Consider the following 106,501-nt stretch of genomic DNA (forward strand, 5'->3'; position numbering starts at 1 on the left):
TCACCGAAGAAGAACGCATGGTGCGCGACGCCGCCCACGCCTATTCGCAGGACAAGCTGGCCCCGCGCGTGCTGAATGCCTTCCGCAACGAAAAGACCGATCCGGAGATCTTCTCGGAAATGGGTGAGCTGGGCCTGCTGGGCGCCACCATCCCCGCCGAATACGGCGGCGCCGGCCTGAACTACGTCAGCTACGGCCTGATCGCCCGTGAAGTCGAGCGCATCGACTCCGGCTACCGCTCGATGATGAGCGTGCAGTCGTCGCTGGTGATGGTGCCCATCAACGAATTCGGCAGCGAAGCGCAGAAGCAGAAGTACCTGCCCAAGCTGGCCCGCGGCGAGTGGATCGGCTGCTTCGGCCTGACCGAACCCAACCACGGCTCCGACCCCGGCGGCATGGAAACGCGCGCGGTCAAGACCGCCGACGGCTACAAGCTGACCGGCAACAAGATGTGGATCACCAACTCGCCCATCGCCGATGTGTTCGTGGTGTGGGCCAAGTGCGTGGGCGGCGAGTTCGACGGCAAGATCCGCGGTTTCATCCTGGAAAAGGGCACCAAGGGCCTGACCGCCCCCGCCATCCACGGCAAGGTCGGCCTGCGCGCCTCGATCACCGGCGAAATCGTCATGGACGAAGTGGAAGTGTCCGCCGACCAGATGATGCCCGGCGTGTCCGGCCTGAAGGGCCCGTTCACCTGCCTGAACTCGGCCCGCTACGGCATCGCCTGGGGCGCGATCGGCGCCGCCGAAGCCTGCTGGCACACCGCCCGCCAGTACACCCTGGACCGCAAGCAATTCGGCCGCCCGCTGGCCGCCAACCAGCTGATCCAGAAGAAGCTGGCCGACATGCAGACCGAGATCACGCTGGCGCTGCAAGGCTGCCTGCGCCTGGGCCGCATGAAGGACGAAGGCACCGCCGCCGTCGAGATCACCTCGATCATGAAGCGCAATTCGTGCGGCAAGGCGCTGGACATCGCCCGCCTGGCCCGCGACATGCTGGGCGGCAACGGCATCTCCGACGAGTTCGGCGTGGCCCGCCACCTGGTGAACCTGGAAGTGGTCAACACTTACGAAGGCACCCACGACGTGCACGCCCTGATCCTGGGCCGCGCGCAGACCGGCATCCAGGCTTTCTATTGATTTGCAGTTCGCCGCGCGGACGGAGCCCGGCTCTGCTCCCGACGCGCGGTTCGCCGGCGTGGCGAAGACTGTGCGCCCCTTTCGAGGGGCGTTTTTTTTGCGTGCCGCATCGCGAAAACACGAGGCGGCAATGCAACGATGCCAAACATTTATTGATAACGATTTGTGTTAGCAATAATATTTCCGATTTTTGCATCGGAGACCCATCTTGGCCCGCCCTTCCTCTTCCCGCGGGAAGCATCGCCCCGGCATTGCCCCCCTGTTCAACCCCGCCGTCCTCGCCGCGGCGCTGGGCCTGGCGCCCGCCAGCGGCGCGCAGGCGCAACAAGGCGATACCGTGCAACTGCCAGCGGTGACGGTGAACGCCGCGCCGGTCGACGATACGCTGATCCACCTCGATCGCCCGGTCAACGGCGGCGCGCTCGGTAGCCGCACGCAGCTGGAAACCCCCTTCTCCACCACCGTGGTCACGGCCGCCGACATGGAAGCGCGGCAAGTTGCCAAGCTAGGCGACGTGTTCGCGCTGGACGCCTCGGTCTCCGACAACAGCTCGGCCAACGGCGCCTGGGCCAGCTACCTGACGGTGCGCGGCCTGCCGCTGGACTGGCAGAACTCCTACCGCATCGACGGCAAGCCGTTCCTGAGTTACGTGACGACGCTGCCCTACGAGCATTTCGAGCAGATCGACCTGCTCAAGGGCGCCTCGGGCTTCATGTACGGCTTCGGCACGCCCGGCGGCCTGGTCAACTACGTGACCAAAAAGCCGACCGACGAGCCCCTGCGCGCCATCGACCTCGGCTATGGGTCCAAGGGCCTGCTGCGCGAACACGTGGACCTGGGCGGCCGGGCCGGCGCCAGCGGCGCCTTCGGCTACCGCCTGAACGCCACGCACGAGGAAGGCACGACCTACAACGATGGCTCGCTCTACCGCGACTCCGTGTCGCTGGCGCTGGATGCGCGCCTGAGCGAACGCCTGACCTGGGACTTCCAGTCGATCTACCAGGACCGCAAGGCGGTCGGCATCGAGCCCACCATCACCACCAGCCGCATGACCGGCGGCAAGCTGCCGGGCACGGTGCGCAACAGCGACACCCTGGTGGGCGAAGGCCCCTATGCCAACAACCACTTCCGCTTCTACGCCACCGGCCTGAAGTACCAGCTGAACGACGCCTGGACCTTCAGCACCAACTACAGCTACAGCTCCACCCGCACGCGGCGCAACGAGTCCGTGCTGACCCTGCGCAACGGCGCCGGCGACTACGACGACTACCGTTCCGACTACGGCGAGGCCTACCAGTACAACCAGTGGCAGGGCATGGCCGAGGGCAAATTCAACACCGGCTCGCTACGTCATCACGTCGTGCTGGGCGCCTCGTGGCAGAAGCAGAAGAACGACTACAGCTCCAACGGCGTCTACCAGCTGATGGGCACCGGCAACCTGCGCAGCCAGAACACCAACACCTACTACAGCGACGGCAGCCTGCGCCTGTACCGCGCCGCCGAGATCACGCAGAAGGCGCTGTTCGCCAGCGACACGGTCGATCTGACGGACCGCTGGTCGGTGCTGGGCGGCGTGCGCTACACCAACTACGAGCAGACCGGCTTCGACACGACCGGCGCGCGCACCTCGCGCTACGAGAAGAACGGCGTGCCCACGCCGACGGTCGCGCTGATGTTCAAGATCACGCCGCAGACCATGGCCTACGCGAGCTATATGGAATCGCTGGAGCCCGGCTCCGTCGTCGGCACGCAATACGCCAACTACGGCGCCCTGCTCGACCCGCTCAAGAGCAAACAGTACGAACTGGGCGTCAAGACCGAGCAGGAAGACTGGGCCGCGTCGGCCGCGCTGTTCCGCATCGAGAAGAAGGCCGAATACTCGAATGCCGACCGCGTCCTGGTGCAGGACGGCAAGTCGATCTACCAGGGACTGGAACTGGCCGGTTCCGCCCGCATCGCGACCCACTGGAACGTCGGCGGCAGCCTGATGCTGCTGGATTCCGAATACCGCCAGGGCGTCGGCTTCACCGGCAACCGCGTGGCCGGCGCGCCGAAGTTCGTGGCGGCGGCGCAGGTGGCATACTCGGTGCCGCAACTTCCCGGCCTGAAACTGCGCGCGGACGTCAAATACACCGGCAAGACCATGCTCGACCCCGGCAACGTGATCGACGTGCCGGGCTACGCCATCGTCAACATCGGCGCCACCTACGACACGCGTATCTACGGCTACGAGACCACCTTCCGCGCCGGCATCAATAACCTGGCGGACAAGCGCTACTGGCTGTACCAGAGCCCCAACTACGTGAAAGCGGGCGACCCGCGCACCTATGGGCTGAGCGCCAGCCTGAAGTTCTAGGAACTTAGGGTTATCAGGAACTAGCCGGGCCCGGGCCCTTGCCGTACGCTGTGCGGCATTGGCCTGGTGCCGGCCCGCTGTATCCGCCTGCCCGACCCCGGATTTTTCGTCACGACCAGGAGTCGCGCATGCAAGGCAGTCCCTCGTTCCGCCTGTGGGCGGGCATCGCCATCGCTTTTGCAAGTCACGGCGCATTCGCCGCCACTACCCTTACCATGACCACCGAGTACCCGGCCACTTCGATGCCGGGACAAGGCGTGTCCACCTTCGCCGACCTGGTGCGCGGCAAGAGCGGCGGCCAGGTGTTGATCGACGCCAGCTTCGACGCCGCGCGCGGCATCAAGTCCGGCGACATGATCGACGCAGTGCAAGCGCGCAAGGTCGATGCCGGCGACGCCTTCGCCGGCGCGCTGGCAACCAAGTATCCGATTTTCGGCGTGTCCTCGCTGCCATTCCTGGCCGACTCGCTGGCCAAGGCGCGCGCGCTGAACAAATCGGCCCGCCCGGCCTACGAGAAACTGCTGGCCGCGCATGGCCAGAAGCTGCTCTACACCACGCCCTGGCCGGCCTCGGGCATCTGGTCCAAGGGCAAGGTGGACAGCGTCGCCGCGCTGAAGGCGCTGAGCATCCGCACCTATGACGCGACCTCGCAGGACGTGATGCAGAAGGCCGGCGCGCGCGCCCAGAACATCTCGTTCGCCGACGCCATGCCGCGCATCGCCTCCGGCGAGGTCAACGCGGTGCTGTCCTCGGGCGACGGCGGCGCCGGCCGCAAGCTGTGGGAACACCTGCCGCGCTTCGCCGAGATCAACTACGCCATGCCGATCTCGGTGGCGACGATGAACCTGCAGGCCTATCAGGCGCTGGACGCGAAGTCGCGCAAGGCGATCGACCAGGCCGCCGCGCAGACCGAGGCCGAGCAGTGGAAGCGCATCGACGGCCGGTTGCAGCAGAACTACGCCAACATGCGCAAGAACGGCGTGACGATCGACACCGCCGTGCCGATGCCGGTGCGCCAGGCGCTGAAGAATGCGGCGGTGGATTCGGTGAAGCAGTGGGAGGCGGCGGCGGGGCCGGAGGGGGTGAATATCCTGAAGGCGATGCGGCGGCCGTAGGAAGGCAGAAGCCGTCCATACACGAGTCCGGGGGCTTTACGGTCACGCGTATTCCCAGACCGAACCGGACTCGACATTGGCATTGACGGTGTCGGCCATCCACCACATGCCAGGTGGCACGTGCATGGTGAAACCGCAGCGCATGCCGGCATACCCGCCAGGAGTCGTATCGTAATGGTAGGGAACCGATCCCGCATTACCGGAGACATTGTTGAGGTATCCGGCAACGATAATCGTCCCCGCAGCGACGCCAACACAATGAAACCCGACCAGTATGGGGCGGCCTGTGGTGTTCTGATACCACGTGCGCAACACGGTACTACGTGAACGAAGCTGTTGGCCTGTACCGAACACCTGCCCCCTCAACTGCTGTACGCTGGATTGGGTCACGCCGAGGTCGGAAGCCAATTGTGCGGCATCTATGCTCCCCGCGTTGGCGACAGCCCCAAAGGCCTGCACAGTCCAGACACCGGAAACGAACGTCGGATGCGCTTCTGCCCCGCCCTCGCTGTTCGTATTGCGGTTGAACTGCGGAGTGGACGTATTGGGTGCCCCCAAGAAGGAGCTAGTGCCACCCACTTCGCCATAGAAAAGCTGAGGCGTCTGGAAACCGTGCTGGTGAGCCTTGTTCTGGCTTGGCTTCAACATACCATTCAAAAGCGCACCATCACCGCGCATGAACGGCGCGCCAATCGACCCGGCGGACTTCCCGTTGTAGTCGGGCATTCGGATGGTGGTCGAACCGTCTCCGAGCGTGAAGCTACCCCGCTTGAGCGGGTCGGCCAGCCAATCGGCTTCCAGCACCACCGGCAGTGCACCCGCTGCCACCATGGCGGCGAGGTCGGGGAAAGTGGTGCGGCTGATCGTCTGCCCATCCGCGGGAATCTGGCCAGCGGGGATAGACGTACGCAGCGGCCACCATGCAACCGAACCCACGGGCGGACCGTAGGGAATCGGTGGCAACTGATCGGTCGGCACCCTGCCCGCCTCGTCCAACGTGGCTACACCGCCCGCCTGACCTTTTTCCACGAGCGGCACGGCATCCTGTACCGCGGGCAGTTGCGCGGCGGGGACGCGGCCTTCCGCATCAAGCGTCGGTACGCCACCCGGGCGCCCCTTCTCGGAGGTCTGAACCAACGCGGGCAGTTGGCCAGGGACGATGCGACCGTCGGCCGCCAGAGTCGCGACGCCGTAGGGCCGGGCTTTTTCGGCGGCAGGGATCAGGTCGGGCAATTGCACCGGCGCGACCTTGCCGTCCGCGGCCAGCGTGGCGACGCCGTTCGGCTGGCCTTTTTCCGCGAGGGGCACGGCGGGTACCGAAATCGGCAGGTGATGGACAGGCACTCGGCCATCGTCGTCAAGCGGCGCCACGCCTCCGGGCGCCGACTTCTGCGACAGCGGCACGGCCGGCGGCGGCAGGTGCGCGGCCGGAACTTTGCCCGCAGCGTCCAGCGGCGTGACACCGCCCGCCGCGCCTTTCTCGGCGGCGGGCAGGGCGGCGTCCGCCTTGCGTTGGGCCGCGGCGGCGGAGACCTCGACCGCGTCCACGCCGGCGCGCGTTTTGGCGAAGTTCTCGTTCGCGATCGCCATGGCTGCACGCAGCGTGTCGCCTGTCTGATCATTAGGCGCGTTGCCGATATTGATGGGTTTTAGGATTTGCATAGGAGAAAGGCCCTGATGGGGGACAATACGTCACGGAATGAAAAACCAGCCACGTATTGGGGTAGTGGCGGGAAATGGGTTTACGCGGCACTTGGAACTTGAGGCTGCCAGCGTCGTTGCGAGCCTGTATGGCGACTCACCGATATTCGGTCCAGAAATTCTGCGTCATGCTGTCGGCTACCACCCGGTAAGTGATTCCGGGCGGAATAACGGCAGTGAGCGACAGTGAGACGCCGTTATATGAGGTAATGGAACGCGTACCCGCGATGCCGCCCACCATCACGTACATGTTGCCCCCGGCGCTACTGTTGGACGAGCCGACGATGTAAACCGAGATCGGCCGCCCGGTACTGTTGGTGTATGTCACCCCGAATGCCCGGGACGCGCTAACGTCTTGAAGCGTCTGGCCGACGCCGAAAACCTGTGCGCGCAACGTCTGGAACGCTGCACTGAGCGCCGCATGATCACTGGCCAGTTGTGCCATATCCACGTTGCCGGGATTGATCGCGGCAGCGAAAGCGTGAATCGTCCACACGCCGGTAACGTTCGCCATCCGCGTTTCGTCGCCGGTATTGACGATCCAACGTGTGCCGTTGGTAGTCTGTCTCGCCGTGGTGAACGTGTAGCCCGCAAAATTCCCCGATGCCATCACGGCATTCATGGAGGCATCCGCCAACACATTGGTGGCTTGATTGAATCCGCTCACGACACGGTAGTCCATCGGCCCGAGCTGGTCCGATTGCAACCTGCCAGGCACGCCCGAGGATTTCGCGCCGTCGCCTCGCAACACCGCCGCCGCCAGAGACCCTGCGGCCCTGGCGTTCAAATCGGGCACGCGGAAGGTGGTGGATCCGTCTCCCAAGGTGTAGCTTCCCCGCTTGAGCGGATCCGCCAACCAGTCCGCCTCCGGTACCACCGGCAACTTACCGCTGATCACCATCGCTGCGAGATCGGGAAACGTGTCGCGAGAAATGGTCTGCCCATCGGCGGGAATCTGGCCCGACGGGATGGAAGTGCGCAGCGGCCACCATGCTACCGAGCCGACCGGTGGTCCACTGGGCAGAGGCGGAATTTGGCCCACGGGTACTTTGCCCTCCGCGTCCAGCGTCGCAACGCCACCCGGCCGGCCCTTTTCGTCCGGCAGCACTGCGGCCAGTTGGAGTGCCGGCACTCGCCCCTCGGCGTCCAAAGTCGCGATGCCGCCCGGACGCCCCTTGTCGGCCGCAGGGATCAACGGCGGTAATTGATTAGCGACGATCCGGCCATCCTCGCCCAGGGTTGCTATGCCATTAGGCTGCGCCCTCGCCGAGGCTGGAACAAGCTCAGGCAGTTGTGCGAAAGGTACCTTGCCGTCAGCGGCCAACGTCGCCACGCCATTGGGTTGGCCCTTTTGCGCCAGGGGTACCGACGGCTGCGGCACCGGCAGATGATCGGCAGGCACACGGCCGTCATCATCCAACGGTGCCACGCCCCCCGGCGCCGATTTCTGCGTCATCGGAATTGCAGGCGGAGGCAGGTGCACGGCCGGCACCTTGCCCGTCGCGTCCAGAGGCGCCACGCCGCCAGCCGCGCCTTTTTCGATGTCGGCAATCGCCGCGTCCGCCTTGCGCTGCGCGGCGGCGGCGGCCACTTCGACGGCTTCCACGCCGGAGCGCGTCTTGGTGAAGTTCTCGTTCACCAATGCCATGGCGTCGCGCAGCGTGTCGCCGGTCTGGTCGTTCGGCGCATGGCCGACGTTGATGGGTTTGAGGAGTTGCATGAAGGGAACCTCGATGACGGATGAAAGCAGCGGCGCTGCGCAAGAAAAAGCCCACCGGCGGATGCGGGTGGGCCTGAGAGAAATGCCGGGGTCAGAGCAGGAAGGGGGTGCTCGATGGCTTGGGCCATTGGGCGTACCCATATACGAAAGGCCCGCCTGGTTCCCCGGGCGGGCCTTCAATGTCGCTGGGCACAATTCTCCCACGACGCGTTCATGTTACGAGCATCCGTGCTACCGGACAAGGCAACTGCGACACTGGCGAGGCCCTCGGCGCGGGCGGAGCGCAACCGCAGGCTAGTCGCCCGACAGATCGAACAAGCTGGTCGCGTCCAATTCCAGCACGCCCTCGTCATGCTGGTTGATCACCGTCCAGGCCCAGGTGATGATGCCCAGGTCCGGCCGCGACGAAGACGTACGCACGCCCTGCACCCGCGCTTCCAGGCGCAACTGGTCGCCAGGACGCACCGGCGTGCGCCAGCGCACTTCGCCCAGGCCGGGCGAGCCGAAGGACTCGGAATCGTGCAGCGCGGCGTCCACCGCCATGCGCATGGCCAGGGCGCAGGTATGCCAGCCGCTGGCGATGAGGCCGCCCCAGCGGCCCTCGGCGGCCCGCTTGAGATCGGTGTGGAACCACTGCGGGTCGTACTTGCGGGCGAACTCGAGGATTTCGGCTTCCGTGATGGTGACCGGACCGGCCTTGATCAGCATGCCGTCCTTGAAATCAGCGAACTTCATTGGTGGACTTCCCCTCGCATGGATGACCCCTGGAGGGCTTGCCGGAAGCCGGCCGCCCGTTCAATAGGTCTCGAAGTGCAGCCGCCCCTCGCGGCGCAACACATCGTGCAGGATAGTCCAATCCTGTCCCGCTTGCACCGTCACCTCGCGCAAGGCGTCCAGCACGCCGACTTCCATGCCCTTCAGGCCGCAGACGTAGATGCAGGTGTTGCGATCGGCGAGCAGTTCGCGCACGGCGGCGGCGCGTTCGCGGATCAGGTCCTGCACGTAGCGCTTGGGCTGGCCGGCTTCGCGCGACAGCGCCAGGTTGATGTCGATGAAGTCGCGCGGCAGTTTCATCAACGGGCCGAAATACGGCAGCTCGCGTTCGGTGCGGGCGCCGAAAAACAGCATCAGGCGGCCATTCTCCCCCGTTTCGATGCGGCGCCGGTAGCGCTCGGTCATGGCGCGCATCGGCGCCGAACCGGTGCCGGTGCAGATCATGATGAGGTTGGCGCGCGGGTGGTTCGGCATCAGGAAGGTATGGCCGAACGGACCGATCACCTGCACGGTGTCGTTCTTGGCCAGGTCGCACAGGTAGTTGGAGCAGACGCCGTTCACCGACTGGCCCTGGTGGTCCTCGGTGACACGTTTCACGGTCAACGACAGGTTGTTGTAGCCGGCGCGTTCGCCGTCGCGCGGACTGGCCAGTGAGTACTGGCGCGCGTGGTGCGGCCGGCCCTGGGCGTCGGTGCCGGGCGGCAGGATGCCGATCGACTGGCCCTCCAGCACCGGGAACGGCAGCTCGCCGAAGTCCAGCACGATGTGATGGATGTCGCTGTCGGTGTCGGCGCCGGTGACGCGGTAGTTGCCGACCACGGTGGCGGTCACCGGCGTCTTGTGGGTGTAGAGGTTGACGTAGGGATGCGCGGCGGACCACGGCGGCACGCTGGCGCCGGGCGTGGCGGACGGCATGGCTGCCACCCCGGCGGACGACACCGGCTCGACGACCGCGTTCGCCGCCTCATCCACGATGGCCGCGGCCGCCGGCAGGGGCTGTTCGCGCGGCAGTTCGTCCCAGCTCAGTTGGTCCTGCACCGAATAGGCGTCGCTGCGCACCACCAATCGCCAGTTGTCGATCGAGCCGGTGGGGCACGGCGGCACGCAGGCCATGCAGCCGTTGCAGATGTCCGGGTCGACCACGTAGTTGTTGCTGTCGTGCGTGATCGCGTCGATCGGACAGGTTTCTTCACAGGTGTTGCAGCGGATGCAGATCTCGGGGTCGATCAGGTGTTGTTTCAGGACTTCCATGGGCAGGGCGGCGTTCATCGCGGTCATCCGAATGCGCGGCGCGGCGGCGCATTGCGCCGCCACGGGGCCTTAGTTGAAACGAACGTACTCGAAGTTCACGGGCTGGCGGTTGATGCCCATGACCGGCGGCGCGATCCAGTTGGCGAACTTGCCGGGCTCGGTCACGCGGCCCATCAGCGAGGCGACGAACTCACGGTCCTCCGGCGTGGGCAGCCATTGGTGGCGGTGCGCCTGCCATTGCGCCTCGGACAGGATCTCGCCCTCGGGCGACATGCGGATGCCGGCCAGCGTGCCGATCTGGCGGTTGAAGGCCTTGTGCGGCACCTGCAGGCGGAAGGCGATGCCGCTCTTTTCGATGACCTTGTTCCAGCGGCCGATGCCGGCCACCGAGTCGCGGATGAAGTCGTCGCGCAGCACTTCGTTGAGCGCGTTCAGCATCGGCACCTCGATCTCGCGCAGCCTGCCGTTGTCGACCGACAGCACGCGGTAGGTGTCGTTCTTGAGCTGGTGGTCGTCGTTGCGCTTGCTCTCTTCGTAGCGGCCTTTCAGGCCCGAGCCGTAGAAGATGGCGGCGTTGGACGACTGGTCGGCGCCGAACAGGTCGATGGTGACGCTGTAGTGGAAGTTGAGGTAGCGCTGGATCGTCGGCAGGTCGATGACGCCGGCGGCGCGCACGGCGGCGGGGTCGTCGGTCTTCAACTGGTTCATCACTTCGCAAGTGCGCTGGATCACGCGCGAGATGCCGGATTCGCCCACGAACATGTGGTGCGCTTCCTCGGTGAGCATGAACTTGGTGGTGCGGGCCAGCGGGTCGAAGCTGGATTCGGCCAGCGCGCACAGCTGGAACTTGCCGTCGCGGTCGGTGAAGTAGGTGAACATGTAGAACGCCAGCCAGTCCGGCGTCTTCTCGTTGAAGGCGCCGAGGATGCGCGGGTTGTCCGAATCGCCGGAGGTGCGCTGCAGCAGCGCGTCGGCCTCTTCGCGGCCGTCGCGGCCGAAGTAGCGGTGCAGCAGGTAGACCATGGCCCACAGGTGGCGGCCTTCCTCGACGTTGATCTGGAACAGGTTGCGCAGGTCGTACTGCGACGGCGCCGTCAGGCCCAGGTGGCGCTGCTGCTCGATCGACGCCGGCTCGGTGTCGCCCTGCGTGACGATGATGCGGCGCAGGTTGGCGCGGTGTTCGCCCGGCACGTCCTGCCAGACGTCGCGACCCATGTTCTCGCCGAAATGGATCTTGCGCTGGCCGTCCTGCGGCGCCAGGAAAATGCCCCAGCGGTAGTCGGGCATGCGCACGTGGTTGAAGTGGGCCCAGCCGTCGGGCTCGACGCTCACGGCGGTGCGCAGGTAGACATCGAAGCCGTGCGAGCCGTCCGGCCCCATGTCCTGCCACCATTGCAGGTAGTTGGGCTGCCAGTGTTCCAGCGCGCGCTGCAGGGTGCGGTCGCCGGACAGGTTGACGTTATTGGGGATCTTGTCGCTGTAGTTGATGCCTGACATTGTCTCTGCTCCTGGATGGACGGCCGCGTCGGGGCGGCGTCGGGTCTTGGGGCGGCGGCCGCGCTGCGCGGGCCGGCGCCGTGTATGGGGACTTGCTGCGCGGGCCGCGTTAGACGCGGTTCCAGTCGAATGTCGCCTGCTCGCCCTTGCCGTAGAGCTTGAGCGCGCCCTTCTCGCCCGCCGCGTTGGGGCGGTTGAAGATCCAGTTCTGCCAGGCGGTCAGGCGGCCGAAGATGCGCGTCTCCATGGTTTCGCGGCCGCCGAAGCGCAGGTTGGCTTCCAGGCCGGTGAGCGCGTCGGGCGACAGCGCGCGGCGCTCTTCGAGCATCATGCGCACCTCGTCGTCCCAGTCGATGCTGTCGGGCGCGTAGGTCACCAGTCCCAGCGCCAGCGCGTCGCGCGCGGCCAGCGGCTGGCCGGCGCGGGCCCGCACCGCTTCGAGCGGCGCGGTTTCCTCGTGGAAGCGGCGTTGCAGGCGGCTCTGGCCGTTGACCATCGGGTAGGCGCCGAAGTTGGCCTCGCCCACGATCAGCTGGGCCGCGTCGTGTTCTTCGCCGTCGCTGTCCAGCATGTAGCTGCGGTCGGCGGCCAGCGCCAGTTCCAGCAGCGTGCCGGCAAAGCACGAACCCGGTTCGACCAGCGCGAACAGGCTGCGGGAGGTCACGTCCAGGCGCGCCAGCGTGCGGCGCAGCAAGCCGGCGGTTTCGCGCACGAACCAGTGATCGGCGTGGCGTTGCAGCGCGGCGTCGGCGGCCAGCACGGCCTGCGCGTCGCCCTCGGTCTTGAAGATCCAGGTGCCGATGTCGAGTTCATTGGTGCGCAGCGACAGGATGGCGTCGTCCAGTTCGCGCGCCATCTGCAGCGGCCACCAGGCCGCGCCGGCGGCCACGATGTCGGCCAGTTCCGATTCCACCGGGCCTTGCGGCGCGCGCACCGTCCAGGTGGCCTGGCGCTTGGCGCGATCCAGTTGCACGTCGACGTAGCGGTAGGACAAGGCATCGGCGCCTTCCTCGCGCGCCAGCGGCGTCAGCGCCACGCCCGCCTCGCCGGCGGGGCGGCTGCTGCCCTCGGCCAGCGCCAGCGCGCGCTCGCGCACCGCGGCCTCGAACTGCGCCGGCTTGACCACGTCGTCGACCAGGCGCCAGTCCTTGGCGCGCTGGCCGCGCACGCCTTCGACCAGGGTGCAGAAGATGTCGGCGTGATCGTGGCGCACGCGGCGCTTGTCGGTGACGCGGGTCAGGCCGCCGGTGCCCGGCAGCACGCCCAGCAGCGGCACTTCGGGCAGCGCGACCGAGGACGAGCGGTCGTCGATCAGCAGGATCTCGTCGCAGGCCAGGGCCAGCTCGTAGCCGCCGCCGGCGCAGGCGCCGTTGAGCGCGGCGATGAATTTCAGGCCGCTATGGCGGCTGGAGTCCTCGATGCCGTTGCGGGTTTCGTTGGTGAACTTGCAGAAGTTCACCTTCCAGGCGTGTGAGGACAGGCCCAGCATGAAGATGTTGGCGCCCGAACAGAAGATGCGGTCTTTCATGCTGGTGACGACCACGCTGCGCACCTCGGGATGCTCGAAGCGGATGCGCTGCAGCGCGTCGTGCAGCTCGATGTCCACGCCCAGGTCGTAGGAATTGAGCTTGAGCTTGTAGCCCGGACGCAGGCCGCCGTCCTCGGCCACGTCCATCGCCAGCGTGGCGACGGGGCCATCGAACGACAGTCGCCAATGGCGGTACTGGGAGGGATCGGTCCGAAAGTCGACCTTGTTGGCGGCGCTGCTCATTGCTTGTCTCCTGATGCCCTAGCCGGATAGGAAAAATACTGCACGACATGAATTATTATGCAGATTAGTGCAGGCAAAAATCAGCGTCAAGCAAAATATGCACAAAAGTGCAGGTCGTTGGAAACACGTCGAGGCGTACGCCACTGAAGCCCCCATCCCCCGACGGACAGGCCGGCGCGCCCCGCCAAAGAAAAGGCCGCCCCAACGGGCGGCCCTGGCGGTCGGCGAAAGACGCGGGCGCTACAGCGGCAGGCCGCAGGCCTTGCGCACCTGGGTACGCAGGCCGGCGAAGCTCTCCTGCACGTCCAGGTGGCTGGTGCCCCAGGTCAGGTCGGCCTTGGCGTAGAACGCCTCGCGCCCGGCCAGGATGCGCTTCAGGTCGGCCATGGCCTCGTTATTGCCAGACATCGGCCGGAAGTCCCCCTGCGCCATCACCCGGCCCATGTGCTCCTCGGGCGTGGCGCGCAGCCAGACCGTGTAGCAGTGCGCCAGCAGCAGGTTGAGCGTGGCCGGCTCGGACACCAGGCCGCCGGGGGTGGCCAGCACCATTTCCGGATAGATCTGCACCGCCTCTTCCAGCGCGCGCCGCTCGTAGCGGCGATAGGCGTTCGGGCCGTACAGGTTGTGGATTTCCAGGATGCTGCAGCCGGCCACGCGCTCGATCTCGCGATTCAGCTCGACGAACGGGTAGCCCAGGTCATCGGCCAGCATCTGGCCCAGCGTCGACTTGCCCGCGCCGCGCAGGCCGATCAGCGCGATGCGCTGCGTGCGGTTAGGGCGCTGCGCGCCGGCGCCCACGCCGAACAGCTGGGTCAGCGCCTCGCGGGCGCGCTGCAGATCGGACTCGGTGCGGCCGCTGAGCAGCTCCCGGATCAGCAGCCAGTCGGGCGATTCGGTGGTGACATCCCCCACCAGCTCGGCCAGCGCGCAGTTGAAGGCCTTGGCGATCTGCAGCAGCACCAGGATCGAGGCATTGCCCACGCCGTGCTCGAGATTGGCCAGATGCCGCTCGGACACGCCGGTCACCTGCGACAACCCCTTGCGCGTCATGCCGCGGATGGCCCGCAGGCGGCGCACCCGCTCGCCCAGCGCCACCAGGAAGGCTTCCCGCCTGGGTTCGGTTGGCGCCGCGTCTTCTAGCGCTTGGTTCATGGTGTAGCTGACTCCGCAAAAACCCTGATAACACCCGATTTATGCACTATAGTGCTTGACCCACATCAATGGAAGCACTATTTTTCCTCAAACAGCTTCAACAGCATGTCAGGTGCGACAAAACAGCACTGGATTGCATCCGCCGCTGAAGCGCCGACAGTGTATAGGAGGAGACCGGGTGAGCACGCCAGAACGATTCCACGCGCTGATGCGCCAGGTGACGGACCTGATGGCCGGCCAGGCGCTCGACGGCGCCCTGCAGCAGCGCCTGAACCAGCAGGCCGGCCCCGACAGCGCGTTGTACGCCGACATCTTCGCCGCCTGTAGGCAGGGCGTGGCCGACGGCTGGATGTGCAACCGAGAAGGCGGCGGCATCCGCTACGGCCGCGTCATCAAGCCGGCCGAGGACCTGGGCGGCTGCTCGGTGGACGTGGTCGACATGGACGACCTGGCCGGCCCGCACCACGCGCATCCCAACGGCGAAGTCGACATGATCATGCCGCTGACCGACGCGGCGCGTTTCGACGGCCACGGCGCCGGCTGGCTGGTCTACGGCCCCGGCAGCGCCCACCGCCCCACCGTGACGCAGGGCCGCGCGCTGGTGCTGTACCTGCTGCCCGGCGGCGCCATCGAGTTCACCCGCGCATGAATCCGCGCCCCGCTTCCCCACAGCGCCCCGGCCGCGCCCCGCGTGGCCGGCCGGCTGCCGGCGCGGGCTGACCCGCGCCTCATGCATGTCCCCGGTCACGACAAGCCGCCAGACGCTTGCGGACCGCCGGACAGGCCGCCCCGCCCGCCAGGACACCAGGAGACAGCCGTGAATGCCTGCCCCGCCGAACTGAACTTCGCCAGCCACCTGGCCGCCTTGAACGCGCCGCGCGCCGCCAAGCTGGCCTACATCGACGACGCCCGCCAGCTCACCTACGGCGAACTGGCCGAACGCGTGGCGCGCATGGCGGGCGCACTGCGCCAGTTGGGCCTGCGGCGCGAAGAACGCATCCTGCTGCTGATGCAGGACACGGCGGACTGGCCGGTGGTGTTCCTGGGCGCGCTGCACGCCGGCGTCGTGCCCGTGGCCGTGAACACCCTGCTGACGCCGGACGACTACGCCTACATCCTCAACCACAGCCGCGTGCGCGCCGCCTTCGTCTCCGAGTGCCTGCTGCCGACCTTGCAGGCCGCGCTGGCGCAGGCGCCTGGCGAGGTCGAGCACCTGGTGGTGTCGCGTCCCACGGCGGCGCCGCCTGCCGGCGCGCACGAACTCGACGCGCTGCTGGCCGCCGCCCCGCTGGCGCCGGCCGCGCGCACGCTGTCCGATGAGATCGCCTTCTGGCTGTATTCGTCGGGCTCTACCGGCAAGCCCAAGGGCGTGGTCCACACCCATGGCAACCTGTGGCACACCGCCGAGCTCTACGCCAAGCCGGTGCTGGGCATCCGCGAGGACGATATTGCGTTCTCGGCCGCCAAGCTGTTCTTCGCCTACGGGCTGGGCAACGGCCTGACCTTTCCGCTGTCGGTGGGCGCCACCGTCGTGCTGATGGCCGAGCGGCCCACGCCGCAGGCCGTATTCCAGCGCCTGGTGCGGCACCGTCCGACCGTGTTCTACGGCGTGCCGACGCTGTACGCCAGCATGCTGGCCGCGCCCGACCTGCCGCCGCGCGAACAGGTGGCGATGCGCATCTGCACCTCGGCCGGCGAAGCCCTGCCGCGCGACATCGGCGAACGCTTCCAGCGCCATTTCGGCTGTGACATCCTGGACGGCATCGGCTCGACCGAGATGCTGCACATTTTCCTGTCGAACCGCGCCGGGCAGTTGCGCTACGGCACCACCGGCAAGCCGGTGCCCGGCTACGAGGTGCAACTGCGCGATGACAACGGCGCGCCGGTGGCCGCCGGCGCGATTGGCGACCTGTACATCAAGGGCCCGAGCGCGGCGCTGATGTACTGGAACAACCGCGACAAGACGCGCCAGTGCTTCCTGGGCGATTGGCTCAAGAGCGGCGACAAGTACATCTGCGACGCCGACGGCTACTACACCTATGCCGGCCGCAGCGACGACATGATCAAGGTCAGCGGCCAGTACGTGTCGCCGGTGGAAGTGGAGAACGTGCTGGTGCAGCACGAGGCGGTGCTCGAAGCCGCCGTGATCGGCGTGGCGGACCACGACGGACTGGTCAAGACCAAGGCCTACGTGGTGCTGCGGCCGGGCTACGCGCCGGACGCGAACACCGGCGCCGACCTGCAGCGCTACGTCAAGCAGCACCTGGCGCCCTTCAAGTATCCGCGCCAGATCGACTTCACCGACGAACTGCCCAAGACCGCCACCGGCAAGATCCAGCGATTCCGCCTGCGGCAGTTGGAACAGGTCACGCCATGAGCGCCGTGCCCGCCCCCGAGCCCACCGCCCTGGCCGACGTGCGCGCGGCGGGACGCGACCTGCGCCTGGAGTACCAGTGGATCGCGGCCGCGCGCCGGGATGCGCCGCTGCTGGTGTTCCTGCACGAAGGGCTGGGGTCCGTGTCGATGTGGAAGGACTGGCCGCGGCAGGCCTGCGCCGCCGCCGGCTGCCGCGGGCTGGTCTATTCGCGCCATGGCTACGGCCGCTCCACGCCGCTGGCCTCGGGCGAAAAGCGTCCGGTCGACTTCATGCACCGCGAGGCCGCCGACGTACTGCCCGCGCTGCTCGCCGCGCTTGGCATCGACGCCAGCCGCGACCGGCCCATCCTGTTCGGCCACAGCGATGGCGGCTCCATCGCGCTGCTCTACGCCGCCCTGCATCCCGGCGCAGTCGCGGGCATCGCAGTGGCGGCGCCGCACATCTTCGTCGAGGACCGCACCGTGGCGCATATCGAACAGGCGCGCCAGGCCTACCGCGACACCGACCTGCGCGCGCGGCTGGCGCGTCATCACGATGATGTCGATTCAGCCTTTCGCGGCTGGAACGACGTCTGGCTGGACCCCGCCTTCCGCCGCTGGAACATCCAGGATCACCTGCCCGCCATCGCCTGCCCCGTGCTGGCGATGCAGGGCGTGGACGATGAATACGGCACGCTCGAACAGATACGCGGCATCCGCCGCGCCGCGCCGCAGACACGGCTGCTGGAGATTCCCGACTGCCGCCACTCGCCGCACAAGGACCAGCCCGCCATCGTTATCCAGGCCATCGCCGGCTTCGTCGGCGCGCTGGACCAACCCGGCCGCCCCAGCGGCAGCCCATGACAAGCACGGAGACACCACCATGACCCACGCCCTGACCCGGGCCGCGCTGAGCGCGGCGCTGATGCTGGCCGCAAACGGCGCCCTGGCCGCCGACAAGCTCAAAGTCGGCTTCATGCTGCCCTACAGCGGCACCTACGCCGCGCTCGGCACCGCCATCGAGAACGGCTTCAAGCTGTATGTGGCCGAACAGGGCGGCAAGCTCGGCGGGCGCGAGATCGAGTACTTCAAGGTGGACGACGAGTCCAATCCGTCCAAGGCCGCCGAGAACGCCAACCGCCTGATCAAGCGCGACCAGGTCGACGTGCTGATCGGCACCGTGCACTCGGGCGTGGCGATGGCGCTGGCCAAGGCCGCCAAGGACGCCGACACCACGCTCATCGTGACGAACGCCGGCGCCAACGCCATCACCGGCCCGCTGTGCGGCCCCGGCATTTTCCGCACCTCGTTCACCAACTGGCAGCCGGCCTACGCCATGGGCCCGGTGGCGAAGGCGCGCGGCCACAAGACGGCGGTGACCATCACCTGGAAGTACGCGGCCGGCGACGAGGCCATCGGTGGTTTCAAGGAAGGCTTCGAGCAGGCCGGCGGCAAGGTGGTCAAGGAACTGAGCCTGCCCTTCCCCAACGTCGAATTCCAGTCGCTCCTGACCGAGATCGCCGCGCTCAAGCCCGACATGGTGTTCACCTTCTTCGCCGGCGGCGGCGCGGTCAAGTTCGTGCAGGACTATCACGCGGCTGGCCTGGACAAGACCATCCCGCTGTACGGCTCGGGCTTTCTCACCGACGGCACGCTGCAGGCGCAGGGCGCGTCGGCGCAGGGGCTGCTGACCACCCTGCACTACGCCGACGGCCTGAACACGCCGCGCGACAACGCCTTCCGCGCCGACTACGGCAAGGCCTACAACATGCAGCCCGACGTGTACGCGGTGCAAGGCTACGACGCCGCGCAACTGATGCAGTCGGGGCTGGCGGCGGTCAAGGGCGACTTCGGCAAGAAGGCGGAATTCCGCGAGGCCATGCGCGGCGCCACGGTCGACAGCCCGCGCGGCGCGTTCACGCTGTCCAAGGCCGGCAACCCGGTGCAGGACATCTACCTGCGCCGCGTCGACGGCCTGGAAAACAAGGTGGTGGACGTGGCCGTGCGCAAGCTGGCCGACCCGGCCCGCGGCTGCAAGCTCTAGGACTGGAGAGTCCCCATGGACCTCGGCATCCTGCTCATCCAGAGCCTGAACGCCTTCCAGTACGGCCTGTTGCTGTTCCTGGTGGCCAGCGGGCTCACGCTGATCTTCGGCATCATGGGGATCATCAACCTGGCGCACGGCAGCTTCTACATGATCGGCGCCTACATGGCGTTCGCGCTGGGGCCGGCGGTGGATCGCTGGCTCGGCGGCGGCTTCGTCGCCACCCTGGCGGTGTGCGTGCTGGCCGCGGCCGCGCTCGGCTATCTGCTGGAGGCGGCGTTCTTCAGCTACCTGTATCGCCGCAACCACCTGCAGCAGGTGCTGATGACCTACGGCCTGATCCTGGTGTTCGAGGAACTGCGCAGCATCCTGGTGGGCAACGACGTGCACGGCGTGCCGCTGCCGTCCTGGCTGCAGGGCAGCATCGCGCTGGGCGACGTGATGACCTATCCGGTGTACCGGCTGTTCATCTCGGCGGTGGGCATCGCGGTGGCGCTGCTGCTGTACTGGGTCATCGCGCGCACGCGGCTCGGCATGATGCTGCGCGCCGGCGCCAGCAACCGCGAGATGACCGGGTCGCTGGGCATCGACGTCAACAAGCTGTACCGGCTGGTGTTCGCCGCCGGCGTGGCGCTGGCGGCGCTGGCCGGCAGCATCGCCGCGCCGGTGTCGTCGGTGTATCCGGGCATGGGCAACGGCGTGCTCATCATCTGCTTCGTGGTGGTGGTGATCGGCGGCATCGGTTCGATCCGCGGCGCGTTCCTGGCGGCGATGCTGGTGGGCGTGGTCGAGACCTTCGGCCAGGTGCTGTTCCCCGCCGCCGCGGGCGTGCTGGTGTACGTGCTGATGGCCGCGATTCTGCTGTGCAAGCCCGAAGGGCTGTTCAAACAGGGCTGACCATGAATGTGAATCGACTCCTGCCTGTCGCGACCCTGCTGGCGCTGGCCGCCTTCGCCTGGAACGGCAGCGACTACTACACCGGCCTGGCCGTGAAGATCATGATCTACGCGGTGTTCGCGCTCAGCCTGCAGTTGCTGGTGGGCGGCGCGGGGCTGGTCAGCCTGGGGCACGCGGCGTTCTTCGGCATCGGCGCCTATGCCGCCGCGCTGCTATCGCCGCAGTCGGAGGCGGCCAGCCTGTGGTGGCTGCTGCCGGCGGCGCTGCTGGCGGCCGCCGCCTACGCCGCGCTGACCGGCGCGCTGGCGCTGCGCACGCGCGGCGTGTACTTCATCATGGTGACGCTGGCCTTCGCGCAGATGGCCTACTACGTGTTCCATGACACCAAGGTCGGCGGCGGCAGCGACGGCATCTACCTGTACTTCCGGCCGCAGGCCAATATCGCAGGCTGGCTGCCATTCGACCTGGACCAGGGCAATACCTATTATTTCTTCGTGCTGGCCTGCCTGGCGCTGACCTGGGGCTTCCTGGCCCTGCTGCGGCGCTCGCCGTTCGGCGCGGCGCTGGCCGGCATCCGCATCAACGAACAGCGCATGCGGGCGGCCGGCTATTCGACCTATCCGTACAAGCTGGCGGCGTATGTGATCGGCGCCGCGCTGGCGGGGTTGGCCGGCTTTCTGTTCGCGCTCAAGGATGGCTTCGTCACGCCCGAGCTGCTGGCCTGGGAACAATCGGGGCTGGTGCTGCTGATGGTGATCCTGGGCGGCATGGGCAGCCTGGGCGGCGCGGTGCTGGGCACGGCCGCGCTAGTGCTGTTGCAGGAACTGTTCCAGTCGCAGGCGCTGTTCGGCGACTACGCGCGCCACTGGCACTTGCCGCTGGGCCTGGCCATCATCGCGCTGGTCGCGCTGCTGCCCGACGGGCTGGCCGGCCTGCCGGCGCAATGGCGCCGGCGCCGCGCCCGCCACGCCCCCAACACGCCGGCCTCGCCCGCCGCCAAACCGCTGGCCCTGCCGATCCAAGGAGAGCCCCATGCCTGATCCCCTGCTGACCGCCAACGCGGTCACCCGGCGCTTCGGCGGCCTGACCGCCGTCAACGGCGTATCGCTGGCATTGCAACGCGGCGAAGTGCATGCCGTCATCGGCACCAATGGCGCGGGCAAGTCGACCCTCATCAACATCCTGTCCGGCGAACTGGCGCCCAGCAGCGGCCAGGTGTCGCTGGGCGGGCGCGACATCACCGCCTGGGACCAGCCTGAGCGCGCCCGCGCCGGCCTGGGCCGCAGCTACCAGCGCTCGACCCTGTTCCCGGAACTGAGCGTGTTCGAGAACTGCCGGCTGGCGGCGCAGGCGCGGCGCCAGCGCTTCTGGCACTGGTGGCGGCCGGCCTCGGCCTGCGCGGTCAGCGCCGACCTGGCCGCGCACGCGCTGGAGCGCACCGGCCTGGCGGCCGACGCCATGCAACCGGCGGGGCTGCTGCCGCATGGCCGCAAGCGGCAGCTCGAGATCGCCATGTGCCTGGCCGGCGAACCGCAGGTGCTGCTGCTGGACGAACCGCTGGCCGGCATGGGCCCGGAGGAAACCGACCGCATCCTGGCGCTGCTGCAAACGCTCAAGGCCAACCACGCCATCCTGCTGGTCGAGCACGACATGGACGCGGTGTTCCGCATCGCCGACACCATCACCGTGATGGTCAACGGCAGCAGCATCGCCAGCGGCGACCCGGCGCGGATCCGCGCCAATGCCGAGGTGCGCACCGCCTACCTGGGCGAAGACCTGGACGGAGCACACGCATGCGCGCACTGATCGAGGCCGATGGCCTGCATGTGTACTACGGCGCCAGCCACGTGCTGCGCGGCGTCGGCCTGCGCATCGGGGCGGGCGAGTCCGTGGGACTGGTGGGCCGCAACGGCATGGGCAAGACCACGCTGATCCGCAGCCTGGTCGGCCAGGTGCGCAGCGCACAGGGCCGCGTGGCGGTGCGCGGCGCCGACTGCACCCGCGCCCGGCCGCACGCCATCGCGCGGATGGGCGTGGCCTACGTACCCGAAGGCCGCGGCATCTTCCCCAACCTGAGCGTTCGCGAGAACCTGCTGGTGGCGGCGCGCGCCGGCGAACAGGGGCGGCGCGACTGGACCTATGCGCGGGTGCTGGAGACTTTTCCGCGCCTGACTGAACGGCTGGGCCATGGCGGCCAGCAGTTGTCGGGCGGCGAACAGCAGATGCTGGCGATCGGCCGGGCGTTGATGACCAACCCCGACCTGCTGATCCTGGACGAAGCCACCGAAGGCCTGGCGCCGCTGATCGTGGCCGAGATCTGGAAGATCATCCGGCAGATCCGCGCCACCGGCATGTCGACGCTGATCGTCGACCGCAACTACCGCGCGGTGCTGGCGCACACCGACCGCTGCCTGGTGATGGAAAAGGGATTGATCGTGCAGGACGGCGACAGCGCGGCGCTGGCCGCCGCGCCCGAACAGCTGACTCGCTACCTGGGGGTCTGATTACCCCGCGCCGCCTGCTCGCGACGCGGGGCGGGCGCGTCAGATCAGCGCTTCGATCAGGAACGGGCCGCGGCGCTTCAGGCCGTCCTGCAAGGCGCGGGCGAAGCCTTCCACGGTATCGACGCTGACCGCCTCCACGCCCATGCCGCGCGCCAGGTGCGTCCAGTCCAGATAGGGTTCTTCCAGGTCGAGCATGCGGCGCGCGTTGCGGCCCGGCTCCTGCACGCCCACGTTCTTCATCTCCCCATGCAGCGTGGCGTAGGAACGGTTGGCCAGGATCACCGTCAGGCAGTCCAGATTCTCGCGCGCCTGCGTCCACAGCGCCTGCAAGGTGTACATGCCGCTGCCGTCCGCCTGCAGGGTGATGACCTTGCGGTCCGGGCAGGCCACCGCCGCGCCCGCCGCCAGCGGCAGGCCGATGCCGATGGCGCCGCCTGTCAGCATCAGCCAGTCATGCGGCGCGCTGCTGGCGCTGTAGATCGGGAATTCGCGGCCCTGGGTGATGGACTCGTCGCAGACGATGGCATTCTCGGGCAAGTGGTGCGCCACCAGGATGTTGACGGCGGCGCCGGTCAGCTTGCCGCTGGCCGGCACCTCGTAGGCCGGCGCGGGCGCCGCCAGGCGCGGCGCGTCGGCGGCGATGCCGAGTTCGTCGGCCAGCCATTCCAGCGCATGCGCCAGGTCCTGCTCGACGGTGGCCAGCACGATCTTCTCGCAGTCCTCTGGCGCCAGCAGGCTGGGCTTGCCGGGATAGGCGAAAAAGCCCACCGGGGCCTTGGCGCCGACCAGCACCAGGTGGCGCACGTCCTTGAGCTTGGCCACCGCCAGGTCAATCGGGTACGGCAGCCGGTCCACCGGCGTGCGGTCGCCGCCGCGCTCGACACGGCGGTTGGAGGTCTCGGACATGAGCCGCACGCCGGTGGCGCGGGCAATACGGCCGGCGGCCTTGAGCGCGCGTTCGCGCAGCGCGGTGCTGCCCAGCAGCAGCGTGGTGGTTTCGCCGGAGCGGATCGCCTTGGCGGCGGCGCGCACCGCTTCGATGGTGGTGTGCGGCACGGCCTCGTCGACCACCTTGGCCACCGCGGTGTCGGCCGGCAGCTCGGTCCAGGCGGAGTTGGCCGGCAGGATCAGGGTGGCGATGTTGCCCGGATGGCGGCGCGCCACGGCAATGGCCTCGGCGGCATCGGCCGACATCGATTCGGCCGACATGCCGCGCTTGACCCAGTGCGACATGGGCCGCGCCACGCCTTCGACGTCGCTGGTGAGCGGGGCGTCGTACTGCACGTGGTAGGTGGCGTGATCGCCGACGATGTTGACCATCGGCGTGCGCGCGCGCTTGGCGTTGTGCAGGTTGGCCAGGCCGTTGCCCAGGCCCGGCCCCAGGTGCAGCAGCGTCGCCGCCGGCCTGTCGGCCATGCGCGCGTAGCCATCGGCGGCGCCCGTCACCACGCCTTCGAACAGGCCCAGCACGCAGCGCATCTTCGGTTTGCGATCCAGCGCCGCGACGAAGTGCATCTCGGACGTGCCCGGGTTGGCAAAGCAGACGTCCACATCATTGGCCAGAAGGGTATCGCAAAGACTATCAGCGCCGTTCATCGTGTTTCCCTGGTTGTTTTGTATCGGGCGGGCGCAAGCGGCTGCGCGCCCTTCCCCGGCAATCATAGGGAGGGTAACGCAAACCGGCTAGAGCCATTTGCGGCGCCCGGCATGGAACCATTTCGGGGGTTCCGGCAGCCGGAATTTCCAGGGCGGCCGCGGCGCCGGCAAGCGCCGGAAACAAAACGGCCCGCGCAAGGCGGGCCGTTCGTGCTCAGGTCACCGCGATCAGCGGATCGGCCACGGGTACATCGCGCCGCCCTTGCTCCACAGCGCGTTGGTGCCGCGTTGCAGGCCCAGCTTGCTGTCCTTGCCGACGTTGCGCTCGAACACTTCGCTGTAGTTGCCCACGGCCTTGATGGCGTTGTAGGCCCACTTCTCGTCCAGGCCCATGTTCTTGCCGGCGCCCGGCGTCACGCCCAGGATGCGCGAGATGTTGGGGTTGTTGCTCTTGAGCATCTCGTCCACGTTCTTCTGCGTGATGCCGTATTCCTCGGCTTCCAGCAGCGCGAACAGCGTCCAGCGGACGATGCCCAGCCAGTTCTCGTCGCCCTGGCGCACCATGGGGCCGAGCGGCTCCTTGGAGAAGCGTTCCGGCAGGATCTCGTAGTCGTCCGGTTTGGCGACCTGCGTGGCGCGCACGGCGGCCAGCTGCGAGGCGTCGTCGGTGAAGGCATCGCAACGGCCCGACTCGAAGGCGCGCACGACTTCGGTGACCTTGTCGATCACGACCGGCTTGAATTCGATGTTGTTGGCGCGGAACCAGTCGGCAAGGTTCAGTTCGGTGGTGGTGCCCGGCTGCACGCAGACGGTGGCGCCGTTCAGTTCCTTGGCGCTTTTCACGCCCAGCTTCTTGTTCACCAGGATGCCCTGGCCGTCATAGAAGCTGGCGGCCACGGCCGACAGGCCCAGCGAGGTGTCGCGGGTCTGCGTCAGCGTGACGGTGCGCAGCAGCACGTCGACTTCGCCCGATTGCAACGCGGTGAAGCGTTGCTGGGTCGACAGCGCGGTGCCCTTGAATTTGGTCGGGTCGCCAAACACGGCGGCGGCGACGGCGCGGCAGATGTCCACGTCCATGCCTTCCCATTCACCCTTGCTGTTGGTGGCCGAGAAGCCCGAGACGCCGTCGGTCAGGCCGCACTGCACGTACCCCTTCTTCTTGACCGCATCCAGCGTGGGGCCGGCCACCGCCGCCTGGGATGCGCACGCCAGGGCAAGCGCGCCGGCAGCAAACGAAATCAACCGCTTCATTATTGCTTCTCCTGAATTAGATGCCCGCGCCGGCCTGTAGGCCTGCCGCGGCTGAAACCAAGCCCATGCTTTGCGGGCCGGCCGCCAGATTACGCCATGTCCACGGCGTGAACAACGCGCGCGAGCCTAGAGGAAACCCGAGTAGCAAGCGGTAGCGGAAATGCACTCGAAGTCCGGTGATCGAACTTTATTGACAGGTCCGCGCGGCGGTCGGGCGACCCCTGCGTGCCATACTTTTTTCGCGTCCTGTCCGCTGGACGGCGCACTCACCAACTCACAGAAAAACCGGCCGCGCCACAACAAAAACCCGGGACGCACACGGGCACACGGCCGACTCATGGAGGAGACAAATCCATGGCACTTGCAAGGAAACCGCAGCCCGGCAGCCTCGCGGCAAGGCACCGCCGCAACGCCCTCAAGACCCTGCTCTGCACCGCCCTGGCCGCCACCGGCCTGGCCGCCGGCCCCGCCCACGCGCAGGACTGGCCCAGCAAACCCATCAAGATCATCGTGCCCTATACCCCGGGCGGTTCTACCGACATCGTCACGCGCATCGTGGTCGAAAAGCTCGGCCCGCGCCTGAAGCAGACCATCATTGTCGAGAACCGCCCCGGCGCCAACAGCAGCGTGGGCTCGGCGATCGCGGCCAAAGCCGACCCGGACGGCTACACCTTCCTGTCGATCCTGCCGGCCTACATCATCAACTTCCATCTCTACAAACTGGGCTACAAGCCGGACGATCTGGTTCCCGTGGCGCAGATGGCCGACCTGCCGCTGTTCCTGTTCGTGGCGCAGGACCTGCCTGTCAACAGCGTCGCCGAACTGGTGGAATACGCCCGCAAGCATCCCGACAAGCTCACCTACGCCTCCAGCGGCAACGGCTCCAGCGCGCACCTGACCGGCGCCGATTTCGCGCTGCGCAACAACATCACCATGACGCACGTGGCCTACAAGGGCAGCGCGCCGATCCTCACCGACCTGCTGGGCGGCCGGGTGTCGATGGTGTTCGACCCGATCCTGGTGCCGATGCAGTACGTCAAACAGAACCGCCTGAAGGCGCTGGGCTTCACCGGCCGGCAGCGCTGGCCGACCGAGCCGTCGATACCCACCATGGAGGAAGCCGGCATGCCGGGCTTCGTCACCGGTTCGTGGGCCGGCCTGATGGCGCCGGCCAACACGCCCAAGCCGATCATCGAACGCATGGCGCGCGAGATCAGCGAGATCGTGCAGGAGCCGGACGTGCGCCAGAAATTCCTGGACGCCGGCTTCCTGCCGGCCAGCGGCACCTCGGCGCAGTTCGCCGAACTGATGAAGCAGGACTCGGCGCGCTATGCGGGAATCATCAAGCAGGCCCGCATCACCGTGGACTGATGGCCGCGGGGCGCGCCGGCAACCCGCGCCCCGCCTGATACGAAGGCAACCATGATCGACAAGTTCATCGACACCCCCGCCGCCGCCGTGGCCGACATCCACGACGGCGCCACCGTGCTGGTCAGCGGCTTCGGCGGCGCCGGCATGCCCACCGAACTGCTGCACGCCCTGATCGAGCAGGGCGCGCGCGAACTCACCGTGGTCAGCAACAACGCCGGCAACCACGAGACCGGCCTGGCCGCGCTGATCAAGGCCGGCCGCGTGCGCAAGGTGATCTGCTCGTTTCCCAAGGCCTCGCATTCGTGGGTCTTCGACGACCTGTACCGGCGCGGCGCCATCGAACTGGAATGCGTGCCGCAGGGCACCATCGCCGAACGGCTGCGCGCCGCCGGCGCCGGCCTGGGCGGCTTCTTCACCCCCACGGCCTATGGCACCGAACTGGCCGCCGGCAAGGAAACCCGCATCATCGACGGCCGCGGCCATGTCTTCGAAACCCCGTTGCACGGCGACTTCGCGCTGGTCAAGGCCGACCTGGCCGACCGCTGGGGCAATCTCACCTACCGCAAGAGCGCCCGCAACTTCGGCCCCATCATGTGCATGGCCGCGAAAACCACCATCGTGCAGGTGCGCGCCAAGGTGGCGTTGGGCGAGCTGTCGCCCGAGGCCGTGGTGACGCCGGGCATCTTCGTCAAGCGCGTCACCCAGGTGGCGCACTCCGCGTTCTCCAGTTGAAGGATTCCCCATGCCCACTCCCCTGACCCGCGAAGCCATGGCGCGGCGCCTGGCGCAAGACATTCCCGACGGCAGCTACGTCAACCTGGGCATCGGCATGCCGGTGCTGGTGGCCGCGCACCTGCCCGCCGGCCGTGAGATCGTGCTGCACAGCGAAAACGGCATTCTCGGCATGGGCCCGCCGCCGGCCGAGGACGACATCGACCTGGACCTCATCAACGCCGGCAAGCAGCCGGTGACGCTGCTCGACGGCGGCGCCTACTTCCATCATGCCGACTCCTTCGCCATGATGCGCGGCGGCCACCTGGACATCTGCGTCATGGGCGGCATGCAGGTCGCGGCCAACGGCGACCTGGCCAACTGGTCGCTCAACAAGCCCGGTGAGGCGCCGGCCGTGGGCGGCGCCATGGACCTGGCGGTGGGCGCCCGCAGCGTCTACATCCTGATGGAGCACAACAGCAAGGACGGCTCGCCCAAGATCGTCGAGCGCTGCGCCTATCCGCTGACCGGCGCCGGCGTGGTCGACCGCATCTACACCGACCTGGCCGTGATCGACGTCACGCCCGACGGCCTGTGGGTCCGGGATATGATCGAAGGCATGACATTGACAGCGCTGCAGGCACGCACCGGCGCGCCGCTGCGCGCAGGCTGATGCTGCCCCACCTTCCCCCGCCCGGCTACGCCGCGCCCCTCGCTCCCGAGGATCACCCTGATCAGTTGCGCGGCGATCCCGACTACATGCTGACGCTGGCGCGCGGCCTGCACGTGATCCGCGCCTTCGGCACCCGTCGCCATCCGCAGACCGCGGCCGAACTGGCGCGCCGCGCCGGCCTGCCGCGCGCGGTGGTGCAACGCTGCCTGCACACGCTGATCCTGCTGGGCATCGCCGAACAGCATGGCCGCCAGTACATCCTGACGCCGCGCATCCTGGGGCTGGGCTACGCCTACTTCTCGTCCACGCCGTTCGTCTCGCTGGCGCAACCGGTGCTGGAAGAACTGAGCGCCAGCGTCAACGAGACCTGCGCGCTGGCCATCATGGAAGGGCACGAAATGCTCTACCTGGCGCGCTCGGAAGTGAACCGGCTGCTGGCCACCTCGATGGGGCTGGGCAGCCGGCTGCCGGCCTATTGCACCTCGATCGGCCGCGTGCTGCTGGCGCAGTTGTCCGAGCCGGCGCTGGCGCGCTACTTCGCCGCCATCGAACTGCAACCCTACACCGAGTTCACCATCACCACCGAAGCGCGGCTGCGGGCCGAGCTGGCGCGCATCCGCGAGCAGGACTACGCGGTGGTCGACCAGGAACTCGAATTGAATGTGCGCGCCATCTCGGTGCCGGTGCGCTCGGCCAGCGGCAAGGCCTGCGGCGCCGTCAACGTCAGCGTCAAGGCGGCGCGGGTGCCGCTGGAGCGATTGACGGGAGAATTCCTGGCGCCGATGCGCCAGGCGGTGGCCAGGATCGGGGAATTCCTGGCGGCCTGAACGGCCGCCCCCCTACAGGTCGGTGGTGTCGAGCGTGAACGCGGCGGCGGCGCGGCCGATGCGGTCGTTGACCGCGTGCCACGCCTCGCTGTCCGGCGGCGCCTGCACGATGATGCGCGCGAAGCCCTGGCCGTCCAGGTCGCGCAACAACGCGTACAACGCCTGGGCGTAGCGCGCCGGATCGGCCGGCACCTGTTGCCACTGGATGCGCGCATCGACGGCCGCCGGCGGCGGCGTGTACGCCACCACCACGACCTTGCCCGGCGGCAGGCCGCGGCCTTGCAGCGCGGCTTGCAGGCGCGCGTCGGACGCCAGTTCCAGCGCCGTGCGCGGCGCATAGTGCGCCTTGAGCGTGCCCGAGGCGCGCGGCGCGGCGGCGTCGGGCGCGAACACCTGCACACCCAGCACGGCCTCGATCTGCGCGGTGCTGATATGGCCGGGGCGCAGCAGCACCGGGCCGGCGCCGCGGTCCAGCCGCGACAGGTCCAGGATGGTCGATTCGATGCCGACCTCGGCGGCGCCGCCTTCCAGCACCGGCATGCCGGCCGCGACCTCGTCGGGAAATTCGTGGCGCACGTGGTCGGCGCGGGTGGGAGATACCTGGCCGAACTTGTTGGCCGACGGCGCGGCCACGCCGCCCTGCCCGTTCGGCTTGCCGGCCGCGAACGCCGCCAGCAGCGCCTGCGCCACCGGATGCGAGGGGCAGCGGATGCCGATGCTGTCCTGGCCGCCGCTGACGGTGTCGGCGATGTGCGGCGCGCGCTTGAGGATCAGCGTCAGCGGACCGGGCCAGAAGGCGTCGATCAGCAGACGCGCCTCAGGCGGCACCTCGGCCGCCCAGTACGACAGGTCGCCCTGCGGCGCGATGTGCACGATCACCGGGTGGTTCGACGGCCGGCCCTTGGCGGCGTAGATCCTGCCCACGGCCTGCGGGTTCTCGGCGTCCGCGCCCAGGCCGTAGACGGTCTCGGTCGGGAACGCGACCAGCTCGCCGGCCAGCAGGCGCCGGGCGGCGTCGGCGATGTCCGCGGCGCTGGCGGAGTCGGGCGAAGCGGACATGGCGTTACTCGGGCGCCTGCATGCCCAGCGCGGCGGCGACACGCGCCGCGTCGGCCTGGGCCTGCTGCAGCGTCGGCGCGACGATGGTGACGTGGCCCATCTTGCGCCCGCGGCGCGCCTCGCGCTTGCCGTACAGGTGCAGCTTGGCCGTGGGCACCGCCAGCGCGGCGGCCCAGTCGGGCTCGCGCTGCGCGTCGCCGGAGGCCGACGGATACCAGATGTCGCCCAGCAGGTTCAGCATCACGGCGGGCGCCAGCAGGTCGGTGCCGCCCAGCGGCAGGCCGGCCATGGCGCGCGCCTGCTGCTCGAACTGGCTGGTGAGGCAGGCGTCCATGGTGTAGTGGCCGCTGTTGTGCGGACGCGGCGCGATCTCGTTGACGATCAGGCTGCCGTCCCGGAGCACGAAGAATTCCACGCACAGCACGCCGTGGTAGCCCAGGCCCTGCGCGATGGCCTGCGCGGCCGCGGTGGCCTGCGCCTGGCGTTCGGCGTGGGCGGCGTCGAGCTTGACCGGCGCCGCCGTCGACACGGCCAGGATGCCGTCGCGGTGCACATTGCGCGCCACCGGGAACACCACGCTGGAACCGTCGAAACCGCGCGCGAGCACGACCGAAATCTCGTAGTCCAGCGGCATCAGCGCCTCCAGCACGCAGGCCACGCCGCCGAACTCGGCGAACGCGGCCAGCGCGGCCTCGCGCGAATCGATGCGGGCCTGGCCCTTGCCGTCGTAACCCAGGCGCGCGACCTTGAGGATGCCGGGGAACAGGCTGTCGGGCGCGGCGCGCAGGTCGGCCTCGCTGCGGATGGCGGCGTGCGGCGCGACGGGGATGCCCTGGCTGGCGATGAAGGCCTTCTCGGCGATGCGGTCCTGCACGATGGCGACCGCGTCGGCGGCCGGGCTGACGCGGCAGCGGGCCGCCAGCGCGCGCAGGCTGTCGGCCGGCACGTTCTCGAATTCGGTGGTGACCGCCTGACAGGTCTGCGCCAGGCGCGCCAAACCGTCTTCGTCGTCATAGGCGGCCTGGATGTGCAGGTCCGCCACCATGCCCGCCGGGCATTCGGCGGCCGGGTCCAGCACCGCGACCTTGTAGCCCAGGCTTTGCGCCGCGTGACAGAACATGCGGCCCAGTTGGCCGCCGCCCAGCAGGCCGAGCCAGCCGCCGGGGGCAATGGTGAAAGCAGTCGATTGCGTCATGGGGATCAGGCCTCGGGCGGAACCTTCATGTCGCGCGCCGCCTGCGTCTGGCGCGCGCGGAATGCCACCAGCTTCTTGCGCAGGCCGGCATCGGTGCCCGCCAGCGTGGCGATCAGGTGCAGCGCGGCGTTGGCGGCGCCGGCCTCGCCGATGGCGAAGGTGGCCACCGGCACGCCCTTGGGCATCTGCACGATGGACAGCAGCGAATCCTCGCCGCGCAGGTACTTGGACGGCACCGGCACGCCGAACACCGGCACGTCTGTCAGGGCCGCCATCATGCCCGGCAGGTGGGCCGCGCCGCCGGCGCCGGCGATGATGCCGCGCAGGCCGCGATCAAACGCGGCGGCGCCATACTCGGCCATGTCCTGCGGCATGCGGTGCGCGGAAATCACGCGCGCCTCGTACGGCACGCCGAAGTCTTCGAGCATGGTGACGGCGTGCTTCATGACCTCCCAATCGCTGGAGGAACCCATAATCACGCCCACCACGGGGGTGGCCTGCGCCGCTGCGGAAGTCTTGGCTGTCATAACCGGTGTCGAGTCGTTGAAAGGCCGCGGCGGTGCCGCGAAACCCGGTATTTTACCCGGCGCCGGCGCCACCCCTATGGCGTATCGCCCGAACCCAGCCAGAGATAGCCGGTGGGATTGTCCGGGCAGGGCCCGAAACCGCATTGCAGCGTGGTGCTGCCCAGGTTGGCGAGCACCAGGATGAAAAACAGGGCCATGATGATCACACCCAGCGCCGACACCGGCCGCTTGAGCATGTTGTCGCCCCATTTGCGATCCACCGACAGCATCAGCACGCAGAACACGATCAGGACGCAGAAGGCGATAAAAGCCCAGGTGTAGAAGTGCAGGCCCAGGAACGGCGTGCCATAGCCCGGGTCGCCCGGCGCGATGTGCAGCAGCACCTGGCGGCCCGCCGCCACCATGCCGCCGAGCGAGGCGGCAATCGTCATGGCGTAGTGCATGGGCGACGGGCCCAGCCGCAGGTTCAGCAGCAATCCCACCCCGGCCAGCATGAAGGCCACGCGCTGCAGCAGGCAGAGCGGGCACGGCGGCTCGTCGTAGGCGAATTGCCAGGCGAAGGCCAGTCCCAGGATCGCGGTCACGCCCAGCAGGGCCAGCGCATTGAGCACGCGCGAGCCGCGCGCCGGGTTGCGGGAAAAGATCATGTCGGCGGGCCTACAGCGACAGCGCCAGCGGGCTGGTCATGTGGAACTGGCACCAGGCGGCGAACACGCCCAGGGTGATCAGCCAGAAGGCGACGCAGGGACGGCGCTTGCCCAGCAGGCCGAACCACACGGCGACCAGGCCGGTCAGGAAAGGCAACATCATGATCATGCGCGGCTCCTTTCTTCGTCCGGTGGGCGATGCGCCCGGGCGGCGGCAGCGGGCCGCGTCCGGCAAGTTGGCGGAAAGGAGGCCACGCGGGCGCGCCGCCAGCCTCCGGATGCAGGTTGCCGGCGAGTATAGCGTAACAATACGCAATAATTTTTACGGAAAAGCAGGGATTTCCCTGACCGTCCGGCCGGCGCGGACAAAAAAAACCGCCCGGTTCACGGGCGGCTCTCGGGGGGCGCGGCGCGCGCGTCAGGCGACCAGGCGGTCGAGCGCTTCGCGGTACTTGGCGGCGGTCTTTTCCAGCACGTCCTGGGGCAGGCGCGGCGCGGGCGGGGTCTTGTCCCAGGTCTGGGTCTCGAGCCAGTCGCGCACGAACTGCTTGTCGAACGAAGGCGGGCTGATGCCCACGCGGTAGCCGTCGGCCGGCCAGAAGCGCGAGGAATCGGGCGTCAACACTTCGTCCATCAGGTACAGCGTGCCGTCGTCGTCCAGGCCGAACTCGAACTTGGTGTCCGCGATGATGATGCCCTTGGTGGCGGCGAATTTGGCGGCCTCGGCATACAGCTTGAGCGTGACGTCGCGGATGCGCTCGGCCATCTCCTGGCCGACTTCCTTGACCACGTGGGCAAAATCGACGTTTTCGTCGTGCATGCCGAACTCGGCCTTGGCGGCCGGCGTGAAGATCGGCTCGGGCAACTGGCTGGCCTGCTGCAGGCCGGCGGGCAGCTTGATGCCGCAGACGGCGCCGGTGGCCTGGTAGTCCTTCCAGCCGGAACCGATCAGGTAACCGCGGGCCACCGCTTCCACCAGGATCGGCTTGAGGCGCTTGACCACCACGGCGCGGCCGCGCACCTGGTCGACTTCATCGGGCGCCACCACGTCTTCGGGCTTGATGCCGGTGGAGTGGTTCGGCAGGATGTGGGCCAGCTTCTGCAGCCAGAACTCGGTCAGTTCGGTCAGCACCTGCCCTTTGCCGGGGATGGGATCGTCGAGGATGACGTCGAACGCCGAGATGCGGTCCGACGCGACGATCAGCAACTTGTCGTCGCCCACCGCGTACATGTCGCGGACCTTACCGCGGCCCAGCAGCGGCAAGGACTTGATGCTGGATTGATGCAAAGCAGAAGTCACGGAAAAATGGCCTATGGCAAAAATGGGGGTCGCGCAAAGCGCATAGGTTACTGCAAATAGCCCCGTCTTGCCGCGCGGCGGGCCCCGGGTTAGTCTGGCCGGATTCCAAAAAATGCGCCGGCCGCGCACCGCGTCACGGCGCCCCCTTTTCACCTGGAGGAGACACAGTCGTATGCAGGATGCAACCCAGAAACGCCCGCCCCACGCCGACGCGCAGGTCCACCTGACCGGCGGCTGCCAATGCGGCGCGGTGCGCTACGCGGTGACCGAAGAGCCGATCATGGCGGCCACCTGTCATTGCCGCGATTGCCAGTATTCCAGCGGCGGCGCGCCGGCCCACGCGCTGATCCTGCCGGCCGGCTCGGTCACCCTGCTGCGCGGCAAGGCGCGCGAGCACCGCTACCAGGGCGATTCCGGCCACACCGTCATGCGCAGCTTCTGTGCCGACTGTGGCACGCCGCTGTTCGGCGGCTCCGACGGCATGGGCTACGAGGTGGTGCGGGCTGGCTCGCTGGACGACCCCGAGGCCTTCCATACCCGCGTCACCATGTGGACGGACTCGGCCCCATCCTGGCATCACGTGGACAGGACCGTGCCGCATTTCCCGCGCAACGCACCGCCCGCCTGACAGGGGCGGCGCGCAAAGAAAAAGGCGGGCCTCGCGGGCCCGCCTTTTTGCTGCCCGCCCCCAGCAAGGGAGGCGGCTGGCGACTTACTGCACCACCTGGGCCAGCTTGCCCGAGGCGTACTGGGCGGCGATTTCGGTCAGCGGCAGGGCCTTGATCTTGCTGGCGTTGCCGGCGGTGCCGAACTCGGTGTAGCGAGCCACACAGATCGCCTTGGCGGCGGCGCGGGCCGGCTTCAGGTATTCGCGCGGGTCGAACTTCTCGGGGTTCTCAGCGAAGAAGCGGCGGATGGCGCCGGTCATGGCCAGACGGATATCGGTGTCGATATTGATCTTGCGCACGCCGTACTTGATGGCTTCCTGGATTTCCTCGACCGGCACGCCGTAGGTTTCCTTCATGTTGCCGCCGAATTCACGGATCTCGGCCAGCAGTTCCTGCGGCACGCTGGAGCTGCCGTGCATCACCAGGTGGGTGTTGGGCAGGCGGGCGTGGATTTCCTTGATGCGGGCGATCGACAGGATGTCGCCGGTGGGCTTGCGCGTGAACTTGTAGGCGCCGTGGCTGGTGCCGATGGCGATGGCCAGGGCGTCCAGCTGGGTGCGGCGCACGAAGTCGGCGGCCTGCTCCGGGTCGGTCAGCAGTTGGTCCATGGTCAGCTTGCCGTCGGCGCCGTGGCCGTCTTCCTTGTCGCCTTCCATGGTTTCGAGCGAGCCCAGGCAGCCCAGTTCGCCTTCGACCGTCACGCCCAGCTTGTGGGCCACGTCCACCACCTTCTTGGTGACGTCGACGTTGTAGTCGTAGTCGGCGATGGTCTTGCCGTCTTCCTTGAGCGAGCCGTCCATCATGACGCTGGAGAAGCCCAGGTCGATGGCGCCCTGGCAGACCTTGGGCGACTGGCCGTGGTCCTGGTGCATGACCACGGGGATGTGCGGGTAGGACTCCACGGCGGCCTGGATCAGGTGCTTCAGAAAACCTTCGCCGGCGTACTTGCGGGCGCCGGCCGAGGCCTGCATGATCACCGGGCTGTCGGTCTCCGCCGCGGCTTCCATGATGGCCTGGACCTGTTCCAGGTTATTGACGTTGAATGCCGGAATGCCGTAGCCGTGCTCGGCGGCGTGGTCGAGCAACTGGCGCATGGAGACTAGGGCCATGTGTGGTCCTCCTTAGGTACTGTCGATTGAAAGATGGTTGAAATCAAGCGGGATGGGGGGATTTTACGGGGGATTCAGAGAAAGGTCTTGAAACGGCCGGTATCCCTATCCACCAGGACTAAACCGGCCGCCCGAGCCGCGCGCGGGCCGCGTCCGCCATCCGGCCGGAATCGCCCCGGGACGCGGCCGGGCAGCGCCGCTCAGGGCCGTCCCGCGTGCGGCACGTCCACCTCGGTCACCAGGATCCGCCCTTCCGGCTTGGCGCGGCGGTTGGCCTCGATGAAGTCGGGCGCGGCCGCCATGAACAGCGTTCTACCGTCCGGCCCGCCCAGGGCGGCGGCGAAGATGCCTAGTTCGCCGGTATCGATCTGTTCCAAAATCCTGCCGCCGCGCGCCACCCGCACAATGCGCTTGCCGATGGCGTCGGCCACCCACAGCGCGCCCTCGGCGTCCAGCGCGCCGCCGTCCGGGCCGATGGCCGAGGCCGCGATCAGCACTGACAGGTCGTCGGAATCCGGCAAGGCGCCAAAGTGGGCCCAGTCGCGCCGCGGCCCCAGCGCGCCGTCCGCCAGGATATCGAATTCCGAGATCCGGTTGCCGAAGGTCTCGTTGACGATCAGGGTCTTGCCGTCCGGCGTGATGAAGGAGCCGTTGGGGAACCACAATCCGTCCGCCACCACCTGCGCCACTCCGTCCGGGTCCACCCGCACCAGCGTGGTGGTGGCGAAAGGCGCGCCGGCCATCAGGTCGAAACCGAAATTGCCGACGTAGGCGCGGCCCTGGGCATCGACCACCAGGTCGTTGATGGGGCCGCCGGTCAATGCCGACAGGTCCGCGTGGGGCGCCAGCCGGCCGTCCGCCTCGCGCCGCAGCAGCTTGCGGTCTTTCATGGAAGAGATCAGCAGCCGCCCGTCGGGCAGCCAGCCCAGGCCGGAAGGCTGTTCCAGCACCCGGCAGATCACCTCGGCCCGCCCCTGCAGGTCGACGGCGATCACCTTGCCCGTGTAGAAATCGGAGGCCCACAGGCGTCCTTCGTGCCAGCGCAGGCCTTCCAGGTAGGTATACCCCGACACCAGCACGGACAATTCGCGTTTCGGCATAGCTCTGTCTCCTATAGGGGGGCGGGCCTGTATGGCCCTTTTTTTGTGTCGCCGGGCGGCGCGCAGCCGCCCAGGCCGGACCATTTTGTCATGACCCGGCAGCCGTGGCAGTCAGGTATGACCCGTCCCCAACCTGACAACTAACTGTCAGGTTCGCGGCGTTAACATCGCGCCCCAAGGGTTAACCCGCGCCGCTCCGGGTCCCTTCCGGCATATCCGTCATTGGACCGTTTCGCCCCGCCCCATGCCGGCGGGTAAGGCCTGTACGGCCGACCGACCAGGTCCCTGTTTTCCTGTTTTTGAAGATGAATACTAAGAAGCTGACGCGTTACATCGGCATTGCCATGGTGCTGGGCGTCGTGGTGGGCTATTTCTGCAACAAGTACGCGCAGAACGCGCAAGAGGCCAAGGACATCGCCTCGTACTTCAGCCTCATCACCGACATCTTCCTGCGCATGATCAAGATGATCATCGCGCCCCTGGTATTCGCCACCCTGGTGTCCGGCCTGGCCAGCATGAGCGACGCCAGCGCCGTCGGCCGCATCGGCCTGCGCGCCATGTTCTGGTTCATCGCCGCCTCGGCCATCTCGCTGCTGCTGGGCCTGGCGCTGGTCAACATCTTCCAGCCCGGCGCGCACCTGAACCTGGCGCTGCCCGACGCGGCCGCCACGGCGGGCCTGAAGACCGGCGACTTCACCCTCAAGGCCTTCATCGCGCATGTGTTCCCCAAGAGCATCGCCGAAGCCATGGCCAACAACGAGATCCTGCAGATCCTGGTGTTCTCGCTGTTCTTCGGCGCGGCGCTGTCGTTCCTCCGCGGCAAGGGCCACAACACCATCTACACCATGATCGACGAGCTGGCCAAGATCATGTTCCGCGTCACCGACTACGTGATGCGCTTCGCGCCGCTGGGCGTGTTCGCCGCCATGGCCGCCGCCATCACCACCGAGGGCCTGGGCGTGCTGCTCAGCTACGGCAAGCTGATCGGCGAGTTCTACCTGGGCCTGGCGCTGCTGTGGGCGATCCTGTTCGGCGTCGGCTACCTGTTCCTGGGCAAGTCCACTTTCCGCCTGGGCGGCCTGATCAAGGAGCCGACCCTGCTGGCCTTCTCGACCGCCAGCAGCGAATCGGCCTACCCCAAGACCATCGAGGCGCTGGAGCGTTTCGGCGTGTCCAAGCGCATCTCGGGCTTCGTGCTGCCGCTGGGCTACTCGTTCAACCTGGACGGCTCGATGATGTACCAGTCGTTCGCGGTGCTGTTCATCGCCCAGGCCTACAACATCGAGATGAGCTTCTCGCAGCAGCTGACGCTGCTGCTGGTGCTGATGGTAACCAGCAAGGGCATGGCCGGCGTGGCGCGCGCTTCGCTGGTGGTGGTGGCGGCGACGCTGCCGATGTTCCACCTGCCCGAGGCCGGCCTGCTGCTGATCATGGGCATCGACCAGTTCTTCGACATGGGCCGCACCGCCACCAACGTGGTCGGCAACAGCCTGGCCACCGCCGTCATCGCCAAGATGGAAGGCAAGGAAGAGGACCTGGCGCCCAACGCCGAGTCCGCGCCGGCCACGCAGACGGCGACGCGCGACGCCTGAACGCGGCGCGACCGCGCCAGGGCGTTGTCCGGTAGTACGGCAAAGGCCCCGCAGGTGATGCGGGGCCTTTTTTCATGCGGCGGCCGGCCTTGACCGGCGCACACGCCCGGCGCAACATGGAAGCCCTTCGGCACCCCTTAAGGGCACCGCGCCAAGGCGGTGCTCATTGCATAGCCATGAAATCGCCACGCCCGCGCCACGCGCTCGCGGCGGCCGTCCTGATGGCCGTCCTGCCCAGCGCCCACGCCTGGACCCGCATTGCCTGCGACCTGTCCGGCACCGTTGCCAACCCACCCGTGCAGATGCGCCAGTACCGTACCGACGGCACCGAGGTCTCGCATCTGTTGTTCCGGCTGAATGTGAAGGCGGCCGATATCCCCGAGGGCGCGCGCGCCGATACCGACTGCACCGAATTCGTCGACCGCCAGATCGACGTGGCGCTGGACGGCGCCGACATGGCCGCCGTGCGCAAGGGCAAGGCGCTGAAACTGCGCTATCGCTATGACGAGTCGCTGGGCGAGGCCCGCGCGACCCGCTTCGAACTGGCCCGCTGAACGCGCGGCCGCCCCGGGAGGCGGCGCGGCAGGAAGGCTCAGTCGTTGACCGAGCACGACACCGGGGCGCCGTCCTCGAATTCGACGTCGTAGGTGTGGACGGGGTCCCACGGCAGCGTGAACCACAGCTCGTAACCATCGCCGTCCTCGTCGAACAGCCACAGCGCGCGCAGCACGGCCTTCTCGGCCATGGCTTCGGCGGTTTCCTCGCGCAACAGCTGGTCGTCCTCGATGCCGAGCTTCTTGTAGTGCTCGTACGAGTAGTTGTCGAGCAGGAAATCGGCCGCGGCCAGGATCTGCTCGTCGAGATTGCCGATGATGGCCTTGACCACCTTGGAAGCCGCGCCATCCGGCTCTTCGCCGTCGGTCTGGACCATGACGTGGATCGGCGGGCGGCCCTCGCCCACGGGCACGTTTTCCGCGGCCCAGAGATCGGGTTCTTCGGGGTCCTGGGTGAAATTGAATCGTGCCATCGTGCGCTCCGGAAAATAAGGGAGACGGGCCGCGCAAGCCGCGGCCACCTCGTCGTTACCCATTTAACCAGATGCGCGTGTCCGCCGCTTGTCCGGCGACAAGGTTTGTCGCCGGGCGCCGTCAGACCCGTTCGAGGGGCAGATGCGGCGGCGCCGGCAACGCCACCCGGATGGCATCCCCGGCCCGCACCGCGCCGCCGGCCAGCACGATGCCCATGACCCCGGCCTTGCGGATCAGGCCGCCGGCGGCGTCGCGCCCGAGCACGGCGGCGGTCAGCCCCTTCTGGTAGTGGTCCAGTTGCGAACAAGGGTTGCGCAGGCCAGTGACCTGCACCACCGCCTGCGGCCCGATGTGCAGGCACGCGCCGCGCGGCAGGCCCAGCAGATCGATGCCGCGGGTGGTGATGTTCTCGCCCATCGTCCCTTCGGCCACATTGAAGCCGGCCGCCTGCAGTTCGTCGTGCAGTTCGCCATGAATCAGGTGCACCTGGCGCAGGTTGGGCTGGGTCGGATCGACCTTGACGCGCGAACGATGCCTGACCGTCACGCCGGCATGGGCATCGCCCTCCACGCCCTCGCCCTGCCGCAGCACGATGGCCGGGCGCACCTGCTTGGAAAAGCCGTGCGCCGCGCTGGCGGCCACGGCGGTCACGATCGCCCCCATGCTTTGCTCCCGCCGGATCAAGCCGCCACCAGGCCGCGCGCTTCGGCGGCAGGCGCCGGCAGGCGGGCGGACGGATAGTGGGTCGAGAACACCAGCCGGCCGGCGCTCCAGGTGTAGCTGATGAGCGGCAACGCGCCGACCTGCGCCACCGCCACCAGGTCGGCGCGCAGTCCCACCGCGATGCGGCCGCGATCCGACAGGCCGCAGGCATCGGCCGGATTGGCGGTGACCAGCGCCAGCGCCTGCGGCAGCGTCAGGTCGGTCTGCGCCGCCACAGCGAAGGCCGCGGCGATCAGCGTCGAGGGCTGGTAGTCCGAGCACAGGCAGCTCGCCACGCCGGCGCGGATCGCGTCGATGGCGCGCATCGAGCCGCTCTGGCTCTTGCCGCGCAGCACGTTGGGCGCGCCCAGGATGGTGGGCAGGCCGCAGGAGACGGCGGCGCGGGCGGTGTCCAGGGTGATCGGGAATTCGCTCATCGCCACGCCCAGGTTGCGCATGGTGGCGATGCGATGGATCGAATCGTCGTCATGGCTGGCGGTCGGGATGCCCAGGCCGCGCGCGTGCGCCAGCAGGGTCTCGACCCGCTGCACCGCGCCGTCCTTGGCGCGGGTCTTGGCCTGCGCGGCCGCTTCGGCCTGCTCGCGGCTCATGGCGTGGTTGCCGATCATGTATTGCAGGTACGACTCCAGCGTCTTGAACTGGCCCTGGCCGGGCGAGTGGTCCATCACCGACAGCAGGTCCACCGCGCCCTCGTCCATCAACTGCTGCAGCACCGGCACCGAGGTCGCGTCGGTGACTTCGTAGCGGCAGTGCACGCGGTTGTCGACCAGGCTGTGCTGGCGGAAGGCGCGCACGCCGCGCACCACCTGGGCGGCGGTCTCGTTGTTGCGCACGCCCAGGTCGCTGTTGGCGAACGACAGCGCGTGGTAGGGCGTGGTGATGCCGGCCGCGGCGTTGCGGCGGTCCACCTGCGCTACCGCGAAGTCCAGCGGGAACAGCACCTTCGAGCGCGGCTCGGCTTCCTTTTCGATGGCGTCGCAGTGCAGGTCGATCAGGCCCGGCACCAGCGTCAGGCCGCGCAGGTCGATCTCGTGGGCGGCGCGGGCGCCGTCGGGCGCGATGGCGGCGATGACGCCGTCCTCGATCAGGACGGCGCTGTCTTCCAGCACGCGGTCCGGCAACACGACGCGGGCGTGGGTCAGGTAGGTGCTGGTCATGCTCACTCCAGTTCGACGGCGGTCTGCGCGGGGCGCAAGGCCAGAATTCGGGACGCCACGGCGTCGCGCACTTCGGCGTCGTGGAAAATGCCCAGGAGGCAACGGCCGGCGGCGCGCGCCTCATGGATCAGCGCCATCACCACCGCGCGGTTGTCCGGGTCCAGCGACGCGGTCGGCTCGTCCAGCAGCAGGATGGGATGCTGGGCGATGAAGCCGCGGGCGATGTTGACGCGCTGCTGTTCGCCGCCCGAGAAGGTGGCGGGCGCCAGTCCCCACAGGCGCTGCGGCACGTTCAGGCGCCGCAGCATGGCGCCGGCGCGCTCGCGCGCCTCGTCCGGCTCGACGCCGGCCATGCGCAGCGGCTCGGCCACCACGTCCAGCGCCGACACGCGCGGGATCACCCGCAGGAACTGGCTGACGTAGCCAATGACGTCGCGCCGCAGCGCCAGGATGCGCTGCTCGGGCGCGCCGACCAGTTCGACCCAGTCATCGCCGGCGCGCACGCGAATGCTGCCTTCGGTGGCCAGGTAATTGCCGTACAGGCAGCGCAGCAAGGTGCTCTTGCCGGTGCCCGACGGGCCGGCCAGCACCAGGCAGTCGCCGGCGGCGGCGTCGAAATCGACCGCTTCCAGCACCGGCAGGCGGATGCCGCCCTGGTTATGCAAGGTGAACATCTTTCCGAGGCCCCGCACCTCGATCATGGGTTTCGCGACAGTCATGGTCAGCTCTGCAAAATGGAAGACACCAGCAACTGGGTGTAGGGATGCTGCGGATCGTCGAGGATCTGGTCGGTCAGGCCGCTTTCGACCACCTCGCCGCCGCGCATCACCAGGGTGCGGTGCGCCAGCAGGCGCGCCACCGCCAGATCGTGGGTGACGACGATGGCGGCCAGGCCCAGGTCGGTTACCAGCTGACGCAGCAGGTCCAGCAGGCGCGCCTGCACCGAGACGTCGAGCGACGCGGTCGGCTCGTCCATGAACACCAGGCGCGGATGGGTCACCAGGTTGCGGGCAATCTGCAGGCGCTGCTGCATGCCGCCGGAGAAAGAAGCCGGCGCGTCATCCAGGCGGCCGACGTCGATCTCCATCTTCCGCAGCCAGCTGCCCGCGGCCTGGCGCAACTCGCCGTAGTGGCGGTCGCCCACCGCCATCAGGCGCTCGGCGATGTTGGCGCCGGCGCTGACCTGCATGCGCAGGCCGTCGCGGGCGTTCTGGCGCACGAATCCCCAGTCGGTGCGGGCCAGCAGCCGCAGGCGCGCTCCGGACAGCGCGGCCAGGTCGGTGAAACCCTGGTCGCGGGTGTCGTACCAGACGCTGCCGGCGTCGGGCGCGGTCTGGTACGACACCGCCGACAGCAACGTGCTCTTGCCGGAACCGGATTCGCCCACCACGCACAGCACTTCGCCGGGGAACAGATCAAAACTGACGTTGCGGCAACCGTGCACGCCGTCCCAGGTGCGCGTCATGCCGCGCACGGAAAGCAAGGGTTGGGCGTTCATGCGGTGGCTTCCTTTTCGGCTTGCGCGGCCTGGCGGTCGTTGCAGTATTCGGTATCGGAGCAGACGAAGCGGCGGGTGCCGGCATCGTCCAGGATGATCTCGTCGAGAAAGCTGTCGCGCGAGCCGCACACGTCGCAGCATTCCGACCACTTCTCCACGGTGAAGGGATGGTCCTCGAAGTCCAGGCTCTTGACCCGGGTGTAAGGCGGCACCGCATAGACCCGCTTCTCGCGGCCGGCGCCGAACAGCATCAGCGCCGGGCTGTTGTCCAGCTTGGGGTTGTCGAACTTCGGGATCGGCGACGGCCGCATCATGTAGCGGTCGTTGACGATCACCGGGTAGTCGTAGGTGGTGGCGATGTGGCCATGCTGGGCGATGTCCTCGTACAGCTTGACGTGCATGCCGCCATATTCGGCCAGCGCGTGCATGGTGCGGGTCTCGGTCTCGCTCGGCTCGAGCCAGCGCAGCGGCTCGGGGATCGGCACCTGGAACACCATGATCTGGTCGGCCCGCAGCGGCGTTTCCGGAATGCGGTGGCGCGTCTGCACGATGCTGGCGTCGCGGGTCGATTCGGTCGTGGCCACGCCGGTCACCCGGCCGAAGAAACGGCGGATGTTGATGGCGTTGGTGGTGTCGTCCGAGCCCTGGTCGATCACCTTGAGCACGTCGCCCGGGCCGATGATCGACGCGGTCACCTGGATGCCGCCCGTGCCCCAGCCATAGGGCAGCGGCATCTCGCGGCTGCCGAACGGCACCTGGTAGCCGGGAATCGCCACCGCCTTGAGCAGCGCGCGGCGCAGCATGCGCTTGGTGGACTCGTCCAGGTAGGCGAAGTTGTAGTGTTCGTCGCGTTCGACCGCGGCGCCGGGAGTGGGGGAAGTCGTCATGAGGAAATGGCCTCGTCCAGCTGGCGGGTGTTCTCGGGGGCCGGCGCGGCGCGCTCGGCGCGCAGGCGGCGCAGCAGCTCCAGGTTGGCCTGGAAGTCCACGTAGTGCGGCAGCTTCAAGTGCTGCACGAAGCCGGAAGCCTCGACGTTGTCGCTGTGGTACAGCACGAACTCATGGTCATTGGCAGGCGAGTCGGCGCGTTCGCCGAGTTCCTGCGCCTTCATGGCGCGGTCCACCAGCGCCATCGACATGGCCTTGCGCTCGCCATAGCCGAACGTCAGGCCATAGCCGCGGGTGAACTTGGGGCCTTCCTCGGCGTTGCCGGCGAACTGGCTCACCATCTGGCATTCGGTGATCTCGATCTCGCCCACCGTGACGGCGAAACCCAGTTCCTCGATGTGCATCTCGACTTCCACGAAGCCGTAGCGGATCTCGGCGGCGAACGGGTGCGTGTTGCCGTAGCCGCGCTGCGTGGAATAGCCCATCGACAAGAGGAAGCCCTCGTCGGCGCGCGCCAGATTCTGCAGGCGAGCGGCGCGCGAGGCAGGAAAGTCCAGCGGCTGGCGCGTCAGGTCGAACGGTTCGGGATCGCCCTCGGGCACCGCCTCGGCGTCGATCAGGTCGTCGTGCGCCAGCAGGTCGGTGACGCGTGGCATGGCGCTGTCCAGCGGCTCGCCGCCCGCCGGCAGGGCGTCGGCCTCGCGCTCGGCCTCCAGCGAGAAGTCCAGCAGGCGCTGGGTGTAGTCGTAGGTCGGCCCGAGGATCTGGCCGCCGGGCACGTCCTTGAAAGTCGACGAGATGCGGCGCTGCAGGCGCATGGCGCCGGTGTCGATCGGCTGGGTGTAGCCGTAGCGCGACAGCGTGGTGCGGTAGGCGCGCAGCAGGAACACCGCTTCGATCACGTCGCCGGCGGCCTGTTTCAGCGCCAGCGCCGCCAGTTGCGGATCGTAGAGCGAGCCTTCGGCCATCACGCGCGACACCGCCAGCGGCATCTGTTCGCGGATCTGGTCCAGGCTCAGTTCGGGCAGGGCCCGGTCGCCGCGCCGATAGTCGTCCAGCATGCGGTAGGAATTGAGGATGGCGCGTTCGCCCCCTTTGACGGCTACATACATGTCAGCTCTCCACGCGCGTGCCGCGAGGCAGCGCGCACAGTTGCCGCCCGTGCGTCAGGAACACGTCGACGCCCAGCGGGAAACGTTGATGGTTGATGCGCCAGTCGCGCCAGAAGCCGTCCGGCAGGCCGGCGGCGCGCAGCGCCTGGCGGCTCTGGATGCCGGGGCCGGTTAGCGTGACCTCGGCGCCGGCGTCCAGCGACGCGACTTCGATGAGCAGCGTCGTGGACAGATCCGGATAGGCCGGGTCGCCGGGATGGCACGACGCCAGCGCGGGCGCGCTGCCGCCCGCCGGCACCGCCGCGAAGCGCGCCAGGGAGGCCGACGGCACCATTGGGCAGGCGCAATGGAAACGCAGGAAGTCGAGCACGCCGGCGTCCAGGCCCTGCGGCAGCCACAGCGGCGTGTCCACGTCCACCAGCGTCAGCAGCAGCGCGGTCAGCGCCGGCGACAGGCCGGCCGGCACGCCGCTGGCGGCGGCCACTTCGTACACGCGGCCCGGATGCGCCATGGCGTTGAGCGCGGTGCGGAAGGTGGCCTGCGCGTCGTTCACCGGGTCCGCGAAGCCCGGCAGCAGCTTGCGGCTCGCGGCGGCCGCGCCAAGAAGTTCTTGATGCATGTCAGTCCTCGCCTCGCACCATCGTGAAGAATTCAACCCTGGTCTGCGCGGCGACGCGCGCCTGGCGCTCGACGCGCTCGGCGCGTTCGCGCGCCAGCGGCTGAATCAGCTGCGCCTGCACCGTGTCGTGCCAGTCGGGCAATTGCAGCAGCGCGTCGGCCACCGCGGCCTGCTCGGCATGGCGCAGCGAACGGCCCTGCACGTAGGCGATGCCGACCACGCCGTTGTCCAGGCTGACGGCGCAACGTGTCACCGTCATTTCGCCCAGGTTGAAACGCGCGCCAGTGCCGCCGCCCCGGGCCCGCACCATGGCCATGCCGGTCTGCGCCGGGCGCAGCATCTGATGCGAGGGCACCCCGCCGAGCGAGCCGAAGGCCCCTTCCAGCATGGCGGGGTCGGCCAGTGCCAACACCCGCATCCAGGCGGCCCGTTGCGCCTGGATTTCCCCCGGCGCGGTTTGTGGATGGTCCATTGTTTCCTCTAAACGTCTAGACGACTGGATGGAGTATGATCGCGTTCGGAAGCAAGTTCAACAGCCTGGCGTGAATTTTTGATGACAGTTGCGGCGGGGACGCATTGCCTATCCCGCGTCCGCCGCTTGGTGCACAATCACAGCCATTCTTGATGAAGCTGATATGACAGCACGAGCACATCCCATGGTCGAAAGAGGTTCCGGTATCGCCGTGTGGCGACAGATTGGCGAATCGCTGGCGGACGACATCCGCAACAAGCTGTACATGGCGGGCGAACAGTTGCCCTCCGAACCGGAGCTGGCCGCCAAGTTCTCCGTCAATCGCCACACCATCCGGCGCGCCATGGGCGAGTTGGAACAGAGCGGACTGGTGCGCATCGAGCAGGGGCGCGGCACCTTCGTGCAGGAACACGCCATCGACTACGCCATCGGCAAGCGCACGCGCTTTTCCGAGAACCTGCGCAGCCAGGGCATGCTGGGGCACCTCGAAGCCCTGGGCAGCCAGACACTGCGCGCCGCCGACATCGCCAAACACCTGGGCCTGGCGCGCAATGCCCCGCTGCTGCGGGTGCAGATGGTGGGCAAGGCCGAGAACCGCCCCATCAGCACCTCCGAGCACTACTTCGATGAAAAGCGCTTCCCCGACTTCATCGAGCGCCTGAACGCGCTGCGCTCGGTCTCGAAGGTCTACGCCCACTATGACATCGGCGACTACACCCGAAAATGGTCGCGCATCACCGCCACCCTGCCGTCGCCGGAAGTGGCACGCATCCTGGGTCAGCCCAAGACGCGCCCGATCCTGCAGGTGGAAGCCCTGAATGTGGACCAGGCCGGCGCGCCGTTGCAATACAGCATCACCCGTTTCGTCGGCGACCTGGTCCAGCTCATGGTGGCCGACGACAGTTGAGGACGATGCGCGGCGGCCGCGCGCGGCCGCTTGCGCCGCCCTGCGATTCCACTCATCTAGACATCTGGTTGTAATGCTACGCCGCTAACTTTCCATTCATGAACCCAGCACACGCCCCCTCGCCCCTGGCCGGTGTCACAGGCCAACGTATCCTGACCCCGCGCGGCATCGAACACGCCAGCCTGCGATTCCATGGAGGACTGATCGACGACGCCAGCAACGCGGCCGCGCGCGGCGCGGCCTGGTTCGACGCCGGCAATCTGCTGGTGCTGCCCGGCATCGTCGACCTGCATGGCGACGCCTTCGAACGCGCCATCATGCCGCGCCCCAGCGTCACGTTCCCCTACGACGGCGCCTTGTTCGACGTCGACCGCCAATTGCTGGCCAACGGCATCACCACCGAATTCCACGGCGTCACCCTGTCCTGGGAAGGCGGCCTGCGCGGCGAGGCCTACGCCGAACGCATGTTCGCGGCGCTCGAGCGCATGGGACCCATCATGGGCGCGCGCCACTATGTACACCTGCGGTTCGAGACCCACCACGTGGGCGGGGTCGAGACCGCGCAGCAATGGATCCGCGACGGCCGCGTACGCTTCCTGGCGCTCAACGACCACCTGCCCAGCATGGCGCGCCGCCTGGGCGACGACCGCAAGCTGCTGCAGTACGCCGACCGCGCCGAATGCGACCTGGACACCTTCCAGGAACGCATCCGCCGCGCCATGGGCGCGGCCGACTCCGTGGCCGACGCCATGCGCGAGCTGACCGCCAGCGCGCAGGCCGCCGGACTGCGGGTCGCCTCGCACGACGACCCCGACGCCGCCACCCGCCGCTATTACCACCAGCTCGGTTGCGGCGTGGCGGAGTTCCCGCTGACGCGCGATGCCGCCAGCGTGGCCCGCGACCTGGGCAACTCGGTCGTCTTCGGCGCGCCCAACGTGGTGCGCGGCGGCAGCCACACCAACGCCCCCAGCGCCACTGAAATGATCCGCGCCGGCCTGTGCGACATCCTGACCTCCGACTACTACTATCCCGCGCCGCTGGCCGCCGTGCTGCGTCTGGCCAACGACGGCGTGCTGCCGCTGGAACAAGCCTGGAACCTGGTGTCGCTGAACCCGGCCCGCGCCGCCGGCCTGCGGGATCGCGGCGCGCTGGCGCCCGGACTGATCGCCGACGCCATCGTGGTCGACGATCACGTGCCCGGCCTTCCGCGCGTCTGCGCCGCCATCGTCGGCGGCGAGCTGCGCTACGCCACCCGTGCCTTCGGCGACGACCACAATCAGCGCATGGCGGCCTGATCATGCCGTCGGCCCACCGCTATGCGTTGTATCTCGCCCCCACCGGCCCCTGGCGTGAACTCGGCAGCCGCTGGCTGGGCCGCTGCGCCGACACCGGCGCGGCCCTGCCGCCGCTGCCCGGCCAGCCCGAGGCCGCGCGCGACTGGACCGAGGCGCCGCGCCATTACGGCCTGCACGCCACGCTGAAGCCGCCGTTCCGTCTGCGCCCCGGCGCCACGCCGCGGGACGTCGACGCCGCCGCGCGCCAACTCGCCGCCGGCGACAGCGCCTTCGCCATCCAGCTCGAATGCGAGCCGCTGCGCGGCTTCCTGGCCTGGCGCATCGCAGCCACCGACGCGGAGGGCCGCGCCCGCATCAACGCCCTGGCCGCCGCCGCCGTGCGCGGCCTGGACGACCTGCGCGCGCCCGCCACCGCCGACGAACTGGCCCGGCGCCAGGCGCACGCGCTGTCGTCCGAACAGCAGGCCATGCTGGCGCGCTGGGGCTACCCCTATGTGTTCGACACCTTCACCTTCCACATCACGCTGACCGGCAAGCTCGACGGCGCCGCGCTGGAGCAGGCGCGGGCCGGCATCGCGGCGTTCGCCGATCCGCTGCGCGGCCAGCCCATGGCGGTGCCCGGCGTCAGCGTCTATGTCCAGCCGCAAGCGGGCGCCGACTTCATCGTCGCGCGCCACTATCCCTTCGATGGCGGCCACGTCGACGCGGCGGGCGCGGCCTACCTGCAAGGACCGGCGACGGCATGAACCCGCCCGTTCCCGCCAGCGGCGAACGCCTGGTCTACCTGATGGGCGCCTCCGGCAGCGGCAAGGACACCCTGCTGCGGCGGCTGCGCGCCGGGCTGCGCGACAACGAACCGGTGCTGGTGGCGCACCGCTACATCACGCGCGACAGCGGCGCCACCGAAGACGCACTGTGCCTGAGCGCCGAGGAATTCGCGCGCCGCGCGGCACTGGGCTGTTTCGCCCTGCACTGGGCCAGCCATGGCCTGCGCTACGGCATCGGCATCGAGGTCGACACCTGGCTGGAGGGCGGCGCGGCCGTCATCATCAATGGTTCGCGCGCGCACCTGGCCGAGGCGCACCGGCGCTATCCGGCGCTGACCGCGGTCGAGATCACGGTCGACCCCGCGCAACTGGCGCGGCGGCTGGCGGCGCGCGGCCGCGAAACGCCCGAACAGATCGCCCTGCGCCTGCAACGCGCCGCGCAGGACTTCCCCGTCCCCGACGGCTGCCGCCTGCTGCGTGTCGGCAACAACGGCGCGCCGGAAGCCGCCACCGCCGAACTGCTGGATATCGCCCGCGGCCGCCTGATTGCGTAGCCCGCGACGGCATCGCCGCGAAACGCCCGCCACGACGCCACGGCCGCTCCAGCCGGGCGCCTTACGCCCGCGGTCGAGCGTCCGGCCCCAGGTCGGCGCACAGCTCCAGGAGGATGTCGGAAAAGCATTCCTCCGCCGCCAGCGCCTGCTCGCGCCGGCGGCGGATCAGGTTGATCGGCGGCAACTCCCAGCCGAAGTCCCACGGCACCATGCCCAGCTTGCCGCGCTGGCACAGTTCGCGCGCGATGTCCTCCGGCACCACCGACATCAGCGCGGGATTGGCGCTCAGCATGCCCTCGATCACATCGGTGGAATAGGCTTCCAGCACCGGCGCCGGCGAACGCAGGCCGGCGCGGATAAAGTGCTCGACAATCAGTTGGCGCGTCGGCGTGTTGACCGCCGGCAGCACCCAATCCATCCGCGCCACCGCCGGCCAGTCCGCCTCGCGCCGCGCCAGGCGCTGCGCCAATCGGCTGTGCGCGATCAGGCGCGGCCGCTGGCGGTACAGCACGCGATGGGTCAGGTCATCCTGCGCCAGGGTCGAAGTCGCCCGGCTGATGATGCAATCGAGCTCGTGCCGCCGCAGCATCGGCACCAGGTGGTCGGTGGTGGCGCGGTGCAGCGTCAGGGTCACGCCGTGGCGCTGGTGCAGCCGGCCGATGGCGGCGGTCAGCAGCGCGCTGGACACGTACGGCACCACACCGACATGCAGATGCGCCGCGCGGCCGTCGTGCAGCGCCTCGACCTCGCGCGCCCACAGGTCCAGGTCGCCCTGCATGCGGCGGGCCCGCACCAGCGCCAGTTCGCCCAGCGGCGTGGGCTGCATGCCGCGCCCGGTGCGCAGGAATAGCGGCGCGCCGAAGATGTCCTCGAGCTCGGCCAGCGCCTTGGTGGCGGCGGGCTGGCTGATGCCGGTGGCGGCCGCCACGCGGGTCAGCGTGCCGTGCTTGGCGATATTCGCCAGCAACACCAGATGGCGGTGGCGCAGGCGGTTGGCGAGTCGGGCGGCGTCCCAGGTCAAGGCGGTCTACTCATAACTGATTGGTTATTCAATTATGCCAACAATGGGTACATCAGTTATTTCACAATCCTATACTGCGCCGTATCCCCATCCCGCCCGACCGCCCATGTCCGACTTCACTACCCGCCCCGAAATCCGCGGCACTTTCGGCGTCGCCTCATCCACCCACTGGCTGGCGTCGCAGGTCGCCATGGGCGTGCTGGAGCGCGGCGGCAACGCCTTCGACGCCGCCGTGGCCGGCGGCTTCACGCTGCAGATCGTCGAGCCGCACCTGAACGGCCCCGGCGGCGAAGTGCCGATCCTGCTGTGGAGCGAACGCGAAGGCCGCATGCGCGCGCTGTGCGGCCAGGGGCCCGCGCCGGCGCTGGCAACGCCGGCCTACTTCCGCGGACTCGGCGTGGACCTGGTGCCCGGCATCGGCCTGCTGCCCGCCACCGTGCCCGGCGCTTTCGGTGCCTGGTTGACGATGCTGCGCGACTACGGCACCTGGGAACTGGCCGACGTGCTGCGCCCGGCCATCGACTACGCCCGCAACGGCTTCCCGCTGGTGCCGCGCATCTCGCAGGCCATCCTGGCGGTGCAGGCCCTGTTCCGCGACGAATGGACCAGCTCGGCCGCCGTCTGGCTGCCCGACGGCAAGGTGCCCGCGCCCGGCGCGCTGCTGCGCACGCCGGCCATCGCCGCCACCTACACCCGCATCCTCGACGAAGCCCACGCGGCGGCGACCGACCGCGCCGGCCGCATCGACGCCGCGCTGGCCATCTGGTATCGCGGCTTCGTCGCCGACGAGATTGACGCCTACTACACCCATGAAGCGGTGCGCGACACCACCGGCCAGCGCAATCGCGGCCTGCTGCGCAAGGCCGACCTGGCCGACTGGCGCGCCTGCTACGACGATCCGGTCACGCTGCAATACGGCCGCTACACGGTGGCCAAGTGCGGCGTCTGGTCCCAAGGCCCGGTGCACCTGCAGCAGCTGGCGCTGCTGCGCCACCTGCAAATGGACGGACTGGACCCGGCCTCGCCGCAATTCGTGCACCGCATCGCCGAGGCCGCCAAGCTGGCCTTCGCCGACCGCGCCGCCTGGTACGGCGATCCCGATTTCGTCGACGTGCCGTTGGCCGCGCTGTTGAGCGACGACTACGCCCGCGCGCGCGCCGCCGCCATCGGCCCGCGCGCCGCCACCACGCTGCAGCCCGGCTCCCCCGGGGGCCGCGCGCCGCGCCTGCCCGACCTGGAAGCCGCCGCCCGCACCCTGGCCGCGTCCGACACCCGCTTCGGCGTGGGCGAGCCGACCTTCGCGGCGCTGCCGCCGGTGGCGGAATGGGCCGCTCGCGAGATCTTCGTCGGCGACACCTGCCAGATCGACGTCATCGATCGCGACGGCAACATGGTCGCGGCCACGCCGTCCGGCGGCTGGCTGTCGTCCAGTCCGGTGGTGCCGGCGCTGGGTTTCCCGCTCACCACGCGATTGCAGATGACCTGGCTGGACGAGGGCGTGCCCGGCCAGCTGCAACCCGGCAAACGGCCCTGCACCACGCTGTCGCCCGGCCTGGCGCTGCGCGACGGCTTGCCCTACATGGCCTTCGGCACGCCCGGCGGCGACCAGCAGGACCAGTGGACCGTGTCCTTCTTCCTGCGCCACGCCATGGGCCTGAACCTGCAGGCGGCGATCGACGCGCCGTCCTGGCACATCGACCATTTCCCGGGCTCGTTCTGGCCGCGTTCGCTGACGCTGAACCGCCTGACCGTCGAAGGCCGCCTGCCCGAGGCCACGCGGCAGGCGCTGCGCGAGGCCGGCCATGACCTGCGCGTCGGCCCCGACTGGTCCGAAGGCCGCATCAGCGCCTGCACCCGCGAACCGGCGGCCGGCGGCGGCCTGCTGCTGCGCGCCGCCGCCAACCCGCGCGGCATGCAGGGCTACGCGGTCGGCCGATGAACCATTTTTCCATCCAGCCGGCGCACAGACCGGCCACATCACAAGGGGTAAACACCATGAAGACCATCCGACGACTGTTGCGCGCCTGCGCCCTCACCCTGGCCTGCGCCGCGCCCGCGCTGGCGCACGCGGCCTGGCCCGAAAAGCCGATCACGCTGATCGTGCCGTGGGCCGCCGGCGGCTCCACCGACATCCTGGCGCGCGTGCTGTCCGAAGGCCTGACGCAGTCGCTGGGCCAGCCCGTCATCGTCGAGAACCGCTCGGGCGCCTCGGGCAACATCGGCAGCACCTTCGTGGCGCGCGCCAAGCCCGACGGTTATACGCTGCTGGTCGGCTCGATGAGCACCCACACCATGAACCAGGCGCTGTACGGCAACATGCCGTTCGACGGCGTCAAGGACTTCACGCCCATCGCCGAACTGGCGCTGGTCACCAATACGATGGTGGTGCATCCCTCGGTGCCGGCCAGCAACGTCAAGGAGTTCATCGACTACGTCAAGGCCAATCCTGACAAGGTGGCCTACGCCTCGGCCGGCCAGGGCTCGACCAATCACCTGAGCGCCGCGCTGTTCGAGAAGGCCGCCGGCGTGAAGATGATGCACATCCCCTACCGCGGCGGCGCGCCGGCTGTGCTGGATACGGTGGCCGGCCGCACCCAGGTGCTGTTCAGCGCCGGCACCCAGACCCTGCCGCACGTGCAGACCGGCAAGCTCAAGCTGCTGGCCGTCACCGAGGAACAGCGTTCGCCGCTGCTGCCCGAGGTGCCGACCGTGGCCGAGACCCTGCCCGGCTATGAACTGTCGGTCTGGTACGGCGCCTTCGGCCCGGCCGGCATGCCGCCCGAACTGACCACGCGCCTGAACCAGGAGATCAACAAGATCCTCAAGCGGCCCGACGTGGTCAAGAAGATGGGCGACATGGGCGTGCTGCTGCTGGAAACCACCCCGGAGCAGTTCGGCCAGGTGCTGGCGCGCGACGCCGACAAGTACGGCAAGCTGATCAAGGAACTGGGAATCACCGCCGAATGAGCCTCACGTCCGACCCCCTCGAACGCCTGGCGCTGGCCTATGACGGGGCCTCGGCCCCGGCCGCTTTCGCCGCGCTCGACGCGCATGCCCACGCCACGCTGGGGCACACGCTGTGCACCATCAACCGCCATGACGCCGAACGCATGCGGGTGGTGCGGCTGTACAGTTCGAACGCCGCCGCCTATCCGCCCGGCGGCAGCAAGGACAAGCGCGGCACGGCCTGGGGCCGCCACGTGCTGCTCGAACGCCAGGTCTTCATCGGCGAGGGCGTCGACGCGATCCGCGAATTCTTCGACGACCATGACGCGATCCAGGCGCTCGGCCTGCAATCGGTGATCAACGTGCCGGTGGTGTTCGACGGCGCCTGCCTGGGCACCGTCAACTTCCTAATGCCGCGCGCGGCGCTGACGCCGGCCGACATCGCCGCCGCCCGGCTGGCGGGCCTGCTGGCCCTGCCGGCCTTCCTGGCGCTGACGCCGGCCGGTTGAAATGCGGGGCGCGCCTCGGCGCGCCCCGGGCTCAGATCAGCGCGCGGCGGATGCGGGCCGAGGCCATGTCGATCACCACCACGAAGCCGACGATGATGATCATCACCGCGCAGGTCTCGGCGTAGCGGAAGCTGCGGATGATTTCCCACAGCACGGTGCCGATGCCGCCGGCGCCGACAATGCCCACCACCGAGGCCGAGCGCACGTTCGACTCGAAGCGGTACAGCGAGTACGAGATCCACAGCGGCAGCACCTGCGGGATCACGCCGTAGACGATCTCCTCGAGCGCATTGGCGCCGGTGGCGCGCACGCCTTCCACCGGACGCGGGTCGATGGCCTCGACCGCCTCGGAGAACAACTTGGCCAGCACGCCGGTGGTGTGCACCCACAGCGCCAGCACGCCGGCGAAGGGCCCCAGGCCCACCGCCACGATGAACAACATCGCGAACACCATTTCATTGATGGCGCGGCAGGCGTCCATCAGGCGCCGCATCGGCTGGTAGACCCAGGCCGGCACCATGTTCGACGAGCACAGCAACCCCAGCGACACCGCCACCACGATCGCCAGGAACGTGCCCCACACGGCGATCTGCACCGTCACGATCATCTCGTCCAGGTACATGCGCCAGTCGCGGAAATTGGGCGGAAAGAAGTCGGCGGCGAACTGGGCCATATTGCCCGAGTCCCGCAGCAGGTCCAGCGGCCGCATGTCGGCGCCACGCCACGACATGACCAGCAGCGCCAGCACAAAGGCCCATACGAGCAGGACCGGCAGCGACGAGCGCGGGGCGGCGGGGGAACGGGAAGAAGGCACGGCCAGGGTCATGGGGATTCCGGAATAGAAAAATCGGATGGACGCGGCGCCGGCGCTTGAGGGGCAAGCGCCAGCGCCGCGTGGCATCGTTACTGCTTGGCGGTCGGTTGGCCCAGGCTGGCCAGCTTGGCGTCCAGGTCGGCCAACTGCTTCTGCTTCTCGGCCTGGCCGATGGTGGCATCGGCCTCGATCTTGGCCTTTTCACGCGCCAGTTCGATCTGGCGGATCGGCACCAGTTGCTGGTTGTCCGAGGCGCGGAAGCCCTGATAGGTCAGCGCCTTCAGGTTGGCCATTTCGCGCGCGGCGTCCTTGCCCTTGCCGTAGTTGACGAAGAAGTCGCGGATCTTGGCCTTCATGTCGGCCGGCAGGTCGGTGCGCATGACCAGCGGATCGGCCGGGATCAGCGGCGACTTCCACAGGATGCGCACGCTGTCGTTGGCGTCCTTGCCGGTGCTCAGGCGATAGCGCTCCAGCGCCTCGGTGTTGTTGACGGCCACGTCGACCTGCTTGTTGATGACCGACAGCAGATTGGTTTCGTGGTTGCTGACGCGCACGGCCTTGAAGAAGGTCTTGGGTTCGATCTTGTTGGCGGCCCACAGGTAATAGCCCGGCACGGCGGTGCCCGAGGTCGAGTTGGGGTCGCCGGCGCCGTAGGTCAGCTGGCCGCGGCGCTTGAGCAGGTCGTCCAGGGACTTGATGTCGCTGTCCTTGTTGACGATCAGCAGCGACCAGTAGCCCGGGTTGCCATCCTTGTCGATGACGGACGCGAACACTTCGCCGCTGGCGCGGTCCACCGCCTCGATGGCCGACTTGTTGCCGTACCAGGCCAGCTGCACCTTGTTGAAGCGCATGCCTTCGATGATGCCGGCGTAGTCCGAAGCGAAGAACGGTTTGACCGGCACGCCGATGGCGCGGCTCAGGTCGTCGATGACCGGCTGCCAGACCGACTTCAGGTTGGTCGACGATTCCGTCGAGATGATGCCGAAGTTCAACGGCTTGGCCTCTTGCGCATGGACTTGCGTGGACAAGGCGGCAGCGGCGATCAGGGCAACAAAGGTTCTGCGTAGCATGGAAAGCTCCGGGTAGGGAACGGGCGGGGTCAGGCCGCGTAGGCCTGTTGGGAAAGCGGCGCCAGGCCCGGCAGGGGCTGGGCTTGCGGCGCGTATTCGGGAAGCAGTTCGCTCAGTTCCGAGCCGTACAGGTCGCGCAGCATGGCCGGCGTCAGCTCGGCCGAGGGGCCGTCGTAGACCACCTTGCCGTGGCGCAGCGCCACCACCCGCGGGCAGTAGCGCAGGGCCACGTCGACCTGGTGCAGCGAGACCACCACGGCCACCTTGCGGCTGCGGTTGATGTGCGCCAGCGTGTCCATCACGCGGCGCGAGGATTCCGGATCGAGCGAGGCGATCGGTTCATCGGCCAGGATCACGCGGGCGTTCTGCACCAGCGTGCGGGCGATCGCGGCGCGCTGCTGCTGGCCGCCGGACAGCGTCGAGGCGCGCTGAAATGCGTAGTCGTCTATACCAACCTGGGCAAGCGCGTCGAGCCCCTGGCGCACTTCGGCCCGCAGGAACACGCGCGTCAGGCTGCGCCACATCGGCACCCGCGGCAGCAGGCCGGTCAGCACGTTGGTGATGACCGGCAGGCGGCCCACCAGGTTGAATTGCTGGAACACGAAGCCGATGCCGGCGCGGGCCGCGCGCACATTCCGCGACAGGCGGCCATGGCGCTGGATCAACTGGCCGTTGACCGTGACGCTGCCCTGGCCGGCATCGCCGACCACGAAGCCGGCCAGGTGGCGCAGCAGGGTGGACTTGCCGGAGCCCGAGGCGCCCAGCAGCGCCACCATCTCGCCGTCGGCCACGCGCAGGTCGACGTTATCCAGCGCCCGGGCGCCGGGATGGAAGGACTTGCTCAGCCCCTGTACTTCGATGGCGTAGGTCATCGTTGAATCCCCTTGGAATGGTTCATTCGCGCATTCTGTTTTCGCGGCATGACAGCGCGATGACCCGGGAATCGAATCATTTGGCGGAAAATAGGGGCCATGGCAACCGACTGAAAGACATCCGTCACATAAGGCCGCGCCACCGTCGCGGGTGGCGGGTATATTCAAACAATCCCCCCTTTCGACAGGCGGTCATCATGCTCAACGGTTCCTGCCTTTGCGGCCGTGTTGCCTACCAGATCACCGGCCCGCTCACCGACGCGCTCAATTGCCATTGCGCCATGTGCCGCACGTCGCATGGCGCCGCGTTCCGCAGCCGCGCCACCGTGCAGGCCAGCGACTTCGCCTGGACCAAGGGGGAAAGCCACGTCACCTGGTATTGCTCGTCGCCGGGCAACTACCGTGGCTTCTGCGAGGCCTGCGGCACGCCGCTGCTCAGCCGCTTCGACCAGACGCCCGACATCTACGGCCTGCCCCTGGGCGCCCTGGACGATGACCCCGGCATCAAGCCAGGCGCGCACTGTCATGTGGCGAACAAGGCGCCCTGGTTCGACATCACCGACACCCTGCCGCAATACCCGGACGCGTTCGAAGGCGCCGAAACGTCCCTGCCGCACGCGGTCACCTGAACGGTTACACAGAAATTCAACCAGACAGTTGAATTGAAACGGCAAGGCGGGATATATTCAACCTCATGGTTGAATCACTGCCTCCCCCGTCCCTGGATGCCGTCTTTCGCGCGCTGGCCGATCCCACGCGCCGCGACATGCTGCAGCGCCTGGCCGGCGGAGACCGGACCATCGGTGAACTGGCCGCGCCCCTGCGCATGAGTTTCGCCGGCGCCTCCAAGCACGTGCAGGCGCTGGAACGGGCCGGCCTGCTGCGGCGGACCGTCAACGGCCGCAGCCACGTGTGCAGCCTGAATCCGGCCCCGATGGCCGAAGCCATGCAATGGCTGCGCTTCTATGAACATTTCTGGTCGGGCCGGCTGGATGCGCTTGAAGCCGCGCTGGCCGCCCATGCGCCCCCGACCGCCTCCCCGGAGAGCCAACATGAGTGATTACGGTGTCGTCACCAGCCCCGCGTCCCTTTGCTTTACCCGCATCCTGCCCGCCAGCGTGGAACGGGTCTGGGCCTTCCTGACCGAACCCGACAAGCGCGGGCAATGGCTGGCAAGCGGCGACATGGAACTGCGCGAAGGCGGCGGCGTCACGCTGCGCTTCGTGCACGCCGACCTGTCGTCCGTGGCCGAGCCCACGCCCGAGCCCTACAAGCCCTATGAAAACGGTGTCACCACGCATGGCCTCATCACCCGTTGCGAGCCGCCACGGCTGCTGGCGTTCACCTGGGGGGGCTCGCAGGGCCAGCCTTCGGAGGTGACGTTCGAGCTGTCGCCGGAAGGCGACGGCACCCGCCTGGTGCTGACCCATCGCAAGCTGGCCTCGCGCGCCGACATGATCGATGTCGCGGGCGGCTGGCATGCGCACCTGGGCGTGCTGTCCGCGCGCCTGGCGGGCCGCGAGCCGGGCCCGTTCTGGTCGGCGCTGCTGCGTTGGGAGAAGGACTACCAGGCGCGCATCCCCGCGCAATAAGGGACGCCATGCCCTCCGCCCCGCGCCCGCCGGCGCGGGGAAAGCGCCAGCCGCTACTGCCACGGCCGGATCCGCCGCCGCGCAGTCGTTCAATAGCAACTATCACGCCATCCCGGCAGATAAAAACTGGCTAATCATTGCGCTTTGCAGTAACATAAGTCCGTGATTTTTCCGCAAAAACCGGGCTTCGTTCACAACATTGAGTGCCAACCTTCGGTGGCAGTCTGAGTACCTGCCCGCAGTCGCGGGCCATGCCGGACTTTCGCCCGGCATTCCTGCAACGCTGCAACCGGTTTTCTTGGGTGAAACCTGCCCTTGCCCCGTGGCGCAACCGCGTCGCCCGGTATCGCAGCAGACACTCCAACCCGCTTCTTCCGGCGACGCGCCACAAGCGCCGATCCGCGACCAAGCTGCGCATCACGCGCACACAGCCCTCGCGGCGCGAGTATCCGTCATTTCAGACATCCACTTGGGATGCCGTGGCCCATACCCGCGCTTGCCCGGACGTTTTACGTTCAACCGCTGGACCTGGCCAACAGAGTCCAACGCGCTCGCCATCCCCGGGTGGCGCGCCATGCCGACGGCATGGCGGCGCGTATTGATCAAGGAGTAGAGAATGGCTAAAGAAGAACTCATCGAACTGGACGGCATCGTCGACGAAGTGCTGCCCGATAGCCGCTACCGCGTCACCCTGGACAACGGCATCGAAGTGGGCGCCTACGCCTCCGGCCGCATCCGCAAGCACCGCATCCGCATCCTGGCCGGTGACCGCGTCACCCTGGAAATGTCGCCGTACGACCTGACCAAGGGCCGCATCAACTTCCGCCACAAGGACGAACGCGGTCCCGCCCCGAGCCGTCCCCCGCAGCACCGCCGCTGATCGGCGACGGCCGGCGCCCGCCGGCCTGTCGCCCCCCACGGCGGGCGCCTCGCGGGCTTAAACTCGCGCGCGCCATGCCGTAGTAATGCGCAAGACCCCGGTTCGTGAAAGAATGGCGCTCCGCCGGCGCCAGGCCCGGCGGAACACGCATGACGCAGCAAGATGGATCTGACACAGGAACTGAAAGACGCGGCCGACCAGCTTTCCCTGACGCGAAGACGCTTCGCCAAGGGGGAGGAAGGCCTGCGCCTGCTGCATCAATCGCGTGAAGCGTTCATCAACAGCCTGCGCAACACCGGCCTGACCTACGCGGAAGCCAAGATCAAGTACGACAACTGCCTGGACGAACAGGAAGTGCAGTTGCACGACATGCTGGAAAAGATGCGCTACGCCGAGCGCATGCACCAGTACATCCTGCACCGCATCGCGCTGCAGCAGCCGGCCCAGGCCGCCACGCCCGCCTGAGGGCCGTGCCCGCTCAGGGCTTGAACGCGCCGATGAAGATGGCGGGATCGACCCGCGCATCGTTCAGGCTGACATTCCAGTGCAGGTGCGGACCGGTGGCCCGGCCCGTGGCGCCAACCTTGCCCACCACCCCGCCCCGGGCGACCGTGTCGCCCACCTTCACGTCGATCGCCGACATGTGGCAGAACATGCTGACGAAGCCCTGTCCATGGTCCAGGAACACGGTCTTGCCGTTGAAGAAATAATCCCCCACCAGCGACACCACGCCCGCGGCCGGCGCCTTGATCGGCGTGCCGGCCGGCACCGCGAAATCCAGGCCGGAGTGCGGATTGCGCTCTTCGCCGTTGAAGAAGCGGCGCAGCCCGAACGGACTGGACAGCCGGCCGCCGCTGACGGGCCGGTCCAGCAACAGATTGCTGGGCGTGACGCCGGCGCGATAGGCGCGGTTGGCGGCGCTCTGTTCGGCCATTTCGCGCTCGATGCGCTTCATGTCGTCGGGATCGGGGTTGACCTGGCGCGGGTTTTTCAGCGTGATGTGTTGCGCCACGTACTCCTTGGCGCGCACGGTGAACGGCAACTGGCGCGTGCCCGCGCCATCGCGCACGGCTATTTCCTGCTGGCCGGGCTTGACCGCCAGCGGAATGCCGACCACGGCGATCCATTGCCTGCCATCCTCGCGCACCACCAGCACGCGGCGGTCGCGGTAGGTGACCTCGGGCGCCGTCGCGGCGTCGCCCAGCGCCAGCACGGCAACGCCGCCCGGCACCGGCGCATTGAGCTTGCGGCTGATGAAGCCGCCCGGCTGCGCGGCCGGCGCCTGCTTGGCGCGCGCCGGCAGGGCCAGGCACACAGCCGCCGCGGCCAGGCCCAGCCGCAGCATGTCTCGGCGTTGCGGCATCACTGTTGCAGACACAGGTTGGCGGGTTCGATCAGGCTCTGGTCGCGCCGCGCAATACGGGTCGACAGGCGGGCCTCGGTCTTGCCCTTCCAGGTGGTGGTGGTCAGCACCGCCTCGACGCCCAGGCTGTCCGACTGGATCAGCTCGAAGCCATTGCGCACCGGCTTGCGCTCGAAATTCACGTTCAGGCTTTTCCAGGCGTCGGCCACGCAGTTGGTGTAGTCCTCGGCCGTGCGCTGGGTCGACCCGTAGAACACCGGATCACGATCGCGGACGTCTTTGACGTTGGCGCAAGCCGACACGGCGAGCACGACGGTGGCAAGGGACAAGGCGGTGCGGACCTTCATATCTGGACTCTCTGGCAATCAATGGAAAGAGGCGGCCAACTATACCGCAGCGTCCGGCGACGGTTGCGGCCGGCGCGCCGACTTGGGGCGGAAAGCGGCGATGACCTCGGGACGGGTCTCGGCATACGGACCGCCGATCAGGTCGATGCAATAGGGAATGGCGGCGAAGATGCCCGGCACCAGCACCGAGCCGTCGTCGGCGCGCAGGCCTTCGAGAGTCTCGCGGATCGCCTTGGGCTGGCCCGGCAGGTTGACGATCAGCGCGGCATGCGATGGCCGTTCGCGGATGACGGCGACCTGCCGCGACAGGATCGCCGTGGGCACGAAGCGCAGGCTGATCTGGCGCATCTGCTCGCCGAAGCCCGGCATTTCCTTGGTGCCCACCGCCAGCGTGGCCTCGGGCGTCACGTCGCGCCGCGACGGGCCGGTGCCGCCGGTGGTCAGGACCAGGTCGCAGGCGCAGGTGTCGACCAGCTCGATGAGCGTCTCGGAAATGCGCGCGGCCTCGTCCGGGATCAGCCGGTCCACCGCCTGCCAGGGCGAGGCCAGCGCCCCGCCCAGCCATTCACGCAGGGCGGGCAGCCCCTGATCCTGGTAGGCGCCGGCCGAGGCGCGGTCGGAGATCGACACCAGGCCGATGATCAGTTCGTCGGGATGGCGGCGGGCGATGCGGGCGGGAGCGGTCATGGGATACGGGAGCAAAGGAAGTCGGACAAGGGATGCTATCGCATTCTCCGCCGGCCGGCCTGGCGGCGACCGGCCCCGCGCCTGTGGCAAAAAGGGGAATCCCCGGGTTTGCGCGCTTGTCGCGCTCATGGCGGCTGGCTAACATCCGCTCACATTCTCTTCTTCCACCCCGACCCGCGCGCCGCGCCTTCCTGGTTTCTCATGTTCACACGCACCCTCGGGCAGCATGCGCTGGCGGCGGCGCTGGCCCTGGCGGTCGCGCTGGCCGCGGGCTGGGGCGCCTGGCATACGCTGGCGCTGCGCACCGGCCCGGCGCCGGCCGCGGCCACCGGCGTCTATATCCACAACCTCGGCAACACCCTGCAGGACCAGACCCGCAACCTGTCGCGGCTGAGCCAGGCGCTGCGCACCGGCGACCGCCTGGTGGTGCTGGGCTCGTCCGAGCTGACCAGCACCGATCTGCGCTTCGTGCCCTACCGCTTCCTGGCCGACGAACTGCGCATGCCGGTCATGGCCTACGGCCATTCGGGCTTCCAGTCGCTCGGCATGCAACTGGTGCTGGCGGCGCTGGCGGATGACCTGTCACCGGCCTCGCGCGTCGTGGTCATGGTGTCGCCCGGCTGGTTCGATGGCGACGGCGGCCTGGGGCCGGATGAATTCCGCGAACACGCCAACCCGCTGCTGCCGCGCCTGGTGCGCCAGCCCGAAGGCCGCGAACAACTGGCGCGCTGGCTGCGCGACAAGGGCGACGCCCGGGTAGCGTGGTCGATGGCGGCCGAACAGGCCTATGTGTTCCGCCAGCGGCTGGTCGACCTGTGGACGCCGGCCCATGCGGCGCCCGCGCCCGAGGCGGAAGCCGAGGGCCCGACGGCCGCGGCCCGGGTGGTCGACTGGGACGCCCTGGCGCGCGAGGCGCAGGAGGCCGAGCAGACGCAAATGACGCGCAACCGCTACGCCGTGCGCGACGAATTCTTCGATAAGTACCTGCAGGCGGTGCCGGCCGGCGGCAAGACCGCCTTCCTGCCGCGGCCGCTGACCGGCAAGGACGAATTGCGCGAGCTGGAGGCGCTGATGCGGCTGCTGCGCAACCATGGTGTCAACGCGCTGTTCGTGATGCAGCCGCTGCACCCGCTGGTGTTCAAGGACCTGGACCGCTTCGGCCCCATCCAGCGCCAGGTCGACGCGCTGTGCGCGCGCTACGCCATGGCCTGCATGAACATGTACGACGCGCCCTACGAAATCGGCACCCTGCGCGACGTGCAGCACCTGGGCGAACTGGGCTGGCTGCGGGTCAACCAGCGCATCGCCGAGGTCTTTCGCCCGTGAGCCCGGCTCCCCTATCCCCGAACAAGGACACTGCGCGATGAGAAAAACCCTGTGGCTGTGCCTGCTCTACCTGGGCCTGCTGGCGGTCATGATGATCCAGGCCGACACCTCGGCCAACCTGGGCAAACCGCTGGAAATCGAGTTCCAGTACCAGAAGTTCTAGCTTGCCGCGCCGGCGGCGCTGGCCGCCGGGGGCGGGCGGTCGGTTTGCCGGACACGGGGAACGGCGAAAGTTGCCTGAAGCAACCGGGGACATGTCACAAATCTGTAATAATCTGGGCCTCCGCCGGAACCTCCCCCGCCTCCATGTCCACCCTCTTTCATGGCCTCGACCTCTGGGTTGGCCTCAGCCTTGCACTGGCCCTGACGTTCGTCCTGGCTTTCGAATTCATCAATGGCTTTCACGACACGGCGAACGCCGTTGCGACGGTCATCTACACCAAGGCCATGCCCCCGCACCTGGCGGTGGTGCTCTCCGGCATTTTCAACTTCCTCGGCGTGCTGCTGGGCGGCGTGGGCGTGGCCTACGCCATCGTCCACCTGCTGCCGGTGGAACTGCTGATCAACGTCGATACCGGACGCGGGCTGGCCATGGTGTTCGCCATGCTGGCCGCGGCCATCGCCTGGAACCTGGGCACCTGGTATTTCGGCATCCCCGCCTCCAGCTCGCACACGCTGATCGGCTCGATCCTGGGCGTGGGCCTGGCCAATGCGCTGATCACCGACCTGCCGCTGGCCGACGGCGTGAACTGGGGCAAGGCGATCGACATCGGCGCCTCCCTGGTGGTGTCGCCGGTGGCCGGCTTCCTGGTGGCCGGCGGCCTGCTGCTGGCGCTCAAGCGCTGGCTGCCGCTGTCGAAGATGCACAAGACGCCCGAGCAGCGCCGCGCCATCGACAACAAGAAGCACCCGCCGTTCTGGAACCGCCTGGTGCTGGTGCTGTCGGCCATGGGCGTGAGCTTCGTGCACGGGTCGAACGACGGCCAGAAAGGCATCGGCCTGATCATGCTGGTGCTGATCGGCATCGTGCCCGCCAACTTCGTGCTCGACACCAATAGCACCACCTACCAGATCGAGCGCACGCGCGACGCCGCCACCCACCTGAGCGCGTTCTACCAGCGCAACGAAGCCATGCTGGGCGACTTCCTGGCGCTCAAGCGCGCCGGCTCCGCCTCGGACCTGCCGCGTAATTTCCGTTGCGATCCGGAATTGACCCTGCCCACCATCGACGCGCTGCAGGCCGACCTGCACGGCGTCAGCAACTACGCCGACCTGCCCGCCGCCAAGCGCATCGATGTGCGCCGCTACCTGCTGTGCCTGGACGACACCGCCAAGAAGGTGGCGCGCATCGAGGGCCTGCCGGCACGCGAGCGCACCGACCTGCAACGCCTGCGCGCCGACCTGACCGCCACCACCGAGTACGCGCCCTTCTGGGTGATCGTGGCGGTGGCCCTGGCGCTGGGCGCCGGCACCATGGTCGGCTGGCGCCGCGTGGTGCTGACGGTGGGCGAAAAAATCGGCAAGCAGGGCATGACCTACGCCCAGGGCATGTCGGCGCAGCTGACCGCGGTCGGCGCCATCGGCCTGGCCAACGTCTTCAGCCTGCCGGTGTCCACCACCCACGTGCTGTCGTCCGGCGTGGCCGGCACCATGATCGCCAACAAGAGCGGCCTGCAGGGCGGCACGGTGCGCAACATCCTGCTGGCCTGGATCCTGACCCTGCCCGCCTCGATGCTGCTGGCGGCCGGCCTGTTCTGGGTCGGGGTGCAGATCGCCGGCTGACCTTGGTCCGGCCGGGCGGACCATCTGCCCGGCCGGCGCAACACTGTGGCTACCGCGCAGGGCTATGCCCGGCGCGCAGGCGCCTCTACGATGGCGCCATGGCTACCCCTTCCCCCATCCTGCATTACATCTACGACCCGCTCTGCGGCTGGTGCTATGGCGCCGCGCCGCTGGTGCAGGCCGCCCGCGGCATCAGCGGCCTGACGATCGAGGCCCATGGCGGCGGCATGATGACCGGCGGCAACCGCCAGCCCGTCACCGAGGCGTTGCGCCGTTACGTCATGCCGCACGACGAACGCATCGCCAGCCTCACTGGCCAGGTGTTCGGCCCGGACTATTTCGACGGCCTGCTGCGCGACAGCGGCGCGGTGTTCGACTCGGCGCCGCCGACCACCGCCATCCTGGCCGCGCAGGCGCTGGCGGGCCGCGGCCTGGACCTGCTGCACCGGCTGCAGCAGGCCCATTACATCGAAGGCCGGCGCATCGCCGATCCCGCCGAGCTGCGCCGCCTGGCGGTGGAGATCGGGCTGGACGAGGCGGCCTTCCAGGCCGCCTATGCCGCCACCGAGGGCGCGGCCACCGAGCGCCACATCGCGCAGAGCCGCGAATGGCTCGCGCGGGTTCGGGGCTCGGGCTTCCCGACGTTGGCGCTGGAACGGGACGGCGTCTTTGCGCTGCTGGAACCCGCCCGCTTCCTGGGCCGCCCGTTGCAATGGCAGGCGGACCTGCGCCAGCGCCTGACGTGATCAGGCCTCGCCGATGTCGCCGTCGCGCTGCAGCGCGCGGTGCATCGCCGGACGCGCCGCCAGCCGTTCGGCATAGGCCGAGAACACCGGATTCTCGGCGATCAGCTTCACCTGCATCATGAACTGCAGGGCGCCGCCCAGCACGATGTCGACGGCGCTGAACTGCTCGCCCAGGAAATACGCGCGCGACTGCAGCACGCGGGTCACGACCTGCTCGACCTCGTCGGCCGAGCCCCATCCCATCGAGCCCTGCTGGTGCGCCGTCTTGAAGGCGCGTTCCGTCATGGCCGGCTCGAACACGCCGGTGGAATAGGCCAGCCAGGTCAGGTAGGGGCCGCGCTGCGGATCGCCCACCACGGGGCCCAGGCCCGCCTGCGGATACAGGTCGGTCAGGTAGAGCGCGATGGCGGGGGTCTCGAACACAGGCACCCCATCGTGCACCAGCGCCGGCACCTTGCCATGCGGGTGGATGTCGATGTAATCGGGCGGGATGTGGCCGGAACCGTCGCGGCGGCGGATCGACACCATCTCGGTGTCGTAGGGCACGCCCAGCTCTTCCAGCAGCCAGAGGATGCGGAACGAGCGCGAGCGCGGCGCGTGATAGAGGGTCAGCATGGGCGGTCTCCTGGGGCCGGGGCGCGGCCCTGGCGGTCATTGTGCCGCAGGCCGCCCCACCGGGGCCAGCACTGTCCCCGACCGCCGCGCGTTTCCTATTCGTCGGCGCCCAGCGCGCGCAGTTGCGCTTTCAGGCGGCGCACTTCCTGGCTCAGGTCCAGGATCAGGGCAACCGCGTCCAGGCCGGCGCCGAAGTCTCGCTCCAGGCGGCGCGCGTGCAGCGCGCGCTGCAGGTCGACACTGTAGAAGCGCCACTCGGCCGGGCGCTGACCGCTGGCGTCGACAATGCCGACCTCGACCAATTGCGCGACCCATTCGACCTCGGCGCCGCAGGCGCGGGCCAGTTCGTCGGCGCTGAGCGGTTGCGACTTGCCCACCACGGTGGCGCTGCTGATGACGACTTTCTTCATGATCAGACCCCCAGGTGGCGCCGCGGGTTGAACGGCAGATCTTGCTGCATCTTGCGGTAGGCCTCCTTGGCCGCTTCGGTGTCGGCCGGCGGCAACGCCAGTTCAAGCACCAGGTACAGGTCGCCGGGCGGATCGCCCGGGATGCCGCGGCCGCGCAGCCGCAGCTTGCGGCCGTTGCCGGACCCGGCGGGCACCGACACCTCGACCGTGCCGCCCGGCGTCGGCGCATTGACCTTGGCGCCCAGCGCCGCTTCCCAGGGCGCTACCGGCAGCGTCATGTACAGGTCGCGGCCTTCGGCGCGGTAGCGGGGATGCGGCTTGAAGCGCACCTCCAGGTAGAGGTCGCCGTTCTCGCCGCCGCCGTAGCCCGGCATGCCCTGCCCGGCCAGGCGGATGAACTGGCCTTCGCGCACGCCCGGCGGAATCCGCACGCTGAGCGTGCGGGTCTGCATCTGCGGGCGACCGTGGTCGTCGACCTGCATGGAGCGCAGGCTGATGTCGCGGGTGGCGCCTTTCAGCGCGTCTTCCAGGTCGACCTCGATCGCGGCGTGATGGTCGTCGCCGCGCGCGCGGAATTCCTGCTCGTGGCCCGAGGCCGGCCCGCGGCGGCCGCGGCCGCCAAACAGCGACGAGAAGAACTCGCTGAACTGGGCCTCTTCGCCCGACGCCGGGCCGCGGTGGAACTCGAAGCCCTCATCCCAGCCCGGCGGCGGCTGGAACCCTCCGCCCGGCGACACGCCGGCCGCGAGATTGTCATAGGCCTCGCGCTTTTCCTTGTCGCGCAGCACGTCGTAGGCTTCGTTGACGTCGCGCATGCGCGCCTCGGCGTCGCTTTCCTTGCTGACGTCGGGGTGGTATTTGCGGGCGAGCTTGCGGTAGGAGCGCCGGATTTCGTCTTCGGAGGCGCCGCGCTCCACACCAAGAATGCTGTAGTAGTCCTTGAACTCCATTTCCCAGCCCATGGTAAGGGTTGCAGCCAAAGGCGGCTCGCGCCGGATTCGGCCCTGAATGGAAAGAAGATAGGGGTTGCGGTGCGATTTTTCAATGCGTTTCGTCAGTCGCGCGGCTTCGCGCATAATGGACGGTTGCCGCGTCCGCCGCCAGGCGGGGCAGGCATCGCCAACGAACAGGAACCGATCGTGCTGGAAATCATCGACGTCGACTTCAACAACCCGGAACACGGCCAGCAGGTGCTGGCCATGCTCAACGAATACGCCAACGGCCCCATGGGCGGCAACACGCCGCTGCCCGAGCACGCCCAGCGCAACCTGATCGCGGAACTGGCCAAGCGGCCGACGGCGCGCGCCCTGCTGGCGCGGATCGACGGCGCGGTGGCGGGCGTGGCCGTCTATATGGAAGGCTTCTCGACCTTCGCCTGCCGCCCGCTGGTGAACCTGCATGACCTGGCCGTGTCGCCGCGGTTCCAGGGCCAGGGCGTGGGCAAGCAGCTGCTGGCCGCGCTGGAAGACCGCGCCCGCCAGCTGGACTGCTGCAAGATCACGCTGGAAGTGCTGGAGGGCAACGCCGTGGCCCAGGGCCTGTATCGCAAGCTGGGCTACGAAGGGTATTCGCTGGACGAGGAGACCGGCCGCGCCATGTTCTGGCAGAAGAAGCTGGCCGCCTGAGCCGCGCCGGCGAGCGTTTCGCGGCGCGCTGGGGCGCGCCGCCCCCAAGGGAACAAGACACCATGAAGATGAGCAACATCCCCTTCGGCACCACCGACTGGTCCGAGGTCGAAACCACCGAACATCCCGGCGACACCGGCATGGCCTACTGGCGCACCCGCCAGTTCGGCGACCTGCGCGTGCGCATGGTCGAGTACACGCCCGGCTACCTGGCGGACCACTGGTGCAGCAAGGGTCACATCCTGCTCTGCCTGGAAGGCGAGCTGCACACAGAGCTGGAAGACGGCCGCACCTTCGTGCTAACGCCGGGCATGAGCTACCAGGTGGCCGACCAGGCCGAACCGCACCGCTCGTCCACCGCCCCCGGCGCCAGGCTGTTCATCGTCGACTGACGCGCCGGCGCGACACGCGAAATTTCAATTGCGTTACGCTTTGCGCTACGCACCCCATTTTCATCGCCAGCCGCCCCAGGATGACGGCGCCCGATGACACGCTCCCCGCGAGGAGTGGCCCGCCGAAGACGCGGCGTGGGGGCATTGTCCAACCGCCTGACCGGAGATGCACTTGGGCGCCCCGTTTACGCTGTACGTAGATTCCCAGTTCCTCAGCCCCTACGCCATGTCGGCCTATGTGGCGCTGGCCGAGAAACAACTGCCCTTCGAGGTGCGCCTGATCGACCTGGACGCGGGCGAACAGCGCATGCAACCGTACCAATGCCGCGCCTTGACCGCGCGCGTGCCGGCCCTGACCCACGGTGACTTCAACCTGACCGAATCCACCGCCATCGCCGAGTACCTGGAAGACCTGCATCCGGCGCCGGGCTGTACCGCGCTGTACCCGGGCGAGCCGCGCGAGCGTGCCCGCGCCCGCCAACTGCAGGCCTGGCTGCGCAGCGACCTGGGCGCCCTGCGCCAGGAGCGGCCGACCGAATCGGTGTTCTACGGCGATGCCGGCCAACCGCTGTCCGACGCCGGCCATGCGGCCGCGGCCAAGCTGATCCACGTGGCCGGCGCCCTGATCGGCGCGGGCCAGGCCACCCTGTTCGACGACTGGTGCATCACCGACCTGGATCTGGCGGTGGCGCTGCGGCGCCTGTGGCAGGACGGCCTGCCCGATCCGCTGCGCGACTACGTCCAGACCCAGTGGCAGCGGCCCTCGGTCCGCAAATGGCTGGAACACAACGCGGACGCCCGCGCCTGACAGCTCGCCTTGGAGCGGCCATGCAATTGCTGGATCACGTCTCCATCAGCGTCGCCGGGCTCGACAGCGCCCGGCCGTTCTACGACGCCGTCATGGCCGCCCTGGGCGCGGTCAAGGTCTATGACCACGCCGACGCGCTGGGCTACGGCGAACGCTGCCGCGCCGGCGATGCCGGCCATACCTACCTGAGCGTGCAGGCCGATGCGGCGGCCTCGCCGACGGCGCCGGCGCGCCGCCACTGGTGCTTCAAGGCCGCCAGCCGCGCCGCCGTCGACGCGTTCCATGCCGCCGGCCTGGCCCACGGCGGGCGCGACGAGGGCGCGCCGGGATTGCGCCCGCACTACCATCCCCACTACTACGCCGCCTTCCTGTCGGACCCCTCCGGCAATCGCATCGAAGCCGTCTGCCACGACGCGCCGTGAGACGCGGCGCGGATCCCGCAAACAACAAGGGACAGTGAGTCCCGGGCATTTGACCTGCATCAACCGTCCCCATGTTGCGATGCAACATCCATTCAGGTGTAATGGGGGGGTCAAGTCAGCTGGTTCCACTTGAGGAACCGGTCCGGTAGCACCCGCTGCCGGGTGCTACCCCTATAGGAGATCGCCATGGCCGGATCCGGCAACGATCGCGTCCCCGCCCCGTCCTTCAACCCCTGGACGGCCGCCTATGAATATGCCGTGGACGCCTGGCAGCGCGGCGTGCTGTACGCCGACGTCATGCGCCAGCGCGGCAACCAGTACCACGACCACATGGCCAAGCGGGCCCCCAACGTGCTCAGCATGGAGTACGAACTGGTGCTGGACGGCCGCGAACTGCCGCGCCCGGTCAACTACGGCCTGCTGCGCATCAAGCCGCCGGAAGGCGTGGCGGTCGACCCGATCAAGCGCCCTTTCCTGGTGGTGGATCCGCGCGCCGGGCATGGACCGGGCATCGGCGGCTTCAAGCCCGAAAGCGAGATCGGCGTGGCGGTGCGCGCCGGCCATCCCTGCTACTTCGCCACCTTCCTGCCGCAGCCCGTGCCCACCCAGACCGTCGAAGACGTGATGAAGGCCGAGGCCCACTTCCTGGAAGAAATCATCGCGCGCCACCCCGACGCCGAGGGCAAGCCGGTGGTGGTGGCCAACTGCCAGGCCGGCTGGCAGATCATGATGACCGCCGCCGTGCGCCCCGAGCTGTTCGGCCCCATCATCATCGCCGGCGCGCCGCTGTCCTACTGGGCCGGCTGGCGCGGCATGAACCCGATGCGCTACGCCGGCGGGCTGCTCGGCGGCAGCTGGCTCACCGCCCTGACCAGCGACCTGGGCGACGGCAAGTTCGACGGCGCCTGGCTGGTGCAGAACTTCGAGAACCTCAACCCCGCCAACACGCTCTGGTCCAAGCAGTACAACCTGTACTCCAAGGTCGACACCGAGGCCGGCCGTTACCTCAGCTTCGAGAAATGGTGGGGCGGCCACGTGTTCCTGAACGGGCCGGAAATCCAGTACATCGTCGACAACCTGTTCGTCGGCAACCGCCTGTCGACCGCCGGGCTGGTCACGTCCGACGGCATCCGCATCGACCTGCGCAACATCCGCTCGCCGATCGTGGTGTTCTGCTCCAAGGGCGACAACATCACCCCGCCGCCGCAGGCGCTGGGCTGGATCCCGGACCTGTACCAGGACGACGCCGAGGTGCTGGCGCACGACCAGACCATCGTCTATGCCGTGCATGAGAGCATCGGCCACCTTGGCATCTTCGTGTCCGGCAGCGTGGCGCGCAAGGAACACCAGGAATTCACCTCCAACATCGACATGATCGATGTGCTGCCGCCCGGCATCTACCAGGCCGAGATCACCGACAAGACGCCGGACACGCCCAATGCCGACCTGGCCTACGGCAACTACGTGCTGTCGTTCGAGCAGCGCCGCATGGACGACGTGCGCGCCATCGTCGAGCGCAAGGAAGACGACGACCTGCGCTTTGCCGCCGTGGCCCGCATCTCCGACATCAACCTGGGCATGTACCGCAGCTTCGTGCAGCCGTGGGTGCGCGCCCTGGTGACGCCGCAATCGGCCGAATGGAGCCAGCGCCTGCATCCGCTGCGCCTGCCTTATGAACTGGTGTCCGACCGCAATCCGCTGATCGCGCCGATCGCGCAGGTGGCCGAGCAGGTGCGGGAGCATCGGCAGCCCGTATCGCCCGACAACCCGTTCCTGCTGGCCCAGGAGATGTTTTCGAAGCTGGTCGAGACCAGCCTGAACATCTTCCAGGAACTGCGCGATTCGGCCGACGAGCGCACCTTCATGAGCGTCTATGGCTCGCCGCTGGTGCAGGACCTGGCCGGCCTGGGCGGCAAGGACGGCCAGCCGCGCCGCCACCCCGGCGTGTCGCCGGAACACCGCCGCTTCATGGAAGAGCGCGCCGCCGAACTGCGCTCGCTGCTGCAGGAAGGCGGCCTGCGCGTGGCCGCCATCCGCATGCTGCTGTACGTGGCCGGCGCCGAGGGCGGCCTGGACGAGCGCAGCTTCGCGCTGATCCGCAAGATGCGCGCCGAGGCCGGCAACGCCATGACGCTGCAGGAATTCAAGGACATCACCCGCGACCAGGCCATGATGATGCGGCTGGACTCGGCCGCCGTGCTGCAGACGATGCCGAAGCTGCTGGAAGGCTCGTCGCCGGCCGCCATCCGCGAGGCGCTGGCAGCGATGAAGCACGTGCTGGAAGCGGCCGAGCCGCTGAGCCCCGCCGCGCGCGCCAGCCTGGCCGAGATGGAGCAGATCTTCGAGGCCGCCGCGCGCCGCGCGCAGAAACACGAGCCGGCGCCGGCCGCGCGCAAGGCCGTGCGCGCCGCGACCGCCAGCCTGGAGCCTTCCAGCGCGGGCAAGCCTGCCGCCAGGAAGCCGGCCGCGGCCAGACGCATTGCCGCGACCTCGGCCGGGGACGCGGCGCCCGCGACTTCCCCCCGCCGCGCCCCCGCTAACCTGGCCGCCGCCAAGTCCACGCCGCAGACCGCCGTCAAGGCTGCCGCGGCTGGAAAAACGGCCGCCAGAAAGCCCGCGCCCGCGCGCGTCCGCAAACCCGTCACCGCCAAGGCCAAACCGGAATGAGCCTGCCCACCTCCACGCACTACGACAAACTGATCGCGCGCGCCCAGACCCTGGCGCCCGCGGCCTGCGCCATCGCCCATCCCTGCGACGAGCCGTCGCTGTCGGCCGCGCTGGAAGCGCGTGACCTGGGCCTGCTGCGTCCTATCCTGGTGGGCCCGGAACACAAGATCCGCGACACGGCCGCGCAGTACAGGCTGAACCTGGGCGATGCCCGCATCGTCGATGCGCCGCACAGCCACGCCGCGGCCGAGACCGCCGTGGCGCTGGTGCGCGGCGGCGAGGCCTCGCTGCTGATGAAGGGCAGCCTGCACACCGACGAGCTGATGCACGAAGTGGTGGCGCGCGCCACCGGGCTGCGCAGCGGCCGCCGCATCAGCCATGTGTTCATCATGGAAGTGCCGACCTACGCCGAGCCGCTGTTCATCACCGACGCGGCCATCAACATCTTCCCGGACCTGGAAACCAAGGCCGACATCATCCGCAACGTGATCGACCTGCACCACGGCCTGGGCCTGGGCGAGCCGCGCGTGGCGATCCTGTCGGCGGTCGAGCAGGTCACGCCCAGCATCCCCAGCACCATCGAGGCGGCCGCGCTGTGCAAGATGGCCGACCGCGGCCAGATCGCCGGCGGCGTGCTGGACGGCCCGTTGGCGCTGGACAACGCCATCAGCCCCGATGCCGCCCGCATCAAGGGCATCCGCTCGCTGGTGGCGGGCGTGGCCCAGGTGCTGGTGGTGCCCGATCTGGAAGCCGGCAACATGCTGGCCAAGAACCTGACCTTCCTGGCCAACGCCGAGGCCGCCGGCATCGTGCTGGGCGCGCGCGTGCCCATCATCCTGACCAGCCGCGCCGACAGCCCGCGCTCGCGCCTGGCGTCGTGCGCGGTGGCGGCGATCTACGCGCACCACCTGGCCACGCAGCAGGCGCGTCCGCTGGCCTAGGGCCGGCCGACAGGCCGTGAATGAGCGGCGGGGCCCCGGCCCTGCCTTGTCCCTTGCATCAAGAGGCGATCGACTCCATGTCCGACACCATTCTCGTCATCAACGCCGGCAGTTCCAGCATCAAGTTCTACCTGTACGACATCGACGACAAACAGGCACTGGCGCCGCGCCTGGGCGGCCAGCTCGAAGGCATCGGCACCCGCCATCCGCGCCTGCGGGTGCGCGACGCCGCCGGCCAGACGCTGGTGGAACGCGACATCGCGCCCAGCCACGCGCCCGATGTGCCCAACGGCCAGGAGGTGGTCGGCACCTGGCTCAGCGGCCACCTGGGCGGCGCGCCGCTGGCGGTGGGCCATCGCGTGGTGCACGGCGGCCCCGACCTGGCCGAGCCGGTGCTGATCGACGACGCCATCCTCGCCAAACTGGACACCTTCACGCCGCTGGCGCCGCTGCACCAGCCCAACAACCTGGCGCCGATCCGCGTGATCCGCGAGCGGCGCCCGTGGATTCCGCAGGTGGCCTGCTTCGACACCGCCTTCCACCGCAGCCATTCGGACGTGGCCGACCGCTACGCCCTGCCCGAGCATCTGTACCAGCAGGGCGTGCGGCGCTACGGCTTTCACGGCCTGTCGTACGAATACATCGCGCAGCGGCTGCGCCAGGCGCTGCCCGAGATCGCCATGGGCAGGATCATCGGGGCGCACCTGGGTTCGGGCGTGTCGGCCTGCGCCATGCACCAGGGCAAGAGCGTCGACAGCACCATGGGCTTCACCGCGCTCGAAGGCCTGCCGATGGGCACGCGGCCGGGCCGGCTGGATGCCGGCGTGGTGCTGTGGATGATGGAACAGGGCATGTCGCACGACGACATTGAACATGTGCTGTACCACGACTGCGGCATGAAGGGCCTGTCGGGCATCAGCAACGACATGCGCGAGCTGCTGGCCAGCGACGCGCCGTCGGCCAGGCTGGCGCTGAAGTACTTCGCCTGGCGCGTGGCCGAAGGCATGATCGGCCTGGGTTGCGCCATGAACGGCATCGACGCCATCGTCTTCACCGCTGGCGTCGGCGAAAACTCGGCCGAGATCCGCCAGGCCATCAGCGAGCATTGGGGCTGGCTCGGCATCAAGCTGGATCCCGAGCGCAATGCGCATCACGGGCCGCGCATTTCCAGCGACGACAGCCGCATCGGCGTGTACGTGGTGCGCACCAATGAAGAACTGATCATCGCGCAGCACACGCTGGCCCTGGTGAAACAACGATGAGCGCCGCCCTCCCTCTTGCCGGCAAGCGCGGCCTGGTCACGGGCATCGCCAACGCCGACTCCATCGCCTGGGGCTGCGCCAAGGCGTTCCGCGCCATGGGCGCGGAACTGGCCGTGACCTACCTGAACGACAAGGCCCGCCCGCACGTCGAGCCGCTGGCGCGCCAGGTGGACGCGTCCCTGCTGATGCCGCTGGACCTGCTGCGCGAGGGCGAGCTGGAGGCGGTGTTCGAGCGCATCGCCGCCGAATGGGGCGGCCTGGATTTCGTGCTGCATTCCATCGCCTACGCGCCGCGCGACGACCTGCACGGCCGCGTCACGGACTGCTCGCGCGCCGGCTTCCTGACGGCCATGGATGTGTCGTGCTGGTCGTTCATCCGCATGGCCAAGCTGGCAGAGCCGCTGATGCCCGGCGGGGGCGCGCTGTTCTGCATGAGCTACTACGGCTCGCAGATGGTGGTCGAACACTACAACATGATGGGTCCGGTGAAGGCCGCGCTGGAATCGGCCACCCGCTACCTGGCGGCCGAACTCGGCCCGCAGGGCATCCGCGTGCATGCGATTTCACCCGGGCCGCTCAAGACCCGCGCGGCCTCGGGCATCGCCGAATTCGACGCGCTGCTCGACCGCGCCCAGGCCAAGGCGCCGGCGCGCAGCCTGGTCTCCATCGACGACGTCGGCGAGGCCACCGCCTGGCTCGCCACCGACGCCGCCCGCCGCATGACCGGGCAGACGCTGTACATCGACGGCGGCTATCACATCATCGATTGAGGCCGCGCCACGGCGCACGCGGTGGCGCGACGAGGCCGGGTGGCGCCCCCGGATCGGCGCGGGCGGCGGCCCAACGCGGCGGCGACCTCGCCCGCGGGGACGGTCAGGACAGCGTGGCCGGCGCCGGCCCCTGGCGCCAGCGCTCGATCGCCTCGACCGCCTGTTCCGGCGAAGGGAAGATCTTGTCGCGGCCGATGCGCTCGGCCAGGCCCGAGCGCTCAAGCGCCATGCGGAACTGCCCGTGACCGCCGGCCACCAACAGCACCATGCCGCGGTCGCGCAGCTCGCGCCGCAGTTCGTACAACGCTTCGATGGCGTCGGCGTCGGCCTGCGTCATGGCCTCGGCGTCAAGCACGAACCAGGTGATGTCGCCAGCCTGCTCGATGATCTCGCGCGCGCGGCGCCGGAACGCATCCGCATTGAAGAACCACACCGATGACTCGAACAGCCAGATCACCGCGCCGGGCACCGGCTGCGCCTGCGGGTTCAGGTGCATCTTGCCCAGCACCGATTCGCCCGGCAGGCGGCCCAGCAGGGCATCGCGCGGGTTGCCGGAAACATACATGGCGTACAGCAGCGTGGCGCCGACCGACACCGCCACGCCCTGCAGCACGCCGAAACCCACCACGCCGACGGCCGCCAGGATGCCGAAGGCCAGCTCGATGCGTGAAATGCGCGCCAGCCGCATGAAGGCCTGGCCGTCGAACAGGCTGGCGGCCGCCAGCAGCAGGATCGCCGATAGCACCGCCTGCGGCAGCCAATAGAGCGGCGCGCTCAGCAGGCCCACCACGACGGCCAGCGCCACCGCCGCGCTCACGCCCACCAATGGCGACGAGCCGCCCGCGGCCAGGCCCACCGCCGTGCGCGAATCGGCCCCCGTCACCACGAAGCCCTGGAACAGTCCGGCCGCCACGTTGGCCGCGCCGAAGCCGACCAGTTCCCGGTTCGGATCGACGTGTTCGCCGGTGCGCGCGGCGAAGCTGCGCGCGGTCACGATGCCGCTGGAAAAACTCACCACCAGCACGCCCGCCGCGCCCAGCAGGATGTTGTCCACGCCGTCGAGCCGCACCGGCAGCCGCAGCGCCGGCAGGCCCGCCGGCACCTCGCCCACCACCGCGATGCCAAGGCTGGGAAAATCGAACAGCCACGACAGCAGACAGGCGCCCACCACCAGCATGATCGGCCCGGGCCAGGTCGGCCGCCAGCGCTTGATCGCCACCAGCAGCAGGCACGACGCCAGCCCCAGGCACAACGTCGGAATGCGGATTTCCGACACGCGCCGCGACAGCTCCAGGAACGGATGCACCAACCCGCTGTTGCGCAGGCCCACGCCGGTCAGGCCGCTCAGTTGCGACAGCGCCAGCGTCACCGCCACGCCCGCCATGTAGCCGATCAGCACCGGCCGCGACAGCAGGTTGGCCAGCACGCCCAGGCGCAGCACCCGCGCAATCAGGCAGCCCGCCCCGACCGTCAGCGCGATGCTGGTCGCCGCCGCCAGGCGGTCTTCGGGCGTGGTCAGCGCCATGCCCGTCAGGGTGGCCGCGATCAGGGTGCAGGTGGCCGTGTCCGGCCCCACGATCAGCGTGCGCGACGACCCGAACAGCGCGTACCCCAGCATGCCCGCGATGGCCGCCCACAGCCCCGCCACGGGCGGCACGCCCATCATCGCGGCGTAGGCCAGTCCCACCGGCAGCGCCACCGCGGCCACGCTCAGGCCCGCGGCGATGTCGCGGCCGGCGGACTCCCGGGTGATGCCCCGGAAATTGTTCAGGCCAGGGAGAAATCGTAGATTCATGGGACTGCGGGGCAGAGGAACAAAGGGGGAAGGAAACCGCGGCGCGGACGAGCGCCAAGCCTACACCAGTCTACGTTCCTGAAACCGCGGGTAAATCAAACGGTGCCGCTGTGCCGCCGTGCCTGGACTCGGACCATCATTCCAAAAAGGAATGAAATTCCTTAAATATTTATCCCTTTTTATCAAGGAAGGGATTGCGTAGAGTGCTGGACACAACAAACGCGGCCCCCAGCCGCCCCGAAGCCGCCCGCGCGGCCCTCGGACAACAGCGCGGCCGCTCGCCGGACCGCGCATCAGGAGACTCCATGCCCCACGCCTTCCTGCGCCGCGCCGCGAGCGCGCTCGCCCTGGCCGCGTTCGCCGCCGTTCCCGCCCTGTCGCACGCCCAGGCCTACCCTGAACGCCCCATCAAGCTGGTGGTGCCGTGGCCTCCCGGGGGCGCCACCGACGCCTTGGGCCGGATGCTGGCCCAGCGCCTGACCGAACGCCTGGGCCAGACCGTCATCGTCGACAACAAGGCCGGCGCCGGCGGCAACATCGGCACCGCCGCGTTCGTGCGCGAGAAACCCGATGGCTACACCCTGCTGGTCGCCACCAGTTCGACCAACGCCGCCAACCCGCACCTGTACGCGCGCCTGGGCTTCGATCCGGTCAAGGATTTCACGCCGGTGGCCTTCGTCGCCGAGATCCCCAACATCCTCGAAGTGCCCAAGCAGTCGCCCTACCAGTCCGTGCGGCAGCTGGTGGACGCCGCCAAGGCCGCGCCCGGCAAGCTCAACTACGGTTCGGGTGGCGTGGGATCGTCGCAGCACCTGGCCGGCGCCATGTTCAAGGCCCGCACCGGCGTCGACATCCTGCACATTCCGTACAAGGGCAGCGGTCCCGCGGTCTCCGACCTGCTCGCGGGCCAGGTCGACATGATGATCGACACCGGCTCGCTGGCCCAGGTCCAGGCCGGCGCCCTGCGCGCCCTCGCGGTCGCCTCGCGCCAGCGCCTGCCCGCCCTGCCGAACGTGCCCACCTTCGCCGAAGCTGGTGTCAGCGACATGTATGCCTCGGCCTGGTACGGCATCGTCGCCCCCGCCGGCACGCCCGATGACGTCGTCGCGCGCCTGAACCGCGACATCAACGCCATCACCGCCGACCCCGCCATGCGCCAGCGCATGGAATCCATGGGCGCCATCGTCCCCGCCGGCCAGACGCCCGCCGAGTTCGGCGCGTTCATGCGCGCCGAGATCGATCGCTACGCCGGCATCGTGAAACTGTCGGGCGCGAAGATGGAATAAGCGCCACCCGACCGCGCCGCTGCGCAACACGGCGGCCGCATTTCATGGCCGTGGCGATCCGTACGCCCCATCGACCCATGTCCCTCCGGGCGACGGCAGCCAGTATGAGCCCGGGTCCACGAAAAAAGCCGCTCCAAAAGGAGCGGCTTTTCCTCGTGCGGGCGGAAAGACTACTTGGCCCGCTCTTGCAGCACGGCCACCGCCGGCAGGGTCTTTCCTTCCAGGAACTCCAGGAACGCGCCGCCGCCAGTCGAGATGTAGCCGACCTGCTCGCCGATGCCGTACTTGGCGATCGCGGCCAGCGTGTCGCCGCCGCCCGCGATCGAGAAGCCCTCGGAATCCGCGATCGCCTGCGCCACCACCTTGGTGCCGTTGGCGAACTGGTCGAACTCGAACACGCCGACCGGACCGTTCCAGACGATGGTGCCGGCCTGCTTGAGGATCTCGGCCAATTGCTGCGCGGTCTGCGGACCGATGTCCAGGATCATGTCGTCGGCGGCGACTTCATCGGCCGCCTTCACGGTGGCCTCGGCGTCCGCGCCGAACGCCTTGGCGCACACCACGTCCACCGGGATCGGCACATCCGCGCCGCGCTGCTTCATCAGCTCGATCACGGCGCGCGCCTGCTCCACCTGGTCCGGCTCGGCCAGCGACTTGCCGATCGGCAGCCCGGCGGCCAGCATGAAGGTGTTGGCGATGCCGCCGCCCACCACCAGCTGGTCGACCTTGTCGGCCAGCGATTGCAGGATCGACAGCTTGGTCGACACCTTGGAGCCGCCGACGATCGCCACCAGCGGACGCTTCGGCTCGTGCAGCGCGCGGCCCAGCGCGTCCAGCTCGGCCTCCAGCAGCGGACCGGCGCAGGCCACCGGCGCGAAGCGCGCGATGCCGTGCGTGGTGGCCTCGGCGCGATGCGCCGTGCCGAAGGCGTCATTGACGTAGACGTCGCACAGCGCCGCCATCTTGCGCGACAGCGCCTCGTCGTCTTTTTTCTCGCCGACGTTGACGCGGCAGTTTTCCAGCAGCACCACCAGGCCCGGCTCGACCTTGACGCCGTCGACCCAGTCGCGCATCAGCGGCACGGGCATGCCCAACAGCTCGGACAGGCGCTGGCCGACCTTGGCCAGCGAATCGGCCTCGGTCAGCACGCCCTCTTTCGGGCGGCCCAGGTGCGAGGTGACCATCACCGCGGCGCCAGCGTCCAGCGCCAGGCGGATGCCGGGCACCGAGGCGCGGATGCGGGTGTCTTCGGAAATGCGGCCGGCGTCATCGAACGGCACGTTCAGATCGGCGCGGATGAACACGCGCTTGCCGGACAGGGCGCCGGCCTTGGCCAGCGCGGACAGGGTATTGACCTTGGACATAATGCTTTGCGTCTCCTAGAGTTGGCGAACGAAGGGGACGAACCCGCTTTCCGCCGTGGCGGAAAACCTGTTCGTCCCCTTCGGTTCGACAGCGATGCTTACTTGGCCGACATCAGCGCGACGGTGGTGTCGAGCATGCGGTTCGAGAAGCCCCACTCGTTGTCGTACCAGGACGAAACCTTGACCAGGCGGCCCGAGACCTTGGTCAGCGACGCGTCAACGGTGCTGGAGGCCGGGTTGTGGTTGTAGTCCACCGAGACCAGGGGTTCGGTGTTGTAGTCCAGGATGCCCTTGAGCTCGCCTTCCGAGGCGGCCTTCAGGATGCTGTTCACTTCCTCGACGGTGGTGTCGCGCTTGGCCACGAAGGACAGGTCGACGATCGACACGTTGATGGTCGGGACGCGGATGGCGTAGCCGTCCAGCTTGCCGTTCAGCTCCGGCAGCACCAGGCCGACCGCGGCGGCGGCGCCGGTCTTGGTCGGGATCATGCTCATGGTGGCCGAACGGGCGCGGCGCAGGTCTTCGTGGTAGACGTCGGTCAGGACCTGGTCGTTGGTGTAGGCGTGGACGGTGGTCATCAGGCCGTTTTCCAGGCCCAGCTTGTCGTTCAGCGGCTTGACCAGCGGGGCCAGGCAGTTGGTGGTGCACGACGCGTTCGAGATGACGGTGTCGGTCGACTTCAGCACGCCGTGGTTGACGCCGTAGACGACGGTGGCGTCAACGTCCTTGCCGCCCGGGGCCGAGATGATGACCTTCTTGGCGCCGCCCTTGATGTGCGCGCCGGCCTTTTCCTTGGTGGTGAAAAAGCCCGTGCATTCCAGCACCACGTCGACCTTCAGCTCGCCCCACGGCAGTTCGGCCGGGTTGCGGTTGGCCAGCACGCGGATCTTGTCGCCGTTGACGACCATGTACTCGCCGTCGACTTCGACGGTGCCCGGGAACTTGCCGTGGGCGGTGTCGTAGCGGGTCAGGTGGGCGTTGGTCTTGGGATCGCCCAGGTCGTTGATGGCGACGATTTCGATATCGTGCTTCTTGCCACCTTCATAGTGGGCACGCAGGATGTTGCGGCCGATGCGACCGTAACCGTTGATGGCGACGCGAATGGTCATGACTAGGCTCCTTTTTTACAGAACTTGCTTGACGGTCTCGGCCACCTTGTCGGCGGTCAGCCCGAAGAACTTGAACAGCGCACCCGCCGGGGCCGATTCGCCGTAGCGGTCGATGCCGACCACGGCGCCTTCCAGGCCCACGTACTTGTGCCAGAAGGCGGTCACGCCGGCCTCGACGGCCACGCGCGGCAGCCCCTTGGGCAGCACCGATTGCTTCCAGGCGGCGTCCTGCTTGTCGAACACGTCGGTGCTCGGCATGGACACCACGCGCACCGCGATGCCTTCCTTGGCCAGCTGGGCTTGCGCGTCCAGGGCGATGGCGACTTCGGAACCGGTGGCGATGATCACGGCGCGGGCGCCGTCGGCGTCGCGCAGCACGTAGCCGCCGCGGGCGATGGCGTCCACGGTGGCGGCGTCGCGTTGCACGAACGGCAGGTTCTGGCGCGACAGCAACAGCGCCGTCGGGCCGCCGTCATGCACGTCCATGCCGATGCTGGCCGGGCGCGTCACGGCGGCGTTCCAGGCCACGGCGGTTTCGGCCGTGTCGCAGGGACGCCAGAGCGACAGGTTGGGGATCAGGCGCAGGCTGGCGGCGTGTTCGATCGACTGGTGGGTCGGGCCGTCTTCGCCCAGGCCGATGGAGTCGTGCGTGAACACGTGCACCACGCGCTGCTTCATCAGCGCGGCCATGCGGATGGCGTTGCGCGAGTAGTCGGAGAACGTCAGGAAGGTGCCGCCGAACGGCAGGTAGCCGCCATGCAGGGCCACGCCGTTCATGATGGCGGCCATGCCGAATTCGCGCACGCCATAGTTGATGTGCCGGCCGAACTGGATGCCCTTGTCGCCGGCGCGCACCGCGCCCACGCCCTTCCAGTCGGTGAAATTGGAGCCGGTCAGGTCGGCCGAGCCGCCCAGCATTTCCGGCAGCGCGGCGGCCAGCGCCGTGATCGCGAACTGCGAGGCCTTGCGGGTGGCGACGGTTTCGGCCTTTTCCAGCGTGGCGTTCAGGAACGCCTTGAATTGGTCGGCGTAGCCGGCGGGCAGCTCGCCCTTCATGCGGCGCGTGAACTCGGCGGCCTCGGCCGGGAATTCGGCGGCGTAGGCGTCGAACGCCGACTGCCATTCGGCCTGCGCGGCGGCGCCGGTCTTGCGGCCGTCCCAGCCGTCGTAGACGTCCTGCGGGATCTGGAACGGCTCGGCCGACCAGCCCAGCGCGGCGCGGGTGGCGGCGATCTCGTCCTTGCCCAGCGGGGCGCCGTGCACGTTGTGGGTGCCGGCCATGTTGGGCGAACCCTTGCCGATGACGGTGCGGCAGACGATCAGCGTGGGCTTTTCCGATTGCGCGCGGGCGGCCTTGATGGCAGCGTCCACGGCGGCGGCGTCGTGGCCGTCGATGCCGCGGATGACGTTCCAGCCGTAGCCCTCGAAGCGCTTGGCGGTGTCGTCGGCGAACCAGTGCTCGACGTGGCCGTCGATCGAGATGCCGTTGTCGTCATACAGCACCACCAGCTTGGACAGCTTGAGCGTGCCGGCCAGCGAGCACACTTCGTGCGAGATGCCTTCCATCAGGCAGCCGTCGCCGGTGAAGGCGTAGGTGTGGTGGTCGACGATGGTGTGGCCGGGCTTGTTGAACTCGGCGGCCAGCAGCGCTTCGGCCAGCGCCATGCCGACGGCATTGCCCAGACCCTGGCCCAGCGGGCCGGTGGTGGTTTCCACGCCCGGGGTGATGCCCACTTCGGGGTGGCCCGGCGTCTTGGAATGCAGTTGGCGGAAGTTCTTCAGTTCTTCGATCGGCAGGTCGTAGCCGGTCAGGTGCAGCAGCGCGTAGATCAGCATCGAGCCGTGGCCGTTGGACAGCACGAAGCGGTCGCGGTTGGCCCAGGCGGGATCCTTGGGGTTGTGGCGCAGGTTGCCGATCCAGAGGGCCTGGGCGATTTCCGCCATGCCCATGGGAGCGCCCGGGTGCCCGGAGTTCGCTTGTTGCACGGCATCCATCGCGAGGGCGCGGATGGCATCCGCCAAGGCAAGTTTAGGGGCGGTCGGATTGCTCATTCGGAAGGCTCTTTGAGGCTGGCGCGCCCACGCAGGAAATGGGGGCCAGTTGAGTAGGTTGCGAAGCAGACGATTTTAACACCTGGGGATGGCCGGGCCGATGGCGGGTGGCGGGGTCCGCCAGATGGACGATGGCCTGCGGCGGAATCGCGGTAGCCCCAGGGGGGAGACAGCCATGTCATGGCGTAGTTGCCACAATTGCGGCGGGGCGGTCCGAGATTCATGATGGCCTGGCACAGCCCTATATCGGAATCCGTATCATGATTGCCATGTTGAGCTTCACCATTCCCGCCGCCGGCATCCTGGCCCTGCGCAACGCGCTCGGCGAGGAACGCGCCATCGCGGTGGCGCAGGCGCTGGAACAAGCCCGCCTGCAGGGCGAGGCCGATCTGCTCAAGCGCTCGCAGGACGAGGCCCGCGCCGAACTCCACGCCTATGCCCTGTCACGCGTCGACTACGCCCGCGAAAGGGCTGAACTCGAACGCGACATCGCCAGGCGCGCCGCCCAGGACCAATTCGACAGACTCGTCGAAGTCGTCGCGCAACTGCCCACCCGCGAGGAACTCAAGCGCTTCGCCACCCACGAAGACCTGGCCGAGGTGCGCCACGACCTCCTGCGCCTGGACAAGAAAATGACGGTCGGCTTCCTGACCCTGCTGACGCTGCAACTGGCGTCCAGCGCCCCCACCCTGATCGACTGGGGCATCAAGGTGGTAGGCTACGCGCTCAGGTGACCCGGCGACGAACCAGGCCCTGAACCGCCGGGGCGCCGCCCGGGCCGCGCCCCGGGTCTCCGCCCGGCCCCAATGTCCGCTTTCCGTCCGCCACCGCAACATCCATGTCCGCACCTCGCTTCTTCTGCGACGCTCCCCTGTCCCCCGGCGCCCGCATCGCCCTGCCGGAGGCCCTGGCGCACCACGCCATCCGGGTGCTGCGGCTGCGCGCGGGGGAAACCCTGGCACTGTTCAACGGCCAGGGCGGCGAATACCCGGCGGTGCTGGAAATCGAGGGCAAGGCCGGCTTCGCCCAGCTGGGCGCGTTCGATCCGCGCGAAGCCGAGCTGGCCGGCCGCATCACCCTGGTACAGGGCCTGCCCGCCGGCGACAAGATGGACTGGGTGGTGGAAAAAGCCGTGGAGCTGGGCGCCGCCCGGGTCTGTCCCATCGCCGCGCAGCGCAGCGTGCTGCAACTGGCCGGCCCGCGGCTGGAAAAGCGGGTGGCCCACTGGCAGCGTATCGCGCAGTCGGCCGCCGAACAGTGCGGCCGCAACCGGCTGATGGCGGTCGACGCCCCCGTGACGCTGGCCGACTGGCTGGCCCTCCCGGCCGACGGCCTGCGCCTGCTGTGTCATCCGGACGCCGATGCCGACCTGGCCGGCCGGCTCGGCGCCACGCCGAACCTGCAATCGTTGACGCTGCTGGTCGGCCCCGAAGGGGGCTGGTCGGAAAAGGAACTGGCGCAGGCGCGCGAGGCGGGCGTCCAGGCCGTCAGGTTCGGCCCGCGCGTGCTGCGCACGGAAACGGCGGGATTGGCGTTGATTTCAGCGGCCGGCGCCTTGCTCGGCTGGTGATCGGCGTCCCGCCCCGGGACATGACAGGCAGATGACCCACGGGCCGGCGGCGCAAGCGCCCCTGCCAGGACCTTCAGTCGTTCTCGCCGTAGGGCGCGGCGGCCACGCCAGGTTCCGGGTCCGGGTGCTTGCCCGCGTGCTCCACCACATACGCAAACGTGCGGCCATTCTCATGGGCGAATTCGGCGGCGTCGGCGCACACCGACTCGATACGGGCGGCGTCTTCCTCCAGCGCCGGGTCGCCGGAATGCAACTTGTACAGCCACAGCACCACGCCGGTCTTGTGATCCAGCACGGTATCGCACAGGCAGTCGTAGAGCGCGTCGAGGTTGCCGCCGAAATACTCGGGGAAGTCCACCGCCTTGACGATGGCGCGCAGCACCGCGGAGCGGCTGCGGGCCGGGTCGCAATTGGCCACAAACAGTGCCAGGCCGAGCTCATGCGCGGCGTCGACCACGGCCTTTTTGTCCAGCCCGTCATGGGCCAGCGCTCCACCTCGCTTCAATTGCTTGTGCAGGGTAGATTGGGCATTGCGCGTCATGCCTGTGCCTCCTTGAAAAAGGCGATCACTTCATCGTTACGCTGCATCGTATCGGCATAACCCAGTTCGATCAATCGCTTGGTGTAGCTGGACTCGAACAACAGGTAGGACATCAGTGCCCCGCCCCCCGGACGGCTTGGGTCGGACGATACACCGAGTACGCGGAAAAGCGCACGGGCCTGGGGCGGCATATCGTCCAGGTGCTCCAGCGCCAGGGAATCCAGGGAGCGGCTCGGGGTAATCGTCAGCACCTGGATGCGGCGCACGGCGACCGGCTCGCCGTCCTCCCGGGGAACGACCTGGTCGACCAGGTAGTTCATCCGTTCCAGGCGTTCGACGTCCATCGACAGTCCGTCCAGGAAAATGCTGGACAGGGCGTGGCCGCCGACCTGGGCCAGGGAGGGGTATGGCGGCGACTCCTCGCGATGCTCCGGATGGGTATCGTCGCGAAAACCGGTGCCGATCACCAGCACCCGGTGCGCGCCCAGGTGGATGGCGGGGCTGATCGGCGCCAGCTGCCGCATGGAGCCATCGCCGCACCACTCACCCTTGCCATGCACCGTGATCTGCCTGGCTGGAAAGACGAAGGGAATGGCGGACGACGCCATCAGGTGGTCGACCGTGATCGGCGTGGGAATGGCCAGCCGCAGGTAGCGGTGCCAGGGCTCGATCGGCGTATGTGCCTGGTAGAAGGTCAGGTGCTCGCCGCTGGTGTAGCCCGAGGCCGTGATCGCCAGCGCCGACAGGGCGCCGCTTTCCAGGCTGGACTGCAGGTGGTCGAAATCCAGTACCCGCGCCAGCAGCGCCTGCATCGGGCTGTTGTCCAGCAGCGACTGCGGCCGCTTGCGCGTCAGGCCGGAGTACATCCACCCCAGCGACAGCAGCCCCAGCCAGCGCACGCCCGTGCGGATCAGGCCGGGCGCGTCGGCCCGGTAGATCATGTCGGTATTGAGCGACGACCACAGGCGGCGGATGCGGCGCACCCCCAGGTGCGGCCGCTCGGCCCGGCAGGCCAGCGCGGCGGCGTTGATGGCGCCGGCGGACGTGCCGCAGATGATGTCGAAGGGATTCTTGAAACGCGAATGCCAGTCGGGGTCCAGCAGCTCCATGATGGCGCTGAGCACGCCGACCTGGTAGGCGGCGCGGGCGCCGCCCCCGGTCAGGACCAGGCCGGTCGGCGTGCGCGGACACGCCGGACCGCCATTGGTGACTTCAACGTGGCGTATTGGCATCGACCACCGTCATCGCGGTCATGTTGACGATGCGGCGCACGGTCGAGCTGGAGGTCAGGATGTGCACCGGCGCGTTGGCGCCCAGCAGGAACGGGCCCACCGCGACGTTGCCGCCGGCCGCCGTCTTGAGCAGGTTGTAGGCGATGTTGCCGGCATCCACGTTCGGGCACACCAGCAGATTGGCCTCGCCCTTGAGCGTCGAGGACGGCAGGATGCGCAGGCGCAGGGCCTCGTCCAGCGCGCAGTCGCCATGCATCTCGCCGTCGATCTCCAGTTCCGGCGCGGCTTCACGCACCAGTTCCAGCGCGCGGCGCATCTTGGCGCCCGAGGCCGAGCTGCCCGAGCCGAAGTTCGAGCGCGACAGCAGCGCCACCTTGGGCGCCAGGAACATGCGCTGCATTTCCTTGGCGGCGGCGATGGTGAACTCGGCGATCTGCTCGGCAGTGGGTTCGTCGTTGACGTGCGTGTCCACCAGCACCACCGTGCGCTCGTTGAGCAGCAGGATGTTCATGGCGGCGTAGACGTTACGGCCCGGCCGGCGGCCGATCACTTCGTCGATGAAGCGCAGGTGGTCGTGATAGGCGCCGACCGAGCCGCAGACCATGCCGTCGGCATCGCCCAGGTGCACCATCATCGCGCCGATCAAGGTCATGCGGCGGCGCATTTCCACGCGCGCCATTTCCTTGGTGATGCCACGGCGGCACATGCGTTCCCAGTACGTGGTCCAGTACTGGTGGAAGCGCTCGTCGTATTCCGGGTTGGTGACCTCGACGTCTTCACCCAGACGCAGGCGCAGGCCCAGCTTCTCGATGCGGGTCAGCAGCACCGACGGGCGGCCCACCAGGATGGGACGTGCCAGGCCTTCGTCCACCACCACCTGCACCGCGCGCAGCACGCGCTCGTCCTCGCCTTCGGCGAACACGATGCGGGCCGGACCGCCCTCGCGCACGATACGCTTGGCCGCCGAGAACAGCGGCTTCATGAACGCGCCGGAGTGGTAGACGAACTGCTGCAGCTGCTCTTCGTAGGCTTCCAGGTCGGCCAGCGGGCGCGTGGCCACGCCGCCTTCCATGGCGGCCTTGGCCACCGCCGGCGCGATGCGCACGATCAGGCGCGGATCGAACGGCTTGGGAATCAGGTACTCGGGACCGAACGAGATATCGAAGGTGCCGTAGGCGGCGGCCACCACTTCGTTCTGCTCTTCCTCGGCCAGTTCGGCGATGGCGTAGACCGCCGCCTTTTCCATCTCGCGCGTGATGGTGGTGGCACCCACGTCCAGCGCGCCGCGGAAGATGTACGGGAAGCACAGCACGTTGTTGACCTGGTTCGGGTAGTCCGAACGGCCCGTTGCCATCACCACGTCGTCGCGCACGGAATGGGCGAGTTCGGGCAGGATTTCCGGCGTGGGATTGGCCAGCGCCAGGATCAGCGGACGCGGCCCCATCTGGGCCACCATCTCGGGCTTGAGCACGCCGCCGGCCGACAGGCCCAGGAACACGTCCGCGCCCTCGATCACTTCGGCCAGCTTGCGGGCGTCGGTCTTCTGCGCGAAACGCGCCTTGTCAGGGTCCATCAAAGTGGTGCGGCCTTCGTACACCACGCCCTCGATGTCGGTGACCCAGATGTTTTCCAGCGGCAGGCCCAGGTCCACCATCAGGTCCAGACAGGCCAGCGCGGCCGCGCCGGCGCCGGAGGTCACCACCTTGACCTTGTCGATGTCCTTGCCCACCACCTTCAGGCCGTTAATGAAGGCCGCCGACACACAGATGGCGGTGCCGTGCTGGTCATCGTGAAAGACGGGGATCTTCATGCGCTCGCGCAGCTTGCGCTCGACCGTGAAGCACTCGGGCGCCTTGATGTCTTCGAGGTTGATGCCGCCGAAGGTGGCTTCCAGGCCGGCGATGATCTCGACCAGCTTGTCCGGGTCGGTTTCGTTGATCTCGATGTCGAACACGTCCAGGCCGGCGAACTTCTTGAACAACACCGCCTTGCCTTCCATCACCGGCTTGGAGGCCAGCGCGCCGATGTTGCCCAGGCCCAGCACCGCGGTGCCGTTGGTGATCACGCCCACCAGATTGCCGCGCGCGGTGTAGCGGAACACGTTGGCCGGGTCCGCCACGATTTCCTCACAGGCCGCCGCCACGCCGGGCGAGTACGCCAGGGCCAGATCGCGTTGGTTGGTGAGCTGCTTGGTCGGGGTGACCGAGATTTTGCCGGGACGGCCGTGCTCGTGGTATTCAAGGGCGGCTTTGCGGAGGTTGGCATCCATAGGGGCGGCTACTGGCTAGAGTGAGGAACACGAAAGGGGGCAATTCTATTCCGATGGCGGACGGGGCGAAACGTTCCCTGCGGGGCGCCGCCGGGGCGCACGGCCCGCAAGCCCCGGGCGCGCCGCCCATCTTACCCCCGGCTTACAAATTGTCGCCATCCGGGCGCGCCGCCAATTCGGGAAAACGCCCATGGGGGTCGAACAGGGCCTTGATCCGCGCCTGCAAGGCGGCGGTCGACCGCCCGGCTGCGACCGGCGCGGCGTCGGCCTGAGCCGCCGTCGGCGCCGCGCCCACGCCCAGCGTCACCCCCTGGACCCAGGCCAGCGTGCCGCCATGTCCCAACAACAGGTGCGCCAGGTTGACGCTGGCCGGCGCCTGCGGGGCCAGGGCGTCGAGCCGATAGCGCGCGGCCCAGCGATCCGCGACGCGGCAGGCGGCGGCCAGTTCGCCCCCCGCCAACTGGAACAGCGCCGGCACCAGCCGCTGCACCGTGGCTGACCGCAGCGGCTGCACATCGTCGGCGCCAAAGGGCCCCAGGGTTTCCTCCACGCCGTCGGCCAGCAACAGATCGACGGCCAGCACACCCGAGTCGGCGCCGCGCCCCGCCGGCCAGATCGCGGGGGCCGCCAGCCATTGCGCCAGCGTCATGGCGCCGGGCAGCCCGTCGAACTGCCGCAGGCCAGCCTGGGCCAAGGCCGCCACCGGCACGCCCGGCTGGGCGCGCCAGCGCGGAACCGGGCCGGACAGGCGCGCCAGCGTCGCCAGTCGGCCGGGGTCGATCCACAGCAGCGGCCCGTTCACCGGCTCGAACGGGCCCGGCGCCTCGTCCAGCGCCATCACCACGCCGTACTCGGCGCACAGCGCGCGGGCGTGGACGACGTCGGCCTCGCGCTGCGGCGCCAGCACGGCACGCGGGCCCTCGCCCGGCGCCTCGACCTGGTCCCGCACCGCCCCGTGGCACAGCAGCGCCAGTCGTTGCAGGAAAGTGGCCCAGGGGGTCTGGACCGGCCGTCGGCCCAGGAGGAAAGCGCGCCGCGATGGCTGCATGACTACAATTCCTTTTTCCGCTTCAAGTAGCCTTCGAGATTCCGATGCCCCGCCTTGCCGCCCGTACCGACGATTTCCTGACCTTCCAGGTGGTTGAACTGTTCAAGCAGGCGCAAGCGCTGCAGGCGGCGGGCAAGGACATCATCAGCCTGGGCATCGGCGAACCGGACTTTACCGCGCCGCCCCAGGTCGTGGAAGCGCTGCAGCGCGCGGCCCAGGCTGGCCAGAGCGGCTACAGCGCGCCCGCCGGCCTGATGCCGCTGCGCGAGGCCATCGCCCGGTTCTACCACGAACAGTTCGGCGCCGCGATCGATCCGCGCCGCGTCATCGTCACGGCCGGGGCCTCGGGCGCCCTGACCCTGGCCTGCGCCGCCCTGGTCAACCCGGGCGCGGAAGTGCTGATGCCGGACCCCTCGTATCCCGCCAACAGCAACTTCGTGCTCGCCGCCGGCGGCCGGCCGCGCCTGATCCCCAGTTCCGCGGACAAGCGCTTCCAGCTGTCCGCGCAGGACGTGGCCCGGCACTGGACCGAGGCCACCCAGGGCGTGCTGGTGGCCTCGCCCAGCAATCCCACCGGCACCTCCATCGACCACGGTGAACTGTCCAGGCTGCTGGCCGAGGTACGTGCCCGCCAGGGCTTCGCCATCGTCGACGAGATCTACCTGGGCCTGTCCTACGAAGGCCAGCCGCGCTCCGCGCTGACGCTGGACGACGACATCATCGTCATCAACAGCTTCTCGAAGTACTTCCACATGACCGGCTGGCGCCTGGGCTGGATGATCGTGCCCGAGGCCATGGTGGCGCCGGTCGAGAAGATCGCCGGCAGCCTGGCCATCTGCGCCCCCACGCTGGCGCAGCACGCCGCCCTGGCCTGCTTCACGCCGGACGCCCTGCGCACCTTCGAACACCGCCGCGAAGCCTTCAGGCAGCGCCGCGACTACCTGCTGCCCGAGTTCGAACGCCTGGGCCTGAAGGTGCCGGTCAAGCCGGACGGCGCCTTCTACATCTACGCCGACATCAGCGACTTCGACACCGACAGCGCCAGCTTCTCGCAGCGCCTGCTGCTGGAGGCCGGCATCGCCGCCGTGCCCGGCCTGGATTTCGGCCCCGCCCATGGCCATCACACCATGCGCTTCTCCTACGCCACCGGGCTGGACCGTCTGGAAGAAGCCGTGGCCCGCCTGGGCAAGCTGCTGGGCCGCTGACGCGCGGCCACGCCGCCCTGGCGGGGCCAGGCGCCGGGCCCGGCCAGGGACTGCCGGGCTTGCGCCCGGCCGCCTGAGGTTATGCCCGCCCGACGGGCTTGCGTCGCCCTACCCCGCCTGGCGAAGAATTAACGTCCAGACCATCATCGCCGGGCACACTCGCCGGCGCCACGCATTCCCGCGTTGAGCGCCGCTGGAAGCCACAGGGCCTACAGCGTGGGCAATCTGCCGCTGCCGCCACCGACGCCATTCACCATCGTCGCGGATTTCGACGAAGCCTGCGATGGCGGCTTCCACATCGCCGACCTGGGCAATATGGTGGTTCCGCTGCAGATCAAGTTCCAGCCCGAAGGCAGCCCGGTGCTGACGTCCAACGGCCAGAACATCGAGTTGAAAAACACCGATGGCACGCCGAACGGGCTTGCACTGCAAGTCAAGGAAAACGGCGCCATTCCGATCGCCTTCAATGAATGGCGCCCGACCGAGTCACTGACCACCACGCTGCGTCCCAGGAGCCTGTACTACTCGGCGGAACTGATGAAGACCGGCGCGGCAGTGGTGCCGGGGACGTTCAGCCAGCAAATCACGATACTCGTGACCTTCCGCTGATCCCCGGTTCCGCCTATGGGTATGCAGGATCAATCGCGCGCCAGCGCGATCCCCGACGCCAGCGCCAGGCGCCGGCGCTCGGCCTGCACCTTGGCGCCGTAGCCGTTGTCGTCCGGCCCGGTCGAGCCGACATAGCAGGCCAGGCCGCCATCGACCGAACCGCGCCGGTTGATGCAGTCCTTCAGGATGGTGGCGCCCACGGCGATATTGGCGCCGGGGTCCAGGGGGTTCTTGCCCACCGCGTCGAACTTATCCTGGTGCACGCTGGTCATCACCTGCATCAGCCCCTGCGCGCCGACATGGCTCTCGGCCAGCGGGTTGTAGCGCGACTCGATGGCGATGACGGCCAGCAGCAGCAGCGGATCCAGCTGCTTCTCGCGGCCCACCTTGTACACAGTGTTCAAGAGCGGGCCGGTCGCGTCATAGGCGACCTTGTACTTGCGCGAGATATAGTTACGCAACGCCTCGGCCTGCGGGCCGGTGGCGACCATGGCGGGCTTCTTGGGCGACGCCGGCGCGGCGCGGGCAGGCCCCAGCATGCCGGTCGCATTGCTGGAAGGCGCGGTGGGCACGGCCATGGCAATCGCCGACGAGGAGTCGGCGCCGAACTCGGACCCGGCTTCGGTTTCGATGCCAGGCTGCATGGATGAAGGCGCGAGGGCGGTCAACAAGGCTTTGTGCACTTGCAATGCCTGGTCGCGCAAACCAGGCAGGGCGAATCCCATGCTTACCGTCACGATCACCGCGATGCCCAGGTAGACGGAGCAGATGCGCAGCGATTCGGCAAGATATTGGTGCACTCCTTGGGCCATGTTCCTGAACAGGCTGGCCACTGACGCATCGGGCATGAAAACCTCCTGCGTTAAAAAAGAGGGAGTCAATGTTAACCTCTCTTTCTCCCCAAGATGTAACCAAATAGCCGGGATCTGTAGTGAAATACCGCGACCTTAGAGACTTCCTCGCTCAACTCGAACGCATGGGCGAGCTCAAACGCATCGCCGCGCCGGTCTCGACGCGCCTGGAAATGACCGAGATTTCCGACCGCGTGCTGCGCGCCGAGGGCCCCGCCCTGCTGTTCGAAAAAGCGCGGCACGACGGCAAGCCGGCCGAGATGCCGGTGCTGGCCAACCTGTTCGGCACGCCCTCGCGGGTGGCGCGCGGCATGGGCGCCGACGACGTCAGCGCGCTGCGCGACATCGGCGAACTGCTGGCCTCGCTGCGCGAGCCCGAGGCGCCCAAGGGCCTGCGCGACGCGCTGGCGAAGGTGTCGATGCTGAAGTCGGCGCTTTGGGACATGAGCCCCAAGAACGTCAAGAGCCCGGCCTGCCAGGAGATCGTCTGGGAAGGCAAGGACGTGGACCTGACGCGCCTGCCGATCCAGACCTGCTGGCCCGGCGACGTGGCGCCGCTGTTGACCTGGGGCCTGGTGATCACGCGCGGCCCAAACGCCCGCCGCCAGAACCTGGGCATCTACCGCCAGCAGTTGCTGGGCCCGAACAAGCTCATCATGCGCTGGCTGTCGCACCGCGGCGGCGCGCTCGATTTCCGCGACCACGCGCTGGCGCATCCCGGCACGCCCTTCCCCATCGCCGTGGCGCTGGGCGCCGACCCGGCCACCACGCTGGGCGCGGTCACCCCGGTGCCGGACAGCCTGTCGGAATACCAGTTCGCCGGCCTGCTGCGCGGCTCGCGCACCGAGGTGGCACAGGCGCTGGGCAGCAACCTGTCGGTGCCGGCCTGGGCCGAGATCGTGCTGGAAGGCCACCTGCTGCCGTCGTCGGATCCGCGCGCCATCGCCCCGGTGGTGCCGGACGGCGTCAACCCGCCGCCCAACAGCGACTACGAGATGGCGCTGGAAGGCCCCTACGGCGACCACACCGGTTACTACAACGAGCAGGACTGGTTCCCGGTGTTCACGGTCGAGCGCATCACCATGCGCCGCAACCCCATCTACCACTCGACCTACACCGGCAAGCCGCCCGACGAGCCCGCCGTGCTGGGCGTGGCGCTCAACGAGGTGTTCGTGCCGCTGCTGCGGCGCCAGTTGCCCGAGATCGTCGACTTCTACCTGCCGCCCGAGGGCTGCAGCTACCGCCTGGCGGTGGTGTCGATCCGCAAGCAGTACGCCGGCCACGCCAAGCGCGTCATGTTCGGGCTGTGGAGCATCCTGCGCCAGTTCATGTACACCAAGTTCATCGTGGTCGTGGACGAGGACATCAATCCGCGCGACTGGAAGGAAGTGGTGTGGGCCATGACCACGCGCATGGACCCGGTGCGCGACACGCTGCTGGTCGAAAACACGCCCATCGACTACCTGGACTTCGCCTCGCCGGTGTCGGGCCTCGGCGGCAAGATGGGCCTGGACGCCACCAACAAATGGCCGGGCGAGACCCAGCGTGAATGGGGCACGCCCATCACCATGGACGCCGACGTCAAGAAGCGGGTGGACGACATCTGGGGGCAATTGGGGCTGTAGGCCGGCGGCGCGGACAGTCGCGCTGGCCGCGTTGCCCGCCCCCCAAAAAAAGTCCCGCCGGAGACGGCGGGATTTTTTCTTGGGCGGGCGCGAAGACCGGAATCAGACGTCGTCGCGCGAATCGCGCCAGAGCTTGAACAGCTGCCAGCCCACCAGCGCGCCGCCGGCCAGCTTGAGCAGCTTGGACTTGCCGCCGCCCCGCATGAACATCGCCGACAACGACGAGCTGATGATGGGATAGCGCCGCGCCAGGCCGATAGCCTGCATGGCCCAGCGCGAGGCGCCGCCGGACGCGAGCCCTGGCAGGAAACTCTTGAGCAGCGCGGCCGGCTCGAGCCTGCGCCCGGTGGACACGATGCCCTGGGCCAGCGACTCGCGCTCGATCGCGGCGCGGGCGCGCAGCAGTTCGATGCGCACCGCGCGGTCGACGGTGGGAGACCTTTTCGTCATGACAAGTCCTCCTGGCGCCGCTGCGCGCGGTCATCGTCCTGCGCGTCGCGCACCCGTTCGAGCAGCTCGGCGTCGCGGCCCAGTTCTTCCAGCGTGGCCGCGAACGGCGGCGGTCCGTAGACCAGGCCGTGGCGCACCACCAGCAGCAACACCACGCCGACCACCAGGTAGAAGGCCGCCAGCAGGCCCAGGGCCAGGTAGCGGTCTTCGGTGGGCCAGAACGCCACCGCGATCGTGATGGTGAACACCAGCACCGCCAGCGTCAGGAACAGCAAGGCGGCGAACGCCATGCCCAGCAGCTTGAGCAGGCGCGCTTTTTCGCCCGCCGCTTCCAGTGCCAGCAGTTCCAGGCGCGTGCGCATCAGCCCGACCAGGCTGGACGCCACGCCAAACACAGATTTGCGTAGACCCATGGCAAGAAGGACACCGGGCGGGCGAGCCGGCATGACGCCGGCGCCGCCCGCCCGGAGGTCCCGCCTTGTCAGCGGCGGCTGATCAGCAAGCCGAGCAGCAGGCCGGTCACGCCTGCGATGCCAATGGCTTGCCAGGGATTGTCGTGCACGTAGTCATCGGTGGCGCGGGCAGCCTTGCGACCGCGTTCGAGCACCGCGTCCTGGGCTTCATACAGGGCTTCGCGGGTGCGCTTGAGCGAGGTCATGGCGCGTTCGCGCAATTCGGCGGCCTTGTCGCCGGTGCTGCCGGCGGCTTCGCGCAGCAGGCTCTCGGCGTCGTTCAGGCTGGTCTTGACACTGTCGATCAGTTTTTCTTTTGCGACGTCTTCGGATTTTCTCGTGGCCATTTTTTGAGCTCCTGTAGTGTGTCTATGACGAAACCATCATACCAGCCGTCCCGCGCGGGTCCAGGCCGGCTTGCTACCGTGTGCTACTTGATTTGCGTAATCTCAACGGCGGACTTGACGCCGCCCTGGTCGATATCCTGCTTCATGACCAGGTTGACCGCCGGGCAATACCAATCGGTGACCGTGGTGTTCATGCCGGGAATGGGAATGGTCAAGCCCTGGAACGTGGCCATGGTGGGATCGGAATTGCGGGTGTAGGAAATGGGATGGCAGGACTGCTGGCCCAGCGCGGTGCTGATGCTGGCCGCGCGTCCCACGCTTTTCTCGCCGATGCGCACCGTGGTGCTGGGCTGGCCGCCGACCGGCGCTTCCTTGCCGATTTTCAGACGGAACGACGAGCCGGGCAGCTTCTGGCCCGGATTGAGCTTGCCGTCGTAAGCGAACAGCCCCAGCATGCGCAGGTCGAACTGGCCTTCGGAGGGGCGCGGCGCTTCGCCGGCGGTGGCGTACTTGAGGAAGGTGGCCTGGCCGCTCTTGACGGTCATCAGGTAATCGAGGCTGGACTTGCCCGGCGGCAGGCCGGCGTAGCTGAAGCGGGCCACGCCCTGCACCCGCGCGCGGCAGTTGTCGCCATTGCTTTTTGTAACCTCGGAAAAGTTCAGGTCGGCGCCCAGCGCGATGTTGCCGGACCCGGTGAGCTGGACCGCGCCGCCATCATGCATGAACTGCGCGTCGCAGACGCCGGCCTGCGCCACGCCGGCCGCGCCCAGCGCGCCGGCCACAAATACCAGGGATGCCCAATTTCGCAACGCCACAAGCCACTCCAGAAATCCAGAAAGCGCCGAGCGCTGTCCGCGCACGGCTGGCTTGATACTACACCGGTTGGCCGGCGCGGCGCATGACCGAACGTGTCAAGCCGATGACGGGCGCCGGCGCGCCGGCGAGGGCGCGCCGTGGCCCGGCGCCAGCCCCCCACGCGCTAGGCCACCGCGCGCGACCCGGCCGCCTGCGACGAGGCGTCCTCCACGTCGGGCACCGCCGCCAGGACCACGGGCGCCTGGGCCCGCTCGGGATTGCCGTGGCGCCGGTGCAGGAAATCCACCACCGCCGCGCGGCACGCCAGATAGACCGGGTCGTTGGCCAATCGCACCCGGTCGCGCGGGCGCGGCAAAGGCACGGGCAGGATCTCGCCGATGGTCGCGGCCGGCCCATTGGTCAGCATGACGATGCGGTCGGACAACAGCACGGCTTCGTCCACGTCGTGCGTGACCATGATGGTGGTGGTGCGGGTCTTGGCGACGATCTTGAGCAGCTCGTCCTGCAGATGCGCGCGGGTCAGCGCGTCGAGCGCGCCGAACGGCTCGTCCATCAGCAGCAGGCCCGGCTCGATCGCCAGCGCGCGAGCGATGCCGACGCGCTGCTTCATGCCGCCGGAGATCTCGCGCGGCAGTTTGTTCTGCGCCGGCAGCAGGCCCACCAGGTCGAGCGCGGCGCGGGTGCGCTCGGCCAGCTGGGCGCGCTTTTCCGACGCGCCGAAAACCCGCTCCACCGCCAGGTGCACGTTCTGGAAGCAGGTCAGCCAGGGCAGCAGCGAGTGGTTCTGGAACACCACGGCGCGGTCCGGGCCGGGCCCGGTGATTTCGCGCTCGGCGCACAGCAGCACGCCGCTGGTCGGGCGGGTCAGGCCGGCGATCAGGTTCAGCAGGGTGGACTTGCCGCAGCCGGAATGGCCGATCAGGGTGATGAACTCGCCCTGCTCCACCGTCAGGTCGATGTCGCGCAGCGCGACGAAGGCGCCCTTGCGGGTGGCGAAGGTCTGGCCCACGCGTTCGATGCGTACGAATTTCTTCATGGCGCTACTCCTCGGTGTAGGTGAAGCGGCGGGCCAGCGCGACCAGCAGCGTTTCCAGGATCAGCCCGACGATGCCGATCACGAAAATGGCGATGACGATGTGCTCGACCTTCAGGTTGTTCCACTCGTCCCACAGCCAGAAGCCGATGCCGGTGCCGCCGGTCAGCATCTCGGCCGCGACGATCACCAGCCAGGCGGTGCCGATGGACAGCCGCACGCCGGTCAGCATGTAGGGCAGCACGGCGGGCAGCAGCACTTTGGTGGTGACCTTCCATTCCGACAGGTTCAGCACCCGCGCCACGTTCAGGTAGTCCTGCGGCACGCGCGACACGCCGACCGCCGTGTTGATGATCATGGGCCAGATCGAACAGATGAAAATGGCCCAGATCGCGGCCGGGTTGGCGGCCTTGAACAACAGCAGCCCCAGCGGCAGCCACGCCAGTGGCGACACCGGCCGCAGCAGGCTGACGATGGGCGAGAACATCGCCCGCACCGGCGCGTAGCGGCCGATGGCGAAACCGATCGGAATCCCCACCAGCGCGGCCAGGCCGAAACCGATGCCGACCCGCTGCAGCGAGGCCAGCAGGTTCCAGCCGATGCCCTTGTCGTTGGGACCGTTGTCGTAGAACGGGTCCGAGAACAACGCCACCGCCGCCTGCCAGGTCACGCCCGGCGTGGGGATCTCGGGGATGCGCATGGCCACCACCTGCCACACCAGCACGAACAGCGCGAAACCGGCCACCGGGCCGACCACGGCGCGCAGCGCCGCTTCCAGCCGTTCGCGCCAGGCATCGGTCCAGGGGGCGGCCCGCGGCGCCGGGGCGGGGGTGGCGGACACGGGCGCGGCCCGCTCCATACTCGTTACGGTAGACATCGCGAGCTTCTCCTATGCGTGGGGGCGCTCAGGCCTTGACCTTGAAACCGTCGGCGTAGGCCGCCGGGTTGCTGCCGTCCCAGACCACGCCGTCGACCAGTTTGGAACTGCGCATCTCGCCGCCTGGCACGGCGAGGCCGGCGGCCTGCGCGGCCTGCTTGTAGATGTCGATGCGGTTGACCTGGCGCGCGACGGCCAGGTAGTCGGGATGCTCCTTGAGCAGGCCCCAGCGCTTGTGCTGGGTCAGGAACCACATGCCGTCGCTCAGGTAGGGGAAGTTGGCCGCGCCGTCGCCCGAGAAGCGCATCGCATGCGCGTCGCTCCAGCGCTTGCCCAGGCCGTCGTCGTACTGGCCCTGCATGCGGTCGATGATGCCGCTGGCGTCGGTGTTGACGTACGACTTGGCGGCGATGGTCTCGGCGGTCTTGCGGCGGTTTTCGGGCGAGGCGTCGATCCATTTGCCCGCCTCCAGAATGGCGGCGGTGACGGCGCGCGCGGTGTTCGGATGGCGCGCCACGAAGTCGGCGCTGGTGCCCAGCACCTTTTCGGGATGGTCGGTCCAGATGGCCTGGGTGGTCACGGCGGTGAAGCCGATCTTGTCGAGGATGGCGCGCGCGCCCCACGGCTCGCCCACGCAGAAGCCGTCCATGTTGCCCACCCGCATGTTGGCCACCATCTGCGGCGGCGGCACGGTGATGACCTTGGCGTCCTTCATCGGGTCGATGCCGTAGGCGGCCAGCCAGTAGTACAGCCACATGGCGTGGGTGCCGGTCGGGAAGGTCTGGGCGAAGGTGTATTCGCGCTTCTCGGAGGCCATCACCCTGGCGAGCGATTCGCCGTCACGCGCACCGGCCTGCAGCAGCTTGTTCGACAGGGTGATGGCCTGGCCGTTCTGGTTCAGGCTCATCAGCACGGCCATGTCCTTCTTCGGCCCGCCCACGCCCAGTTGCACGCCATAGATCAGGCCGTAGAGCACGTGGGCCATGTCCAGTTCGCCGTTGAGCAGCTTGTCGCGCACGGCGGCCCAGGACGCTTCCTTGGACGGCGTGATGGTGACGCCGTACTTCTTGTCGATGCCCAGCACCGAGGCCATCACCACCGAGGCGCAGTCGGTCAGCGGAATGAAGCCGATCTTGACCTCGGCCTTCTCGGGCGCGTCGCTACCCGCGGCCCAGGCGCCGGCGCGCACCAGCGGGTCGACCAGCGACAGCAGGCCGGCGCCGGCCACGGCGCGCGCGGTGCCGGCCAGCCACTTGCGGCGGCTGGCGTCGGTGGTCGAATCCGGCCCCGTGGCGGCGGGAAGGCGGGGTTTCACTGGCGTCATACGAGGCTCCTGGCAAAAAAAAACGTCCCGCGCGCCGATCGGGGACAACCCGTTGGCGCTGCGGAACGTCGTTGTTCCCTGCCGCGGATCGCGGCACTTGGCGTGGCCGGACCGCGCGCGGACCGTCCATCAACGGTTAAGCAATCGGCGTGCCAAGCGGCCGGGCGCGCTCGTCGCGGCCGGCGCGCACCCGCGCGCCCATTGGCTTTGCGGCGATCCGCAAGGCCGGGCCAGGCCGGCCGGGGCGCCCCGCCCCGATGATGGCCGGCGCGCCTGGCGATCCAACTTGGTGCGTAAACGAATGCGGCAACGCACCATCGATGTGCGGGCGGCGCCGGCGGCCTCGAATCCGGCGGCTTGCCCGCGCCCCGTCTCCCCTGCGGCCCGGCATCCTCGCCCACGCGGCCGCTGCCCGATGCGCGGCGTTTCTGGCTTGGCCGAGGCCTCTGCGCGGGCATGGAACTTGCATGGGTTGAGCCGGCGCGCCCCGCACGCGGCCCGCGCCAAATAAGTTGTGGCTATATGAATTCAAGAAATCAGAAGTTGTGGGGATGAGACCCGGTCCCTATGATCGTTTGACCTACTGCCGGGTGCGCCCGAGGCCGCGTAATGAAGCTTTTCCCGATTTTTGCCGATCTGAAGGACCGGCCCGTGCTGGTCGTGGGCGGCGGCGCGGTGGCCGAGCGCAAGACGCTCGCCCTGCTCGAAGCCCATGCCGATGTCGCCGTGGGCGCGCCCGAGCTGACGCCAGCGCTGGCGGACCTGCTGGCGGCGGGCCGCATCCGCCACCTGGCGGGCCGCTTCGACCCCGCCTGGCTCGACGGCGCCTGGCTGGCCGTGGCCGCCACCGATGACCGCGGCGTGAACGCGGCGGTCTCCGACGCCGCGCGGGCCCGCCGCATCTTCAGCAACGTAGTGGACGATCCCGAACTGTCGTCGTTCCAGGTACCGTCGATCGTCGACCGCTCGCCGGTCATCGTGGCCATTTCCTCGTCCGGCGTGGCGCCAGTGCTGGCGCGGCGTCTGCGCGAACGCATCGAATCCCTGTTCGACCACAGCCTGGGCCGCCTGGCGGGCCTGGCGGAACGCTACCGCGCGCGCATCCGCGCAGGCCACCCCGACCTGGGCGCGCGCCGCCGTTTCTATGACTGGCTGCTGGACGGGCCCGTGGCCGGCCTGCTCCGCCAACAACGTCCCGAGGCCGCGCAAGCCGCGCTGGAAGCCGCCCTGGCCCAGCCGCTGGCGCCGGCCGAAGGCAGCGTGGTGCTGGTCGGCGCCGGCCCCGGCGATCCGGGCCTGCTGACGCTGAAGGCGCTGCGCGCGCTGAACGAGGCCGACGTGATCCTGTACGACCGGCTGGTCAGCGACGACATCATGTCGCTGGCGCGCCGCGACGCCGAACGCATCTCGGTGGGCAAGCTGCCGGGCGAGGACCATCACGCCACCCAGGCGCGCATCCACGCCCTGCTGGTCGAGCACGCCCGCCTGGGCCGCCGCGTGGTGCGGCTCAAGGGCGGCGACGCTTTCATCTTCGGCCGCGGCGGCGAGGAACTGGAACACCTGCGCGCGCATGGCGTGCGTTATGAGGTGGTGCCCGGCATCACCGCCGCGCTGGCCTGTGCCGCCTACGCCGGCATCCCGCTGACGCATCGCGAGCACGCGCAATCGGTGCGCCTGGTGACCGCGCACTGCCGCGAAGACGAGGACAACCTGGACTGGCCGGCGCTGGCGCGCGAACGCCAGACGCTGGCGTTCTACATGGGCGTGGGCCAATTGGAACTGCTGGCGCAGCGCCTGATCCGCCATGGCCGCGCCGCGACCACGCCGTTCGCGCTGATCGAGAACGGCAGCCGGCCCGAGCAGCGGGTGCTGTCGGGCACGCTGGAAGACCTGCCGCGTCTGGCGCGGGCGCACGCCATCCGCTCCCCCGCCCTGCTGATCGTGGGCGAGGTGGCGGGACTGGCGCAATCATTGCATTGGTTCGGCGAGCACCTGGAAGGCGCGCCGCAAAGACTGGCGGCGTAGCGGCCGGCGACGGCTGCCGCGGGCGCCCGGCCACGCCGCCGGGGGACGACTCAATCGGTCTTCTGGGTGGTGCCGAAGATGCGGTCGCCGGCGTCGCCCAGGCCCGGCATGATGTAGCCATGCTCGTTCAGGCCGTCGTCGATGGACGCGGTGTAGATATGCACATCCGGGTGCTTGGACAGCACCGCGTCGATGCCGACCGGCGCGGCCACCAGCACCAGCGCGCGGATTTCCTTGCAGCCGGCGCGCTTGAGCAGATCGATCGCGGCGACCATGGAGCCGCCAGTGGCCAGCATCGGGTCGACGATCAGCGCCAGGCGCTGGTCCAGTTCGCCCACCAGGCGTTCCAGGTAGGTGTGGGCTTCGAGGGTCTCTTCGTTGCGGGCCACGCCCACCACGCTGACCTTGGCGCCCGGGATCAGGCTGAGCACGCCGTCCAGCATGCCGATGCCGGCGCGCAGGATGGGCACCACGGTGACCTTCTTGCCGGCGATCTTCTCGACCTGCACGGGGCCGCACCAGCCTTCGACGGTGGCGGGCGCGAGCGGCAGGTCCTTGGACGCTTCGTAGGTGAGCAGCGCGCCCACTTCCTGCGACAGTTCACGGAAGCTCTTGGTACTGAGGTCGGCGCGGCGCATGATCCCGAGCTTGTGGCGGATCAGCGGGTGGCGGATTTCGTGCACGGGCATGTGCGTAAATCTCCAGGATTATTGATAGGCAGGGTTGGTTCGCCTCAGGCGCCGCCGCAAACATGGCGCGCGCCCGAGAATCGTAATCGGTTTACCGGGTGGATGCAGGGGGCCGCGTCAACCTTATTGTTCGGCCAGCCAGGCGATCAGGGCGTCGTCGAAGGCCCGCACGGCGCCGGCCTGCTCGTGGTTGACGATGCTGACCACCACGTAGCGCTTGCCGCTGGCGCCCAGCACGTAGCCGGCGATCGCGCGCACGTCGCGCAGCGACCCGGTCTTCAGGTGGGCCATGCCGAGGGTGCCGTCGCCCTTCATGCGGCGGCGCACCGTGCCGTCGACGCCGGCGATCGCGAGGGATGAAATGTACTCCGGCATGACGGGGGAATTCCAGGCCAGGGTCAGCATCGAGGCCAGGCTGTCCGCCGAAACCCGCGCGTCGCGCGACAGGCCGGCGCCGTTGTCGATCACCAGTTCGGGCATGTCCAGGCCCTGGCGGGCCAGCAGGTCCTTGGCCACGCTGCCACTGCTGGCCACGGTGGCCGGCCGGCGGCCCTTTTCCGCGCCCAGGGTCAGCAGCAGCGTGCGCGCCATGACGTTGTTGCTGCGCTTGTTGATCTGGCGGATAACCTCGGCCAGCGTCGGCGAATCGTGCGAGGCCAGCACCACGGCGTCGCCCGGCACCATGCCGGCGCGCACCTGGCCCTTGAAGGTGCCGCCCAGCTCCTTCCACAACAGGCGGAACAGCTCGGTGGCGTAGTCTGTCTGCGACAGCGCCAGCCGGTACAGGTCGAATTCGCCGCAGGAACCGGCCACCTTGCCGCTGACGCGCAGGGTCACGCCCTGCTGGGTGATGACCGGGTCGGTGTTGACGACGGGCGCGCCCGGGCAGCGGGCGTCGCTCCATTCGACCCGGCCCTCGATCTTCAGGCCGGGCAGCGGCGGGTCGATCAGCGGCACCCACTTGTTGGCGGCCGGATCGGGGGTGAACAGGATGCGCACGGCGCCAAAGCCCACCATCAGGGCATCGGGGCTGGCGTTGTAGGCGCGGTCCGGCGCGCCGTCGAAGGCGCCGGGGTCGGTGGCGACCTGACCGAAGATGCTGCGGTCGATCACCAGGTCGTTGATCTGCTTGACGCCGCGCAGGCGCAGTTCGCGCAGCAGCACCCACAGGTCCTGCATCAAGAATTGCGGATCGCCGCCGGCGCGCAGGTAGAGCGGCCCGGGCAGCGCGCCCTTGGCGTCGGGCCGGGCGCCCGGCTCGGTCATGAAGGCGGTGCGCCAGACGTAGTTGGGGCCCAGCTCGGACAGCGCCGCCCAGGTGGTGACCAGCTTCATCACCGACGCCGGGTTGCGCGCTTCCTTGGCATTCAGCGCCGCCAGCCGCGGGCCGCCGACCTCCTGCACCACCAGCGATAGCGAACTGTCGGGCAGCTTGCTGGCCTTCCAGGCGTTGACCACGCTGGGCGGCAGCCCCGGCACCTGGGCGCAGGCGGCACTGGCGGCCAGGGCCAGCAGTCCGCCGGCCAGCCATTGCCACGGCCCGCCCACCCGCTTTTTCCCTAGTCCCGTCATGCCCTGTCCACCCGGTTGCTCGTGCTGCAAAACCGTGAGCATACAAAACCTGGGACGGTTGCGGGCGGCGGCGCGCGCCGAAAGCGCGCCGGCCACCCCCGCGAGGGGTCTACTGTTGCAGTTTCCACTTGCCGCCGGCCACGGTGGCCATGACCAGCGCGCGCTCGTCCAGGCCGTTGTGGTCGGTCGGGCTCATGTTGACCACGCCGGTGGCGGTCGGCAGGTTCTTGACGTTCTCCAGCGCGTCCCGCAGCGCCGCGCGGAATTCCGCGGTGCCGGGCTTGGCTTTCTTGAGCGCCACCGGCACGGCCTGCTGCAGCAGCAGGCCGATGTCCCACGTGTAGGCGGCGAACAGCGACACGCTGCCCGGACCGTTGGCGGCCTCGTACTTTTTGGCGAAGGCCTGGGCCGTGGCCTTGACCGGATGGGTGTCCGGCAGCAGATCGGCCACCATCACCGGCCCCACCGGCACCCAGGCGCCGTCGCAGGCCGGGCCGCAGACGCGCAGGAAGTCGTTGTTGGCCACGCCGTGGTTGAAGTAGATCTTGCCCTTGAAGCCGCGTTCGCGCAGCGCCCGCGCCGGCATCGCCGCCGGCGTGCCGGAGGCGCCCACCACCACGGCGTCGGGGGCGGCGCCGACCAGCTTCAGCGTCTGCGCCACCGCCGAGGTGTCGGTGGGCGCGAAGCTTTCCTTGCCGACGATCTCGATGCCGTGCTGCCTGGCGGCCTTTTCCACTTCCACCCAGAAGGTTTCGCCCAGGGCGTTGTTGAAACCGATGAAGGCCAGCTTCTTGACGCCGTTGGCGGCAGCGTGGCGGGCGATGCCCTCGGCCATCAGGGAATCGGAGTGCGGCGTCTTGAAGACCCAGCGGCGCTTGTCATCCACCGGGTCGATCAGGCGCGCCGACGAGGCCAGCGTGATGACCGGCGTGGCGCCGCTGGCCACGGTGTCCAGCATGGCCATGGTATTGGGGGTGGTGGAGGAGCCGATGATGAGGTCGGCCTGGTTTTCCGAGATCAGCTTGTGCGAATTGCTGACCGCGCGGGTGGTGTCGGAGGCGTCGTCCAGCACCACGTATTCGACCTTGGCGCCGCCGATCTCGGTGGGCAACAGGCTGATGGTGTTGCGTTCGGGAATGCCCAGCGAGGCCTGGGGACCGGTGGTGGACAGGGTGGCGCCGATCTTCACCTGCGCCGGCGCGGGCGCGGCGGCCGCGACCAGCAGGGCCGCCAGCGCGGCCGTCAGAGTGCTACGAGGGGTCATGCGGTGTCTCCTTTGGGGCGCGGATATCGTTATGCGTCTTGCCGATCCGCTACGGCGTAAAAACGTTATACGACGGGATCCCCCAGGTGCGACAGGAAGGCTCCATTATGGAAAACCAGGGCGCCGCCGTGGTCGTCCGGGGCGTGCAGGCGGCGCACCTCGCCGATCAGCACGGCGTGGTCGCCCACCTCCAGCACCTGGCGGGTGGCGCACTCGAAGCGGGCGGCGCACGCGTCGAACACGGGAATGCCGTCCTCGGTGGCGTACCAGTCGAGCCCGGCGTAGCGGTCGGCCACCGGCTGCGAGAACACCCGCGCCAGGTCGCGCTGCGGCGCCCCCAGCACATGGATGGCGAAGCCGCCGCGCACGGTGAAGTCGGCGTAGTGGATGCTGGCGCGGCGCAGGCTCCACAGCACCAGCGGCGGCTCCAGGGAGACCGGGGCGAAGGAATTGACGGTCAGGCCGATCGGCCCGTCGGCGCCGGCGGCGGTCACCACCGTGACGCCGGTGGCGTAGCGCCCCAGCGCCCGGCGCAAGCGGGCCGGGCTGAGATCGTGGCTGGCGCGCATGGCGGCTCCCGCGTGCCCCGCGATCAGGCCGGCACCGCGCGGACCGGGCGCACGCCCGACAGCGGCAGAGCCTCGGCCATCAGCCGCTGCATCGAGTCCAGCACCCGGTCCTGCGGCATCAGGCCGAAATTGTGCAGGCTCATGACGTGGTCCAGGCCCATGTCGGCCAGCCGCGCCAGCTTGTCGGCCACGGTGCGGGCCGAGCCGAACAGCGACAGGCCGCTGGCGATGATGTCGTCGTAGACCTGCTTGCGCGCATACAGGCGGGTCTCCACGTACAGGTCGAAGGCGCGGGCGGCGCGTTCACGGGCCTGCGCGTCGGTTTCCGCCACGTGGGTGTGCAGCGCCACCGCCGCCATGCCGCTGGCATCCTCGATGCCGGCCTCGGCCAGGCCGCGGCGGTAGTCCTGCATCATCAGGCCGATCTCTTCGAAGTTGTCCACCGCCGCATAGGGCACGAACAGCATGCGGCGGCCCTGGCGGCCGACGTGGTAGGCGGCCTCGCGGCGCAGGATCGCCACGTACACCGGCACCGGCTGCTGCACCGGCTGCACGTTCAGGCGCACCGCGTGGATGCGGTTGAACTTGCCCTCATGACTGACGCGCTCGCCGGCCAGCAGGCGCTCGACCAGCATCAGGTTCTCGTCGAAGCGCTCGCGCTTGGTGGCCGGATCGACGTCGTAGCCCTCGAACTCGTGCTTCAGGTAGCCCGACCCCACGCCCAGCGACAGCCTGCCTTGCGAAAGCTGGTCCACCAGGGCATAGTTTTCGGCCACCGTCAGCGGGTTGTGGAAGGTCAGGATGGAGATCGCCGTGCCCAGCCGCAGCCGCGTCGTCTGCTGCGACAGCGCCGCCAGGAACACCGCCGGATTCGGCACCGCGCCGTATTCATGGAAGTGGTGCTCGGCCACCCAGAAGGTGTCATAGCCCAGCTGTTCGGCGCGGCGCGCCTGCTCCAGCACCTGGCCGTAGAGCTGGCCCAGGCCGCGGGGCTGGTCGGGGTAATGGTCCTGCACCGAGAAGATGGACATCTTCATTGCTTGTCTCCGTCTTTGTCCGTCCGCGCCCCGGGCCGGTCATCCAGCCCGGATGTTTGTCTGCCACGGCACGCTGATGTATTTTTTAGTGATACACGTATTCTAATAAGAGACGAACTGATGTCAACAGAAAGCAGCACCGGGATCCAGTCCGCCGAAATCGCCCTGGACGTCCTGACCCGCCTGGCCGAGCTGGGCGGCGCCGTGTCGGTGTCGGAACTGGGCCGCAGCCTGGACATGCCGCGCGCCAAGGCGCACCGCTACCTGGTGTCGCTGGAGCGGCGCGGCTACGTCGAGCAGGACCCGGCCAGCGCCCGCTACCGGCTCGGACCGCAGGCCCTGCACACCGGACTGGCGGCGCTGGCGGAAGTGGATTTCGTCAAGCTGGCGGCCGGCGGCCTGGAAGACCTGAGCGCGGCCATCGGCCAGACCGTCTTCATCTCGGTCTGGGGCCAGCACGGCCCCACCATCGTGCAGTGGCGCGACGCGCGGCTGCCGGTCACGGTCAACGTGCGCGTCGGCTCGGTGCTGCCGCTGCTCAACAGCGCCACTGGACGGGTCTTCGCGGCCTGGCTGCCGGAGGCGCTGGCGCTGCCGCGCGCGCTGGCCGAATGGGACACGGCGCGGCGCCAGTGCGGCGACGCCGCGGCGTTGCTGGACGACCCCGCCGCCGCCGGCCTGCCGCTCGACCCGGCCGACCCC

At 68.7% G+C, this 106,501-nt stretch carries 106 protein-coding genes and 1 pseudogene (1 of these 107 cut by a window edge); 50 read left to right on the forward strand and 57 right to left on the reverse strand.

Features of this window, described 5'->3' with window-relative positions; all coding sequences use genetic code 11:
• The 3 genes from HV742_RS14670 to HV742_RS14680 all read left to right on the forward strand — a co-directional run.
• Positions 1–1,139: the 3' portion of an acyl-CoA dehydrogenase gene (locus HV742_RS14670; RefSeq protein WP_006385528.1), read on the forward strand. 55 nt of this gene lie to the left of the window's left edge; the window shows 1,139 of its 1,194 coding nt (coding positions 56–1,194); the start codon falls outside the window, past its left edge; it ends in the stop codon at positions 1,137–1,139.
• 208 nt (positions 1,140–1,347) lie between these two features.
• A complete protein-coding gene (locus HV742_RS14675; RefSeq protein ID WP_175145796.1) occupies positions 1,348–3,495 on the forward strand; it encodes a TonB-dependent siderophore receptor in 2,148 nt (715 codons plus the stop codon).
• Positions 3,496–3,623: 128 nt separating this feature from the next.
• Positions 3,624–4,610, forward strand: a complete 987-nt coding sequence (locus tag HV742_RS14680; RefSeq protein ID WP_175145797.1) for a TRAP transporter substrate-binding protein — start codon at positions 3,624–3,626, stop codon at positions 4,608–4,610.
• 42 nt (positions 4,611–4,652) lie between these two features.
• Here HV742_RS14680 and HV742_RS14685 read toward each other — a convergent pair whose 3' ends face one another.
• From HV742_RS14685 to HV742_RS14715, 7 genes are all read right to left on the reverse strand, one after another.
• The gene (locus tag HV742_RS14685) at positions 4,653–6,272 is read right to left on the reverse strand and encodes a phage tail protein (RefSeq protein WP_175145798.1); all 1,620 of its coding nucleotides are present in this window, start codon (positions 6,270–6,272) and stop codon (positions 4,653–4,655) included.
• Positions 6,273–6,408: 136 nt separating this feature from the next.
• Positions 6,409–8,031, reverse strand: coding sequence for a hypothetical protein (locus HV742_RS14690; protein WP_064528333.1), 1,623 nt, complete (start codon positions 8,029–8,031; stop codon positions 6,409–6,411).
• 294 nt (positions 8,032–8,325) lie between these two features.
• Positions 8,326–8,766 carry a MaoC family dehydratase gene (locus HV742_RS14695; RefSeq protein ID WP_054417183.1) on the reverse strand — a complete coding sequence of 147 codons (441 nt, stop codon included), beginning with the start codon at positions 8,764–8,766 and terminating at the stop codon, positions 8,326–8,328.
• A gap of 60 nt (positions 8,767–8,826) precedes the next feature.
• Positions 8,827–10,074: a benzoyl-CoA 2,3-epoxidase subunit BoxA gene (boxA, locus tag HV742_RS14700; RefSeq protein ID WP_054417182.1), complete on the reverse strand. Its 1,248-nt coding sequence runs from the start codon at positions 10,072–10,074 to the stop codon at positions 8,827–8,829.
• Positions 10,075–10,125: 51 nt separating this feature from the next.
• Positions 10,126–11,553, reverse strand: a complete 1,428-nt coding sequence (gene boxB / locus HV742_RS14705; RefSeq protein ID WP_049075447.1) for a benzoyl-CoA 2,3-epoxidase subunit BoxB — start codon at positions 11,551–11,553, stop codon at positions 10,126–10,128.
• A 109-nt stretch (positions 11,554–11,662) separates the two neighbouring features.
• A complete protein-coding gene (boxC, locus tag HV742_RS14710) occupies positions 11,663–13,324 on the reverse strand; it encodes a 2,3-epoxybenzoyl-CoA dihydrolase (RefSeq protein ID WP_068980122.1) in 1,662 nt (553 codons plus the stop codon).
• Positions 13,325–13,564: 240 nt separating this feature from the next.
• The gene (locus HV742_RS14715; protein ID WP_175145799.1) at positions 13,565–14,476 is read right to left on the reverse strand and encodes a helix-turn-helix transcriptional regulator; all 912 of its coding nucleotides are present in this window, start codon (positions 14,474–14,476) and stop codon (positions 13,565–13,567) included.
• A gap of 178 nt (positions 14,477–14,654) precedes the next feature.
• On the opposite strand from HV742_RS14715, the gene HV742_RS14720 reads away from it, so the two are divergent.
• From HV742_RS14720 to HV742_RS14755, 8 genes are all read left to right on the forward strand, one after another.
• Positions 14,655–15,125: a DUF4863 family protein gene (locus tag HV742_RS14720; protein WP_020926744.1), complete on the forward strand. Its 471-nt coding sequence runs from the start codon at positions 14,655–14,657 to the stop codon at positions 15,123–15,125.
• Positions 15,126–15,293: 168 nt separating this feature from the next.
• On the forward strand, positions 15,294–16,853 hold the full coding sequence (locus tag HV742_RS14725) for a benzoate-CoA ligase family protein (protein WP_175145800.1): 1,560 nt from the start codon (positions 15,294–15,296) through the stop codon (positions 16,851–16,853).
• Entirely contained in the window at positions 16,850–17,695 is an 846-nt protein-coding gene (locus HV742_RS14730; protein ID WP_175145801.1) for an alpha/beta fold hydrolase, read from the forward strand. The genes HV742_RS14725 and HV742_RS14730 overlap by 4 nt, the downstream gene beginning before the upstream one ends.
• Before the next feature lie 19 nt (positions 17,696–17,714).
• Positions 17,715–18,875, forward strand: coding sequence for an ABC transporter substrate-binding protein (locus HV742_RS14735; RefSeq protein WP_068952122.1), 1,161 nt, complete (start codon positions 17,715–17,717; stop codon positions 18,873–18,875).
• 15 nt (positions 18,876–18,890) lie between these two features.
• Positions 18,891–19,772 (forward strand): branched-chain amino acid ABC transporter permease, encoded by an 882-nt coding sequence (locus HV742_RS14740; protein ID WP_006385541.1) that lies wholly within the window; start codon positions 18,891–18,893, stop codon positions 19,770–19,772.
• Positions 19,773–19,774: 2 nt separating this feature from the next.
• Positions 19,775–20,812 (forward strand): branched-chain amino acid ABC transporter permease, encoded by a 1,038-nt coding sequence (locus HV742_RS14745; protein ID WP_175145802.1) that lies wholly within the window; start codon positions 19,775–19,777, stop codon positions 20,810–20,812.
• On the forward strand, positions 20,805–21,578 hold the full coding sequence (locus tag HV742_RS14750; protein WP_175145803.1) for an ABC transporter ATP-binding protein: 774 nt from the start codon (positions 20,805–20,807) through the stop codon (positions 21,576–21,578). Before HV742_RS14745 ends, HV742_RS14750 begins: the two co-directional genes overlap by 8 nt.
• Positions 21,566–22,276 (forward strand): ABC transporter ATP-binding protein, encoded by a 711-nt coding sequence (locus tag HV742_RS14755; protein WP_059272322.1) that lies wholly within the window; start codon positions 21,566–21,568, stop codon positions 22,274–22,276. Before HV742_RS14750 ends, HV742_RS14755 begins: the two co-directional genes overlap by 13 nt.
• A gap of 39 nt (positions 22,277–22,315) precedes the next feature.
• Here HV742_RS14755 and HV742_RS14760 read toward each other — a convergent pair whose 3' ends face one another.
• Together HV742_RS14760 and HV742_RS14765 are read right to left on the reverse strand one after the other, a co-directional pair.
• Positions 22,316–23,872 (reverse strand): acetolactate synthase large subunit, encoded by a 1,557-nt coding sequence (locus tag HV742_RS14760; RefSeq protein WP_100504199.1) that lies wholly within the window; start codon positions 23,870–23,872, stop codon positions 22,316–22,318.
• Positions 23,873–24,100: 228 nt separating this feature from the next.
• Positions 24,101–25,123, reverse strand: a complete 1,023-nt coding sequence (locus tag HV742_RS14765; RefSeq protein ID WP_006385546.1) for an amino acid ABC transporter substrate-binding protein — start codon at positions 25,121–25,123, stop codon at positions 24,101–24,103.
• A gap of 354 nt (positions 25,124–25,477) precedes the next feature.
• On the opposite strand from HV742_RS14765, the gene HV742_RS14770 reads away from it, so the two are divergent.
• From HV742_RS14770 to HV742_RS14785, 4 genes are read left to right on the forward strand one after another with little or no spacing between them, the layout of a single operon-like run.
• Entirely contained in the window at positions 25,478–26,494 is a 1,017-nt protein-coding gene (locus tag HV742_RS14770) for a Bug family tripartite tricarboxylate transporter substrate binding protein (RefSeq protein ID WP_049075468.1), read from the forward strand.
• A gap of 51 nt (positions 26,495–26,545) precedes the next feature.
• Entirely contained in the window at positions 26,546–27,226 is a 681-nt protein-coding gene (locus HV742_RS14775; protein WP_054501052.1) for a 3-oxoacid CoA-transferase subunit A, read from the forward strand.
• A gap of 10 nt (positions 27,227–27,236) precedes the next feature.
• Positions 27,237–27,878 carry a 3-oxoacid CoA-transferase subunit B gene (locus HV742_RS14780; RefSeq protein WP_175145804.1) on the forward strand — a complete coding sequence of 214 codons (642 nt, stop codon included), beginning with the start codon at positions 27,237–27,239 and terminating at the stop codon, positions 27,876–27,878.
• Positions 27,878–28,705, forward strand: coding sequence for an IclR family transcriptional regulator domain-containing protein (locus tag HV742_RS14785; protein ID WP_049075473.1), 828 nt, complete (start codon positions 27,878–27,880; stop codon positions 28,703–28,705). Before HV742_RS14780 ends, HV742_RS14785 begins: the two co-directional genes overlap by 1 nt.
• A gap of 12 nt (positions 28,706–28,717) precedes the next feature.
• On the opposite strand, the gene HV742_RS14790 is transcribed toward HV742_RS14785, so the two are convergent.
• The 6 genes from HV742_RS14790 to HV742_RS14815 form a co-directional block, all read right to left on the reverse strand.
• On the reverse strand, positions 28,718–29,764 hold the full coding sequence (locus tag HV742_RS14790) for an L-threonylcarbamoyladenylate synthase (protein WP_175145805.1): 1,047 nt from the start codon (positions 29,762–29,764) through the stop codon (positions 28,718–28,720).
• A gap of 4 nt (positions 29,765–29,768) precedes the next feature.
• Positions 29,769–30,959 (reverse strand): 5-(carboxyamino)imidazole ribonucleotide synthase, encoded by a 1,191-nt coding sequence (locus HV742_RS14795; RefSeq protein ID WP_175145806.1) that lies wholly within the window; start codon positions 30,957–30,959, stop codon positions 29,769–29,771.
• Positions 30,960–30,964: 5 nt separating this feature from the next.
• Positions 30,965–31,486, reverse strand: a complete 522-nt coding sequence (purE, locus tag HV742_RS14800; protein WP_049075481.1) for a 5-(carboxyamino)imidazole ribonucleotide mutase — start codon at positions 31,484–31,486, stop codon at positions 30,965–30,967.
• A gap of 74 nt (positions 31,487–31,560) precedes the next feature.
• Entirely contained in the window at positions 31,561–32,133 is a 573-nt protein-coding gene (locus HV742_RS14805) for a disulfide bond formation protein B (RefSeq protein ID WP_175145807.1), read from the reverse strand.
• 10 nt (positions 32,134–32,143) lie between these two features.
• On the reverse strand, positions 32,144–32,302 hold the full coding sequence (locus tag HV742_RS14810) for a DUF5993 family protein (protein ID WP_006390808.1): 159 nt from the start codon (positions 32,300–32,302) through the stop codon (positions 32,144–32,146).
• A 249-nt stretch (positions 32,303–32,551) separates the two neighbouring features.
• Positions 32,552–33,433: a phosphoribosylaminoimidazolesuccinocarboxamide synthase gene (locus tag HV742_RS14815; protein ID WP_049075485.1), complete on the reverse strand. Its 882-nt coding sequence runs from the start codon at positions 33,431–33,433 to the stop codon at positions 32,552–32,554.
• Between the two features lie 172 nt (positions 33,434–33,605).
• Here HV742_RS14815 and HV742_RS14820 point away from each other — a divergent pair, with 172 nt between their 5' ends.
• Positions 33,606–34,061 (forward strand): GFA family protein, encoded by a 456-nt coding sequence (locus HV742_RS14820; protein WP_020926728.1) that lies wholly within the window; start codon positions 33,606–33,608, stop codon positions 34,059–34,061.
• Between the two features lie 84 nt (positions 34,062–34,145).
• Here the strand turns inward: HV742_RS14820 and fba are convergent, their stop codons facing one another.
• Together fba and HV742_RS14830 are read right to left on the reverse strand one after the other, a co-directional pair.
• The gene (gene fba, locus HV742_RS14825; RefSeq protein ID WP_068980116.1) at positions 34,146–35,210 is read right to left on the reverse strand and encodes a class II fructose-bisphosphate aldolase; all 1,065 of its coding nucleotides are present in this window, start codon (positions 35,208–35,210) and stop codon (positions 34,146–34,148) included.
• 200 nt (positions 35,211–35,410) lie between these two features.
• A complete protein-coding gene (locus HV742_RS14830) occupies positions 35,411–36,310 on the reverse strand; it encodes an SMP-30/gluconolactonase/LRE family protein (RefSeq protein WP_175145808.1) in 900 nt (299 codons plus the stop codon).
• 305 nt (positions 36,311–36,615) lie between these two features.
• On the opposite strand from HV742_RS14830, the gene HV742_RS14835 reads away from it, so the two are divergent.
• Together HV742_RS14835 and HV742_RS14840 are read left to right on the forward strand one after the other, a co-directional pair.
• A complete protein-coding gene (locus HV742_RS14835; protein ID WP_175145809.1) occupies positions 36,616–37,902 on the forward strand; it encodes a dicarboxylate/amino acid:cation symporter in 1,287 nt (428 codons plus the stop codon).
• Positions 37,903–38,078: 176 nt separating this feature from the next.
• Positions 38,079–38,456, forward strand: coding sequence for a hypothetical protein (locus HV742_RS14840; protein ID WP_049075497.1), 378 nt, complete (start codon positions 38,079–38,081; stop codon positions 38,454–38,456).
• Between the two features lie 38 nt (positions 38,457–38,494).
• Here HV742_RS14840 and HV742_RS14845 read toward each other — a convergent pair whose 3' ends face one another.
• The 9 genes from HV742_RS14845 to phnG all read right to left on the reverse strand — a co-directional run bounded on the left by HV742_RS14845 (position 38,495) and on the right by phnG (position 45,398).
• A complete protein-coding gene (locus HV742_RS14845; RefSeq protein ID WP_049075499.1) occupies positions 38,495–38,929 on the reverse strand; it encodes a hypothetical protein in 435 nt (144 codons plus the stop codon).
• 121 nt (positions 38,930–39,050) lie between these two features.
• Entirely contained in the window at positions 39,051–39,593 is a 543-nt protein-coding gene (locus HV742_RS14850) for an MOSC domain-containing protein (protein ID WP_049075501.1), read from the reverse strand.
• A gap of 17 nt (positions 39,594–39,610) precedes the next feature.
• On the reverse strand, positions 39,611–40,810 hold the full coding sequence (locus HV742_RS14855) for an alpha-D-ribose 1-methylphosphonate 5-triphosphate diphosphatase (RefSeq protein WP_175145810.1): 1,200 nt from the start codon (positions 40,808–40,810) through the stop codon (positions 39,611–39,613).
• A 2-nt stretch (positions 40,811–40,812) separates the two neighbouring features.
• On the reverse strand, positions 40,813–41,529 hold the full coding sequence (phnL, locus tag HV742_RS14860) for a phosphonate C-P lyase system protein PhnL (protein ID WP_049075505.1): 717 nt from the start codon (positions 41,527–41,529) through the stop codon (positions 40,813–40,815).
• Positions 41,530–41,531: 2 nt separating this feature from the next.
• Positions 41,532–42,308 carry a phosphonate C-P lyase system protein PhnK gene (gene phnK / locus HV742_RS14865; RefSeq protein WP_049075507.1) on the reverse strand — a complete coding sequence of 259 codons (777 nt, stop codon included), beginning with the start codon at positions 42,306–42,308 and terminating at the stop codon, positions 41,532–41,534.
• Positions 42,305–43,195: an alpha-D-ribose 1-methylphosphonate 5-phosphate C-P-lyase PhnJ gene (locus HV742_RS14870; RefSeq protein WP_063585252.1), complete on the reverse strand. Its 891-nt coding sequence runs from the start codon at positions 43,193–43,195 to the stop codon at positions 42,305–42,307. The genes phnK and HV742_RS14870 overlap by 4 nt, the downstream gene beginning before the upstream one ends.
• Positions 43,192–44,307, reverse strand: a complete 1,116-nt coding sequence (locus tag HV742_RS14875) for a carbon-phosphorus lyase complex subunit (RefSeq protein ID WP_175145811.1) — start codon at positions 44,305–44,307, stop codon at positions 43,192–43,194. The genes HV742_RS14870 and HV742_RS14875 overlap by 4 nt, the downstream gene beginning before the upstream one ends.
• Position 44,308: 1 nt before the next feature.
• Positions 44,309–44,926, reverse strand: coding sequence for a phosphonate C-P lyase system protein PhnH (phnH, locus tag HV742_RS14880; protein ID WP_175145812.1), 618 nt, complete (start codon positions 44,924–44,926; stop codon positions 44,309–44,311).
• 1 nt (position 44,927) lies between these two features.
• Complete coding sequence (phnG, locus tag HV742_RS14885; RefSeq protein ID WP_175145813.1) at positions 44,928–45,398, reverse strand: phosphonate C-P lyase system protein PhnG; 471 nt, start codon at positions 45,396–45,398, stop codon at positions 44,928–44,930.
• 184 nt (positions 45,399–45,582) lie between these two features.
• Between phnG and phnF the strand changes: the two genes are divergently transcribed.
• From phnF to phnN, 4 genes are all read left to right on the forward strand, one after another.
• Positions 45,583–46,305, forward strand: a complete 723-nt coding sequence (gene phnF, locus HV742_RS14890; RefSeq protein ID WP_049075519.1) for a phosphonate metabolism transcriptional regulator PhnF — start codon at positions 45,583–45,585, stop codon at positions 46,303–46,305.
• Positions 46,306–46,403: 98 nt separating this feature from the next.
• Complete coding sequence (locus HV742_RS14895; RefSeq protein WP_059272368.1) at positions 46,404–47,600, forward strand: alpha-D-ribose 1-methylphosphonate 5-triphosphate diphosphatase; 1,197 nt, start codon at positions 46,404–46,406, stop codon at positions 47,598–47,600.
• Positions 47,601–47,602: 2 nt separating this feature from the next.
• A complete protein-coding gene (locus HV742_RS14900) occupies positions 47,603–48,346 on the forward strand; it encodes a DUF1045 domain-containing protein (protein ID WP_175145814.1) in 744 nt (247 codons plus the stop codon).
• Positions 48,343–48,921, forward strand: coding sequence for a phosphonate metabolism protein/1,5-bisphosphokinase (PRPP-forming) PhnN (phnN, locus tag HV742_RS14905; protein WP_175145815.1), 579 nt, complete (start codon positions 48,343–48,345; stop codon positions 48,919–48,921). The genes HV742_RS14900 and phnN overlap by 4 nt, the downstream gene beginning before the upstream one ends.
• A 61-nt stretch (positions 48,922–48,982) precedes the next feature.
• Here the strand turns inward: phnN and HV742_RS14910 are convergent, their stop codons facing one another.
• Positions 48,983–49,942, reverse strand: a complete 960-nt coding sequence (locus tag HV742_RS14910) for a LysR family transcriptional regulator (protein WP_054417153.1) — start codon at positions 49,940–49,942, stop codon at positions 48,983–48,985.
• Between the two features lie 106 nt (positions 49,943–50,048).
• Here HV742_RS14910 and HV742_RS14915 point away from each other — a divergent pair, with 106 nt between their 5' ends.
• From HV742_RS14915 to HV742_RS14925, 3 genes are read left to right on the forward strand one after another with little or no spacing between them, the layout of a single operon-like run.
• Positions 50,049–51,881, forward strand: coding sequence for a gamma-glutamyltransferase family protein (locus tag HV742_RS14915; RefSeq protein ID WP_175145816.1), 1,833 nt, complete (start codon positions 50,049–50,051; stop codon positions 51,879–51,881).
• Between the two features lie 56 nt (positions 51,882–51,937).
• Positions 51,938–52,909: a Bug family tripartite tricarboxylate transporter substrate binding protein gene (locus tag HV742_RS14920; RefSeq protein ID WP_175145817.1), complete on the forward strand. Its 972-nt coding sequence runs from the start codon at positions 51,938–51,940 to the stop codon at positions 52,907–52,909.
• Complete coding sequence (locus HV742_RS14925) at positions 52,906–53,397, forward strand: GAF domain-containing protein (protein ID WP_175145818.1); 492 nt, start codon at positions 52,906–52,908, stop codon at positions 53,395–53,397. The genes HV742_RS14920 and HV742_RS14925 overlap by 4 nt, the downstream gene beginning before the upstream one ends.
• 31 nt (positions 53,398–53,428) lie before the next feature.
• On the opposite strand, the gene phnE is transcribed toward HV742_RS14925, so the two are convergent.
• The 3 genes from phnE to phnC form a co-directional block, all read right to left on the reverse strand.
• A complete protein-coding gene (gene phnE, locus HV742_RS14930; RefSeq protein WP_175145819.1) occupies positions 53,429–54,223 on the reverse strand; it encodes a phosphonate ABC transporter, permease protein PhnE in 795 nt (264 codons plus the stop codon).
• 77 nt (positions 54,224–54,300) lie between these two features.
• Positions 54,301–55,281 (reverse strand): phosphonate ABC transporter substrate-binding protein, encoded by a 981-nt coding sequence (gene phnD, locus HV742_RS14935; protein ID WP_054417149.1) that lies wholly within the window; start codon positions 55,279–55,281, stop codon positions 54,301–54,303.
• 29 nt (positions 55,282–55,310) lie between these two features.
• Entirely contained in the window at positions 55,311–56,153 is an 843-nt protein-coding gene (gene phnC / locus HV742_RS14940) for a phosphonate ABC transporter ATP-binding protein (RefSeq protein ID WP_175145820.1), read from the reverse strand.
• A 197-nt stretch (positions 56,154–56,350) separates the two neighbouring features.
• Here phnC and HV742_RS14945 point away from each other — a divergent pair, with 197 nt between their 5' ends.
• From HV742_RS14945 to HV742_RS14965, 5 genes are all read left to right on the forward strand, one after another.
• Positions 56,351–56,782 carry a GFA family protein gene (locus HV742_RS14945; RefSeq protein ID WP_175145821.1) on the forward strand — a complete coding sequence of 144 codons (432 nt, stop codon included), beginning with the start codon at positions 56,351–56,353 and terminating at the stop codon, positions 56,780–56,782.
• A 65-nt stretch (positions 56,783–56,847) separates the two neighbouring features.
• Positions 56,848–57,213 carry an ArsR/SmtB family transcription factor gene (locus HV742_RS14950; RefSeq protein WP_049075538.1) on the forward strand — a complete coding sequence of 122 codons (366 nt, stop codon included), beginning with the start codon at positions 56,848–56,850 and terminating at the stop codon, positions 57,211–57,213.
• Positions 57,206–57,745, forward strand: a complete 540-nt coding sequence (locus tag HV742_RS14955; protein ID WP_049075540.1) for an SRPBCC family protein — start codon at positions 57,206–57,208, stop codon at positions 57,743–57,745. Before HV742_RS14950 ends, HV742_RS14955 begins: the two co-directional genes overlap by 8 nt.
• A 616-nt stretch (positions 57,746–58,361) precedes the next feature.
• Entirely contained in the window at positions 58,362–58,625 is a 264-nt protein-coding gene (infA, locus tag HV742_RS14960; RefSeq protein WP_049075541.1) for a translation initiation factor IF-1, read from the forward strand.
• A 162-nt stretch (positions 58,626–58,787) separates the two neighbouring features.
• Complete coding sequence (locus HV742_RS14965; RefSeq protein WP_049075544.1) at positions 58,788–59,090, forward strand: hypothetical protein; 303 nt, start codon at positions 58,788–58,790, stop codon at positions 59,088–59,090.
• A gap of 13 nt (positions 59,091–59,103) precedes the next feature.
• Here the strand turns inward: HV742_RS14965 and HV742_RS14970 are convergent, their stop codons facing one another.
• The 3 genes from HV742_RS14970 to mog are packed head-to-tail and all read right to left on the reverse strand — an operon-like array spanning position 59,104 to position 61,022.
• Positions 59,104–59,988, reverse strand: a complete 885-nt coding sequence (locus HV742_RS14970; protein WP_174655162.1) for a peptidoglycan DD-metalloendopeptidase family protein — start codon at positions 59,986–59,988, stop codon at positions 59,104–59,106.
• A complete protein-coding gene (locus HV742_RS14975; protein ID WP_049075546.1) occupies positions 59,988–60,335 on the reverse strand; it encodes a hypothetical protein in 348 nt (115 codons plus the stop codon). The genes HV742_RS14970 and HV742_RS14975 overlap by 1 nt, the downstream gene beginning before the upstream one ends.
• Positions 60,336–60,374: 39 nt before the next feature.
• Positions 60,375–61,022, reverse strand: coding sequence for a molybdopterin adenylyltransferase (gene mog / locus HV742_RS14980; protein ID WP_175145822.1), 648 nt, complete (start codon positions 61,020–61,022; stop codon positions 60,375–60,377).
• Between the two features lie 201 nt (positions 61,023–61,223).
• Here mog and HV742_RS14985 point away from each other — a divergent pair, with 201 nt between their 5' ends.
• The 4 genes from HV742_RS14985 (at position 61,224) to HV742_RS14995 (ending at position 64,876) form a co-directional block, all read left to right on the forward strand.
• On the forward strand, positions 61,224–62,348 hold the full coding sequence (locus HV742_RS14985) for a D-alanyl-lipoteichoic acid biosynthesis protein DltD (protein WP_049075549.1): 1,125 nt from the start codon (positions 61,224–61,226) through the stop codon (positions 62,346–62,348).
• 37 nt (positions 62,349–62,385) lie between these two features.
• Positions 62,386–62,511, forward strand: coding sequence for a hypothetical protein (locus tag HV742_RS32455; protein WP_020926707.1), 126 nt, complete (start codon positions 62,386–62,388; stop codon positions 62,509–62,511).
• A 143-nt stretch (positions 62,512–62,654) separates the two neighbouring features.
• Positions 62,655–64,130, forward strand: coding sequence for an inorganic phosphate transporter (locus tag HV742_RS14990; protein ID WP_049075550.1), 1,476 nt, complete (start codon positions 62,655–62,657; stop codon positions 64,128–64,130).
• Between the two features lie 98 nt (positions 64,131–64,228).
• Positions 64,229–64,876, forward strand: coding sequence for a DsbA family protein (locus HV742_RS14995; RefSeq protein WP_049075552.1), 648 nt, complete (start codon positions 64,229–64,231; stop codon positions 64,874–64,876).
• On the opposite strand, the gene HV742_RS15000 is transcribed toward HV742_RS14995, so the two are convergent.
• The 3 genes from HV742_RS15000 to HV742_RS15010 form a co-directional block, all read right to left on the reverse strand.
• Positions 64,877–65,491, reverse strand: coding sequence for a glutathione S-transferase family protein (locus HV742_RS15000; RefSeq protein WP_175145823.1), 615 nt, complete (start codon positions 65,489–65,491; stop codon positions 64,877–64,879).
• A gap of 95 nt (positions 65,492–65,586) precedes the next feature.
• Positions 65,587–65,901, reverse strand: coding sequence for a chaperone modulator CbpM (locus HV742_RS15005; protein ID WP_049075556.1), 315 nt, complete (start codon positions 65,899–65,901; stop codon positions 65,587–65,589).
• A 2-nt stretch (positions 65,902–65,903) separates the two neighbouring features.
• Complete coding sequence (locus HV742_RS15010) at positions 65,904–66,851, reverse strand: DnaJ C-terminal domain-containing protein (protein WP_049078012.1); 948 nt, start codon at positions 66,849–66,851, stop codon at positions 65,904–65,906.
• A gap of 189 nt (positions 66,852–67,040) precedes the next feature.
• On the opposite strand from HV742_RS15010, the gene HV742_RS15015 reads away from it, so the two are divergent.
• The 8 genes and pseudogenes from HV742_RS15015 (at position 67,041) to fabI (ending at position 74,788) form a co-directional block, all read left to right on the forward strand.
• Positions 67,041–67,526, forward strand: a complete 486-nt coding sequence (locus HV742_RS15015; protein WP_049078014.1) for a GNAT family N-acetyltransferase — start codon at positions 67,041–67,043, stop codon at positions 67,524–67,526.
• A 62-nt stretch (positions 67,527–67,588) separates the two neighbouring features.
• Positions 67,589–67,918 carry a DHCW motif cupin fold protein gene (locus HV742_RS15020; protein WP_175145824.1) on the forward strand — a complete coding sequence of 110 codons (330 nt, stop codon included), beginning with the start codon at positions 67,589–67,591 and terminating at the stop codon, positions 67,916–67,918.
• Between the two features lie 172 nt (positions 67,919–68,090).
• A complete protein-coding gene (gene yfcF / locus HV742_RS15025; protein WP_175145825.1) occupies positions 68,091–68,726 on the forward strand; it encodes a glutathione transferase in 636 nt (211 codons plus the stop codon).
• Positions 68,727–68,746: 20 nt separating this feature from the next.
• On the forward strand, positions 68,747–69,148 hold the full coding sequence (locus tag HV742_RS15030; RefSeq protein WP_063585260.1) for a VOC family protein: 402 nt from the start codon (positions 68,747–68,749) through the stop codon (positions 69,146–69,148).
• Between the two features lie 186 nt (positions 69,149–69,334).
• Positions 69,335–71,815 (forward strand): DUF3141 domain-containing protein, encoded by a 2,481-nt coding sequence (locus HV742_RS15035; protein WP_175145826.1) that lies wholly within the window; start codon positions 69,335–69,337, stop codon positions 71,813–71,815.
• Positions 71,806–72,756: pseudogene (locus HV742_RS15040) on the forward strand (phosphate acetyltransferase); the annotation flags it as partial. The gene HV742_RS15035 and the pseudogene HV742_RS15040, both read left to right, overlap by 10 nt.
• A 77-nt stretch (positions 72,757–72,833) precedes the next feature.
• On the forward strand, positions 72,834–74,018 hold the full coding sequence (locus HV742_RS15045; RefSeq protein WP_175145827.1) for an acetate/propionate family kinase: 1,185 nt from the start codon (positions 72,834–72,836) through the stop codon (positions 74,016–74,018).
• Positions 74,015–74,788 carry an enoyl-ACP reductase FabI gene (gene fabI / locus HV742_RS15050; protein ID WP_049075567.1) on the forward strand — a complete coding sequence of 258 codons (774 nt, stop codon included), beginning with the start codon at positions 74,015–74,017 and terminating at the stop codon, positions 74,786–74,788. The genes HV742_RS15045 and fabI overlap by 4 nt, the downstream gene beginning before the upstream one ends.
• A gap of 103 nt (positions 74,789–74,891) precedes the next feature.
• Here fabI and HV742_RS15055 read toward each other — a convergent pair whose 3' ends face one another.
• The gene (locus HV742_RS15055; protein WP_080977469.1) at positions 74,892–76,583 is read right to left on the reverse strand and encodes a SulP family inorganic anion transporter; all 1,692 of its coding nucleotides are present in this window, start codon (positions 76,581–76,583) and stop codon (positions 74,892–74,894) included.
• A 305-nt stretch (positions 76,584–76,888) separates the two neighbouring features.
• On the opposite strand from HV742_RS15055, the gene HV742_RS15060 reads away from it, so the two are divergent.
• Positions 76,889–77,869, forward strand: a complete 981-nt coding sequence (locus HV742_RS15060; protein WP_049075569.1) for a Bug family tripartite tricarboxylate transporter substrate binding protein — start codon at positions 76,889–76,891, stop codon at positions 77,867–77,869.
• Between the two features lie 170 nt (positions 77,870–78,039).
• On the opposite strand, the gene HV742_RS15065 is transcribed toward HV742_RS15060, so the two are convergent.
• The 3 genes from HV742_RS15065 to tkt all read right to left on the reverse strand — a co-directional run bounded on the left by HV742_RS15065 (position 78,040) and on the right by tkt (position 82,394).
• Positions 78,040–79,233, reverse strand: coding sequence for a phosphoglycerate kinase (locus HV742_RS15065; protein ID WP_175145828.1), 1,194 nt, complete (start codon positions 79,231–79,233; stop codon positions 78,040–78,042).
• Positions 79,234–79,331: 98 nt separating this feature from the next.
• Positions 79,332–80,342: a type I glyceraldehyde-3-phosphate dehydrogenase gene (gap, locus tag HV742_RS15070; RefSeq protein ID WP_049075573.1), complete on the reverse strand. Its 1,011-nt coding sequence runs from the start codon at positions 80,340–80,342 to the stop codon at positions 79,332–79,334.
• A gap of 15 nt (positions 80,343–80,357) precedes the next feature.
• Entirely contained in the window at positions 80,358–82,394 is a 2,037-nt protein-coding gene (gene tkt, locus HV742_RS15075; protein ID WP_054501005.1) for a transketolase, read from the reverse strand.
• 260 nt (positions 82,395–82,654) lie between these two features.
• On the opposite strand from tkt, the gene HV742_RS15080 reads away from it, so the two are divergent.
• Together HV742_RS15080 and HV742_RS15085 are read left to right on the forward strand one after the other, a co-directional pair.
• Complete coding sequence (locus tag HV742_RS15080; RefSeq protein WP_054428537.1) at positions 82,655–83,128, forward strand: hypothetical protein; 474 nt, start codon at positions 82,655–82,657, stop codon at positions 83,126–83,128.
• A gap of 104 nt (positions 83,129–83,232) precedes the next feature.
• Complete coding sequence (locus tag HV742_RS15085; RefSeq protein ID WP_059272389.1) at positions 83,233–83,964, forward strand: 16S rRNA (uracil(1498)-N(3))-methyltransferase; 732 nt, start codon at positions 83,233–83,235, stop codon at positions 83,962–83,964.
• A gap of 73 nt (positions 83,965–84,037) precedes the next feature.
• Here the strand turns inward: HV742_RS15085 and HV742_RS15090 are convergent, their stop codons facing one another.
• The 4 genes from HV742_RS15090 to HV742_RS15105 all read right to left on the reverse strand — a co-directional run bounded on the left by HV742_RS15090 (position 84,038) and on the right by HV742_RS15105 (position 89,054).
• Complete coding sequence (locus HV742_RS15090; protein WP_006385613.1) at positions 84,038–84,505, reverse strand: barstar family protein; 468 nt, start codon at positions 84,503–84,505, stop codon at positions 84,038–84,040.
• A complete protein-coding gene (locus HV742_RS15095) occupies positions 84,502–85,737 on the reverse strand; it encodes a patatin-like phospholipase family protein (protein ID WP_081335568.1) in 1,236 nt (411 codons plus the stop codon). The genes HV742_RS15090 and HV742_RS15095 overlap by 4 nt, the downstream gene beginning before the upstream one ends.
• On the reverse strand, positions 85,718–88,006 hold the full coding sequence (locus HV742_RS15100; RefSeq protein WP_175145829.1) for an NADP-dependent malic enzyme: 2,289 nt from the start codon (positions 88,004–88,006) through the stop codon (positions 85,718–85,720). The genes HV742_RS15095 and HV742_RS15100 overlap by 20 nt, the downstream gene beginning before the upstream one ends.
• 142 nt (positions 88,007–88,148) lie before the next feature.
• The gene (locus HV742_RS15105; protein WP_175145830.1) at positions 88,149–89,054 is read right to left on the reverse strand and encodes an FAD-binding protein; all 906 of its coding nucleotides are present in this window, start codon (positions 89,052–89,054) and stop codon (positions 88,149–88,151) included.
• 44 nt (positions 89,055–89,098) lie between these two features.
• On the opposite strand from HV742_RS15105, the gene HV742_RS15110 reads away from it, so the two are divergent.
• Together HV742_RS15110 and HV742_RS15115 are read left to right on the forward strand one after the other, a co-directional pair.
• A complete protein-coding gene (locus tag HV742_RS15110) occupies positions 89,099–90,259 on the forward strand; it encodes a pyridoxal phosphate-dependent aminotransferase (RefSeq protein WP_175145831.1) in 1,161 nt (386 codons plus the stop codon).
• Positions 90,260–90,475: 216 nt separating this feature from the next.
• Positions 90,476–90,868 (forward strand): hypothetical protein, encoded by a 393-nt coding sequence (locus tag HV742_RS15115; protein WP_175145832.1) that lies wholly within the window; start codon positions 90,476–90,478, stop codon positions 90,866–90,868.
• Between the two features lie 29 nt (positions 90,869–90,897).
• Here HV742_RS15115 and HV742_RS15120 read toward each other — a convergent pair whose 3' ends face one another.
• Positions 90,898–91,716, reverse strand: coding sequence for a lytic transglycosylase domain-containing protein (locus HV742_RS15120; protein ID WP_175145833.1), 819 nt, complete (start codon positions 91,714–91,716; stop codon positions 90,898–90,900).
• 83 nt (positions 91,717–91,799) lie between these two features.
• Between HV742_RS15120 and ubiD the strand changes: the two genes are divergently transcribed.
• Entirely contained in the window at positions 91,800–93,344 is a 1,545-nt protein-coding gene (ubiD, locus tag HV742_RS15125) for a 4-hydroxy-3-polyprenylbenzoate decarboxylase (protein WP_049075588.1), read from the forward strand.
• Between the two features lie 102 nt (positions 93,345–93,446).
• On the opposite strand, the gene HV742_RS15130 is transcribed toward ubiD, so the two are convergent.
• The 7 genes from HV742_RS15130 to HV742_RS15160 all read right to left on the reverse strand — a co-directional run bounded on the left by HV742_RS15130 (position 93,447) and on the right by HV742_RS15160 (position 98,643).
• On the reverse strand, positions 93,447–93,794 hold the full coding sequence (locus tag HV742_RS15130; RefSeq protein WP_049075590.1) for a hypothetical protein: 348 nt from the start codon (positions 93,792–93,794) through the stop codon (positions 93,447–93,449).
• Entirely contained in the window at positions 93,791–94,207 is a 417-nt protein-coding gene (locus HV742_RS15135) for a phage holin family protein (protein ID WP_049075592.1), read from the reverse strand. The genes HV742_RS15130 and HV742_RS15135 overlap by 4 nt, the downstream gene beginning before the upstream one ends.
• Positions 94,208–94,275: 68 nt before the next feature.
• A complete protein-coding gene (locus tag HV742_RS15140; RefSeq protein ID WP_049075594.1) occupies positions 94,276–94,593 on the reverse strand; it encodes an ElaB/YgaM/YqjD family protein in 318 nt (105 codons plus the stop codon).
• A gap of 83 nt (positions 94,594–94,676) precedes the next feature.
• Positions 94,677–95,402: a hypothetical protein gene (locus HV742_RS15145; protein ID WP_049078020.1), complete on the reverse strand. Its 726-nt coding sequence runs from the start codon at positions 95,400–95,402 to the stop codon at positions 94,677–94,679.
• A 170-nt stretch (positions 95,403–95,572) separates the two neighbouring features.
• Positions 95,573–96,445, reverse strand: a complete 873-nt coding sequence (locus tag HV742_RS15150; protein WP_175145834.1) for an ABC transporter ATP-binding protein — start codon at positions 96,443–96,445, stop codon at positions 95,573–95,575.
• 4 nt (positions 96,446–96,449) lie between these two features.
• The gene (gene ntrB / locus HV742_RS15155) at positions 96,450–97,301 is read right to left on the reverse strand and encodes a nitrate ABC transporter permease (RefSeq protein WP_374702206.1); all 852 of its coding nucleotides are present in this window, start codon (positions 97,299–97,301) and stop codon (positions 96,450–96,452) included.
• A 46-nt stretch (positions 97,302–97,347) separates the two neighbouring features.
• Positions 97,348–98,643 carry a CmpA/NrtA family ABC transporter substrate-binding protein gene (locus tag HV742_RS15160; RefSeq protein ID WP_175145835.1) on the reverse strand — a complete coding sequence of 432 codons (1,296 nt, stop codon included), beginning with the start codon at positions 98,641–98,643 and terminating at the stop codon, positions 97,348–97,350.
• 609 nt (positions 98,644–99,252) lie between these two features.
• On the opposite strand from HV742_RS15160, the gene cysG reads away from it, so the two are divergent.
• Entirely contained in the window at positions 99,253–100,668 is a 1,416-nt protein-coding gene (gene cysG, locus HV742_RS15165) for a siroheme synthase CysG (protein ID WP_063582298.1), read from the forward strand.
• A 50-nt stretch (positions 100,669–100,718) separates the two neighbouring features.
• On the opposite strand, the gene upp is transcribed toward cysG, so the two are convergent.
• The 5 genes from upp to HV742_RS15190 all read right to left on the reverse strand — a co-directional run bounded on the left by upp (position 100,719) and on the right by HV742_RS15190 (position 105,799).
• On the reverse strand, positions 100,719–101,357 hold the full coding sequence (upp, locus tag HV742_RS15170) for a uracil phosphoribosyltransferase (protein WP_020926674.1): 639 nt from the start codon (positions 101,355–101,357) through the stop codon (positions 100,719–100,721).
• Positions 101,358–101,480: 123 nt separating this feature from the next.
• Positions 101,481–102,929: a D-alanyl-D-alanine carboxypeptidase/D-alanyl-D-alanine endopeptidase gene (gene dacB / locus HV742_RS15175; RefSeq protein ID WP_049075599.1), complete on the reverse strand. Its 1,449-nt coding sequence runs from the start codon at positions 102,927–102,929 to the stop codon at positions 101,481–101,483.
• 109 nt (positions 102,930–103,038) lie between these two features.
• Positions 103,039–104,193, reverse strand: coding sequence for an ABC transporter substrate-binding protein (locus HV742_RS15180; protein WP_175145836.1), 1,155 nt, complete (start codon positions 104,191–104,193; stop codon positions 103,039–103,041).
• A 65-nt stretch (positions 104,194–104,258) separates the two neighbouring features.
• Complete coding sequence (locus tag HV742_RS15185) at positions 104,259–104,762, reverse strand: flavin reductase family protein (protein WP_175145837.1); 504 nt, start codon at positions 104,760–104,762, stop codon at positions 104,259–104,261.
• Between the two features lie 23 nt (positions 104,763–104,785).
• Positions 104,786–105,799, reverse strand: a complete 1,014-nt coding sequence (locus HV742_RS15190) for an LLM class flavin-dependent oxidoreductase (RefSeq protein WP_068980567.1) — start codon at positions 105,797–105,799, stop codon at positions 104,786–104,788.
• 120 nt (positions 105,800–105,919) lie between these two features.
• On the opposite strand from HV742_RS15190, the gene HV742_RS15195 reads away from it, so the two are divergent.
• A partial coding sequence (locus HV742_RS15195) for an IclR family transcriptional regulator (RefSeq protein WP_175145838.1) occupies positions 105,920–106,501 on the forward strand: 582 nt, incomplete at its 3' end.

It is taken from the genome of Achromobacter ruhlandii (assembly GCF_902859695.1).
In the GTDB taxonomy this organism is placed as follows: domain Bacteria; phylum Pseudomonadota; class Gammaproteobacteria; order Burkholderiales; family Burkholderiaceae_B; genus Achromobacter; species Achromobacter ruhlandii.

Excerpts from the sequence above, each read along its gene's own strand:
- HV742_RS14855 (WP_175145810.1), bottom strand. The coding sequence starts at position 40,810 with ATGACCAGCACCTACCTGACCCACGCCCGCGTCGTGTTGCCGGACCGC.
- boxB (WP_049075447.1), bottom strand. The coding sequence starts at position 11,553 with ATGTCAGGCATCAACTACAGCGACAAGATCCCCAATAACGTCAACCTG.
- HV742_RS15110 (WP_175145831.1), top strand. The coding sequence starts at position 89,099 with ATGCCCCGCCTTGCCGCCCGTACCGACGATTTCCTGACCTTCCAGGTG.
- phnD (WP_054417149.1), bottom strand. The coding sequence starts at position 55,281 with ATGCTACGCAGAACCTTTGTTGCCCTGATCGCCGCTGCCGCCTTGTCC.
- infA (WP_049075541.1), top strand. The coding sequence starts at position 58,362 with ATGGCTAAAGAAGAACTCATCGAACTGGACGGCATCGTCGACGAAGTG.
- HV742_RS14840 (WP_049075497.1), top strand. The coding sequence starts at position 38,079 with ATGAAATCGCCACGCCCGCGCCACGCGCTCGCGGCGGCCGTCCTGATG.
- HV742_RS15190 (WP_068980567.1), bottom strand. The coding sequence starts at position 105,799 with ATGAAGATGTCCATCTTCTCGGTGCAGGACCATTACCCCGACCAGCCC.
- HV742_RS14715 (WP_175145799.1), bottom strand. The coding sequence starts at position 14,476 with ATGAACCAAGCGCTAGAAGACGCGGCGCCAACCGAACCCAGGCGGGAA.
- HV742_RS15085 (WP_059272389.1), top strand. The coding sequence starts at position 83,233 with ATGTCCGCACCTCGCTTCTTCTGCGACGCTCCCCTGTCCCCCGGCGCC.
- HV742_RS15130 (WP_049075590.1), bottom strand. The coding sequence starts at position 93,794 with ATGACGAAAAGGTCTCCCACCGTCGACCGCGCGGTGCGCATCGAACTG.
- HV742_RS15135 (WP_049075592.1), bottom strand. The coding sequence starts at position 94,207 with ATGGGTCTACGCAAATCTGTGTTTGGCGTGGCGTCCAGCCTGGTCGGG.
- HV742_RS32455 (WP_020926707.1), top strand. The coding sequence starts at position 62,386 with ATGAGAAAAACCCTGTGGCTGTGCCTGCTCTACCTGGGCCTGCTGGCG.
- HV742_RS14755 (WP_059272322.1), top strand. The coding sequence starts at position 21,566 with ATGCGCGCACTGATCGAGGCCGATGGCCTGCATGTGTACTACGGCGCC.
- HV742_RS14680 (WP_175145797.1), top strand. The coding sequence starts at position 3,624 with ATGCAAGGCAGTCCCTCGTTCCGCCTGTGGGCGGGCATCGCCATCGCT.
- HV742_RS15180 (WP_175145836.1), bottom strand. The coding sequence starts at position 104,193 with ATGACCCCTCGTAGCACTCTGACGGCCGCGCTGGCGGCCCTGCTGGTC.
- phnG (WP_175145813.1), bottom strand. The coding sequence starts at position 45,398 with ATGGACCATCCACAAACCGCGCCGGGGGAAATCCAGGCGCAACGGGCC.
- tkt (WP_054501005.1), bottom strand. The coding sequence starts at position 82,394 with ATGAGCAATCCGACCGCCCCTAAACTTGCCTTGGCGGATGCCATCCGC.
- HV742_RS14785 (WP_049075473.1), top strand. The coding sequence starts at position 27,878 with ATGCTGCCCCACCTTCCCCCGCCCGGCTACGCCGCGCCCCTCGCTCCC.
- phnF (WP_049075519.1), top strand. The coding sequence starts at position 45,583 with ATGGTCGAAAGAGGTTCCGGTATCGCCGTGTGGCGACAGATTGGCGAA.
- HV742_RS15120 (WP_175145833.1), bottom strand. The coding sequence starts at position 91,716 with ATGCCCGATGCGTCAGTGGCCAGCCTGTTCAGGAACATGGCCCAAGGA.
- HV742_RS15140 (WP_049075594.1), bottom strand. The coding sequence starts at position 94,593 with ATGGCCACGAGAAAATCCGAAGACGTCGCAAAAGAAAAACTGATCGAC.
- HV742_RS14810 (WP_006390808.1), bottom strand. The coding sequence starts at position 32,302 with ATGATCATGATGTTGCCTTTCCTGACCGGCCTGGTCGCCGTGTGGTTC.
- HV742_RS15035 (WP_175145826.1), top strand. The coding sequence starts at position 69,335 with ATGGCCGGATCCGGCAACGATCGCGTCCCCGCCCCGTCCTTCAACCCC.
- HV742_RS15100 (WP_175145829.1), bottom strand. The coding sequence starts at position 88,006 with ATGGATGCCAACCTCCGCAAAGCCGCCCTTGAATACCACGAGCACGGC.
- ntrB (WP_374702206.1), bottom strand. The coding sequence starts at position 97,301 with ATGGAGCGGGCCGCGCCCGTGTCCGCCACCCCCGCCCCGGCGCCGCGG.
- HV742_RS14970 (WP_174655162.1), bottom strand. The coding sequence starts at position 59,988 with ATGCCGCAACGCCGAGACATGCTGCGGCTGGGCCTGGCCGCGGCGGCT.
- HV742_RS14945 (WP_175145821.1), top strand. The coding sequence starts at position 56,351 with ATGCTCAACGGTTCCTGCCTTTGCGGCCGTGTTGCCTACCAGATCACC.
- HV742_RS14915 (WP_175145816.1), top strand. The coding sequence starts at position 50,049 with ATGTCCGACTTCACTACCCGCCCCGAAATCCGCGGCACTTTCGGCGTC.
- HV742_RS14740 (WP_006385541.1), top strand. The coding sequence starts at position 18,891 with ATGGACCTCGGCATCCTGCTCATCCAGAGCCTGAACGCCTTCCAGTAC.
- mog (WP_175145822.1), bottom strand. The coding sequence starts at position 61,022 with ATGACCGCTCCCGCCCGCATCGCCCGCCGCCATCCCGACGAACTGATC.
- HV742_RS14990 (WP_049075550.1), top strand. The coding sequence starts at position 62,655 with ATGTCCACCCTCTTTCATGGCCTCGACCTCTGGGTTGGCCTCAGCCTT.
- HV742_RS14845 (WP_049075499.1), bottom strand. The coding sequence starts at position 38,929 with ATGGCACGATTCAATTTCACCCAGGACCCCGAAGAACCCGATCTCTGG.
- HV742_RS14695 (WP_054417183.1), bottom strand. The coding sequence starts at position 8,766 with ATGAAGTTCGCTGATTTCAAGGACGGCATGCTGATCAAGGCCGGTCCG.
- phnN (WP_175145815.1), top strand. The coding sequence starts at position 48,343 with ATGAACCCGCCCGTTCCCGCCAGCGGCGAACGCCTGGTCTACCTGATG.
- HV742_RS14830 (WP_175145808.1), bottom strand. The coding sequence starts at position 36,310 with ATGCCGAAACGCGAATTGTCCGTGCTGGTGTCGGGGTATACCTACCTG.
- HV742_RS14965 (WP_049075544.1), top strand. The coding sequence starts at position 58,788 with ATGGATCTGACACAGGAACTGAAAGACGCGGCCGACCAGCTTTCCCTG.
- boxC (WP_068980122.1), bottom strand. The coding sequence starts at position 13,324 with ATGAGCAGCGCCGCCAACAAGGTCGACTTTCGGACCGATCCCTCCCAG.
- HV742_RS14745 (WP_175145802.1), top strand. The coding sequence starts at position 19,775 with ATGAATGTGAATCGACTCCTGCCTGTCGCGACCCTGCTGGCGCTGGCC.
- HV742_RS14775 (WP_054501052.1), top strand. The coding sequence starts at position 26,546 with ATGATCGACAAGTTCATCGACACCCCCGCCGCCGCCGTGGCCGACATC.
- HV742_RS15005 (WP_049075556.1), bottom strand. The coding sequence starts at position 65,901 with ATGAAGAAAGTCGTCATCAGCAGCGCCACCGTGGTGGGCAAGTCGCAA.
- HV742_RS15185 (WP_175145837.1), bottom strand. The coding sequence starts at position 104,762 with ATGCGCGCCAGCCACGATCTCAGCCCGGCCCGCTTGCGCCGGGCGCTG.
- HV742_RS14780 (WP_175145804.1), top strand. The coding sequence starts at position 27,237 with ATGCCCACTCCCCTGACCCGCGAAGCCATGGCGCGGCGCCTGGCGCAA.
- HV742_RS15060 (WP_049075569.1), top strand. The coding sequence starts at position 76,889 with ATGCCCCACGCCTTCCTGCGCCGCGCCGCGAGCGCGCTCGCCCTGGCC.
- HV742_RS14790 (WP_175145805.1), bottom strand. The coding sequence starts at position 29,764 with ATGTCCGCTTCGCCCGACTCCGCCAGCGCCGCGGACATCGCCGACGCC.
- phnK (WP_049075507.1), bottom strand. The coding sequence starts at position 42,308 with ATGAACGCCCAACCCTTGCTTTCCGTGCGCGGCATGACGCGCACCTGG.
- phnL (WP_049075505.1), bottom strand. The coding sequence starts at position 41,529 with ATGACTGTCGCGAAACCCATGATCGAGGTGCGGGGCCTCGGAAAGATG.
- HV742_RS14985 (WP_049075549.1), top strand. The coding sequence starts at position 61,224 with ATGTTCACACGCACCCTCGGGCAGCATGCGCTGGCGGCGGCGCTGGCC.
- HV742_RS15010 (WP_049078012.1), bottom strand. The coding sequence starts at position 66,851 with ATGGAGTTCAAGGACTACTACAGCATTCTTGGTGTGGAGCGCGGCGCC.
- phnC (WP_175145820.1), bottom strand. The coding sequence starts at position 56,153 with ATGACCTACGCCATCGAAGTACAGGGGCTGAGCAAGTCCTTCCATCCC.
- upp (WP_020926674.1), bottom strand. The coding sequence starts at position 101,357 with ATGCCCGTGCACGAAATCCGCCACCCGCTGATCCGCCACAAGCTCGGG.
- HV742_RS15080 (WP_054428537.1), top strand. The coding sequence starts at position 82,655 with ATGATTGCCATGTTGAGCTTCACCATTCCCGCCGCCGGCATCCTGGCC.
- HV742_RS14920 (WP_175145817.1), top strand. The coding sequence starts at position 51,938 with ATGAAGACCATCCGACGACTGTTGCGCGCCTGCGCCCTCACCCTGGCC.
- HV742_RS15000 (WP_175145823.1), bottom strand. The coding sequence starts at position 65,491 with ATGCTGACCCTCTATCACGCGCCGCGCTCGCGCTCGTTCCGCATCCTC.
- HV742_RS14795 (WP_175145806.1), bottom strand. The coding sequence starts at position 30,959 with ATGACGCAATCGACTGCTTTCACCATTGCCCCCGGCGGCTGGCTCGGC.
- purE (WP_049075481.1), bottom strand. The coding sequence starts at position 31,486 with ATGACAGCCAAGACTTCCGCAGCGGCGCAGGCCACCCCCGTGGTGGGC.
- HV742_RS15095 (WP_081335568.1), bottom strand. The coding sequence starts at position 85,737 with ATGCCAATACGCCACGTTGAAGTCACCAATGGCGGTCCGGCGTGTCCG.
- HV742_RS14875 (WP_175145811.1), bottom strand. The coding sequence starts at position 44,307 with ATGTATGTAGCCGTCAAAGGGGGCGAACGCGCCATCCTCAATTCCTAC.
- HV742_RS15045 (WP_175145827.1), top strand. The coding sequence starts at position 72,834 with ATGTCCGACACCATTCTCGTCATCAACGCCGGCAGTTCCAGCATCAAG.
- HV742_RS14900 (WP_175145814.1), top strand. The coding sequence starts at position 47,603 with ATGCCGTCGGCCCACCGCTATGCGTTGTATCTCGCCCCCACCGGCCCC.
- HV742_RS14870 (WP_063585252.1), bottom strand. The coding sequence starts at position 43,195 with ATGACGACTTCCCCCACTCCCGGCGCCGCGGTCGAACGCGACGAACAC.
- HV742_RS14955 (WP_049075540.1), top strand. The coding sequence starts at position 57,206 with ATGAGTGATTACGGTGTCGTCACCAGCCCCGCGTCCCTTTGCTTTACC.
- HV742_RS15105 (WP_175145830.1), bottom strand. The coding sequence starts at position 89,054 with ATGCAGCCATCGCGGCGCGCTTTCCTCCTGGGCCGACGGCCGGTCCAG.
- HV742_RS14760 (WP_100504199.1), bottom strand. The coding sequence starts at position 23,872 with ATGAACGGCGCTGATAGTCTTTGCGATACCCTTCTGGCCAATGATGTG.
- HV742_RS14805 (WP_175145807.1), bottom strand. The coding sequence starts at position 32,133 with ATGATCTTTTCCCGCAACCCGGCGCGCGGCTCGCGCGTGCTCAATGCG.
- HV742_RS14765 (WP_006385546.1), bottom strand. The coding sequence starts at position 25,123 with ATGAAGCGGTTGATTTCGTTTGCTGCCGGCGCGCTTGCCCTGGCGTGC.
- fba (WP_068980116.1), bottom strand. The coding sequence starts at position 35,210 with ATGGCCCTAGTCTCCATGCGCCAGTTGCTCGACCACGCCGCCGAGCAC.
- boxA (WP_054417182.1), bottom strand. The coding sequence starts at position 10,074 with ATGAACGCCGCCCTGCCCATGGAAGTCCTGAAACAACACCTGATCGAC.
- HV742_RS14735 (WP_068952122.1), top strand. The coding sequence starts at position 17,715 with ATGACCCACGCCCTGACCCGGGCCGCGCTGAGCGCGGCGCTGATGCTG.
- phnH (WP_175145812.1), bottom strand. The coding sequence starts at position 44,926 with ATGCATCAAGAACTTCTTGGCGCGGCCGCCGCGAGCCGCAAGCTGCTG.
- HV742_RS15065 (WP_175145828.1), bottom strand. The coding sequence starts at position 79,233 with ATGTCCAAGGTCAATACCCTGTCCGCGCTGGCCAAGGCCGGCGCCCTG.
- HV742_RS14690 (WP_064528333.1), bottom strand. The coding sequence starts at position 8,031 with ATGCAACTCCTCAAACCCATCAACGTCGGCCATGCGCCGAACGACCAG.
- HV742_RS14835 (WP_175145809.1), top strand. The coding sequence starts at position 36,616 with ATGAATACTAAGAAGCTGACGCGTTACATCGGCATTGCCATGGTGCTG.
- fabI (WP_049075567.1), top strand. The coding sequence starts at position 74,015 with ATGAGCGCCGCCCTCCCTCTTGCCGGCAAGCGCGGCCTGGTCACGGGC.
- cysG (WP_063582298.1), top strand. The coding sequence starts at position 99,253 with ATGAAGCTTTTCCCGATTTTTGCCGATCTGAAGGACCGGCCCGTGCTG.
- HV742_RS14730 (WP_175145801.1), top strand. The coding sequence starts at position 16,850 with ATGAGCGCCGTGCCCGCCCCCGAGCCCACCGCCCTGGCCGACGTGCGC.
- HV742_RS14850 (WP_049075501.1), bottom strand. The coding sequence starts at position 39,593 with ATGGGGGCGATCGTGACCGCCGTGGCCGCCAGCGCGGCGCACGGCTTT.
- HV742_RS14995 (WP_049075552.1), top strand. The coding sequence starts at position 64,229 with ATGGCTACCCCTTCCCCCATCCTGCATTACATCTACGACCCGCTCTGC.
- HV742_RS14975 (WP_049075546.1), bottom strand. The coding sequence starts at position 60,335 with ATGAAGGTCCGCACCGCCTTGTCCCTTGCCACCGTCGTGCTCGCCGTG.
- dacB (WP_049075599.1), bottom strand. The coding sequence starts at position 102,929 with ATGACGGGACTAGGGAAAAAGCGGGTGGGCGGGCCGTGGCAATGGCTG.
- HV742_RS14685 (WP_175145798.1), bottom strand. The coding sequence starts at position 6,272 with ATGCAAATCCTAAAACCCATCAATATCGGCAACGCGCCTAATGATCAG.
- HV742_RS15090 (WP_006385613.1), bottom strand. The coding sequence starts at position 84,505 with ATGACGCGCAATGCCCAATCTACCCTGCACAAGCAATTGAAGCGAGGT.
- HV742_RS14925 (WP_175145818.1), top strand. The coding sequence starts at position 52,906 with ATGAGCCTCACGTCCGACCCCCTCGAACGCCTGGCGCTGGCCTATGAC.
- HV742_RS15055 (WP_080977469.1), bottom strand. The coding sequence starts at position 76,583 with ATGAATCTACGATTTCTCCCTGGCCTGAACAATTTCCGGGGCATCACC.
- gap (WP_049075573.1), bottom strand. The coding sequence starts at position 80,342 with ATGACCATTCGCGTCGCCATCAACGGTTACGGTCGCATCGGCCGCAAC.
- HV742_RS14820 (WP_020926728.1), top strand. The coding sequence starts at position 33,606 with ATGCAGGATGCAACCCAGAAACGCCCGCCCCACGCCGACGCGCAGGTC.
- HV742_RS14950 (WP_049075538.1), top strand. The coding sequence starts at position 56,848 with ATGGTTGAATCACTGCCTCCCCCGTCCCTGGATGCCGTCTTTCGCGCG.
- HV742_RS15020 (WP_175145824.1), top strand. The coding sequence starts at position 67,589 with ATGAAGATGAGCAACATCCCCTTCGGCACCACCGACTGGTCCGAGGTC.
- HV742_RS14770 (WP_049075468.1), top strand. The coding sequence starts at position 25,478 with ATGGCACTTGCAAGGAAACCGCAGCCCGGCAGCCTCGCGGCAAGGCAC.
- HV742_RS15150 (WP_175145834.1), bottom strand. The coding sequence starts at position 96,445 with ATGAAGAAATTCGTACGCATCGAACGCGTGGGCCAGACCTTCGCCACC.
- HV742_RS14895 (WP_059272368.1), top strand. The coding sequence starts at position 46,404 with ATGAACCCAGCACACGCCCCCTCGCCCCTGGCCGGTGTCACAGGCCAA.
- HV742_RS15160 (WP_175145835.1), bottom strand. The coding sequence starts at position 98,643 with ATGACGCCAGTGAAACCCCGCCTTCCCGCCGCCACGGGGCCGGATTCG.
- HV742_RS15030 (WP_063585260.1), top strand. The coding sequence starts at position 68,747 with ATGCAATTGCTGGATCACGTCTCCATCAGCGTCGCCGGGCTCGACAGC.
- phnE (WP_175145819.1), bottom strand. The coding sequence starts at position 54,223 with ATGACCCTGGCCGTGCCTTCTTCCCGTTCCCCCGCCGCCCCGCGCTCG.
- HV742_RS14750 (WP_175145803.1), top strand. The coding sequence starts at position 20,805 with ATGCCTGATCCCCTGCTGACCGCCAACGCGGTCACCCGGCGCTTCGGC.